Genomic DNA, 102,271 nt, shown 5'->3' with positions numbered 1-102,271 from the left:
GGATCAAACTCTCCAACAAAAACCTGTTGAACAGCAATCCCGACAACAAACAAATGTTGCCAAAGGAATCCCCACCAAACAAACCCGAAAGCCTGTCCAGTGCGGGGTATAAAACAATTGGCACTGGCTTTACAAGCACCCTGTTGAGTTCTCAAAGAACAACCACACACCAACCAGACAACCGCATCAGCAGCCACCCGACCGGGGCATTTCGCTCACTGCGCCTCGCGCTTTCGCGCTGGGCACTTTTACTACGTTACCTCACCGTCTTCCCCGTGTCAACCGGTGTGTCCCGGTGTGTCACGCTTCGTACGGCCTTGCTCCGCTGAGCGCACGCAGCGGCCAGCGCTACGATTGATCATCGGATTTGGCAGAACCGGCCGCTGCGGTCTCCCGCATGCTCGCCCGGTGCTCTGCCGGTCGACAACCTTACCCGGTCGGTTCCGCCCGGCCAAATCCGCCCTGCGGCGTTCGGCGAGCCCCACCCGGACCGCGTCGTCCCGGAGACAGTGCCCCCGGCGACCCGGTGCCACACATCGAATCTGGCCCCGGGGCTTTCACCCCGTTTGCCCGTTCCGCGCTGGCAGAGAGAAAGTTACGCGGCCTCGGGTTTGATCGTCAAATCCGCTGGTCATCGGCTTCCGCGCCGCCCGCCTGACGCTTGCGGGACAGGCGGGGTGCCGCCCGCCACCCCCGGACGCCCAGCACACCGGCCGTGGAGCCGATGGCCAACGAGGCGGCGATGAGTACCGCGTGGATCCAGAGGAATCCGGTCGGAGCACCCACGCCGACCGCGTCCCCCGTCCAGGCCCGTGTGTCGTTCCAGATGGCGAGCCCGAACCTCGGCCAGATCACCCAGGTCCACACCCCGACGCCGACCAGGAACAACGACCAACCTCGCGACAACACCATGGTCGACGAGTATCCCAGCGCCCCACCGCCTCACCCCACTCCCGTCCCCGACGCACACTCCCCGCCACCGAACCGCGTTGATCAAGAGGTTTGCGTCATCCTCGGGAACATCCGTGACGCAAACCTCTTGATCAACGCGGCCAAACAACGGCGGGCGGCGGGCGGACGGCGGCCAAACAGCGGCGGGCGGGCGATGGGCTGCCGGCGGGCGGGCGATGGGCTGCCGGATCTGGCGGGCGGGGTTTCCGCTGGTGGGGGTCGGGGCACCTGGCAGGGGTCGACGACGAGGTGGAGGTGACCCGGATGCAGCCGTTCAACCCGTGGGCATGGCGTGACCCGGCGGCGCTGGCCGGCGGATACGACCACACCGAGCCGGGTGAGCGGCCCGACCGGGAATCGCACGACGGGCCGGACGCGCCCGGCCCGGGAACACCGCTCGACCTGACCGGCTACCGGGTGGAGGCGACCGACGGGCGGATCGGCGCGATCGACGAGGCGAGCGAGGAGGCGGGCGCCCGCTGGCTGGTGGTGGACACCGGACCGTGGATCTTCGGGCGGAAGGTCCTGCTGCCGGTCGGCACGGTCGCCCGGGTGGACCACGGGGACCGGGTGGTGCACGTCGACCGGAGCCGGGAGCAGGTCAAGGACTCACCGGCCTTCGATCCCGAGGACGGTGCCCGGCCGGACTACCGCGACCAGGTCGGTGACTACTACGCGCAGAGCTACCGCCGGGGCTGACCGCCGGGGAGCCCGGTCCGCCCGGCGGGCACTCGCGGCGGACCGACCAGGCCGCGACCGGACGCGCCCAGCAGGGCCGACCGGGCCGGGGCGGGAGGTGTCGGCAGGGCGACCGACCAGGTCGCGAAACCAGACACGGCCAGCAGAGCCGACCAGGCCCGCAGGGCGGACCAGCCACGCCGGGGACCGGACCCGGCCGGCAGGGCGGATCGGCCACACGGCCGGTCCGGTAGGCTGCCGGCATGACCAGCGCGACCGCTCAGCACACCCGGACGTCGTACGACGTCGTGGTCGGTGCGGAGCGACGCCGGCGATCCGTCGCCCGCCCGCGCTGACCCATTCCCTGCGACCGGCGGATCGAGCCGCCGGTCCTTTCCGCTGTCCTCGGTCCGTCCGCAGGCTCCCCCGTCCGGGGATCCGCCTGGCTGACGGATCCGAGCAGATCGGCGTACCAATGGATCTTGAAAGGTTGCTCACCGACCGGCTGACGCCCGCGTTCGCCGCCGTGGCCGGCGAACCGGTCGCGCCCACCGTGCGGCGCTCGCCGCGGGCGGACTTCCAGTCCGACGCGGCGCTGGCGCTGGCCCGGCGGCTCGGCCGGCCCCCGCGCGAGATCGCACAGGCGGTGCTGGACCGCGCGGACCTCGACGACGTCTGCGCGGTGGCGGAGGTCTCCGGCCCCGGCTTCGTCAACCTGACCCTCGCCGACGGGGCGCTGGCCGGGATGGTCGCCGCGCTCGCCGGCGACGAACGGCTCGGGGTGCCGGTGACCGGCGACCCGGAGACCGTGGTGGTCGACTACTCGGGGCCGAACGTGGCGAAGGAGATGCACGTCGGACACCTGCGCTCGACGGTCATCGGCGACGCGGCCGTCCGGGTGCTGGACTGGCTCGGGCACCGGGTCGTCCGGGTCAACCACCTGGGCGACTGGGGCACCCCGTTCGGGATGCTGATCGCACACCTTGCGGACCTGGGTGAGGCGGAGGCGGCGCAGGAGCTGTCCATCGGCGACCTGGACGGGTTCTACCGGGCGGCCCGGTCGAAGTTCGACGCCGACCCGGCGTTTCGGGAACGCGCCCGGCAACGGGTGGTCGCGTTGCAGGCCGGCGACCCGGAGACCCGCCGGCTGTGGCGGTTGCTGGTCGGGCAGTCCCAGCGGTACTTCCTGACCGTGTACGAGCTGCTCGACGTCACCCTGACCGGGGCGGACTTCCGGGGCGAGAGCGCGTACAACGACCGGCTCGGCGCGGTGGTGACCGACCTCGACCGGCTCGGGTTGCTGACCGACAGCGCCGGCGCCGCCTGCGTCTTCCCGCCCGGATTCGTCGGACGCGACGGCGTCGGGCTGCCGTTGATCGTGCGGAAGGGCGACGGTGGGTACGGGTATCCGGCGACGGACCTGGCGGCGCTGCGGTCGCGCGTCGACGAGCTGGGCGCGACCCGGCTGCTCTACGTGGTGGGCCTGCCGCAGCGGCAGCACTTCGCGATGGTGTTCGCGGTGGCCGGACAGGCGGGTTGGCTGCGTCCACCGGTCCGGGCCGAGCACCTGGGCTTCGGCTCCGTCCTCGGCCCGGACGGGCGGATGCTGCGCAGCCGGGCCGGCGGCTCGGTGAAGCTGGTCGACCTGCTGACGGAGGCGGTCACCCGGGCCACCGCGCTGGCCCGGACCCGCAACCCGGACCTGGACGAGGCGGCGGCGGCCGAGATCGGCCGGGCCGTCGGCATCGGCGCGGTCAAGTACGCCGACCTGGCCACCGACCGGACCCGTGATTACGTGCTCGACTGGGAGCGGATGCTCGCCCTGGACGGCAACACCGCCCCCTACCTCCAGTACGCGTACACCCGGACCCGGTCGGTGCTGCGGCGGGCGGGCGCGGCGTCCGGGGTGGCGTCGGGGCCGGCGGCCGGGGTGGTGCTCGGTACCCCGGTCGAGCGGGCGTTGGCGTTCGAGCTGCTCGGGTTCGCCGGCGTCGTGCACGAGGTGGCCCGGACGGCGCAGTTCCACCACCTCGCCGGCTACCTGCACCGGCTGGCCACCCGGTTCAGCACGTTCTACGAGCGGTGTCCGGTGCTGCGGGCGGACGGCGAGCTGCGGGCGAGCCGGCTGCTGCTGACCGACCTGACGGGACGGACCCTGCGACAGGGACTGGACCTGCTCGGCATCCGCACGCTCGACCGGATGTGAGCACGTCGGGGCCGCGCCGGGGCGACCGGACGCGGCCCCGACGGGCTCAGCCGACCGGACCGCGCAGCCCCTCGTAGTACGGCTTCATCGCCGGGTAGTAGTCGTCGAACCCGGCCTTCGGGGCGTCCGTTTCGGCGGCCACCAGCAGGTCGAGGTAGTACTCCCAGCCGGGGCCGATCTCGCCGACGTGCTCCTCGCTGTCGAGGTGGTGGGTGAAAACCAACTCGGTGCGGCCGGCCACCTCGGTGAGCAGCAGCTCGATCCGCCAGCCGCCCGACCCGTCGGCCGCCGACACGGCCAGGTGCCGGGGCGGGTCGCAGGTGTCGATCCGCAGTTCGGTCCAGGGGGTGTCGTCCTCGAACACCATCTGCAACCGGATCGTCCGGCCGGGGCCGGCGTCGCCCTCCCAGGGGCCGAACCAGCGGGCGGTGCGGTCGGGTTCGGTGACGCTGGCCCAGACGTCCTCGACGGGGGCGCGGAAGGTGCGTACCAGCACCAGGTCGGTGCCGTTGGCGGTACGCGCCAGCCGGCCGGTGGGGGTACCGGTCACGCGGTTTCTCCTCTGGCTCGGTCCGCCGTGTCGCGCGTGCGACGCTCCCGGCGGGTGCGGTGGACCTCCGTTTCGAGCGCGTCGAGGTGCTGGGCCCAGCCGCGTGGGCGGCGGAACCGGGCGAGCCACTCGGCGAGCTCGGTGAACCGGTCGGCGTCGAGCCGGTAGCGCCGTTGCCGGCCGACCAGCTCGCTGCGGACCAGGCCGCTCTCCCGTAGCACCCGCAGGTGGCGGCTGACCGCCGGCCTGCTGATCGGGAACCGGTCGGCGATCTCCCCGGCGGGGAGGTCGCCGTCGCGCAGCAGCTCGAGGATGTGCCGACGGACCGGATCGGATATCGCCGCCGCCACCTCGTCCACCGGGGAAGCGTAACCTATGGGTTACGCTTTCACCCGGGCGGCCCCCTTCAGCGCAGCGGGGTGGGGGTCAGGCGCACCCCGGTGATCTCTTCGGAGCGGGCCCACAGGTCGGCGGCGAGCCGCCGGTCGGTGGCGACGCCGCGCAACGGCGCGAAGGTGGGCTCGGCGCGGCGGAAGCGCCGGCCGGGACCGATGTGCCGGCCGGTGGGCGCGCTCGGGTCGGTGGCGGCGAAGAGCATGGGCGCGGCGGCCTCGTCGAGAGGACGGCGCAGCGGGCGCGCGAGCACGGTCTCGATCCGGCGGGCGAGTGGCGGCAGGTCCCGGGAGAGGTCGGTCCTGGTCATCCCGGGGTGGGTGAGCAGGCTGCGCACCGGGGAGCCGGCGGCCCGCAGCCGGCGGTCGAGTTCCAGCCCGAACAGCACGTTGGCCAGCTTCGAGGTGGCGTAGGCGCCGGCGGCGGAGTAGCGGCGTTCGGCGGCCAGGTCGCTCAGGTCGAGCCGGCCGAGCCGGTAGAGGCCGGAGGAGACGGTGACCACGACCGGCTGCCGACCGGCGGTCAGCGTGGGCAACAGCCGGACGGTGAGGGCGAAGTGCCCGAGGTGGTTGGTGGCGAACTGGCTCTCCACCCCCTGCGGGCTCAACCGCCGGGGGACGGTGCCGATGCCGGCGTTGTTGACCAGGGCGTCCACCGTGTCGACGTCGCGGTCGAGACCGTCGACGAAGGCATGGACGGAATCGAGGTCGAGCAGGTCCAGGCGGCGGACGACGAGATCGGCCCGGGGGTGGGCGTCGAGGAGTTCGGCCCGGACCCGGGCGCCCTTGACGGTGTCCCGGACGGCCATCACCACCCGACCGCCCCGGGCGGCAAGGTGGCGGGTGATCGCCGTGCCGAGGCCGCTGCTGGCGCCGGTGACCACGAAGGTCCGGCCGGACTGGTCGGTGAGATCGGCGGCGGTCCAACCGGGTGCGCGGTCCATGGCATGCCTTCCGACGGAGAAGTGGATTACCCATCCGATTCAAGCCGGGATTAAACGGATTGTCAATCCGATCGGATGGGTGATCCGCTGCGTTAGGCTGGTGTGGTGACCACGACCCTGCGCGCGGACGCCGCGCGCAACCGCGACCGGGTGCTGGCCACCGCCCGTGCGCTGGTGACGGAGGGCGACCTGTCGTTGCAGCTCAACGACATCGCCCGGCGGGCCGGCGTCGGGGTCGGCACCGTCTACCGGCACTTCCCGACCCGGCGCGCCCTGCTGGAGGCGCTCGCCGCCGACGCCTTCGCCACCCTGCTCGACCAGGCCCGGACGGCGAGCCGCGAGGACGACCCGTGGGCGGGACTGCGACGACTCACCCGCAGCCTCCTAGTCGGCCAGCTCACCGAGCCGACCCTCGCCGAGGTGCTCTCGACCAGCCCGGACGAGGACGCCACCGCGCCGACCACGACCCGCCGGGCGGAGTTGGCCGCGCTGGCCGCGACCGTGCGGGAGCGGGCGGTCCGGGCCGGTGAGCTACGCCCCGACCTGACCCTGGACGACCTGCAACACCTGGTCTGCGGCACCGCGTTCGCCGCCCGGATCGCCGACGCGCCGGCGGACCGGGTCGAGCTGTACCTGGCCGTGCTGCTCGCCGGCGTCCGCGTACCCGACCAGGGGTGACCCCGCCCGCCTAGCCCGGCCGCACGCACGGGTCGGCCACCGTGGACGACGGGCTCTGCGCGGTCCGGCCATCGACGGCGGTCACCCGTACCGTCCAGGTCACGGCGGACGCCCGGAGCTGACCCACGGTCACCCGGGCGGACGATCCGTCCACCGTCATCGCCCGGCTCGTCGGGACGCCCCCGGCAGGGGTGTACCGCACCTGCGCGCCGACCAGCGCACCGCTGCCGGTGGCCCGGACGACCAGGGTGTAGGTGTCCGGGCCGCAGCGGACGTGCGCGTTCGCCGACACCGTGAAGGGCGCGACGAGCTGCGCACCCGTCGTCGGGCGGGGCGCGGCCGGCGACCGGGAGGGCGCCGGCGTCGGGCCCGGGACGGCACCCGTCGCAGCGTCGGTAGGTGCACCGCCGGGCGCGGACGGGCCACCGGCACCGCTCGCGCCGGGCCCCGGGGTCGTCCGGGCCGACGGAGCCGCGGTGGCGACGCCGGACGCCGTGACCGCCGCCGCACCGGAAGGGACGCCTGACGTCACCGACACCTGCTCGGCGTCCGGCCGGGCCGCCGACACCGCCCAGGTGCCGGCCACCACCAGGAGCAGCAACAGCCCGGCGGTCACGGCCACCCGCCGACGCCGCCGCCGGTCGCGGTCCCGGGTCGCGGTGGGGGTCGTCGCCGCGCCGGCCGGAGCCACCGCGACGCGGGCCGGGACCGGCCCACCCCGCCCGCCGGCAGCCGACCGACCCGCGACGCCGTCGGACCCGTCCGTCACCGTCACACCAGCCGGTGTCATCGGACCAGTCGGCGACGCCTGGTCAGCCGGTGCAGCTGGATCGACTGTCGACGTCGGGCCGGTGCTGCCGGGACCGGCCGGCGACGTCGACCCGGCGGGGCCGTCGACGGTGGACCCGGGCGGGTCGGCGGCGGCCGGACCGGTGCCGGCCGGCAGCTCGGCGGTGGCCTGCACGGCGGTGGGACCCGCCTCGGCCAGGCGCGACCACACCGTCTCGGCCACCACCAGGAACCCCGGCGCGGTGTACGCGGTCAGCAGCGCCGCCGGATTGCACTGTTCACGCCGGAGGAGCCCGCACCGTGCGCAGTCGTCGATGTGCCGGGCGAGCCGCTTGCGTAGGACCGGGGTGAGCCGGCCCTGCCAGTCGCCGAGCAGCTCGGCCAGGACCGGGCAGTCCCGCGCCCCACTGCGGGCGACGAGCAACGTGCCGAGCGCCCGTTCGAGCTGTGAGCGGGCCCGGGACAGCCGGGCGTGCGCGTGGTTCGCGGGCACCCCCAGCGCCGTACCGATGTCGGCCGAGGAAAGGTCGTGGCGGATCGCCAGGTGCACCACCTCGCGGTCGCCGGGGTTGAGCGCGTCGACCGCCAGGTGCACCAGGGCGCGTACCTGGTCGGCGTTGACGGCGGCGGCCGGGTCACCGGTGTCGGCCGCCGGCTCGGCCGCCTCGGAAAGCGGCGCGGACCGGGACCGTTCCCGCAACTGCCGCAGGCATTCGCTGCGCACGATCGCGTACAGCCAGGAACGCAGCCGGTCCGGGTCACGCAGCTGGTCGATGCGCTGGCCGGCGGTGAGGAACGCGTCGTGCACGGCGTCCGCGGCGGCCTCCGGCTCGTGCAGCATCGTCCGGGCGTAGGTGTAGAGCCGGTCGGCGTAGCGCCGGTAGATGCCCTCCAGGCCGATCCGGTCACCGCGCCGGAGCGCTTCGACGAGCGCCCGGTCGTCCTGCGCCATCACGTTCATCAGTGCTCCCACCGCTCGTCGACCGGTCCAGTACAGCGAAGAAAAAATTCCCCGGGAACTTTCTGTTGGCATGCCGACCCCGGCGCGCTCCTACCGGTGTCATCGCAGCGCCGACACCGGGAGACACCCATGACAACGACACGCTCCACAACCCACCGGACCCACGTCCGCCGGTACCTGACCACCGTAGTGGTGGCGGCGCTCGCCGCCGGGTTCGTCGCCACCACCGACGCCGACGCCGCCCCCACACCGGACGGTCCGGCCGGGCGGTCCGCCGCCGACGCCGGGCCACTGGCCTTCCGGGTCGACCCGGGCCTGACCCCGCCCCGGGTGCAGCTCGACCCGGTCGGTCGGACCGGCACCGACCGGGCGGTCGGCGTGGTGGCCGGACCGGACGGCTCGCCCGCCGGCCTGGTCCTCGACGAGGTGATGGTGCGGACCGCCGACCAGGCCGAACTGGACGCCTTCCTGGCCCGCTGGGGTGGCGAGGTGCTCGACTCGTTCGCCCCCGACGAGCAGGGGCAGGACCACCTGGTCCGGGTGGACGTCGACAAGGCCGACCCGGCCGGGCTGGTCACCGACCTGCTCGCCGCCGAGCCGCGTCAGGCCGGCGGCTACCGGGTCGGCGACGAGCGGGCGCTGCGGCTGCTCGCGCTGGCCGCCGCCGAGTGGCGTACGGGCACCGAGCTGGTCCTCGACTGGCTGGTGGAGCCGTCAGGCATCGCCGACGGGCAGGTCTTCGAGGCGCCGGACATCGGCAAGAACGTCTTCGACTGGTCGTTCATGCGGGCCGGTGGCGCGCTGGACGTCGGTGTCGCGCCGGCCTGGCAGCTGCTGGACAGCAAGGGCCGGCTGACCAAGCAGGTGAAGTACCTGGTGCAGGACGGCGGGTTCCAGTTCAACTCCGATTTCCCGAGCAAGGTGTCTCTCCACAAGGCGGAGTGGGGCGAGACCAACACCAACGACTGCACCGGCGGAACGCCCTGCCCGTGGCACGCCACCAGCGTGGTGCTCGCCGGGATGGGCCGGGTCGACAACGACTACGGCACCGCCGGTCCGGCCGGGCCGGTGGTGCAGGAGCTGGTCGCCGTCCGCAACGGCATCGACTACTGGACGGTCCTGCGGCGGCTGGAGAAGGCCGCCGAGTCGACCCACCCGGACGTGGTCAACCTCAGCTTCACCCGGGACGTCGACCTCGGTGTCAGCCACGCCCGCACCTGGACCGACAGGCGGATGAAGCACGTCCGGGACACCGGGGCGCTGATCGTCGCCGCCGCCGGCAACAACGGCACCAACGTCGACGGCGACACCCTCTGGGTGCCCTGCGAGAGCACCCACGTGATGTGCGTGGGTGGAATGAACCAGGACGCGACCGTGGCCGGCGGGTCGAACTGGGGCACCAAGGACCTCACCACGTCGGTGGAGATCTACGGTCCGATGTGTGTGCCGGGCCTGACCGACCCGGGCACGCCGGCCGTCAACACCACGAAGACCACCTGCGGCACCAGTTTCGCCTCACCGTTCGTGGGCGGGGTGGCCGCCCTGGTGATGGCCGCCGACCCGACGCTCACCTCCGAGCAGGTCCGGCAGATCCTCAACGACACCGCGCACGTCGGTGGGCTGGGTGCCAAGGTGACAGGCAGCCAGCGCCGGGTCGACGCGCTGTCCGCCGTCGCCGAGGCGTTGGGCGTGACGGTCGGCAAGCCGGCGGTGAGCATCAGCACTCCGAAGACCAAGCAGAAGTTCGCGGTGGGCCAGTCGGTCGACCTGTGGGGCACCGCGACCGACTTCCTGGGCAAGGAGATCCCGCTCAGCTGGACCAGCAGCATCGACGGTGAGCTGGCGACCGGGTCGCAGACGTTCGTGCCGTCGCTGTCCGCCGGCACCCACGTGGTCACCGCCAGCGCCACCGACAGTCTGGGGCGTACGGGTTCGGCATCGGTGACCGTCACGGTGGTGGACAGCCCGACGAAGGTGGCCATCATCTCGCCGCCGGCGGGGCTGACCCTCGTCGCGGGGCAGTCGGTCGGGCTGCTCGGCACCTCGAACGACCCTGACGAGTTCGGGCCGGTCCCCGACGCCCAGGTGACCTGGACGGTGCGACGGGGCGACACGGTCGTGCTGGAGAAGACCGGTCACCAGGCGGTGCTGCCGGCGAACGCGGTCACGCCGGGGGCGTACACGGTGACGTTCGCGACGGCCGGGTCCAGCGTGCAGCGCGCCTTCTCGGTCACCTCGGCCCCGGCCGGGCAGTCCCGGCCGACGGCCACGATCACCAAGCCGGCCACCGCGCTGGACCTGACCACGGTCGAGGCCGGGCCGAAGTCCGTCGCGTTCGCCGGGACCGGCACCGACGCCGAGGACGGCACGGTCGCGGGGACCCGCTTCCGGTGGACCGCGTACGGCGACGGCGGCGTCAAGCAGGTGCTGTGCCAGGGCGGCGGGGTGCCCACCGGCGAGCCGGTCGACGACAAGGGCTCGCCGAAGGACTGTGCCTCGTTCACCGGGGCGCTGGCCCAGCTGACCAGCGGGACCGACACCACCACCTGGTCGGTGTGGCTGGAGGTGTTCGACGCGACGGGACTGGTCGGCACGGATTCCGTGCCGGTCCGCATCCGGCACCTCGTCGGCTGACCGACCCGTACCGGCGGGGGCCGGGCACCACCCGGCTCCCGCCCCCGATCCGACCCTGACCGGGGACCTGCCGGTTCCCGGACCGTACGCACTCAAGGAGAGCACATCATGCGTGGACAAACGTGGACGCGTCGGACGGTCGCCCTGGGCGGCGCGCTGCTGAGCACGGTCGTGCTCGGTCAGGTCGCGCTCAGCGGGCCGGTGGCGGCGGTGCCCGGCCTGTCGATCCGGACCACTGTCGGGCCGAACAACAGCGTCGCCAAGTCGCAGAACGCGGTCTGCCCGACCGGCACCACGGTCATCGGTGGTGGCGGGGCGATCAGCGGGTCGGGTCTCGGCCAGGTGGGCATGGACATCGTGCAGCCGCTGGCCGACGCCGGGCTCTACTCGGTGACCGGCCGGGAGGACCCGAACGGTGTCGCCGGGAACTGGTCGCTCACCGCGAGTGCGATCTGCGCCCCGACGCCGTCGGGCCTGGAGGTGGTGACCGGCCACTCGGCGGTCAATTCGGTCAACCCGAAGTTCCTGGAGTTGTTCTGCCCGGTGGGCAAGCGGGCGATCGGCGGCGGTGGCGCAGCCGTCGGCTCGGGAGCGAGTGACGTGCTCCTGGAGGACCTGCGGATCGGTCAGAGCAGCGTGACGGTGGCGGGGGTCGAGGCCGGCAACGCCTTCGCGGGCAACTGGTCGGTGGACGTCTCGGTGATCTGTGTCGACCCGCTCCCCGGCGAGCAGCGGGTGATCGTGGACAGTGCCGACAACTCCACGGCCAGCCGCGCGGTCACTGCCACCTGCCCGGCCGGGAAGAGCCTGCACGGGGTCGGCGGTGAGATCGTCGGTGGCGAGGGCCAGGTGAGGCTGACCGAGATGCGGCCCACCTCGTTGACCACGGCGACCGTCCGCGCCGCCGAGGACGAGAACGGTTTCAGCGGCAACTGGAAGGTGCGCGCGTACGCGGTCTGCGCGAACTGACCGGTCGGGCCGTCGGACGACGGCCACCTGCGGCCCGTGCCGATCCGTCGGTGCGGGCCGCCTGGCTGTTCGCCCGGGGTGGGCTTCGGGGTTGTGTCGACCTCCGTCGATCGGTAACGTCACGAATCGATACGACTACTCACAGTCATGGCAGGAGTGTCCGCATGACACAGATCACGGAAACCGAACTGCCCCACTGGCCGCCGGTCAACCCGGCCCGCAGCCCGTTCGCCCTGATCGACGACGCCGAACGGCAGCCCCTCGCCGACCGGGCGGTGACCCGGGTGCAGCTGCCCACCGGCGCCACCGCCTGGCTGGTCACCCGGCACACCGAGGTACGGCAGCTGCTGCGCCACCAGGCGTTCAGCTCCGATCTGCTCCGCCCAGGCTTCCCCCTGCTCCGCCCGCTGCCGCCCGAGGTCACGGCGGACGCCCAGGGGGCGTTCATCCGGTTGGACGGTGAGGCGCACCTGCGGCTGCGCCGGATGCTCACCGCCGAGTTCATGATCAAAAATGTCCGCCGGATCGAGCCGCTGATCCACCAGACCGTCGCCGAGGCCCTGGCCGACCTGGCCGCCGCCGGTTCCCCGGCCGACCTGGTGTCGACGTTCGCCCTGCCCCTGCCGTCCAAGGTGATCTGTCACCTGCTCGGCGTCCCCTACGCCGACCACGACTTCTTCCAGTCCCGCAGCCGGCTGCTGCTCGACCGGCAGGCACCCATCGAGCAGATCCAGCACGCCGCCCAGGAGCTGCGGGACTACCTCCGGTCACTGATCGACGCCAAGCAGGCCCACCCCGACGAGGCGGACGACCTGCTCAGCCGGCTGATCCGGGAACGCGTCGAGCCGGGCGAACTCGGCGTCGACGAACTCGGCGGGATGGCCCTGCTGCTGCTCATCGCCGGTCACGAGACCACCGCCAACATGCTCGGGCTGAGCGTCCTGCTGCTGACCCGCCACCGGGAACAGTGGGCGATCCTGCGCGACCGGCCCGACGTCGTCCCGGGGCTGGTCGACGAGTTGCTGCGCTACCTCAGCATCGTCCGTACCGGGCTGTTCCGGGTGGCCACCGAGGACGTCGAGATCGGCGGCCGGCTGATCCGCGCCGGTGAGGGCACCATCGCCCTGCTCTCCCTGGCCAACCGGGATCCCGGGGTCTTCGACGACCCCGACGGGTTCGACCCGTACCGGGAGGCCCACCAGCACCTGGCCTTCGGGTTCGGGATGCACCAGTGCATCGGGCAGCCCCTCGCCCGCGCCGAACTGCGCATCGCGCTGGTGGAACTGGGCCGCCGCTTCCCCGACCTGCGGGTGGCCGTCGACCCGCAGGAGCTGAGCACCCGGGACAACTCGGTCGTGTTCGGCCTCGACGCCCTCCCGGTGACCTGGTGACGCCGGGCGGACGGCAGGCGGTCGGGGGGACCACGTCCCGGGTGGCCGTCGACCGGGACCGCTGCTGCGGGGCCGGCAACTGCGTGCTGACCGCCCCCGAGGTCTTCGACCAGGACGACACCGACGGGCTGGTGCTGCTGCGCGACCCTACGCCGGGGGCCGCGCTGCTCGACCGCGTCCGGCGGGCCGTCGAACTCTGCCCGGCCGGCGCGATCCGGATCGACTGACCCCGGCGGGCGTCGGACGGGGTGCACCCCGTCCGACGCCCGCCGGGCTGCGGCGCTCAGGGCAGTAGTTCGACGTACCCGTCGGTGCCGTGCACCCGGATCCGCTGCCCGTCCGGGATCAGCCGGGTGGCGTCCACCACCCCGACGACGGCCGGCAGGCCGTACTCCCGGGCGACCACCGCGCCGTGCGTCATCAGGCCACCGACCTCGGTCACCAGCCCGGCGACGGTGACGAACAGCGGCGTCCAACTGGGATCGGTGTACGTGGTGACGAGGATGTCCCCCGGTTCGAGATCGGCCCGTGCCACGTCCCGGACGACGCGCGCCCGACCCTCGACGGTCCCGGCGGAGACCGCCAGCCCGACCAGCGCGCCGACCGGCACGTCGTCGCGGCGGTACGTCCCGGCGACGATCTCGCCCTCCGAGGTGAGCACCCGGGGCGGGGTGAGCGCCCGGTACGACAGATGCTCCGCCATCCGTCGGCGGATGAGCCCGTCGTCGACCCGGCGGGTGCGGACGACCTCGTCGAGTTCGGGGAACGTGAGGTACCAGATATCCTCCCGGTCCCGCAGCACACCGTCGGCCACCAGGCGGTCGGCCTCGGCCAGCAGCGCCTGCTTGTACGCGAAGGTGCGGGTGACCATGCCGAACTTCGGGTACTCCCGGTAGCCGACGAACGTCCGGGCCCGGTCGATCATCCGTTTGGTCCGCTCGGCCTTGTCCGCGCCGCCGTCGGGCAGCGCCCGCAGCCGCGCCAGCACCTCCCGCTCCTTGTCCCGCGCCGTGCGCAGGCCCTGCTCGAAGTGCCGCCCGCCGGCCCCCGGTGCGAAGTTCCTGATGTTGCCCAGGATCAGCGGCACCAGCATGGCGGGACGTTCCCGCCAGCGGGGCCGGGTGATGTCGATCTCGCCGACCCCCCGCATGCCGTACCGGTCGAGCCAGGACCCGATGGCCACCCGGGCCTCCCGGCCACCGGCGAGCTGGTCCAGCCCGGCCAACAGGTCGTCCGGCCCAGCGGGGCCGTCGTGCTCCCGGCCGGGCCCGCCGTCGTCGGCCACCCGGCTGCCGTCGTCGACCACCCGGCTCAGGAAGGCCACGACCTCCGGGTACGGCCGGATCGCGTCCGCGACGTCCAGCAGGGCCAGCCCCATCTCCGAGGTGACGTTGTGCGGGACGGACTGGGTGAGCGGGTCGGCGGCGTTGCGCTCACCGAGCCACTCCTGCAGGTGCTCGTTGAGCCACCAGACCGCCTCCATCCCGGCCAGGATGACCGGGATGCTCCTCGGGTCGATCATCATCCGGGTCAGCCGGGGGAAGTCGGTCCGGATGAAATCCAGCAGCGCCGGCCCGGACTTCGTCCGGATCTCGCGGCGTAGAGCGGCGTTGGCGTCGTCGATCTGGGTGATCAGCTCGGTGACCAGCGCGGGATCGGTCTCGACGGACGGTGCCGCCGGCGCGGCCGGCGGGGCGGCGGGCTTCTCGTCCGGCACCTCCCGGACGAAGTCGCCGCGCTCGACGACGGTCCGCAACGCGTCCCCGATCAGCGGGTCGGATCTGCCCAGCGCCGCCAGCAGGCCGGCGCGGCCGGTCGGCGACGCCAGCTCGGGCGTCACGTCGGCGAACAACCGGCCGGCGGCCTCGTACATGGGCCGGGCGGCGATCAGCTGGTACATCGAGTACCCGAGGGGTTTCATCGGGTCGGTCATCATCTGCTGGTGGCCCACGGAGACGTAGACGTGGTTGTCGGTGTCGTCGGCCACCGGGACGGGGAACAGCGTGGTGACCGGTCGGGTCTGGACGATCTGGAAGTCGTCGTCGACCAGGCACCACTCCACGTCCTGCGGCTGACCGAAGTGCGCCTCGATCCGCCGACCCAGCCGTGCCAGCCGGACGACCTGCGGGTCGGTCAGCGCCGGCTGGTCCTGCCGCTGCGAGTCGATCGCCACCACCCGCGTCCCGCCGGTCGTCGTGGTCCGCAGGGCGTGACGTTTGGCGGCGATCGTCCGGGCGACGACCCGGTCGTCGCGGACCCGGAAGACGTCCGCGTCGACCAGCCCGGAGATCAGGGCCTCACCGAGGCCGAACCCGGCCTCCACGAAGGAGACCCGCCGGTTGCCGGTGACGGGATCGGCGGTGAACAGGACGCCCGCCGCCCCGGCGGGGACCATCCGCTGGACGACCACCGCCATCGCGACCCTGCGGTGGTCGATGCCGTTGCGCTGGCGGTAGGTGACGGCCCGTGCGGTGAACAGCGAGCCCCAGCACCGGCTGATCTGCCGCAGGACCGCGGCCGGGCCGACCACGTTGAGGTAGCTGTCCTGCTGCCCCGCGAAGGAGGCGGTCGGCAGGTCCTCCGCCGTCGCGCTGGACCGGACGGCGTACCCGCCGGGCTCGCCGAGCGCTTCAAGGGCACGGGTGACCTCCGTCGCGACGTCGTCGGGCACGGTGACGTCCTCGATGGTCCGGCGGAGCTGCGCGCTGAGGACGCCGATCGCCGCCCGGTCGGTGGGCGCCAGCCGGGCCAGTCGGTCGAGTTGCCCGTCGAGTCCCGGTGCCAGCGCGGTGACCCGCCGGAAGGCGTCAGTCGTCACGCAGAAGCCCGCCGGCACCCGGACCCCGTCGAGCCGGGTCAGCCCACCGAGGTTGGCGCCCTTGCCGCCGACCAGTGTCCGCTGCGTCGGGTCGACCTCGCGCAGCCCCCGTACGTACCGCCCGCTCATCGGGCGGACCCCGGGACGGTCGGGCCCGGCCGCGGGACGGCGGTCGGGCGATTCAGCGGCCCCGAATACGTCGTCGGGTACGTGGACATCATTTCGCCTTCCGCTGGTGATGAGGTCGCCGGTGCACCGTGGTGATGCATTTCCGCTGGTGGCGACCACGGCTGACGATTCTGCGGGGTGACCCGGGTCTTGCGGCAAGTCCCCCCGTGCGCTATATGTTGGGAGAGCAGGAAATGGTGGGCGCGCGAGAATGGTGAACGCGCCAGGCGAAAACGTTTCCACCAGGTCGCCCGTCGATATCGGGACCGGGGCGCGCTGCGGCTCGACACGCCGGTGACCGGCGCGCGCCGACCTCAGCGGATCAGTGCGTCGACGTCCAGCCCTGCGCGCGCAGCCGTTCGATGCCGTCCAGCAGCAGGTCCAGCGCGAACTCGAACTCGAACTGGTCGTCGCAGCCCGCCCCGACGACGGAGCCGGTGTCGTGCGCGGCGGCGGTGGCGATCTCCGCGACGTGCGGGAACCGGGCCGCGACCTCCGGCGGCAGGGGCGCGGGGGGCGTCGGGACGGTCGGGCCGGTCCGGCCGGCCTGCCGGGAGGCGTCGAACAGTTCCTGGCTGAAGCCGAGGATGCGGCTGCCCATGGCGTGCATGACGTGGTGGGTGAGGTCGGCGGAGAGCCCGCCGGCCCGCAGCGCCCCGATCATCGAGTCGAGGTAACCGAGGACGGCCGGCGTCGCCGTGCTCCGCGACTCGATGGCCAGCGAGGCCCAGGGGTGCCGGCGTAGCACCTGCCGGGCCGAGAGGACCCGCCGACGGATCGCGGGCTGCCAGCCGACGCCCGGGGTGAGTGGCTCGATCTCGCCGACCACCACGTCGATCATGCCGTCGAGCAGTTCGTCCTTGTTGGCCACGTGCTTGTAGAGGGCCATCGGCACGACGCCCAACTCCTGGGCGAGGTTGCGCATGCTGAGCGACTCGATCCCGGCCCCGTCGGCCAGCGTGACGGCGGCGCGCAGGATGCGGTCCCTGTTCAGCGGCGTCCGGCGCAGCGTCTCAGCCTGCTCGGCCATCTCGGTTCCCGTCCTCGGTCGACGAGGGAAACCATAACCGCATTGACAGGTGTACGGCGTACACCTACCGTGGAGACACAGTAGGTGTACGCCGTACACTTTTGAGGAGGAGCCATGCGGGCGATCGTGCAGGACCGGTACGGGCCGCCGGAGACGTTGACCCTCGCCGAGGTCGCCGTGCCGGTGCCCGCCGCCGACGAGGTGCTCGTCCGGGTCGAGGCCGCCGCGCTCAACGCGTACGACTGGCACGTGATGCGGGGCGACCCCCGGATGGCGCGACTGACCCTGGGCCCGACCCGGCCCCGGGCCCGGATCCGGGGGCGGGACGTCGCCGGCCGGGTCGAGGCGGTCGGCGTCGACGTGCGGGACCTCCGCCCGGGCGACGCCGTCTTCGCCGACCTCGGCGACGCCGACGGCGCGTTCGCCGAGTACGTGTGCGCGCCCGCCACCCTGGTCGCGCCGAGGCCGGCGAACCTGACCGCGCCGCAGGCGGCAGCCCTGCCGCTGGCCGGGGTCACCGCGCTACAGGGGCTACGCGACGCGGGCCGGGTCGGACCCGGCCAGCGGGTGCTGGTCAACGGCGCCTCCGGCGGTGTCGGCACCCTGGCCGTCCAGCTCGCCAGGGTGCTCGGCGCGACGGTGACCGGGGTGTGCAGCACCCGCAACGTCGAGCTGGTGCGCTCCCTCGGCTGCGCCCACGTGATCGACTACACCCGCGCGGACTTCACCCGGGGCGGCCGGTACGACGTGGTGTTCGACCTGGTCGGCAACCGTTCGCTCGGCGCGCTGCGGCGGGCCCTGACCCCGACCGGGACGCTGGTGCTCTCCGGCGGCGGCGTGTACCGGGGCGGCAGCCTGCTCGGGCCGGTCCGGCTCCTCGCCCGGGGGCGGCTGCTGGCCCCCTTCGTCCGGCAGCGCATCGTCGTCCTGACGGCGACCCCCGGCCGGGAACACCTCGACGCGCTGCGCGCGTACGCCGAGGCCGGCCAGCTCACCCCGGCCATCGACCGGACGTATCCGTTGGCCGAGGTGCCCCGCGCCATCGCCTACCTCGAAGGTGAACACGCCCGCGCGAAGGTGGTCGTCACCCTCTGACCGCCGCCGCGGTCGATCCGGCCCGGTCCCCGATTCCCCGGTCAAGTGCGCCCGGCTCAGAGTTTCGTCAATGTCACCTGTCAATCAGCTGACAATCGTGAAAGCGCTTCGATTTCCCGCTCCAGCCCTGTCGACACGCGGCGTATTTCATTTAGCATCGTCAATGCCAAGCCTCGTTCATCCGCCGTTCACCTTGCCGACGGCCGGCCGTCGAGGCGTCCGCACCGCGCCCGGGCCCAGCGCACCCCTCCGCCCACACCGAGGAACAGGACCCCCCATGACAGCCACCGCACGCCGTACCGCCGTCCTGGCCGGCCTCACCGCCACCCTGCTGGCCGGCCCGCTCGCCGTCGCCGCCGTCGCCGCCGCGACCGCCACGATCACCCTCAACGGCTCCAGCGCGAGCGTCACCGGCAGCAACGTCACCGTGGCCGGCAGCGCCGTCACCATCACCGCGCCCGGCTCCTACGAGATCAGGGGCACCCTGAACAACGGCTACGTCAAGGTCGACACCGCCGTCACCGGCACCGTGGAACTCATCCTCGCCGGCGCCTCGATCACCAACTCCACCTCCTCGCCGCTGTACGTGACGAACGCCAGCGCGGTCACCCTCACGCTGGCCGCCGGCACCAGCAACAACCTCACCGACGCGACGACGTACACCAACACCGGCGAGCCGGACGCCGCCCTGTTCAGCGCCGCCGACCTGACCATCGGCGGCACCGGCGCGCTGACCGTACGCGCCAACCACGCCGACGGCATCGTCAGCAAGGACGACCTGGTCATCCAGTCCGGCACCATCACCGTCAACGCGGTCGACGACGCGATCCGGGGCAAGGACTCGCTCACCGTCAACGGCGGCACGATCGCCGTGACCTCGTCCGGCGGCGACGGGCTCAAGTCCAACGACACCGAGGCCGGCAAGGGCGTGCTCACCATCACCAACGGCACGATCACGGCCTCGGTCGCCGACGACGCCATCAAGGGTGAGAACGACCTGAACATCTCCGGCGGCACCATCAACGTCACCCGGTCCTACGAGGCGCTGGAAGGGCTCCGGACCACCATCAGTGGCGGCAACATCACCGTCGTGGCCAGCGACGACGCGGTCAACGCCGCCGAGGAGGGCCTCGGCCACATGGAGCCGTCCGCGATCGCGTTCATCAAGGTCACCGGCGGCACGGTGGTGGCCACCGGTGGCACGGACGGCTTCGACTCCAACGGGTCGCTCACCTTCGCCGGCGGCACCGTGGTGGCCCGGGGCTCCAGCACCCGGGGCGGCGGCGAGGGCGCGATCGACGCCGACGGCCCGATCTCCTTCACCGGCGGCACGGTGGTGGGCGCCGCGCTGACCTCGCTGGCCGTGTTCCGGGCGGTGCCGAACACCGGCCAGGGCTGGGTGGCCCCCCGGTTCAACGCCAACCTGGCCGCCAACACCATCGTGCACGTGGTGTCCGGCAGCACGGTGTTGGGCTCGTACCGGACCTCGGCCACCGTGCGGGAGGTCGTCCTGTCGTCCAACCGGATCACCAACGGCCAGCGGTACGACATCTACACCGGCGGCAGCGTGACCGGCACCAACATCGGCGGTCTCTACACCGGCGGCAGCATCACCGGGGCCACCCGGGTGCTGACCGGTGTCACCGCCGGCCAGTACGGGCGGTTCTGAGCCCCCGGGCCCCGCGGTTCGGGCCTGACCGGGCCCGAACCGCAACCCGGCGGGGCCGACGGCGTCCGCCGTCGGCCCCGCCGGTGCACCACTGCCAGATCCGATGCCCCACCGCCGGACGCCGTATGTGGGAAACGGCCGGCGGACACCCCAAGGAGCAAACATGTCCCGCTTGGTCCTGGCCGGAATGGACCTGGTCGCCGTGGTCCTGCTGGTCTTCGCGCTGTACTTCCCGCGCCACCGACGGCGGGACCTGGTGGTGGCCTACCTCGGCGTCAACGTCGGCGTCTTCGCCGTGGCCAGCTCACTGAGCAGCAGCACCGTCGGCGCCGGACTCGGGTTGGGCCTCTTCGGAGTGCTGTCGATCATCCGGCTCCGCTCCACGGAACTCGACCAGCACGAGGTGGCGTACTACTTCTCGGCGCTCGCGCTGGGCATCCTCGGCCCGCTCTCCGGCACCTCGGTCTGGATGGTCGGCGCGCTGACGGCACTGATCCTCGCCGTGATGTTCGTCGGGGACCATCCCCGGCTGCTGCGTCGGTACCGGCGGCACATCATCGTGCTGGACAGCGCGGTCACCGACTCGGTCGCCCTCACCGCGCACCTGGAGCAGCTGCTCGGCGCGCGGGTGCACAACGTCAACGTCGAGCGGGTCGACCTGGTCAACGACACCACCGTGGTGGACGTCCGCTACTCGCGGCCCAGGGTCACCGCCACCGGCGGGCGACGGCCGGTCGACGCGGGTGCCGTACGGTGACCGCCGTCGACCCGGCCACCGGGGCGCTGGCCCGGCTCACGCCGATCGGGCTCACCGACCTGACCGAGCGCGCCGCGCTACAGACCCGGTTCGACCGCAAGTACCTCCTGCCGCTCGCCGAGCTGCCGCACCTGCTCGCCCGGCTCGACCACACCGACCAGGTGCTGGAGATCGACGGCAGGCGCGCCTTCCGCTACGAGTCGATCTATTTCGACACCGCCGACCTGGTCAGCTTCCGGCTCACCGCGCGTCGACGCCGCCGCCGCTTCAAGATCAGGACCCGGACCTACCTCGACTCCGGTCTGTGCTGGCTGGAGGTGAAGACGGAGGGCACCCGGGGTGGCACGGTCAAGCAGCGGCTGCCCTACCGCCCCGACGACAGCGGCACCCTCGCCCCCGGCCGGTCGTTCGTCGACGAGGTGCTCACGGCGCTGCGCACCGACCCCGCCCTGCATTTCGCGCCGACCCTCACCACCAGCTACCTGCGCAGCACGCTCTACCTGCCGGCGACCGCCAGCCGGGCGACCATCGACGTCGGGCTGCGCTGGGAGGACCGGCGCGGCCGTCGGCTGGCGCTGCCCGACCTGGCCATCATCGAAACCAAGACCGGCTCCACCGCCTCCCACGTCGACCGGCTGCTCTGGCGGCAGGGGCACCGCCCGGTGGCCATCTCCAAGTACGCGACCGGGCTGGCCGCGCTCGACCCCGACCTGCCCGCCGGGCGCTGGCGGCGCACCCTGCGCCGGCACTTCCACGCCGGGTCCCCCGTCGGGGCGGCACGGGGGACGCCTCAACCGGTAGGCGTCGGAGGGGACCGCACCGATGACCCCGGTGGCAGCCGTAACGCGTACCCGACGCCCCGGACGGTATGAATCAGCGGCGGACCCCAGCGGTCGATCTTCCTGCGCAGGCAGTGGACGTACGACTCGACGATCCGGCCGTCGCCGCCGAAGCGGTAGTGCCACACCCCGTCGAGGATCTGCGCCTTGCTGACCACCCGGTCCGCGTTGACCAGCAGGAACCGCAGCAGGTTGAACTCGGTGGGCGACAGCGGCACCGGGTGCCCACCCCGGCGCACCTCGTGGGCCTCCTCGTCCAGCTCCAGGTCGGCGAAGCGCAGCAGCCCGCCGTCGCGCACCTCCCGGTCGGCCCGGCACCGCCGCAGGACCGCCCGCACCCGCAGCACCAGTTCCTCCAGGCTGAACGGCTTGGTGACGTAGTCGTCGGCCCCGGCGGCCAGCCCGGCGATGCGGTCGGCCACCTCGTCGCGGGCGGAGAGGAACAGCACCGGCACCCCCGGACCGGGACCGGCGCGCAGGCTCCGGGCCACCTGGATGCCGTCCACGTCCGGCAGCACCACGTCGAGCACCACCAGGTGCGGGTCGAAGTCAGACGCCACGACCAGCGCCTCCCAGCCACCGGCGGCCACCCGCACCTCGAAGTCGTGCATCCCGAACGTCGCCGAGAGCAGGACCCGGAGCGCGGGATCGTCGTCCACGACGAGCACCCGGGGCATCGGGGAGATCACGTACCGTTCGGCGGGGACATGATGACGGTGACCTCGCAGTCGGCTGTGGATCGGCGGCGGACACCCGACCGCCGACGAGCACGGCCCGCGGGGCGCAGGCCACCACGGGCCGTCGCGGATCGTCGGCGGGGGGCCGGCGACCGCCGGGCCGCCCACCCGACGTGGCGTCGGGTGGGCGGCGGTGGCGGTCAGGGGCTGGTGCAGGTCGGTGACGGGCTGGTCGGCGTGCCGGTGCCGAGGAAGCCGAAGGTCGTCGAGGTGCCCGGGGCGAGCGTGCCGTTGTAGGCGGCGTTGCGCACGGTCACGGTCGTGCCGCTGGTGCTCAGCGTGCCGTTCCAGACCTGGCTGATGCTCTGTCCGCCGCCCAGCTGCCAGCGGGTGGTCCAGCCGTCGACGGCGGTGCTGCCGGCGGTCACCGTGACCTCACCCTGGAAGCCACCGGACCACGAGCCGATCGTGCGGTAGGTGGCGGTGCAGGCGGTGCCGGGCGGCGGGGTCGTCGGCGGCGGCGTGGTGGGCGGAGGCGTGGTGGGCGGCGGAGTCGTCGGCGGCGGGGTGGTGGGGGGCGGGGTCGTCGGCGGCGGGGTGGTCGGGCCGCCCGAGGGCACCAGGGGGCAGGTGGAGCTGTAGCGGGAGACGCCGGTGCTGTCCGCCAGCGGGCAGAGGAACTGCGTGTAGCGGGTGTCGTTGTCCAGGAAGATCTTGAGCCAGGGGATCAGCAGCCGCATCTCGGTCGGGTTCGACCTGGTGAACGACAGGTGGTCGTTGCCGGCCAGCTCCGCCCAGGCGTGCTCCACCCCGGCCGGCAGCGTGTTGTAGATGCCCTGCACGTAGGACGGGGTGACGGTGCCGTCGTTCTGACCCGACAGGAGCAGGGTCGGGACCTGGGTGGTGGACATGTTCAGGTTGTTGCCCGGCGTACCGGGGGCGAGACCGACCGCGGTCTTCAGCGACGGCCGCCGCAACGCGGCCAGCAACGTGCCGGCCCCACCCGCGGAGTGGCCCATCACGCTGAGCCGGTTGGGATCCACCCGGGTGCGCACCGGGCTGGTCCGGGTGAGGTAGTCCAGCGCCGCGAGCAGCTGGGTGGCCCGGGCGTCGGCACCGTCGGTGCGGCTGTTGGTCTCGATGCCGAGCACCACGAACCCGAAGGACGCCAGCCAGGGGCCCATCCAGGCCTCCTCGTTGGCGAACAGGGCGGAGTAGCCGGGCACGATCGCCACCGCGCCCCAGGTGCCCAGGCTGGTGTCGGTCGGGTAGTAGACGAACCCGCCGTTGAAGCCGTTGCCCGCCGGCACGGTCGCCTGGGTGGTGGCGAACGGCCCCCGGGTGGCGGCCACACTGGCCGGGGTCGGGTCCGGGCCACGTTGGTAGGGGTTGTCCGCCGCCGCCACCGCGGCGTGCGGCGCGGTCGCGGTCACCACGAGGCCGAGGAGGACCGCGAGGCCGGCCGAGAGCCAGCTCACGGACCGGGGTACGGGGCGGCGGCGTCCGGTCGGGGGCGGGGTGGGAGGTCGATCCGTCGGTAGCGTCACTTCAGGCATCTCCTTCGTTGGACGGGGCTGCGGGCTACCGCCGGCTCCACTGCTGGTTGGCCTGGCCGTTGCAGGTCCACAGGACGAGCTTCGTGCCGTTGGCGGTGGCCCCGCCGTTGGCGTCGAGGCAGAGCCCGGACTGCACGCCGGTGATGGTGCCGTTGGCGTTGAGGTTCCACTGCTGGTTGGTGCCGCCGTGGCAGTCGTACGTGGTGACCAGGGTGCCCGGGGTGGTGCCGTAGCCGGCGGCGTCCAGGCATTTGGTGCCGAGCACCGTCAACGCCCGGCCGGAGGTGTACGTCCACTGCTGGTTGGTGCCGCCGTGGCAGTCCCAGAGCTGCATCTGGAGCCCGTTGGTGGTGGCGGAACCGGGCACGTCGACGCACCGGCCCGACGCGGTGCCCACGATGGCGCCGGTCTGTCCGCCGCTGTTGCCCGGGTTGCCGATGCTGCCGGGCACCGACTGCAACGCGCTGTACCAGCGGGCGGCCATCTTGTCGTAGCCGCCGGAGGTGGGGTGGATGCCGTCGATCAGGTCGGCGGTGGACAGGGCGCTGTGCATGTCGACCAGGTGCACCCGCTTGCCGGCGTTCACCTTGCTCGACACGATGCCGGGGATCGCCGCGTTGAAGGTCCGTACGGCGTTCTCCTGGTTGCTGTTGGACAGGGGGATGAGCTGCGCGACGAACACCTCGGCGGTGGGCACGATGGTGGTGATCTTGTCGATCAGGGTGGAGAGCCGGTTCGGCGCGCTACCCACGTTGTAGTTCTGCAGGATGTCGTTGGTGCCGATGTGCAGCAGCACGCTCTGCGGCCGTTGGTTGTTCAGCCAGCCGACGATGTTGGCGTCGATCTGGTCGATGCGCCAGCCGGGGTGCCCCTCGTGGTCGTGGTCACCGAGACTGCCCGGCCCGTTGAACTGCGATCCGGTGAAGTCGATCGTGTACCGGCCGGCGGCCAGGCGCTGCCAGAGCCCGATCCGGTAGCCGCCCGGCACCTGCGTGCCCTCGGTGATGGAGTCGCCGAGCGGCATCACCCGTACCCCGCCGTTGGACTCGGCGTGGGCGGGGCCGGTCGGTGTCACCACCCCGGCCGTCATGAGGCCGAGTACGGCGAGTGCCGCGAGCCATCGTGCCCTCGTTCGCATGGACTTCTCCCCTGGATCGGTGGAGCTGGCCGGGGAGTGTGGCCGGTCGGCCGCCATGGTGGTCTGGCGGCACGTCCGAGCGGGCCGGCCGACGGGTACGGCGGCCTGCGGCCACCCGGACCCACCGGTCGTGCCGGCCGTCTCGTCGGCACCCCCACACCCTCGGCACTGGGACGGGTTTGTGAGCGTTAACAACGACCATTGTAAATTCTTGTCGCCGCCCTGGTCCATATCCGGCACCCGCCCCGCCCCCGTCGGACCGGGGGCGGGGCCGGGGGCCGGGCTACCGGCCCAGCGTCACCTTGAGGATCCGCTCGTTGCTGTTGTTGGGGATGCTGTCCTTGTCACCGCCGGTGCTCGTGGTCAGCCACAGGTTCCCGTCGAGGGTCGGCTCGACGGTGCGCAGCCGGCTGTACGTGCCGACGAAGTACTGCTGCACGTCGGTGAGGGTGTTCCCGCTGATCACCGCCCGGTACATCCGGTTGCCCCGCAGGCAGCCGAGGTAGAGCACGTCCCGGACGATGGCCAGGCCGCTGCACGACGCCTCGGCCACCGGGTAGGTGCGGATGGGGGCGATGAAGTTCGGGTTGGCGCAGCTGCCCGTGGTGCCCTCGCAGGCCGGCCACCCGTAGTTGCCACCCCGGACGATGATGTTGGTCTCGTCCATGACGTTGTTACCGAACTCCTGCTCGAAGAGCCGGCCCCGGGAGTCGAACGCCAGCCCCTGCGGGTTGCGGTGCCCGTAGCTCCAGACCGCGTTGCCGAACGGGTTGTCCGACGGCACGGTGCCGTCGGGGCGGATCCGCAGCACCTTGCCGCCCAGGTCGTTGACGTCCTGGGCACGGTCCGGGCTCTGCCCGTCGCCGGTGGCGGCGTAGAGCATCCCGTCCGGGCCGAACCGCAGCCGCCCGCCGTTGTGGTACTTGTTGCGCGGGATGCCGGTCAGCAGCACCTGCACCGTGCCGGTCTGCAACGTACCGTCGTAGCGGATGCGGACGATCCGGTTGTCGGTCGTGGTGGTGTGGTAGATGTACAGCCACCGGTCGGTGGTGAAGCTCGACGACACGGCCAGCCCGAGCACCCCGCCCTCACCGTTGGTGCCGGCCACGTTGGGCACCGTGCCGATGCTGCGCTTGTTGCTCCCGTCCGGGTTCATCGCGACCACGTCGAACAGGTCACGCCGTCCGTAGAGCACCGTGCCGTCGGGCAGTTGCACCAGCCCCCACGGCAGGTCCCGCTCGGTGGTGACCACCGTCGTGCCGCAGACCGCGCTGGTGCAGGTCGACCCGGTGCGCACGGTCACCGCGCTGCTCGCCGTGGAGGTGTTGCCCTGCGCGTCCCGGGCGACGACCGTGTAGCGGTACTCGGTGTCGGCGGCCAGCCCGGTGTCGGTGAACGAGGTCGCCGGCGGGTTGCCGGCCGTGCCGGTGACCGAGCCGACCGTCACCCCGCCGCGCAGGATGTCGTACCTGGTGACTGCCACGTTGTCGGTGGCGGCCGTCCAGGTCAGGGTCACGTCGGTGCCGTTGGCGGTGGCGGCGAGGTTGGTCGGGGTGGTGGGCGGCTGGGTGTCGGACTGGCAGAACGGCGGCGTGACGGAGAGCGTGGCGCTGGCCTGCGACACGTTGCCGGCGGCGTCCCGGGCGTTGACGTACCAGCCCCAGGTGACGCCCTGCGCGACGGTCAGCGTGGCGGTCAGCGTCCTGCCGGCGACCGAGGTGACCAGTTGGCCGTCGTGGTAGACGTCGTAGTACGCGACGCCGACGTCGTCCCGGGCGGCGGACCAGGCGAGCGTGACGGACTGGCAGGTCAGCCGGGTGCTGCGCAGGTTCGTCGGCGGGGTGGGCGGCCGGGTGTCGGCGGCGGCCCGGGCGGACGTCGCCCCGGCCGGCGCGGCCGGTGGGCCGGCGGTGACGGGCGCGCCGGCCAGGACGGTACAGACGCTGGTCAGCAGCGCGAGGCCGGCGAGGCGACGGGGTTGGCGAAGACTGGATCGCACGCGATACGTCCCTTCCTGGAAACCTGGTGGGTCAGTACGGGTAGCCGGGCACGTTGAGCCGCACGCTGTACAGGCCGGAGTCGTTCGTCCGGCCCGAGGTGACGAAGAGGGTGCGCCGGTCGGACCCGCCGAACGCCACGTTGGTGGTGCCGCTCACGCCGGACCGGATCGTGCCGAGCTGACTGCCGGTGGGCGAGTAGACGTGCACCAGCCCGTCACCGCCCGAGGTCCAGTACACGTTTCCGGCGCAGTCGATCGTGCCGCCGTCCGGGCCACCGACGTAGTTGACGAACACGCTGCGGGTGCCGGTGCTGCCGTCGGGCTGGACGGCGTACTTGTAGATCTTGTTCTCGCCGTAGGCGCCGACGTACAGGGTGGCGCCGTCGGGGGAGAGCGCGATGCCGTTGGGTTGGCGCAGCGCGTCGTCGACCAGCGACACCTGGCCGTTGGACACGCGGAAGACGCTGGTCCGTCCGCTCATCTGGTCGGGGCGATTGCCGCGCTGGAAGTTGGGGTCGGTGAAGTAGACGACGCCGTCGGAGCGGACCGCCACGTCGTTGGGCGAGTTGAACGCCCGCCCCTGGTAGTTGCCGGCGACGACGCCCCGGGCCAGGGTGTCGAGCCGGTACGTCGAGACGCTGCGCTGGTCGTGCGTGGCGGCGACGAGCTGCTGCCCGTCGGGGGTGAGCGCGAGCCCGTTGCTGCCCGCATTGCCGAGGAACGTGTCGAAGGTGGCCGGCGGGGTGAACCGCCGGATCGTCGACGGCTGGACGTACTCGGACCCGGTCGGTGCGGCCATGTCGGAGAAGAGCAGGTAGCCCCGGTCGGCGATCCAGACGGGCCCCTCCAGGAACGCGAAGCCGCCACGGATCTTCGTGGCCGTGACCGAGGTCGACGGCAACGGCGGGCCGTAGCCGGTGCCGGTCGGGCAGACGCCGGGTGGCGCACCGGGCGGGCCGGCCAGGGCGGCGGACTGCCCCGCCGACGACGCGGCCCGCAGGGACGGTGCGGGCGCGGTGCCGGAGCCCGCCGGGACGGCGACGGGCAGGGCGAGCAGGAGACTGGCCAGCGCGGTGGCGGCCGGTTGCAGGACCATCGGGAACTCCGATCGGCGAACGGACCCGCCGTCGTCGGCGGTCGCGGGGTGGTGGAAATGATCTACCGGTATCGATGCATCATGGGGCAGCATAAATTAGGAACCACCGCACCGCATGGGTGACGATCCGCCGATCCCGGCCCTGATCCGGATTTCTCACTAAGATGCTGGTCGATATGGTGGGATTACCGACCACCACCTGGACGCCGACCGCCGACCGAGTCCACATGCTGATCGGGGTCGGTCGATGGATGCCCCGGGGCCCGTCCGGCCGTCGCGGCATGGCCCGTCGCCGCCGGCGGTACGACGTTCCGCCGGAGACCATCGTGGACGGGTCGACTGTGGAGTCCGACCGGCCCCCGGAAAACGCCGACGGTCCCGATTCGCACCCGCCTGCCGCGTTACCGACAGAGGCGGAATCGACGTTGGGAGCGCGCTCATCTACCCTCAGGGCAGATCCGGCCCACGTCGTGGCCGGCACCGGTTCGGCAGCCATGGGTGTCGTGGTCTCCCCGCCAGTATTCACCGACCATGGCCCTGTTCGGAGGGATCGAAGCGTTGACGAGCGACAAGGCGGCGCCGCCGGGCGTCGACACCACCCGGCCCAGCATCGCCCGGGTGTACGACTACTACCTCGGCGGCAAGGACAACTTCGCGGTCGACCGGCACGCCGCCCAGATGGCGATGCAGGTCACCCCGGACGGGCCGGAGGCCGGGCGGGCCTGCCGGGCCTTCCTGCGCCGGTCGGTCCACTACCTGGCCGCCGAGGCCGGCATCCGTCAGTTCCTCGACCTCGGCTCCGGCCTGCCCACCCGGGGCAACGTGCACGAGATCGCCCACCGGGTCGACCCGGACGCCCGGGTGGTCTACGTGGACAACGACCCGATGGCCCTCGCCCACGGGCGGGCCCTGCTGGCGGACGCCCGGACCACCACCGTCGTCGGTGCCGACGTCAGGCAGCCCGACGAGTTGCTGACGGAGCTGCGCGACCGCAGGCTGATCGACTTCGACCAGCCGGTCGGGCTGCTGCTCCTGGCGATCCTGCACCACCTGCACGACGACGACGATCCCGCCGGGGTGGCCCGCCGGCTGATCGACGCCCTCCCCTCCGGCAGCTACCTGGCCATCTCGCACTTCTACGACCCGGGTCCGGCCCAGCCGGAGGTCTCGGCGAGGGCGCGGGCGGTGGAGAAGGTGTTCAACGAGACGCTGGGCACCGGCCGGTGGCGCACCCGGGACGAGATCCTCGGCTTCTTCGGCGACCTGGAACTGGTTCCGCCCGGGCTGGTTCCGCTGGCCGAGTGGCACCCGGACGGCGAGGACGACTCCCGGCAGACCACCACCTACCACACCGTCGTCGGTGGGGTGGCCCGCAAGGTCTGAACACGGGCACTGCCGTCGGCGACGTGACCGGTCCCCGCCCGGGAGCCGGCCCGGCCGGCGGCAGGCCCCTCGGGCGCGCCACCGGCCGGGCCGGCGTCAGTAGCAGGTGTTCATCGCCGCCCGGACCTCGGCGAGGGTGGCGTCGGCGACCGCCCGCGCCCGCTCGTTGCCCTCGCTCAGGACGGCCCGCAGGTGGGCCCGGTCCCGCCCGTACTCGGCCCGGCGGGCCCGGACCGGGGCCAGGTACTCGTTGACCGACTCGGTGACGACCTTCTTGAGCACGGCGGCCCCCGCCGACCCGATCTCGGCGGCCACCTGCTCCGGGCTGCGCCCCTGACACAGGGCGGCCAGCAGCAGCAGCGACGACACCTCCGGGCGGGTCACCGGGTCGTAGCTGATGTGCCGCTCCGAATCCGTCTTCGCCCCCTTGACCAGCCGGGCGGTCTCGTCGGCGGTGGCGGCGAGCGTGATGGCGTTGTTCCGGCTCTTGCTCATCTTGGTGCCGTCCGTGCCGAGCAGCAGCGGGGCGCTCGACAACAACGCGTCGGGCTGGGGGAACACCGTCGAACCGGCGCCGTACCTGTCGTTGAACCGGCGGGCGATCGTCCGGGTGAGTTCGAGGTGCGGAAGCTGGTCCTGGCCGACCGGCACCAGATTCGCCTTGCAGAACAGGATGTCGGCGGCCTGGTGGACGGGATAGGTGAACATCAACCCACTGACAGCGGACTGCCGCGAGTGCGCGATCTCGTCCTTGACCGTGGGATTGCGGTTGAGTTCCGACACCGAGACGAGGCTGAGAAACGGCAGCATCAACTGGTTGAGCGCCGGGACCGCCCCGTGCGTGAAAATCGTGCTGCGGGCCGGGTCCACCCCGATGGCCAGGTAGTCCAGGACCAGTTCCTCGACGTGCTGGAGCAGATTGTCCGCCACGTCGCGGTCGGTGAGGACCTGGTAGTCCGCGATGATCACGAACAGTTCCACGCCGAGTTCCTGGAGCCGGACCCGGTTGTGCAGCGTGCCGAAGTAGTGACCGAGGTGCAGGCGGCCCGTGGGACGGTCACCGGTGAGCACCCGGAACCGCCCCGGGTCCTTGCGGATCAGTTCCTCCAGCACGGCGCTACGGGCCTGCGCGGCGGACGTCCCGAGCGCATCGGCCGGTCTGGCGCGGGCGATGTCACCGGCGTCTTCGGTCCGGGGTACGGCGGTGTTCACACGATCTCCTGAAGGGTCGGTCTCGACGCCATGATTGCACGGACCCCACTTCGGACAGCGCAATGACGATGACGACCGCGGGCACCGGAATCGCACCCGTCGTCCGGGAGACGCGACTCCGGGCGCGCACTCCCCCACCCTTCAGCGGCGGGCCAGCCAGACCGTCCGCCCGGTCCGGACACTGAGATCGGTACGGGTCGCCAGACCCGCCACGATCTGGTCCAGGGCGGCGAGATCCCGGGCGGGGAGCCGTCCCTGCAGTCCGTGGCGCATCCGGCTCAGCGAAGCCTGCGCGTAGCGGGTGGCGGCGGCCGGCAATGGTGGACGCAGGTCGATGTCGAAGTGCCGCTCGGTGACCGAGGTGAAGCCGTCCTGCCTCATCCGCTCGCCCCAGTTCTCGTGCATGTGCAGGCCCGCCTCGTGCCGCCGCTTCGCCGCCTCGGCGTGACCGCGCTGCTCCACCTCCTCGTCCGGGGTGCCGGTGAGGAAGTGGGGGAACGATTCCAGCTCGGCGATCACCAGCAGCCCGCCCGACCGCAACATGCCGTACGCGGACGCGAGCGCGGTCACCGGATCGGCCATGTGGTGCATCGACGCGGCGGCCCAGATCAGCTCGACCGGCCCGAGGTCGGGCCAGGACGTGTCGAGGTCGGCTTCGACGGTGCGGATCCGGTCGCCCAGCCCGGCGGCGTCGGCCCGGCCGCGCAGGTGGGCGAGCATCTCCGGGGAGAGGTCGACCGCGGTGACGGTGGAGCCGGGCAGCTCCCGCGCCAGGGCGAGGGAGCCGGTGCCGGTGCCGGCACCGAGGTCGACGACGTGGGGTCGCGTGGCGGCCTCGCGGCCGACCCAGCCGATCACGTCGCGGAAGTACTCGTGGAGCACCTCGGCGTCCAGGTCGAGCAGCTCGATGAGGTGGTCGTGTGCCATGCGGGAACGGTAGCCCGCCCGTGCCGCACGGGCATAGCATCTTGCTTATGAGGCAAGACAAGGATCTGGAGACCCTGGTCCGGCAGCGCATCCGCAGCCTGCGGGTGGCCCGTGGCTGGTCGTTGGACGAGTTGGCCCACCGCTGCCTGATCAGCCCGTCCACGCTCAGCCGGATCGAGACCGGACACCGGCGGGTCGCCCTGGACCAGATCGCCACGATCGCCCGGGTGCTCGGCATCACGCTCGACCGGCTGGTCGAGTCCGACGCCGACGACGACGTCGTGATCCGTCCGCACTGCGACGAGGACCGGGGCGTCACCACCTGGCTGCTCTCCCGGGACAGCAACCAGACGGTCGCCAAGCTGCGGATCACCCGGGACGTCCCGACCGACCTGCGGGTACACCCGGGCCGGGACTGGTTCACCGTGCTCTCCGGCACCATCGAGCTGCGCCTCGGTGACCGGACGATCCTCGTCGGCACGAACGAGGCCGCCGAGTTCTCCACCCTGGTCCCGCACGCGTTCGGCGCGCACGACGGCCCGGCGGAGATCCTCTGCATCCTCGACCACGAGGGCGAACGCAGCCACCTCGGCCCGCACCACCCGCGTCCCGGCCGACCGGCGGCTAGCCCGTGATCACCGGCCAGGCGTAGGCAAGCAACGCGCACGCCGCCCCGAGCAGGGCCAGCGAGAACCCCCGGCTGGGGATGGGCAGGGCGGCGAGCACGAGCAGGATGACCGCGATGACATAGAGAAACGCCTGTACCGACATGACTGTCCCCTCGGGAGGCTGATGAACGGGCGGTGCGCTCTCTACCCCGGACGGCCCGGTCGGGAAACCCCACCCCCGGCGACCGTCCCGGGTCCACCTCTCCCGACCCGCGCTCCCGTCCGGGCGGGACGACGCACTGCCGTCCCGCCCGCACGGCGACGGACCGCCGTCCCGCCCGCACGGCGGGGCCGGCAGGTGTCAGCAGCCGAGCCGCTTGGTGGACAGCGCGATGTCGTCGATCCAGAGGTCGAACTCACCAGGCGTCGTGCCGCCCTGGTAGAGCTGCCAGCCGATCTTCACGGTGTCGACCGCCGGCAGGACGAACGGGACGTCGTTGCCGCCGTGGTCGGTGGTGGAGGCGGTCAGCTCCGGCTTCGCCACCCCGTCGATCCAGACCGCGACCCGGTTGTCAGTCGGGTCGAGCTGCCACTCGAAGCACTGCCAGGTGTCCTCGGTGACCGGGGCGGACTCCCGCCAGTTGGTCCAGTCGCCGGTCGGGCCGCCGTCCGCGCCCACCCCCCAGAAGGTGCCGGGGACGGTCGGCGCGTACTGGCCGCCGATCGGGCGGACGACCTCGGAACTGCCGCTGCCGGTCGCCTCGACCAGCGTGAAGTGCGCCCAGTCCGGGGCGGTGGGGAAGGCGTCGACCCGCAGCCGCATCCGCCCGTAGAAGCGGTTGCCCGGCGCGGCGAAGTCGTCGACCCGCAGGAAGGCACGTCCGTTGTCGACCGTGTGCAGATGCAGCACCTGGTTGCCGTGCCTGGCGTGCTCGACGGTGAGCGTGCCGTGGCGGGTGTCGACGCCCCAGTTCAGCGTGCTGGGACCCCCGAGGGGCAGCCGTTCGAAGTCCTCACAGAACAGCGTGCCCCGGGGGCACGAACGCTGGGTGGCCGCCGACGGGCCGGCCGGGACGCTGCCGGCGGCGGTGCCGAGGATCAGGGCGGCGGTGAACACCGCGAGGAAACTGCGCATGGTCATTCCTCCAGGACGGCTGACCCCCACCATGCGGGCAGGGCTCAGCGGGAAATCCCGGCCGACGAGCACCGCCGACCTCGCCCCCGGGCGCGTCGGACGCCTACGGCGGTCGGAGGTGGGGCGGTCTCGGCGGGCGCGGGAGGGCGTGGCAGGGACACCGACGACGGGACACCCGCCCGTCGCCGTGGTGCTGGCCCGGCGAGGTGGCACCCGCGGCTGCCGAACTGGCGCGGTGCCGGCACCGCGCTGCTCCCGTGCTCACCGTCGCCAGCCCGGTTGCCCCCGTGCTGCGGCGAACTGAGCCATTCCAGCACGATCGGATCCGATCAGGCAACATCGACAGGCATCAGCACGCCCGACCCGGCCGGCCCGACCCGCCGAGCCCGTCCTGCCCCGGCTCACCGCCCGGCCGGGTCGCGGCGCGCAGCCTCCCGGTCAGCCGACCGCACCCCGGTCGACCAGGCTGAACGTGGTGCCTACCGGGGCGTCGCCGAGGACCTCCACATAGATCTTCCGCTGGCTCGGGCTCCACTGCACCACGCCGTACTGCTCGCTGACGATGGCGTAGGAGAGCCGCCCCTTGTCGTCCTTGCCCTCCCGGGAGATCCCGAAGAGGGTCGCCGCGGTCGGCTCGCAGTCGGTGCCCACCAGGGAGGCGTACCCCTCCGCGTCGATCTTGACGCCGAGGCAGGGCCGGTGGGAGATCTCCGGGTTCAGCGATTTGATCATGAAGTCGACGCCGACCGGGTCGAGCACGAAGCGGGCGTCCGGCTTGGTCCCGTCGCCGACCCCCACCACACCGTCGAACGGCAGCGACAGGTCGCGGTCGATCTCCACCACGTGCAGCAGGATCTGTCGCTGCCCGGCCAGGATGGCCCGGGTACGGTCCACCGGGGCGGACGGCGACGCGGCGGACGGCGACGGGGTCGGCGTACCCGATCCGGACGGGGTGCCAACCGGGCCACCCGCCGTCGGCCCCCCGGCTGCCGCGCCGGTCGGGTCCGGGGACGACCGGTCGCCGACCAGTCGCGGGCCGAACACCACGACCGACACCAGCACCGCGACCACCGCGACGGCCGCGCCCACCCCGACGAACAGCCGACGCCGGGACGGGACCCGTCGACCGGACCCGTCCACCGCCGACGACGGACCGCCGATGCCACCTGACGCCGACGACGGACCCCCGGACGGCGTGACCGGTGCCGACGATTCGGCAGGAGGCCGGTCGGCACCGGCGGAGGACGGCGCGGCCTGATCGCCCGCCGGGGCGGTGACCGTCAACAGCCCGTCGAGCAGCTCCCGGGCGGTGGGCCGCACGTCGGGATCCTTCTCCAGGGCCCGGGAGACCAGCTCCCGCAACGGCCCCTGCAGGCCGGTCAGGTCGGGCGGTTGGGTGAGGATCCGCATCGCGGTCGCGGTCGCGGAGTCGCCCCCGAACGGGTTGCGGCCGGTCGCGGCGTAGGCGACCACGGCACCCCAGGCGAAGACGTCCGCGGCCGGGCCCACCGCCCGGCCGGACCCGGTGTCGAACCGCTCCGGTGCCATGTACGAGACGGTCCCGACCATCTGGTGGGTCCGGGTGTGCTGGCTGGTCGCCTCGAACGCCCGCGCGATCCCGAAGTCGATGACCTTGATCCCGCCGGGTGCCACCAGCACGTTCGCCGGCTTCAGGTCCCGGTGGATCACCCCGGCACCGTGGATGGCGGTAAGCGCGGTGGCCACCCCGACCGCGATGCCGTGCAGTTGCGCCGCGCCCAGCGGCCCGCCGTCGCGGATCACCTGGGCCAGGCTGGGGCCCTCGACGTACTCCACCACGAGATAGGGCGGGTCGTGGTCCGGGTCGGCGTCCAACACCTCGGCGGTGCAGAACGGCGGGACCTGACGGGCCCGGTTCACCTCGCTGCGGAACCGGCCCCGGAACTCGTCGTCGTGGGACAGCTCCGCACGGACGACCTTCACCGCCACCCGGCGTCCCTGCGGCGACCGGGCCAGGAAGACACTGCCCATGCCCCCCTCACCGAGGCGGTCGAGCAGCTCGTACCCCCCGAGCCGGGCCGGGTCGCCGGGACGCAGCCCGTCGTTCACGTCGGCTGCCCGCAGACCACGACCAGCCCGCGAACCGTTGCGCCAATCACGCGTACCCCTCAGCTCACTCGGACACCGTCGGCAGCCTATCGCCCGCCCACCCGGGACCGCCGGTGCCGTCGGCGGCCCGGTCGGTGCGGACGGACGCGACGGGGCCCCGCCGGGATGACCGGCGGGGCCCGTCCTGACGGTCACCCGGATCGTGGCGGATGACCAGGCTGCTGCGCCACGCCCCGGGAGGTGCCCAGGGGCGGCCGGAAGGGGGTCAGTTGCAGATGGTGCCGTTGAGCGTGAAGGGTGCCGGCGTGGTGGGCGAGCCGCTGGCGGTGAAGCCGAAGCTGACCGCGCCGTTGGTCGGGATGCTGGCGTTGTGGCTCTCGTTGCCCACCGTGACCGCCGCGCCGGTCTGCTGGAAGACGCCGTTCCAGTGGCCCTGGACCAGCTGGCTGCCGGGGAAGGTCCAGCCGAGCGACCAGCCGTTGACGGCCGGGCCGTCGTTGTAGACGGTGACGCTGACGTTGAAGCCGGTGTTCCAGGAGTTGGTCACCACGTACGACACCCGGCAGGTGCTCGCGAGGGTGGTCGCCGGTCGGATGTCGCCGTAGTCGTCCCGGGCGGTGGCGAAGTCCTGGAAACCGAAGCCGGGACCGGCCGACCGGGTGGTGGTGCCGGCGGCGAGGACGGTGCCGTTGGCGTTGACCGAGTAGACCGGTCCGCCGCTGTCGCCGCCCCGGGCCGACTCGTCGCCGTCGAGCTGGGTGGCCTCGACCAGGTCCTCGATGTCGTCGTAGTGGAAGTCGACCCGCAGGTTGCAGACCGGTCCGCCGATCTCACCGGCCGAGGTGTACCCCGACTGGCAGAGCAGCTGACCGGGGAAGACCTCGGTCCAGCCGGTCACCTGGGCGCGTACCTCGTCGTTCTGCCCGCCGACGTAGATGTGGCTGCCCGGCGAGGAGGTGGAGACCAGCATGGTGTCGTGGTCGTCGTTGCTGGCGACCCCGTAGCCGATCAGCGTGCCGCTGTTGGTGTTCGTGTTCCACCCGACGTGCCAGGGCTGACCGATCGGGCCGCAGTGTTCCGCGGTGAGCAGGTAGCCCACGTTGGTCGTCTGGTTGCGGACGCCGAAGCCGGCGGTGCAGGCGTAGGTGGTCAGCCCGATGCCGATGCCGCCGTCGTACGGCGCGGAGTCGTTGTAGCGGGACCGCTCGACCATCCGCTCGCGCACCACGGTCCGGGTGCTGACCCCGGTCGCCGGCAGCTTCGGCTGCTTCGCGCCGGCCTTCGGGTCGACGGCGACCTCGATCCCGGAACCGTCGGTACGCAGCCGGACGGCGTGGGTGGCGTCGTTCGGGTCGGCGGCCACCACGGGGGCGAGCTTCGCCGCCGCCTTCTTCAACTCGGTACGGGAGTAGGTGGCCCCGGCGACCTCCACCGGGGCGGTACGGCGTGCGGTCGCCACCGCCGCCGCGACGTCACCGGGCAGGGTGCCCTTCCACCAGAGGGTGACGTGGTCGTCCACCAGGCCGATGCCGGCGTAGCCACGCGGCGCGCCGGCCTCGACGGCGGTGCGCACGACGTTGGCCGCGTCGACCAGCGGGGCCTGGGCGAGCATCCGATCCCGGGTCTGCGCCGGGATCACGTCGAGGATGGAGCGGTCGTTCTCGGCCGTCGGCGACGTCGCCGACGCACCGAACGGCTGGCTGGGGGCGGCGTTGGAGGGTGCCGTCAGCGGACCGACCACCACCGTGGCGCCGAGGAGCACGCCGGCGACCACCGAGCGGCGGGTCGCGTTCCAGGTTTGCGTCATGACCATGAGTCAAGTGATTGCGCCGCCCCGGGAACAGGCAGAAGCATCGGCAAGAATCGGCCACGAGGGTGGCGACGCCCACACCCGCGTCGACCACGACGCCTCCGGTCACCGGGACGCCGGCCGGGCCCGGAGCTGGTGGCTCCGGCCCGGCCGGCGGGGTGGGGTGCGCCCGCCGTCAGGCGGTGGTGCAGGAGATGTTGCCGGGCGCGGTGCTGCTGCTGCCGTTGACCAGGAACCCGAAGGTGGTCGAGGCGTTCGGGCCGACGGAGCCGTTGTAGGAGGCGTTGCGGATGCTGACCGTGCCGCTGGTGCCGGTGTTGCTGCCGTTCCAGACGTTGGCGATGGTCTGCCCGCCGGCCAGCGTCAGCTGCACGGTCCAGCCGGTGATGGCGGTGGAGCCGGTGTTGGCCACCACCACCTCACCCTGGAAGCCGCCGGTCCAGCTGCTGACCGTGCGGTACGTCGCGGTGCAGCCGCCCGGCTGTCCGGTCGGCGGCGGCGTGGTCGGCGGAGCGGTGGTCGGTGGGGTGGTCGGCGGCGTGGTGGGCGGGGTGGTCGGGGGCGTCGTCGGCGGGGTGGTGGGCGGCGGGGTCGAGGTCCCCGGGACCGTGGTGGAGGCCGAGTTGAGCGCGTTGAGCACGGCGGTGTACGCCGGCTTCGGGTTGCTGCTGCGGTCGAACAGCAGCGGGTTCTCGCTGCCCCGCCAGGAGTCGCTGTCCCGGATGCCCCAGGTGGTGATGCCGACGCAGCGCGGGACGTTCATGCACGCCTGGGTCAGGCCCTGGTACTGGCTGGTCGAGGCGTTGGTGACGTCGGCCTCGGTCAGCGCCACGTCCACCCCGAGGGCGGCGAAGCTGGACAGCGTGGTCTGGAAGTTGCTCGGCAGCGAGCTGCCCCCGGTGAAGTGGGTCTGCAGACCGACGCAGTCGATCGGCACGCCGCGCGCCTTGAAGTCCTTGATCATGTTGTAGACGCCCTGCGTCTTGGCGTACGTCCAGTTCTCGATGTTGTAGTCGTTGTAGCAGAGCTTCACCGACGGGTCGGCGGCCCGCGCGGTGCGGAACGCCACCTCGATCCAGTCGTTGCCGGTGGACTGGAGGTTGGAGGAGCGGCGGGTGCCGTTCTCGGCGTACGCCTCGTTCACCACGTCCCAGGCGTAGAGCTTGCCCTTGTAGTGGGCCATCACGCCGTTGATGTGGCTGATCATCGCCTGCCGCAGCGCGCTGCCGCTCAGGCTGCCCCAGAACCTCGGCTGCTGGGCGTGCCAGGCCAGGGTGTGGCCCCGGAACCGCATGCCACGCTGGGTGGCCCAGTTGTAGATCGCGTCACCCCTGCTGAAGTCGAACTGCCCGGGGTTGGGCTCGGTCGCGTCGGGCTTCATCTCGTTGACGGCCGTCATCATGTCGAACTCGCGGCTGGCGATGTTCAGGAAGCCGGAGTCGCTGAGCCGGTCCGACCCCATCGCGGCCCCGAAGTACCTGCCGCTGCGTTCGGCGGCGGCCTTCAGCGTGGTCCCGGGCGGTCCGCTGAGGTCGGCGTGGGCCAGGGTCGCCACGGCCATCGACGACACGGTGATGGCCAGGGCGCAGGCGCCGCCCAGCAGCAGCCGGCTGGCCCTCCTGGTACGGCGTTGCGGTCGAGCGGGTACGTCGTTCATCTGTGCGTTTCCTCCTCGGTGTTCCGTCCGGTCACCGCCGGACGGGCACGCGACCGGTCGACCGCTCGTGGGATCGACGACCGGGACACCGCGCCTGCGGCGGGACCAGCACGTCACAGGGGGCCGGCCGGGGTCGCCCGGCCGCGCCTCATCGGTGACCACCGGTCGGCTGCCCGGTCCGTCCGGTGGATGGCGAACACTCCGCGTCCTACGCCCGTGCGGGGTGACGCTGCCCTGTGGCGATGCTATATCGAATGGATTCGATCTGCGACAGGTGTCGCCCTCAACCGGTACGGGCCCGCCGGGCCGCCAGCTCCGTACGGTTACGGACGCCGAGCTTGCGGAAGATGTTGCCCAGGTGGAACTCGATCGTCTTCACCGAGACGAACAGCCGCTGGGCCGCCTCCCGGTTGCTGAGCCCGTTGGCGATCGCGGTGGCGACCCGGGCCTCGGCCTCGGTCAGCGTCGACTCCCCGGCCGGCACCGGGAACGGCGGATCGGCGACCAGCGGGGGCTCCGCACCCGGCGGGGTCGTACCGAGGAACCGCAGATCCCGCATCACCAGCGTGAGCATCCCGGCGGCGCCGGTGCGGGCATACCCCGCGCACGCCTGCTCCAGCAACCGGGCCGCCTCGCCCCGCCGGCCGGCCCGCCCGTGGTGCACGCCCAGCAGCCAGGCCACCCGGGCGGCGAGCAACTGCTCGACCGGGCGGGTCAGCAGGTCCACCGCCGCCGTCAGGGTCGCCGTGGTGGCCGGGCCCGGGTCGAGGATCCAGGCCCGCCACGCCGGCAGCACCGGTCCACCCGGCCAGGAGGCCGGCGGGTCGTCGACCCCGGCGAGCAGGTCACCGGCCAGCCGGGACCGGCCGGCGAGGGCGTGGTGGGTGGCCAACTCCCAACGGTGCTCGTACTGGAGACCGGCGGTCGCCCCGACGTCCCTGGCCACCACGAGTTCGAGCAGCCCGGCCCAGGTCTCCCGGTCACCCCGGGCGAACGCCAGCGCGGCCGTGCACTCGGGCAGGTGGCGGGCCACCCAGGCCGAACCGACCTGTGCCGCCAGCTCGCGGGCCTGGTCCAGGTGGACGGCGGCATCGTCCAGGTCACCGCGCAGCGCGTCGCACTTGGCCAGCCAGGAGGTCGCCTCGGCCTGCACGTCGGGGGTGCCGCACCGCCCGGCCAGCCGGGCCGCCTCCCGCAGCTCCGCCTGACCCCGGACCAGGTTGCCCGCCCAGCAGTCACCGACCCCGACCAGGGCGAGCAGCCGGGCCCGGTCGGCCGGCGGCAGGTCCAGGCCGGCGAGCAGCGGGGCGAACCGACGCGCCTCCTCCGGACGCATCAGCGTCATCACGGCGGTCAACGCGCACTCCACCAGCACCGGGTCGTCGCCGAAGGCGTGCTCGTCGAAGATCCGGACGGCCGCGGCGAGGTGCTCCGGGCCCTCGGCCAGGCCGGCCCGGGTGGCCGCCGTCCCCGCCAGGGTGCGGTAGATCAGTGCGGTAGGCGCCGAGCCGCTCGCCTCGTGGGCCTCCCGCACCCGGGTCAGCAGCGGGAGCAACTGGTCGCTGTCGGCGGTGCGGGACAGCGTGAGGAAGGCCCGGAACAGCAGCCGCGCGGCCTCGTCCGGGTCGGCACGGTCGGCCGCCGACAGCAGGCGCTCGGCCGTGATCTCGGTGGACACCGGCTGAGCGTAGAACCCGGGGCCAACCCTGGGGATTTCCCTGGTGCCCAGGTCACCCCGGGCCACCCAGACTGCATGCACCTGCCGGTCCAGCCGGCCGGTGGGCGTTCGCGAACGGATAGAGGTAGCACCATGAAGCGCAGGACCGTGGAGATCGACACCATTCCCGCCGACGGGGTGGAGCTGGCCGACGACCAGCTCGCCCGGATGCTCGGTGGGCTGCCCCGCAACGGGGCGGGCTCGTCGAAGACCATCGACGACATCCCCGGCGGGGGTCGACCGGACACCGACACCGACTTCGACTGATCCGTCACCGTCGGCGATCCGGCCCACCGAGGGGCCGGACGTCGGCGGTCCCCCGCCCGGAGCACCCATGATCCTCATCCTGACCGCCCCCGACGACGTGCACGCCGACGCGGCCGAGGTGGAGTTGGGCCGACGTGGCGTCAGCTGGGTCCGCTTCGACCCGGCCGACGTACCGTCCCGCGCGTCACTGTCGGTGACCATCCGGGACGGCCGGCTCACCCGTACCCTGGTCCGGCACGCCGACCCGGGCGGGACCGTCGACCTCGACGCGGTGACCGCCGTCTGGTTCCGCCGGCCCGGCGTCCCGGTCGCCCCACCCCACCTGGGGGAACCCCACGCCGGCTTCGTGGTTCAGGAGAGCCGGCAGTTCGTCGGCGACGTCTGGGAGACCCTCGACGTGCCGGCGCTGCCCGCCGCCCGGCCGGTGGTGCTGCGGGCCCAGCAGAAGGTCCGCCAGCTCCAGCTCGCCCTGCGCCTCGGCTTCGACGTGCCGGCGACCGCCGTCGGCAACGATCCCCGCGACGTGCTCGACCTGTTCTCGCACACCGGCGGCCGGATGATCACCAAGCAGGTCGGGCTGACCAGCCTCCGCGACGAGCTGATGCGCTTCACCGAACCGGTCACCCACCGCGACGTCGGCCACGTCGACGGGGTACGCCACTGCCCCCTCATCGCGCAGGAACGGGTGCCCAAGCGGGTCGAGCTGCGGGTCACCGTCGTCGGCGACCGGGTCTTCACCGCCGCCATCGACTCCCAGCGGTCCAACCACGCCCGGCACGACTGGCGTCGCCAGGACGACCGGAACACCCCGCTGAGCCGCTACGACCTGCCCGCCGACGTCGCCGCCAGGTGCAAGGCGCTGACCCGCGCGCTCGGCCTGCGCTACAGCGCCCTCGACCTGATCGTCACCCCCGACGGCCGGTACGTCTACATCGAGATCAACCCCACCGGCCAGTACCTGTGGGTGGAGGAGGAGACCGGGCTGCCCATCACCGCCGCCGTGGTCGACCTGCTCACCACGCCCGCCCCCACCAACGGAGCCACCACGTGACCACCCTCGACCCGGCCCTGCTCGACGCCGCCGTCACCCTGGTACGGGAGCTGACCGTCGACCGCGCCGGCCTGCGCGAGGCCCGCCGACGCCTCACCCCGCTGCGGGAACGCTGGCCGGGGGCCGATCCGGCGGTCGTGCGCGACGAGGAGGTGGCCGACGGGTCGGTCGCCTTCGACGTGCTGCTGCGCGAACCGGCCGGCACGGTCTCCGTGGCGTACAGTCCGACGCCGGCCCTGCCGTGGCCGCTGCGCGGGGCGGTCCGGCACTCCGACCACCACCTCGCCCGGGTCGGCACCCGCACGCTGCGGGTGGGCGAGGCGCTCACCGCCCTCGACTTCCTCTGGTACGACCACGACGTGCTCGCCCGGCTGGTCGACACCGGCCTGGTCGCCGAGGAACTGGAGCAGCACCCGGTCGCGGTCGACGACGACGAACTCCAGGCGGCGGCCGACGCGTACCGCCGGGCCAAGGGGCTGCTCGACGCCGAGTCGACCGCGCGGTGGCTCGCCGACCGAGGGCTCACCGCCGAGGACTTCGCCGACCTGATCGCGCACACCGTGGCGGTCGCCCGGCTCCGGGCCCGGGTGGTGGGTGACCGGCTACCGGAGTGGTTCGCCGCGCACCGGTCCACGTTCGACCGGCTCCTGATCGCCTGGACCGCCGAGGGGACGCCCCCCACCGACCGCGCGACGGCGCTCGCGGCGGTGGCCGACGCCGTCCGTGCCGGCCGGGCCGCCGGCACCCTGCGCACGGTGGCGGTCGCGGCCCCGCCGGAGCTGCGCGACGCCACCGGGCCGGTGCCGACCACCATCGCCGGTACGGCGGTGACGGCGGTGGTGGTCGACCGCGAGCCGGCCGTCCTCGACGACGACACCCGGGCGCTGGTCGAGCGGGCCATGTTCGACGAGTGGCTGGCGCAGCGGCGGGCCGGCACCGACGTCGAGTGGTTCTGGCTGCCCCGGGACCGGACGACCCGGGTCCGGTGACCGGCCGGCGACGGGTGCCGGTGGTGCTCCAGGTCGCCGCCACCGACTGTGGGCCCAGCGCGCTGGCCATGCTGCTCGCCGCCCACGGCCGGGCGGTCCCGGCGTCGTACCTGCGGGCCCGGCTCGACGTCGGCCGGGACGGCCTGAGCCTGCGCGACCTGCGTGACGAGGCGCAGCAGCACGGGCTGCGTTGCCGGGCGCTCGCCCTGCCGGCGCTGCGCGTGGACGCCACCCGGCTGCGGGAGCTGCCGATGCCGCTGCTGGCCCACTGGAACGGCGACCACTACCTGGTGGTCGAGCGGATCGGCCGCCGGGGCGTCGACGTGGTCGACCCGGCCGTGGGTCGCCGACGGCTCTCCCCCGCCCAGTTCTGCGCCGGCACCACCGGGGTGGTGCTGCTGGCCACGGCCGACGGTCCCGCCCCACCGGCACCGGCGGCACCGTCGCCGGTACGCGACCTGCTGGTGCCGGTGCTACGCCGGCACACCGGGTTGCTCGCGCTGTTGGCGGCGACCTCGGTGCTGCTCACCGCGACCGGCCTGGCCGTGCCGTGGGCGACTGCCGCGCTCATCGACGCCGTCGCGCCCCCGGCGGCGACCTGGCTCGCCGCCGTCGCCGCGCTGGCCCTGCTCACCGGGGCGTTGTCCCTGGCCCGTGGCCTGACCGTGACCAGCCTGCAACGGCGCATCGGCAGCCGGCTCGGCACCGAGACGGTGCACCGGCTGTTCGACGTGGTCTACCGGTACTTCCACCGCCGGTCGGCCGGCGACCTGGTCGACCGGGTCCGGGCGGTGGCCGGCGTCCGGGACCTGCTGGCGTCGGCGCTGGTCGCCACCGCGCTGGACGGGCTGCTGGTGGTCGGCTACCTGGCCGTGGTGACCGTGCTGTCACCGGTGCTGGGGCTGGCGGCCACCGCCGTGATCGCCGTCCAGGCGGGCACCGCGCTGTGGTTGGGCCGCCGCTCCGGCGCGCTGCAACGGGAGGAACTGCTCGCCTCCGGTGAGGAGGCGGCCCGGCTCTCCGAGGCGGTGCAGGGCATGGCGGCGATCCGGGTCGCCGGCGCCCAGCAGCGGGTACGGCAGCGCTGGCAGGAGTCGTTCGACCGGGGTGTGTCGGCGGCGCACCGGCTGGCCCGGCTGTCGGCGGTCGCGGACGCGCTGCTCGCCGCCGGATCGATGGCGAGCCCGGTGCTCATGCTGCTGGTGGCGGTCCGGCAGGCCGACTCGCCGGGTCGGGCGGCCGGGCTGTCCGCGCTCGCGGTCGCCGCGATCACCCCGGCGGTCGCGCTGGCCCAGCGGCTACCGTCGTTCACCCTGCTCGCCCCCACCATGGACCGGCTGGCCGACATCGTGGACGCCCCGGTCGAGCAGCCCACCCCGGGTGTGCCCGCGCCCCGGCTGACCGGGCTGGTCACCCTGACCGGGGTGGGTTTCCGGTACGACAGGCGGTCGCCCTGGGCGCTGCGCGACGTCACCGCCGTGATCCGGCCCGGCAGCAAGGTGGCGGTGGTGGGCGGCTCGGGCAGCGGCAAGAGCACCCTGGTCGGCCTGCTGACCGGCCTGTACGCCCCGACCGAGGGGCGCATCCACGTCGACGGCCACGACCTCGCCACGCTGGACCTGTCCTCGGTGCGCCGGCAGATCGGGGTGGTCCTGCAGGAGACCTACCTCGGCGCGGGCACCCTGCGCGAGGCGTTGACGCTGTCCCGCCCGGACGCCTCCGACGCGGCCGTCGACCGGGCGGTCCGGCTGGCCGTGCTGCACGACGACGTGGCGGCCCTGCCGATGGGGCTGCACACCCACCTCGGCGACGGTGGCGTCGGCCTGTCCGGCGGGCAACGGCAGCGGGTCGCGCTCGCCCGCGCGCTGCTGGCCGACCCGGCCCTGCTCATCCTGGACGAGGCGACCAGCGCGCTGGACACGGTGACCGAGGCGACGGTCGAGGCGAACCTGCGGACGCTGCCGGTGACCCGGTTGGTGATCGCGCACCGGCTCTCGACGGTCGCGGACGCCGACCTGGTCCTGGTGCTCGACCGGGGGCGGCTGGTGGAGAGCGGGCCGCCGGGGGTGCTGTTGGCCGCCGGAGGGCCGTTCGCCCGGCTGGCCGGTGTGCCCGCCGCCGGGCGGTCGTGGCCCGACCCGGTCCGCTGAGCCGGTCACGGCGCGTGCGGGACGGCGGCGAACTCGACGAGGTCGAGGCGTCCCTGGGTGGCCACGTAGCGGGTGAGTGAGGTGTTGGCGACCGGGGTGGTGGCGAGGATCGCGTCGAGGTCGGCGAACGACAGCCCCTCCAGGACGTGCCGGGCGGCGACGACCACGGCGTCGTGGGCCACCAGCCACACCCTGCGGCCGGCGTGCCGGCGGTGCAGATCGGCCAGGGTGGCGCGGACGCGGGCGGCGACGTCGTCGAACGTCTCGCCGCCGGGTGGCCGGTAGGCGTAGGGGCCGTCGGTGGCGAGCCGGGCCGCCTCGGCGGGGAACCGCTCGGCGATCATGAGCGGGGTCAGGAGTTCCAGCTCGCCCATGAGCCGGTCGACCAGCCGCCCGTCGAGGTCGACCGGGGTGACGCCGAGGGTGACGGTGGTGTCCGCCACCCGGGCCCAGGTCTGCCGGGCCCGCCGGTACGGGGAGCAGACCACGTGGTCGGGATGCCGGTCGGCGGGCTGTGCGGCGAGCCAGCGGCCTAGCCTGGTGGCCTGTCGCCGGCCCGACGGCGACAGCGGGATGTCGGCGTCGCGCCCGGTGAGCCCGTGGGTGGCGACGCCCCGCGCGTGGGCCTCGGCGAACGCGACGTTGGCGACGCTCTGCCCGTGCCGGACGATGGTCAACTCCGCGACGGTGTCCATGGTTCCACTGTGCGGCAGCGGCCGGCGCGGGGCGACGCCCGGCGACGCGGGCCGGGGCGCGGGGCGACGCGCGCTGTCGGGCCGGGGCGCGGGGTGACGCGGCGCTGTCGGGCCGGGGCGGGGTGGCGGCACACGGCGGCTCGCCAGCCCCGACGCCCCGACCGGACACGTTTCCGAAAGTTTTCCGAAAGTCGTTGACGCGTTCGAAATGCCGCTGCAATACTCCGATTCACAGCGACATCCACGCATCTCGATTGATTACCGCGCCCCAGGTATCACCGCCCTCAGGAGGACCTGCGCATGATCCCCAGTACCGGTGGCCCCGGCCGCCCGTCCCGTTCCCGAGCCGCCCGCCTGACCGTCCGGTTGGCGGTGCTCGCCACCACCGTGGCGCTGGGCGCCGTCGGCGTCGCGGTCTCCGCCACCCCGTCCAGCGCCGCCGCCTGCAACGGCTACGTCGGCCTCACCTTCGACGACGGGCCGACCGGCAGCACCAACGCGCTGCTGAACGTGCTGCGCGCCAACAACGTCCGGGCGACCATGTTCAACGTCGGGCAGAACGTGCAGGGCAACCCGTCCGCCGCCCGGGCCCAGGTCGACGCCGGCATGTGGATCGGCAACCACAGCTGGAACCACGCGCACATGACCTCGATGGGTCAGAGCCAGATGCAGTCCGACCTCTCCCAGACCAACTCGGCGATCCAGTCGGCGACCGGCGTACGGCCGCAGTTGTTCCGCCCGCCCTACGGCGAGACCAACTCGACCCTCCAGTCGGTCGCCTCGTCGCTCGGCATGCGCCAGGTGATCTGGGACGTCGACTCCCAGGACTGGAACGGCGCGAGCGTCAGCCAGATCGTCTCCAACGCCGGCCGGCTCCAGAACGGCCAGGTGATCCTGATGCACGACGGCATCCAGAACACCCGCGACGCGATTGGGCAGATCATGGCCAACCTGAACAGCCGTGGCCTGTGCCCGGGCATGATCTCGCCGAGCACCGGGCGGGCGGTGGCCCCGGACGGCACCCCGCCGACCAATCCCCCGACCACCCCGCCCACCGGCACGCCGACCACCCCGCCGGCCGGTGGGACGTGCACCGCGACGGCGACGTACCCGAACGTGTGGGGCGACCGGTACAACACCTCGGTGACGGTCCAGGGCGGCAGCAACTGGACGGTGGTGGTGGCGCTGACCGCACCACAGAAGGTCAACACCACCTGGAACGGCACGCCCAGCTGGGACAGCTCCGGTTACGTGATGACGATGCGCTCCAACGGCAGCGGCAACACCTTCGGCTTCACCACGATGATGAACGGCAACAGCAGCGCCAGGCCGCAGATCCGGTCCTGCACCGCGAGCTGATCACTGCTGGCCGCCACGGCCGGCCGGGCCACCGCAGGTCCGTCCTCCCGGACCGGGCCCTCCCCGATGCGTCCCCGCATCCGGGGAGGGCTCCCCGCGTGGCCGGCCCCGGACCCGCGCATCACGGACACCTCGACGACCGGGCGTCGGGACCGATCGGACATCGAACCCACCTGATCGTCCGCAAAGGAGTAAATGGCCTCGTCAGGGTCGGCCGCCCATGCGATCCTTCCTCTGCGGACGCCTGTCAGGTCGACCGTCGTCGTCACGGGGAGGACCGGCATGCGTGCCCTCGCACGCGCCACTCGGCGCTTGTTGTCAACAGCCACGGCCCTCGCGGTCGGTTGCGGGTCGGTGCTCGGCGCGAGCGCCGCCCCGGCCGCCGCGGATGTCGGCGGGCCGACCGCACTGATCACCGCCGGCCAGGCGTGCGCCCCGCAGGCACCGGGGCCCTACCTGAGCCCGGAGCGCCTCAACGACGCCCACGCCGTCACGCTCCAGGGCTCCTGGACCGGTGCGCCCCAGAGCGCCGATCCGCAGGCCGACTTCCAGGTGTGGGACGTCACCAGGCCCGAGGAGCCGCAGCAGTGGCGCGACGGGGTCGACAGGCGCAACAACCGGGTCTACATCCAGCTTGAGGACCCTGCCCGCCAACTCGACGGCGTCACGTACGCGTGGCGGGTCCGCGTCCTCGACGGCGCGACCACGTCACCGTGGAGCGACACCTGCCACTTCACGATCGACCGCAGCGGCGGTCCGGCGGCGGTGGTCGCCTCGACCAGGTACCCGTCCGGAGACTGGGAGGACGCCAGCGGCGCGGTCGGTACGGCCGGGGAGTTCACCTTCACCTCGGCCTCCACCGACACCGTGGACTACCGCTACCTGTTCTACTCCGGGGAGACCGGTGGCGACGACGACTACTCGACGGTGCCGGCGACGGGCCTCGGCGGCCCGGCGACGGTCTCCTGGACGCCGAAGGGCGCCGGCCACCACTCGGTGACCGTGTACGCCGTCGACCGCGCCGGCAACTGGTCCGACCGGACGGTGTACGAGTTCTGGGTACGGGAGACCCGGCCGTCCGTCTTCTCCAGCGCGTATCCGGACTGGGGCACCAACCTGGACTACGGTGTCGGCGTACCCGGAGCATTCGAGTTCACCGCCAACGTCCAGGGCACGGCGTCGTTCGCCTGGCGTATCGACGCCGGCGGCCCCTCCGGCACGGTCGCGGCCGACGCCACAGGCAGGGCCGTCGCGATGGTCGCCCCGACCAGGGCCGGCCGGCAGACGCTGTACGTGCGCAGCGTCACCGGCGACGGCACGACGCACCCGGAGCGGGCCTACACGTTCGTCGTCGACAACGCGCCCAGGGTGACCGGTGACGTCGACCGGAGCGTCGTCGTCGGATCGTCACTCCGGTTCCACCTGGCCCCACGGATGCCCGACGTCGGGTCCTACCTCTACTGGCGTCGCGACCACAGCGGCAACGAGCCCGACCAGAAGACCGTCCTGCCGGCGGGTGCGGACGGCACCGCTGACCTGACCTGGACCGCCACCAACGAGAACATGGACACCCAGGCGCTGCTGGTGCAGAGCCGCAGCGCCGACGGCACCCTGTCGGAGCCCCGGTACGTCTCCGTCTCCGTCCAGGACGGCCATCCGTACGTGACCCGCAGCGGCGGCGATGTGCTGGGTTCGACGGCCAGCTTCACGGCACGTACCGAGATGGCGAACGCCACGGAGTACGAGGTTCTCCTCAACGGCGACCCCGCCACCCGTCAGGTGCTCCCGGCCGAAGCCGACGGCACTGTCGCATTCCGGTACACGCTCACCAGGCGCGGCTACACCTACGTCACCGTGGTCGCCCGGAACGCTGCCGGTGTGCGGACGGGCGAGGGTGGCACCTCCTGGTCGGTCACCGACTCGCCGGTGGTCGTCTCCACCGACTTCCCCTCGTCGGGCTCCGGCAGGATCGCGCCGGGCACCTTCACCTTCACGCCCCGACAGCCCGGCGCGGTGAAGTACGTGTACCAGGTCGGCGGCACCGAGAACACCGTCACGGCGGCGGCGGACGGCACGGCGACGATCACCTGGACGCCGCCGGACTCCGGTTACCACACACTCTACGTGCGGAGCCGGACCGCGGACGGTGTCGACTCGTTGCAGTCCCTCTACTCCTTCTACGTGGCACCCGACCCACTCACCGTGACGTCGGTGTCGCCGTCCTCGGTCGCCACCGGCGGCGTGCGGACGATCACCCTCACCGGCACCGGCTTCCAGCAGGAGGACCGGGTCACGGTCACCCCGACGGGCGGCGCGGCGCTGACCGCGTCGGTGCGGAGCGTGTCCCCCGACCACCGGACCCTCACCGCCGAGGTGGACCTGACGTCCGCCGTCGCGGGCAGGGCGTCCGTCTCGGTGCGGCCCAACGACTGGAGTGACGCGGTCTCGCTCGCCGACGCGTTCACGATCACCGGTGCACCGGCCATCCGGCCGGTGACCGCGCCGGCCGTCATCGGCCTGGTGGCGGTGGGGGCGACGGTCCGCGCCTCGACCGGGCAGTGGAGTCCGGCCGCCACGGCGTACACCTATCAGTGGGCGGCCGACGGCACCGCGATCGGCGGGGCGACCGGGGCCACCTATCGGGTCCCGGCGTCCCGGCTGGGCGAGCGGCTGACCGTGACGGTCACCGCGACCAGGCCCGGCTACTCGCCGACGCCGGCGACGTCGAAGGCCACCGGGCCGGTCACCGAGGGTGCGGTGCGCGGGCCGCGGTAGAGCCGACCACCACCGACGCCGCACGGGTCGATCAGATCCTGCTGGCGACCGCCCACCCGCCGCCCGTACCGCCACGGGTGCCGGGTGGGCGTGGGAGCGGTGGCCGAAACTATCGGTTCACACAATCGAAACTACCGGTTGAACAACCCGGAGTTGTGTGTCAGCCTAATAGGGATCGATCAATGTGAACGTTAACGGGATTCCGCCTGTCCCGACGACCCCGCCCGGTAACCGCGTCGTCGCCACCGTCCGCCGCCGATCAGGCAGCCCGAGCCGACCCACCTCCGGTCGGACGACACCGGGCGGGCGGACCTGGCACAGGACCAGGCCCGCCGTCACCCACCACCACCCACCACCACCAGGAGGTACCGACAGTGCGAGGACACGCACCGCACTCCCCGCCCCCGGCGCAGCCCCGACCCGCCCGGGTCTCCCCCCGCCGGCGGGGAAGGCTCGTCACGCTCGCCGCCGCCGGGATCGCCGCCGCCGTCGTCGGGTTGTTCACCATGACGGTGACGACCGGGACCGCGTCGGCCGCCGACAACCCGTACCAGCGGGGCCCCGACCCCACCCGGAGCAGCGTCGCGTCGGTGAACGGCCCGTTCGCCAACACCTCGGTCGCCGTCCCGACCGGGTACGGCTTCAACGGCGGCCGGATCTACTACCCGACCGACACCAGCCAGGGCACCTTCGGCGCGATCGCCATCTCGCCCGGCTACACCGCACTGTTCTCCGTCGAGCTGGCCTGGATGGGGCCGTGGCTGGCCTCGCACGGCTTCGTGGTGATCGGCATCGAGACCAACAGCCGTAACGACTTCGACACCGCCCGGGGCACCCAGTTGCTCGCCGCGCTGGACTACCTGGTGCAGCAGAGCCCGGTCCGGGACCGGATCGACCCCAACCGGCTGGCCGTCTCCGGTCACTCGATGGGTGGCGGCGGAGCGCTCAGCGCGGCCATCCGTCGTCCGGCGTTGAAGGCGGCGGTCGGCATCGCGCCGTACTCGCCGTCGTCGAACCTGGCCAACGACCGGGTGCCCACGATGGTCTTCGCCGGCCAGGCCGACACGGTGGTCACCCCGTCCTACGCCACCGGCCTCTACAACAGCCTGCCGGCCACCACGGAGAGCGCCTACCTGGAGGTCGCGGGGGCCGACCACGGGTTCATGGTCGGCCGCTCCAACCCGGTGCTGATCCGGACCATGCTGCCGTTCCTCAAGATGTTCGTCGACAACGACGCCCGGTACAGCCAGTTCCTCTGCCCGCTGGCGGACAACAACGGCGTGGTCAGCTACCGCAGCACCTGCCCGCTGCTGCCGACGACGCCGACCACCCCGCCGCCGACGCCGTCGGACACCCCACCCCCGACCCCGTCCCAGACGCCGACCAGCAACCCGCCCGGTGCAGCCAGCCTGATCGTCGGCGCACAGTCCAACAGGTGCCTCGACGTGCCCAACGCCTCCCACGCCAACGGCACCCGGGTGCAGTTGTGGGACTGCAACCGGCAGGCCAACCAGGCGTGGACGTACACCTCCGGCAAACAACTGCGGGTGTACGGCGACATGTGCCTGGACGCGGCCGGCTCCGGCAACGGCGCGGCGGTCCAGATCTACGGCTGCCACAGCCAGACCAACCAGCAGTGGAACGTGAATGCCAACGGCACCATCAGCAGCGTGCAGTCCGGGCGGTGCCTGGACGTCTGGAGCACCGCCAACGGGGCGCAGGTCCAGCTGTACGACTGTCACGGTCAGACCAACCAGCGGTTCACCCTGACGCCCCTGACCTGACGCTGCGCCCGACCGGCACGCGCGCCGGGCCGGTGACTCCCGTACGCCGGGAGGCACCGGCCCGGCCCGGTGACGTACGCCGGGCAGGTGACTTCTGTTCGGATCGGCCGTTCGCTGCGCTAATCGACGTTGGCGGGACAAGCCGTGTCCGGTTTGCGAGGCTTATCGGGTGCGGAGGGATGATCCCGCGCCACACCCGACAGCCGGGGGTCGGCGTCTGGTGGCCCGTGACCCCGGGGCCATCGGCGATGTGAGCTGGGTCGAGCTCTTCGTCGATCTGCTCTTCGTGTTCGCGTTCCTGGCCGTCACCACGCTGATGGCCGGGCATTTCAGCCCGCTCGGGTTGGTCCAGGGCGTGCTCGTGATGCTCCTTCTCTGGCACTGCTGGACCCCGTGTGTCTGGCTCGGCAACGTGGTGCACCTCGACCGGGGGATCATGCCCCCGATCATGCTCGGCATCGCCGCCGCCCTGCTGGCGATCGGGGTCGCGATACCCGAGGGGTTCACCGACCGGGCCGGCGGGCTGCCCGGCCCCATGGTGCTGATCTGCGGATATCTGCTGATCCGGGCGACCGCCATGGTCGTTCTCACGTTCGTCAGCCACCGGGGTGAGGGCGGACGGCCGTCGGTGGTCGCCGCCTGGTTGATCTTCATCGCCGGTGGGCTGGTGCTGCTCGCCTCCTACCTGGTGCCGCCGCTGCTGCCGGCGATCGTCGACGCCGCCCTGGTGCAGGCTGTGCTGTTCGCGGGCGCTCTCGTGATCGACTCGCTCATCCTCGTGGTGGCCAGCAAGGGTGGTTGGCGGGTCGTCTCGCCGTGGCACTTCGCCGAACGGCACGCCCTGATCGTGCTCATCGCGCTCGGCGAGACGATCATCTCGATCGGTGCCAGCGAAGGGCTCGGGGTGGACCGCCCGGTGACCGCCCAACTCGCCGTCGGAGCCGTGCTGGGCATCAGCGTGGTCTTCGGACTGTGGTGGAGCTACTTCGACCTGGCCAAGGTGATCATCGAACGGGCCCTGCGGGTCAGCTCCGGGCGGGAGCGCGCCCGGGTCGGTCGGGACGTCTACAGCGGTTTTCACCTGCCCATGATCGGCGGGTTGATCTTCTTCGCGCTGGGCCTGAAGTACCTCAACACGCACCCCACCCCGAAGAGCACCAGGCCCTGGCCGTCGGCCGGCGTCGCCATTCTGTACGGCGGTGTGCTGCTCTATCTGGGCGCGCTCGTCGCGGTGGAGTGGCGGGCGGTCCGGCTGCTGGGTCGGGGTCCGCTGGTGGGGGTGGCGCTACTGCTGGCGCTACTGACGGTGGTCGGACGGCTGACCGCGGTGCAGGCGCTGGTGGTGCTCGTCGCCGCCGTCTGCACGATGCTGGTGCTGGACAACACCCTCTTTCGGCGCAAGCACCGACAACTCCACGAGTCGGTCGAGGCGGAGAGCCTCCACGTCGGGACGGTCGACCCCCGGGAACTCTTCGTCGACCTCGTGTTCGTGTACGCCTTCATCGAGGTCACCGCAGTGATGAACCGGTTTCCCACCCTGCTCGGCCTGGCCCAGGGCATGATCCTGCTGGCGCTGCTGTGGTGGGCCTGGACGTCGTACACCTGGCTCGCCAACGCCGTGCGGCACGACAGCACGTTGGTGCGGCTGTGCACGGCGGGCATCATGACGGCGGTGCTGCTGATCGGGCTGGCGATCCCGCAGGCCTTCGTCCCCCTGCCCGGCAGCCTCCCCGGCCCGCTGCTGGTCGTCGGATGCTACATCGGCATCCAGCTCATGCAGGGGTTGATCTTCCGGCAGCTCGTCCGGGAGAACGCCGACCTGCGGGGCACCCGGACCCGGTTCGTCGCCATGACCGCCACCATCGCCATCCTGCTGGTGATCGCCGTCATCGAGGTGGTCGCCCCCGACGAGGCCACCCGGCACCCCGCCATCACGCTGCTCTGGGTCGCCGCGCTGCTCGTGCAGTACGTCGCCGGGTACTGGGCCGGTGCGCGGCTGTGGCGGATCAGGCTGGTCCGGCACTGGGCCGACCGGCACGCCCTGGTCATCCTGATCGCCGTCGGCGAGGCGGTCCTCTCCGTCGGCATCTCCATCAACAACGTGCCGATCTCCGCTCCCACGCTCGTCGTCGTCGTCGCGTCGGTGGTGGCCCTCGGCACGATCTGGTGGAGCTACTTCACCGGGATCGACGCGGCCCGGATCGCCCTCGGGGCCTACGAGGGGGACCGTCGGGTCCGCGCCGCGCGCGACGGGTACACCTACCTGCACCTGCCGATGATGGCCGGGATCGTCCTGGTCGCCTACGGCCTGCACCAGACCCTGGCCGCGTCCCAGGAGCGGTACAGCGCCCTGCTGGGCCACTACATGCTGTTCTTCGGGGTGGCGCTGTACCTGTTCGGCAACCAGATGTTCTGGCTGCGGATCTTCCGGACGGTCAGCCCCCACCGGCTCATCGGCGCGGGGGTGGTCACCGTCCTGGCGCCGGTGACCGTCGCGCTGCCGGCCGTCGTCTCACTGGTGCTGCTGACCGTCCTCGGCGTCGTCTTCGCCGTCGTCGAGGCGGTGCAGGAGGGCGACCCACGGACCCGGCGGCCCGCCCGGACGTGATCCGGGAGCGCGCCGACCCGCCGGTGCCGGGCTCAGCCGGCGGTGCAGGGACCGCCGTTGAGCACGAAGCTGGTCGGCGGCGCGTTGCTGGCGTTCCAGCTGCCCTGGATGCCGAAGCTGACCGAGCCGTTCGCCGGGACGACGCGGTTCCAGTCGACGTTGCGGGCCGTCACCGTGGCCCCGCTCTGGCTGGTCGTCGCGTTCCACGCGGAGGTGATCCGCTGGTCGCCCCGGAAGCCGAAGGTGAGCGTCCAGCCGTCCACCGGCGTGGTCGCGGTGTTCTGGACCGTCACGACGGTGACGAACCCGCCCTGCCACTCGGACTGGTTCTGGTAGGTCACCCGGCAGGTGGGTGGCGGCGGCATCGGCGTCGTCGGCGGGGTGGGCGTGGTCGGCGCGTAGACCGTGTTGGAGGCGATCGAGACGTTGCCGGCCGCGTCCCGGGCCCGCACGTAGAACTGGTACCGCAGCGGCGTCGACGGCGGTGGGGGCGGCGGGAGTGCGATCGTGTACGTCGTCGTCGGCACGGTGGCGACCAGGAACGAGGTGAACCAGCCGTCGAAGCGGTAGACGTTGTAGCCGCTCACCCCGACGTCGTCGGTCGACGGCGACCAGGAGAGCGTGGCGGTCGAGTCGGTCACGTCCCCGATGGTCAGGTTCTGCGGCGCGCTCGGCGGGGTGATGTCCGGCCCGGTGTCGGTGACCGGGGTGACCACGGTGACCGGCTCCGACGCCAGCGAGCGGTGCCCGACGACGTCCCGGGCCGAGACCCGGAACGAGTACTGCCGGCCCGGGCTGATGTAGCTGGTGATCGTGGTGGTGGTGACGGTGCCGACGCTCGCCGACATGACGACGTCGTCGAACGGGCTGTAGTACGTGATGTCGTAGCCGGCGATGGCGCAGCAGCCGGGCGTCGCGGCCGTCCAGGTGAGGGTGACCGAATTCGTGCGGACCTGGCTGGCGGCGACGTTCGTGGGCACGCCCGGCGGGAAGGGCGAGGTGTTCGGCGTGCCCGGCGGCGTGGTGGGCGGCGCGCTCAGCGGCGTGGTGGGCGGCGCGCTCGGCGGCGGCGTGGCCGCTCCCGTCAGGGGCACCACGGCACCGGCCGGCGCGGGCGCGACCGCGGGGAGTGCACCGGCGGCCGGTGCGGGCAGCGCCGTGGTGCCGGCGATGGCGGCGGGCACGGCGATCGCCCCCGTGCCGAGCACGGCGATCGACGAGACGACGGTGGCGAGCAGGCCGGGCCGCACCCGGCGGCGCAACGCGGACGAACGGACCCCTGACATGCGTCCACCGTGCGGCAATAAATCGATGCTTGTCAACGGCTTGCATCATCCGGTGTGCGGTTACCGCCCACCGCGACCCGACCGTTCCGACCCCGGGCCGCGCGACCGGCCGTCCCGTGCCGACGGCTGGCGTCACCCGCCGACCCGGTGGCGTAGCGCACCGCCACGGACGCGTAGACGCACGGTGTTACCTTGAGGCCGTCCACTGACGACGGTTGGGGGTTGGCATGGCGGAGACCGCCGGGCGGGTGCTGCCGGTCTACCTGGTGGCGGACGAGTCCGTCTCCATGACGCCGGTGGTGGGTGAGCTGAACGCCGGGCTCCAGTCGCTGCACGACGCCCTGCTGCGCGAGCCCCTCGCGGCGGCCAAGGTCAGGTTCTCGATCATCGGCTTCTCCGAGGACGTGATCGTCCACTCGGCCCTGTCCGACCTGCGCAACGAAACGTCACTCCCGCAGCTGTCGGTGCGGGCCGGGACCGCCTACGGCGTCGCGTTCAGCCTGCTGATCGACCGGATCCCGGCCGACGTGCGGGCGCTCAAGCGGGAGGGCTTCGCGGTGCACCGGCCGGCGGTGTTCTTCCTCAGCGACGGGCAGCCCACCGACCCCGGCCAGTGGGAGCCGGTCTACGCCGAGTTGACCGACCGGGAGCGCACCCCGACCGCGCCGAACATCATCGCGTGTGGCATCGGCGAGGCCCGCGCCGAGACGATCCTGCACGTGGCGACCAGGCCGGAGTTCGCGTTCGTGGCCACGCCCGGGGTCGAGGTGGGGTTCGCGATCGCCGAGTTCTGCACCGCCCTGACCCGCAGCGTCATCAGGTCCGGGCAGGCCGTCGGGGGTGACACCGCAGAGCTGGTCGTGGAGCGGCCGGACAGCTTCCGGATGGCCGTGGACGTGGTGTGAGCTTCGACTGGACGCCGCCGCTGATCGGGGTGCCGGGGCCGGAGTCGCCGGCCCTCGCCCCGCAGACACAGCCGTACCGGCCGGACACCGTGGCCGACGGCTGGGCGGCTGCCGGTTTCGCGGTACGGGCGGCCTCCGTACGCGGGCCCGGCCACCGGGCGTCCGGGGTGCCCCGCCAGGATGACTTCGCGCTGGCCACGGCGGCCGGTTCGGTGATCGCGGTGGTGGCCGACGGGGTCTCCAACGCCCCGCTGTCCCACCTGGGCGCGACCATGGTGTGCCGGACGGTCGTCGACTACCTGCTGCGCGCCGACGACCCCGTCGACTGGCACGACCTGCTGCGCTGCGCGGGCTGGGCACTTGTCGAATACGCCGGGCGGCAACTGGGCGAGACCGATCCGCAGCGGGCCGAGACGCTGCTGGCCAGCACCGTGGTGGTCGCCCTGGTCCGGCCGGACGGCCCCGGACGGGCGCTCGCCCACCTGGTCCGGGTCGGCGACTCGGCCGCCTGGCGGCTGCGCGACGGCTGTTGGGAGCTGCTGTTCACCGACCCGGCCGACCCGCAGGACGAACTGCTCCCGGACGGCGTCGCCGCCCTGCCCCGGGTGCCCGCCGAGGTCGACCCGGTGACGGTGACGCTCACCGCGGACGACGTGCTGGTGCTGGCCACCGACGGCTTCGCCGAGCCGCTCGGGCACGGCACCGGGGAGCTGGGGCGGCTGTTCGGCGACGCGCTGACCACGCCGCCCGCGATGACCCGACTCGCCTGGATGCTCGACTTCACCGGCGGATCGTGGGACGACGACCGCACCGTGCTGGCCGTCTGGCCGGTGCCGCCCGAGCCGTCGTGACCGGCCCGCTGCCGCCCGAGGTGAGCCTGTCCGCCCTCGGCCCGCGTACCCGGATCGGCACCGGCGGCCAGGGCACCGTCTACGCCCTCACCGAGGACCCCCGGTGGGTCTACAAGGAGTACGCGACCCGGTTCGTCGACGACGTCGACGTCACCACGCTCAACCGCTTCGTCAGGCTCGCCGCCGCGGCCGGACCGGATGCGGAGACACTGCTCGGTCTCGCCGCCTGGCCCACCGCGATCGTCCGCAAGGAGGGCGTGGTCCGGGGGTTCCTGATGCCCCGGGTACCCGACCGGTTCCGGGTCCGCATCCAACTGCCGCGCGGGCCGGACACCGTCCTGGCCCAGGTGCAGTACCTGTTGAACAGCGACGACTACCTGCTCGACCGTGGGCTGCACATCGACGACCGGACGCGCCTGGAACTGCTGCGCGACACCGGCGAGGCGTTGACCCTGCTGCACCGGCTCGGCATCTGCGTCGGCGACCTGTCACCGAACAACCTGCTGTTCAGCCTCGACTCCCGGCCCCGGTGCTACTTCATCGACTGCGACGCGATGCGGCTGGACGGCGACTCGGTGCTGGCGCAGGCCGAGACCCCCGAGTGGCACGTGCCGGACGCGGACGCCGAGGAACTGGCCACCCCCGCCACCGACGCGTACAAGTTCGGGCTCCTCGCGGTGCGCCTGTTCGCCGGTGACCAGCAGACCCGGGACCCGCAGGCGGCCCGGACCCGGCTCGACCGGCAACTGGTCACCCTCGCCGCCCGGAGCCTGGACCCCGCCCCGCACCTGCGGCCCGCACCGCAGCAGTGGTCGGACGCCCTGGAGCGGAGCATCCGCCGCACCCCGCCGACGGCACCGCCGCAACGGGCCGCTGCTGCCCCGACCGGTCCGGAGCCGACCCGCCCGGACGCCGTCCGCGCCGACCCGGTACGCCGCGTCGTCCCCGCCCCTGCGGTGGTCGGCCCCCGGCAGGCCGGCCGGGGTTGGGCTCTGCTCGGCGCGGCGCTGGCCGCAGTCGCGGTGGTGGCCGGCCTGCTCAGCGCCAACGACGACACCTCGAACCCGCCCTACCGGGCCGGGTCGGGCCTGCCGACGGGACTGGTGCGGCAGCCGTCCTACCCCCCGCTGCCGACGGGGATCCCGGGTCTGACCCGGCCCACCGGCGGCCCGGCGGGGGTGACCGGATATCCCGGCCTGCCCATGCCGACCCGGTTCGACCTGGAAAGGATCCTTCCGCTGACCCGGCCCTGCATCCTCAGCGAGGTCAAGGTGGGACCCGGTCTGAACCGGACGTCCGCCAGGATGAAGTCCTCGGTCGCCGCCGTCCGTGGCTTCCTGTGCGGGATCAACATCGACTCACCAGGCCTGGAGGACCGGAGCCGGACCCAGTTCACCCGGGCCGCCACCCTGACGAAGAACGGCCCGTTCCCCGTGGCGATGATCATCGGCATCCGCACCGCGACCGACGGCAACCCTCAGGTCAACGTGGTGTTCGACCCGGAGGGTGTCGGCTCGTCGTCCGGCTGCTGGCGCTCCCGGCTGTCGCTCGTCACCGACGACGACGGGTACGGTGTCGGCTCGCTCTCCGCGCCCGTCCGGTCGTACTGCCCGTGACCGCTGGCACCCTTGTGCAGCAGGTCGTTGACGGCGGCCGCGGTCGACGGTGACAGCGGACGCCCCTGCTCGACCGGGAAACCCAGCTCGGCGACCAGGCCGCGGTGCCGCAGGTCGACTGTCGCCTCCACGATGTCGGCGAACAGGCCCGCCGCCGACCGGGCCCGCCACCAGGAGACGACACCGAGGACCACGCCGATCGCCGCCGCCGGCCACCACCACGGGGTCAGCGCGAGGTAGAGCACCGCCCAGCCGGCCGAGGCGACGGCCCGGTCGAGCCGGTCGCGCGCCTGCGTCACGTCGGTGCGCCCCTCAGGGGTGAGCAGCAGCCACAGTCGCGGCCAGATCAGGCCCAGACGGAGCCCGTACTGTGCGGCCACCCGGTCGTCGGCGAGCCGGATCCGGTCGCCGATCCAGGTGGGTCGGTCGGGCAGGTACACCGCCGGAACCACCCGTCCCCGGGCGGTCCACCGGCGCACGGCGGCGGCACGGCGGCGGGCGGTCAGCCCGGTCGCGAGCCGGCCGGCCGGCCCGGCCCAGGCACCCAGCCAGACGTGGCGGACGACCCTGCCGGCCGCCTGGGCGCAGCCGGCCGCCGCTACGGCGGCCACGACGACGAGCACCCCCACCACCAGCGCCAGGCCGACCCGCTCCCGCAGGTGGTCGACCGCGTCGGCTGCGGCGAGCGCCGCCCCGGGTACGTCGAAGACGGCATGACGCCCCGGCAGCACGGCGAAGGCGGCCACCGCGAGCCACAGCAGGGCCGGCCCGAGCGCCCGGGTCAGCCAACGGTCGTTGATCCGCCGCCCGACCTCGCCCAGCAGCACCTCGATCATGGCTCGGGCCGGTATGTCATCGCCGTGTCGGCCAGCGCGCAGTGCGGCACCCGGCCCCGGTCGTCCCGGTGGGCCCGGCGCGAGCAGCGGTGCAGCGGGCAGCGGTAGTCGCCGTCGAGCACCACCGGCGCGAGACCCTCCAGCCGGGCGCCCTCGGCGTGGTCCGACGGGCCGACGCTGCGCTCGGGCTCGGTCTCGGTCTCGGCCATCCAACCGAGCTGCCGGCAGACCTCCACCACCGGCCTGCCGGCGGCCAGTTCGTCGAGCAGGTCGTCGAGCAGGTCGCTCCACGCCCCCGCCTCCGCCCGCTCGCGCAGGGTCGGCACGGCGGCGCACAACGAGGCCAGCAGGCGGCGTTGCTCCATGTACGACACTCCTGTCGGTTGACGCCCGAGCCGCCGTCGAATCTACTGAATCCGTGCCATCGTCCGGGCGGTCCATCGATGCGGTGGACCCGCTCGTCGTCGCGTACAACGACAGTGGCGACGAGTCGCTGCTGGTCCGGGCCGAGGACCTGGCGCGGGACCTGCTCGCCGCGGACCCGTCCCGGGTGGACGTGCTCGCCGCGCTCTCCACCGTGCTGATGCTGCGGGGCCGCACCTCGGACCCGAAGCAGCTCGACGCCGCCGTGGCCGCCGCCGGGAAGGCGACGGCGCTGACCCCGCCCGACGATCCGTGGTGGCCGTACGTCAACGCCCAGCTCGCCATGGTGGTCGGGTTCCGTTTCGAACAGCGGCGTGAGGTGTCGGACCTGTCCACGGCGAAACGGCACGCGGACGTCGCGGTGGCCGCCGTCGACGAGGACGACCCGATCCGGATCGACGTGCTGATCCGCTGCGTGAACGTGTACCGGCTCAGTTTCGAGCGGTTCGGCCAGCTGGCGGACATCGACACGGCCGTACGCCTCAGCCGGGAGGTCCACCGCTCGACCGACCCGGACCACGTACTCACCGCCCACCAGTTGCTGGCGCTCTGCCTGGTCATGCGGTTCGCCCGGACCGGCAGCCCGGATGACATCGACGAGGCGATCGCGCACTGCCGCCGCGGTCTGGCCGGCATGCCCACGCGGCACATCGACCGGGCCGCCCTCAACGGCGTGCTGGTGATCGCGCTGGTGCAACGCTGGGTGAGCCTGGACGGCGACGACGACACCGACCTGCACGAGGCGGTCCGGGTCAGCCGGCAGGTCGTCGCCGACCTGCCGAGCATCGGCACGATCCGCGCGCAACTGCTGGCCACCCACGGCGCGCTGCTGGTCATGCACGGCCTGAGCAGCAACTCGTCGGCGCACCTGGACGAGGCGATCCGCAGCGCCCGGGAGGCCGTCGACGCGCCGACGGCCGGCACCCAACGGGCCGGACACCTGGTCAGCCTGGCCCACTCGCTGCTGATCCGGGCCCGGATGAGCAGCGACCCGGCCGGGGTCAGCGACGCCGTCGACACCGGCATGGCCGCCCTGGCCGGATTCTCGCCAGGCCACCCGGACCGGGCACGGGCCCTCAACGTACTCGGCACGGCTCTGCGGATCCGCTACCTGATCGATCACGACCCGGCCGACCTCGACGCCGCCGTCGGGATGTGGCGGTCGTCGTCGGCCTCCCGGGCGGGTGCCGTCGAGATCCGGATGACCGCGGCCCGCACCTGGGCGCAGACCGCCGCCGAAGCCGGTGACGCGGAGCTGGCCCTGGAGGCGTACGGGACCGCCGTGGGGCTGCTTCCGCTGCTCGCCTGGCGGGGCCTGGACCGTACCGTGCAGGAGAAACGACTGGCCGCGGCATCCGGCCTGGCCGGCGATGCGGCGGCCTGGGCGCTCGCCGCCGGGCAGCCGCACCGCGCGGTGGAACTGCTGGAGCAGGGCCGGCAGGTGCTGTGGTCGCAGGCCCTGCAGACCCGCAGCGACCTGTCCGCGCTGGCCGCGGTCGCACCCGCGCTCGCCGACGAACTCGACCGGACGCGCCGGGAACTGGACGGCACCGGGGCGTCCCCGGTCGTCGAGCTGCCGACCCGTCCCGGCTGGGAGCTGGGCCGCGACCTGCTGACCAGCGCGCTGGGTGGCCCGCACCGGGCCGGGATCGAGGACGCCGGTCACCGCCGCCGGCTGGCGGAACGGTGGGAGCAGCTCGCGGCCGAGGCCCGCCGGCAGCCGGGCTTCGCGAACTTCCTGCACCCGCCGTCGTTCGCCGCCCTCCAACCGGCCACCGCCGGCGGGGCGGCGGTGCTGGTCAACACCTCGCGCTGGCGCAGCGACGCGATCATCGTCAGCACCGACGGGGTACGCGCCGTACCGCTGCCGTGGCTGTCCCACGACACCGCCCAGCGTCGGGCTGCGGCGTTCCTGGAGGTGCAGCGGGCGGTGGAGGCGGGCGGTGGGCCGGCCGAACGGGCCGCGCTGCACCAGACGCTGGTGTCCCTGCAACGGTGGCTCTGGGACACCGTCGGGGAGTCCGTCTGCGCGGCCCTCGACGACATCCTCGGCGGCGGGCCGGACCGGCGGCACCGGGTGTGGTGGTGCCCGACCGGGCCGCTGACGATGCTGCCGTTGCACGCCGCCGGCCGGTTCGGCGCGAGCGCCCCGCTCGCCGCGCGACGCCGGATCTCGGTGGCCGCCCGCTGCGTGTCGTCCTACACCCCGAGCCTGTCCGCGCTGCTGCGCGCCCGCACCACCCCGGCCCCGGACGGGGCACCGCAGGCGTTCGCGGTGGGGTTGGGCACCCTGCCCGGCCAGGCGCCGCTGCCGGCGGTCAGCGACGAACTGCGCGCGGTCAGCTCGCACGTGCCCGGCCTGCGGGTGCTCTCCGGCCGCAGCGCCACCGTCGAGGGCGTGCTGACCGCGCTCGAACAGCACAGTTGGGCGCACTTCGCCTGCCACGGGGACCAGGACTTCAAGCGGCCCAGCGCCGCCGCCCTGCGCCTGGTCGACGGCAGGCTCAGCGTCCTGGACCTGGCCGGCCGTCTCGCCACCCGCAGCCAGTCGGCCGGCGGGTGCGACCTCGCCTACCTGTCCGCCTGCCGCACCGCGGCCGGTGGCCGGGACCTACCCGACGAGGGCATCCACCTCACCGCGGCGTTGCAGATGGCCGGCTTCCGGCACGTCATCGGCAGCCAGTGGGCGGTCGCCGACCGGGTGGCGGCCCAGGTCGCCGACGACGTCTACGCCGGCCTGCGGGCGGGCGACCGCCTGGACGCCGACGGTGCGGCCGTCGCACTGGACCGGGCCATCGACCGGGTACGACGCGCGCACCCGGACCGGCCTGAGGTGTGGGCGGCGCTGATCCACACCGGCCCGTAGCACCTCGGACCGGCCGTTGCGCTCCACGAGCCGCCGCAACCGGTACGCACCCGCACCGGGCAGCGCACCTACAGCGGAGAGGGGTTGACGGACGACCACGGCCCGACGATACGACACGGCACCCACAGCGCCCGGTGGACGGAAACGGGCCGCCGCGACGGTCTACTCCGGGGTGCACTGCTCCGCCTGCGGCCGGCTGACGCCGACGCCGGCCAGGGACATCCGAGGTGGGGCGTTGCTCCGGGTCACCAGTGGATTGCTACCGGCTGTCACGATGGGACTCCCCGATTCGAGGAGTAGTGGATGCAGCCGGATGTCCCCACCCACGACCTGACCATTCCCGAGGCTGTGCACAGCCTGCGTCAGCAGATCCTGCAGGCGGTGGAGTGGGCGGACGACGAGGACCTGACCTTCTCGGTCAATTCGATCGAGGTCGAGCTCCAGCTGACGGTGACCCGGACGCTGAAGGGGAAGGCCGAGGCGGGCCTCTGGAAGGTCGTGACCGTTGGCGGCGGGGTCGACCACGCCCGCGCGGCCACCCACCGGGTGCTCCTCAACCTGGAGCCGCAGTACCGCGACGGGAGGCGGGTGGCCATCAACGACCAGGACGACTGACGGGCCACGGTCGGATCGGCCAGCGCGCCGCCCCAGCGGCCGGCCTGCGGACAGGCCGACCGGTTCAGGCTGAGGAACGCCGACCGAAGGTGATGAGCCGACGGAAGGCCGGATCCTCCTCGATCGGCTCTCCCACCACCTCCCGCAGGTCCGGGTCGTGGCTGGATGACCGCAGTTCGATCATGTCCGAGGCCAGGTGTTCATAGACGCAGAACGCCGTACCCGGTGGAAGCCGCCGGACCGACTGACGCCGTACGCCACCGGTCATCGGCTCGTCGAGAAGGACGTCCCGGACCAGTTGCGCGGTCCGGGCGTCCCGGTTGCCCGGCAGGATCAGCAACGCCGAGTGGTTGTTGGCGATGCTCTGCGCCCGGTGACCGCCGTAGAGGGCCTCCATCTGGGCCAGATCGTGGAAGACCGTGACCAACTGGATGTCGGTCCCGGCGGCGGTCGTGGCGATGGTGTCCAGATCCTCGATCCGGGCGATGTTGCCCGCCTCGTCCAGCAGGAGCAGCAGCGGCAGGAGCCGCTCCCCGAGTGCCTGCCGTCGGTACGCCTCGGCGATCACCCGCCGGATCAGCGCGGTGAAGACCGGTGCGAGCAGTTCCTGCTCCTCGGGAGGCGCGCAGAGGTAGAGGGTGTTCGCCTCACCGTTGAAGAAGTCCGACACGTCGAAGCCGGAGCGGGAGTTCTCCTGCACCCGCGGTGAGTCGTACGCCGCCAACAGCGAGGTCGCGGTGGCGTAGACCCCGGAGAGGGTGATGTCGGCCAGGGCCCGGATACCGGCGAAGGCCGCGGCGGCCTGCCCACCGTCGGGGTCCCGCTGCTGGAGTACCCGCAGCCGCGCCCGCACCTCGGCGTTCTCGCTGGACTTGAGCCACCGGCTTACCGCCGCCATCGACTGGCCGGTCCCCCCGGCGGCGTAGAGCAGCGCCTGCAGCAACTGCGTGGCGGAGGTGTACCAGAACTGGCTGTCCCGCAGGCCGCTGTCGCCGCCGAGCCGGGCCGACTCGGTCAACGACTTGGCCGTGACGATCGCCCCCTCCCAGGTACGGCAGTCGTCCAGCGGGTTCCACGAGGTGACCGCCGAGCCGTGGACGAGCCGACCGCCGGGCTCGAAGACCGACACGGTGCCCCGCTGCTGGCGCTGCCGGAACGTCGCGCTGAGCACGTCGGTCCGGACCGAGGTGACCAGGGCCGGCCCGTCCCACTCCAGCAGGGTGGGGATCACGATGCCGGTGGTCTTCCGGCTCCGCTGCGGCCCCATGGCCAGCACCGGCCGGAACCGGACGGCGCGGATCGGTTGGCCTCGCCAGCGGCCGAGCACCACCCGGTGCCGGGTGGGCTCCGGCTCCTCCGGGGAGGGTTCGGGAGTGAGCAGCTCGGCCAGGGTGGCGGTGGAGAAGGCACCGGTGGGGTGGGCGTCGGCCGGCGGGGCGGCGTACCCGGGATAGGCCGGCCCCGGCAGCGGCCGGGAGGTCGGGGGCGAGGAACGTTCGTCCACGCTGATCCGCTCCAGGCACTCCTGGAGCCGCTCCCGCATGTAGTCGATGTCCTCCAGGTCTCCCGGGATCGGCGTGACCACCTCGTACTGGGCTAGCGCCTCCCGTAGCAGAGCCGCCGCCGGCCGCATCTCGTTCGACTCCCAGTGCAGGGCGGCCCGGATCACCAGGGCGCTGGCGAGCACCCGCCGGGCACGGTCACCCGGGGCCGTGCGCAGGTACCGGCGGGCGATCTCGATCGCCTTTCCCCCCGCCGTCGCGGCCTCCGACTGCCGTCCCACCGCGGCGGCGGAGACCATCTCGATGATCCGGGCACCGAGGGCCAGCGGAAACAGGTTCACCTCTTCGTCGAGGAGCTGCTCGTAGAGGAGCGCCGCCTCCCGGGCGGTCTCCCGGCTCTCCTCGTCGGCGTCGATCCCGGATTCGATCAGCGACTTCAGCACCAGTAGTTGCGCCGTCATGGGTTGGGCGCCGGGCAGGTCGACCCGCCGGGCCTGTTCGATCACCGACGTGAGCATCTCGATCGCCCGGGGCGCGCGGTCGGCCGCCGCCAGGGCCCGGGCCTGGGCCTGGGCGGCCATGACCCGCAGGCTGAAATACAACCGGGGCCGCCTGGTGTACATCTCGTCGACCTGGTCGGCGACGAGGAGTGCCTCCTTGACCGCCCGGTCCCTGGCGGCCGGATCGGACTCACCGATCTCCAGCAGGACCTCCACCTGAATGATCCGGCTGAGCGCCAGATGGAACTCGTAGACCGCCGGAGCCTCGGCGTGCAGCTGGCTGAGCCTGGTGCGGGCCTCGCGGGCGTACTCCAGCGCGGCGGGCCGATCCACCGGGAGCAGTACGGAGACCGCACCGAGCCGGACCAGCGCCTGGGCCTGCCGGGTGGTGTCCGCCGTCGCCGGGGTGATCGCGTCGGCCTGGGTGACCGCATCGCCGACCAGGTGCAGCGCCTCGGAGGTCTCCCCGGTCGCCGCCCGGAGTATGGCCAGGAAGATCATCGTGTTGGCCAGCTCCGCCTCCGTCGGTTCGTCCGCCTCCTTCAGCAGGTTGACCGCGCGCACCGTCGCGCCGATCGCCGACTCCAGCTCACCGCTGGCCATCAACACCAGGGCCTGCGTGATCAGCACCCGACCCCCGTCGACAGGCGGCAGCTCCGCGACGTCGCGCACCGCATCCTCGGCTGTGCTGAGCGCCTTCACCCGGTCGAAGGCGCTCAGATGGGCGAACGCGAGGTTCCGTCGCGCCTCGGCGAGGGGCCGCCGGTAGCGGTCGGGGTCGTCCTCGGCGGCGCGGCGGGCGACCTCCACCGCCTCCCGGGCGGCCTGTACGGCGGCGGCGGCGTTGCCCGCCCCCAGCCGGATCAGCGAGTTGGAGCTGAGGATGGTGCTCAGTTGGGGGTGGCCGGTCATCGTCGGAAACTTGGCGAAGTATCCCAACGCCTGGTTCGACGGCCCTATCGCCACGTCCGGCAAACCCATGGCCAGGTACGCCACGCTGCTCTCCTGCCAGAGCTGGGCGGCCCGCTCCAGGTCGCCCCGGTCGCGCCAATGCCCGGCGGCCTGCTCGTAGACGGCCGCCGCCAGCGGCTGGAGCCGGGTCTGCGTCGGGAACGTGACCTCGGCCGCCGCCGCCGCGGCGCCCGGGACCTCGATCAGGGCCAGCGCGGCGGCGAGCCGGGCGGGGAGCAGGTAGGCGTCGGAGGCGACCGGGTCGTCGCCCGCGGTGACCGCGCCGGTGGCCTGGCCGACCAGCTCCGGCAGGTGGTGCTGGAGGATCCCGGTGAGGGTCTCGGTGGCCGCCGCGCGGACCCGCCCGTACGTCGAACCGCACATCCGCAGCAGGGACTCCAGCATCCGGGACCGGGCCCCCGCCCCCGCCACCTCGGCGAAGAGCCGCTGCGCGCCCGAGGGGAGGAGCCGGGCCGCGATCAGGTGTTCGCCGAGCAGGTCCGGTTCGACGGCCGGCAGGTACCGTCGGCCCGGGTAGAGGTCGTGCAGGGTGTCGGCCACCCGGGCGGCGGCGCTCTGGTCCAGGTCGATCCCGGTCAACACGGTCCGGGCCTCGTCCCGGGTCTCCGCACCGGCGAAGGTGGCCACGGCGAACAGGTCCCGGCGCTGGTCGTGACCAAGATCGTGCCGACGCAACGCGGGGGCCCAGAATCCGCTGTCCTCGCGGTTGATCAGCCGGTCCAGCAGCTCCCCGGCCGTCCGCTCGACGCCGGGCGGCCCGGCCGGGGACTGGTCGTCGGGGCCGGGTTCGGGGTCCGGGCCGAGGGTGTCCAGCAGCGCCCTGGCGTGCACCAGCAGCGGAGTGGGAAAGGCGGCCAGCTCTCCCGCCAGTTCCTCCCCGGTCGGGACCGGCGGTTCGGCCACCGGAGCCGGGTGTTCCTCCCGCCGCAGCTCGTGGAAGGCCCGGTGCGCGGCGAGATAGTGGGCGTACCGGTCCGCCGCGGTGAAGTCCTCCCGGCGCAGGCGGATGTCCTCGGCGGGGGTACCGCCGGTCATGCCGAAGGCGGCGTCCAGCCGGCTGCGGAACACCTCGGCGGAGCGGGCCAGGACGAGGATCCGTACCGGGGCGGCGACCTCGGTGGTCATACAGCGTTCCACCACATCGGCAACCAGGTCGGCCTGGTGGTCGACGTAGTCGAGCACCAGCAGGACCGGCCGGGCCAGTTCGGACAGCCGGTTGGCGGGGACCGTCTGGTGCACGGTGGCCAACCCGGCGACCCAGCCTTCCGCCATCGCCTCGGCACAGAGCTGGCTGGCCAGCCGGCTCTTGCCGATGCCGCCTGGTCCGGAGAGGACGGCGAAGCTGATCAGTGGGTTCTCCGCCCGTCGCCAGCGGCGCAACGTCTCCAGTTCCGTCTCGCGGCCGAGGAAGGGGACGACGGCGTACCGGGTCTGCAGCGGGGCGGCGATCGAGCCGCGCAGGTTCTCCCGGATGCGTGGGCCGAACCACTGGGAAGGTGGCCGGAGCCGGACCGCGAGGTCGGGGCCGAGCGCGAAGTCGACCAGGTTGCTCAGCCGGCGGCAACCACTGCCGAACCAGGAGTCCGGCAGAGCCGGGCCGAGGTCGCGGTCCTGAAGTAGCCAGGTGACCGGAACCGCCTCCAGCCGGCGGCTGCCGTAGTCCGGCCGGTCGTGGGTGACCACGCCGAGGAGCAGGTTGTCCAGGGTGAGCACGGCCGCCCCGGACTGTCCCGACCAGTTCGAGCGCCCCTGCTCCGGCAGCGGTACGGCGGTGGTGAGATTGAGCGGCAGCCGGTCGGCGCGGCCGGAGACCCAGTCGGTGTAGCCGCGGGCCACCTCGATCCCGCGCACCTCGCCCTCGCGTTGCGACCGGGGGAAGCCGGGGGCCCGGAACGGCAGGGGATGGTCGACGTCGAGTTCACCGATCGGCAGTTCCCCGTCGGCCGGGTCGGCGTCGACGAGCCGGAGCAGCGCCACCTCCAGCTCCGGCCGGGCCGGGAGGATCACCTCCGCGGTGGCGATCTCCTCGCCGTCGCCTGGCGTCGCCGCCTCCTGGCCGACTGCCTCCGTCCCGGCTGCCGGTGCCTGGCCGCCGGTCCGCCCGGCCCGGCGGACGGTGATCCGCTCCGGCCGGTCCCGCCAGTCGCGGACGACGTGCGCGGAGGTGAGGACCAGCCCCGGCGCGACCAGATAGCCCGAACCCCGGCTGGGAGGTTGCCCGGCGCAGTTGACTTCCACGGTCCGACGGTCGTCAGTCACTGTCCTTGTCCTCCGTCGGCTCGACGAGCAGTGGGGTGTAGCCGGCCGCGCTCCGGGTCCAGCGCAGACCCCGAAGGTCGGAGAAGGTGAGGGTGAGCTCCGACAGGAGCGGTCCCGGCCCGGTCGGGGAGATCTCGAAGGTCCACTCCTGGCGGATCTGCGGCGCGAGCTGTATACCTCGGGACGACTGCGCCTCGCCCTCCGCCGGGGCGTATCGGACCTCCACGTTGTAGATGTAGTCGACGCTCAAGTTCTCGGCCCGGACCACGACCGCGCCCGGCTGGCCGGTGTCGGCGTTGCCCTCGAAGAGACCGGTGAGTTCGAAGCCGATCCGCCGGGCCTGGCCGAGCAGTCGGTCCTCCTGCATCCCCCGCTGGTACTCCTCCACCGCGCGGGCCGTCTCGGTGAGGGCCTGCGCCGTCTCCCGCAGGAGGCCGAGTGTCGCGCGGACGGAACGGACCACCCTTCGGCTGACTCCCCAGATCCAGCTGAGCACGAGCAGAACCAGGACCAGGGCCCAGGCGCGCAGCACCAATTCCCAGAACCGTGCCATCACCGCACCATCCATATCGGAATCGGACCGCGTCCTCCGTTGACGGGGAACCGGTCCGTTCACCGCATCCTTTCGGTGATCGGCGCAGGCTTCAAGGTCGCATGGCGCCGTAGTCGGAAAGGGGACATCCGCGCGGTGAATCAGATATTCTCGATGGCTTGTGGTGTCGGAAGTCCCGGAGGGGCGGACCCGTGAGCAGGCTCGAACCGGCGGCCGGTCGGCCCCGCTCGGCTCAGGGCCGCACCTTCGTGCGGCAACGTGCGGGCGTCGCGGCGGCCATCCTCATCGCGGCGATTCCCACACTGACCGGCTGTCCGGCGCAGTCTGACGACCGGCCGTCGGAGCGCGGCCCGTCGTCGGCGCCCACCGGTCCGTCGTCACAGGAGATCCGCGCGATCGACTTTGCGGGCCGGGAGTGGTTCGACGCGGTGACGAACTCGACCGTGCAGCTCCGCGACGGCAAAGCCGAGCGGAGAGGCGACGAAGGCATGGACGCGTACCGCTGGAAAATGGCCGGTCCACCCCGTTATGCCGACGCTGATGGCGACGGGGACACCGATGCCGCAGTCGGGTTGGCCGTCGAGGGTGGCCAGACCTCCTCAGTCTCGTGGTACATCTGGCTGTGGCACGAGGGCGACGCTCAGCAGCTCCGGCGGCCGATTGCCGAGGCCTCGCGGTGCGACGGGCTGATCGAGGCGGTCGATCCTGTTCCGACGGGCTTCTCCGTGGAAGGCTTCGTGTGGGGTCCCGAGGACGATTGCGCTGGCGGTGGCTCGGTGCCGATCGCCTACGTCGCGGCGGTCCGGCAGGGATGGCCCGTTCGGATCAGCCCTCGCCTCGGCCCGATCACCACCTGCTCACCGGGGGAACTCGCAGAACACCTCGTCCCGACCAGCGAGGTCCTCCTGCACACCTGGCCGGACGGTCGCTCCCCGGTGGTGGAACCAGCAGCCCGCTATGACGCGCTCATCACCGACTACTCAGAATTGACGGGCAGGTGGACCCTCGTCGTGGCGCTACGGGGCGAAGACCGAATCTGTGGCTGGGCGGAATCAACGCTGATCCGGAGGGGTTAGCGGAACGAAAGCGGAGCTGACCCTACGCCGGCTGGTACGTGTTCCAGAGCTTGACCAGGTCGGTTCCCGGACTATCGGTGACGATCACCCCGATTAGTCCCGACTCCGCGTCGGTCCAGACGAGGGCTCGTTCGGTGGCGCTCCAGGCAAAGACATGCAGGCCTGGTGGAGGCTCAATCTCGCCTCTTACCGGTTGTTCTGGCGGTGGCGCAGTCAGGTACACGCGCGACACGTCGTTGTAGGTGCCTGGTCTGTACTCGGCGAACATCGCATTGAGGCTGGCCCCGTTAGTGCAGTGCACACTCTGGGTTGGTAGACCCACCTCGCTCGGACGAGCCGGGAAGCTGCCGGTAAGGGCAAAGCTACCGGTGCCCGTGACGCACCGGCTCCAACTGGGATAGGAATCCCAGCCGTCGACGAACTCCGCCAGATCGAACCTGGCGAGTTCACTGGGTCGGTCGGGAAGGCCGCCGACGACGCTGTCCCCGGCATCGGAGTTGCCTGCTCCGCCTTTGGACCCCTGGCCGTTCAGCACGACTCCCACGATCACCCCGGCGCTGGCAAGCGTCGACAGCGCGGCCACCGTCAGGATCCAACGCGTCCGTCGGCGGGAACCCGGCTTGTTCGACGCCTCCGGCACCGGCGGACCGGCCAGACGGTCCGGGCCGGTGCCACCGGCCAGACGGTCCGGGCCGGTGCCACCGGCCCGCATGTGAGAGCTCACGGCCATCTTGACCCGCCGGTCCAGCGCAGGGACGTCCGCCAGCGCGGTCAGCCATGGAACTGGTCGAGCCCGACGAAGCACCCCCGCGACAGCACCAGCCGCGTCACCGGACCTACCACTCAGCCATCCGACGATCCGGCGGTCGTCGTCCGGGTCCAACCGGCCACTCGCGGCGAGGTGCAGGATGCCGTCGGAGGTGGTCTCGAACAGCTCCCACAGGTCCAGGTCCTCTGCATGCTCAGCGACGGAGAGCAACCACCTGACCGCTGGCCCGGGGTCGCCCGCTTCCGGTCGTGCCGCCGTACTGGCGGGATACCGCTGGTGGATGCTGTGCACCAGCTCGCCTACCTCGTTGGGACAGCCAGAAACCGCGATCCTCGTCCGTTCCCCGTCGAGAGCGACGAGGATGTCCCGGAGCAGATCGTCGTCGAGGTCAGACCGCGCCGCCAGACGGACAAGATCAACGAGAGCCGCCCGTTCCCCGGTGCGTACGGCGGCGACGAGTCGCCGTCCTCGGGCTGATGTCTCGGTGGGCGTGTCGAACTCTGCTGCGATCATCGCCAGGAGGTCGTCGATGGTCGGGAGGCGCCGGTCCGGATCCGCCTGCGTTGCTGCCCGGACAATGGAACGCCATGGCCCGGACGGCGGCACGAGCGGCACGTTCTGTCGAGGGACGGATCCGGTTACCGCCCAGCCGATGATCTGCCCGATGCTGTAGACATCGGCTGCCGGTAGGACCATGTGGGCGTCGACACCAAGTTCGGGTGCCGCGTATCCCTCGGTTCCCAAGGACCGGCCCGCCCGCGTACGGCCTGGGTTGGTGGTCTCACCTCGGGGTCGCCTGCCGAGGCCCCAGTCCGCCACCACCCACCGCCCGTCGTACCAGAGAATGTTCTCCGGCTTCAGGTCACGATGGATCCAGCCAAGCCGGTGAGGCTCCCGCAGTCCGCTGCACACCGATTCGATCAGGGCCCGCAGGGCGACGGAATCGCGCAACTCACCGGCGCGGTCGTGGGCCGTCGCGTCCGCCAACGGCATGACGAACCAGTCGTGTGTAGGGCTCCAGTCGAGCACCGGCAACACGTTGGGGTTCTCACTGAAGCGGTCGGCAGCCTCGATCTCCCGTTTCATCCGGGCGACATCGTCAGCGGAACGCCCCCTGAGTTTCTTGAACGCCACCGGTAGGCTGGTGGGCTTGTGACGGGCGCGGAAGACCTGCGCCTGGCCGCCGACGGCGATCGGTCGGGGATCGAGGGCGAAGTCGCGCCGCTGCTGACGGGCCGACCTCCGGATCGCCTGGAGCGCCGTAAGCCGATCCGGCCCTGTTGCCCGGTCTGACCCGGGGCGCGGCATCGACCCGTCGTCGTCACGCGTCGGCATCAGTCACCAACGTCGGGACAGGCACACCAACAGCTGATCCGTCCAAGACGGGCTTCCCTCCGGTCCTACTGGCGAGCCGACGGACGGGCACAGTGGCGCAGTCTATTTGGAACACGGGCCGGTTCCTCAACAGCGGCCCGATCAACCGATCATGCTGCTCGCCGGCCGATCGAGGTGCCGGCAGTCGGCCCTGACGTAGGTCGTGTCCACAACTCCACGGTCACCAGGGGAGTGACGAACGGACCGGGTCGCGGCCACCAGGAGCGGGGTGGGCCGTTGCTGCAGCTACCGGTAGACGGCGTGTTCCACCTCGACACCGTGCTCGACGGGCAGCTCTCCACATTCGAACTCAAGCCGGGCGGTAAAGGTGTTCTACAGCAGATCACGGATGAGGTGAGCGTGGTTGTCCCACTCGCCGCACAACTGTCACCGCATGGCAGCTGACGTCACAGATCTTGTTCGTAGCAAACGAGGACTACACGCGGGTTTCCCCTGATGCTAAATTCGCCGACCCATGCCGGGTTGGCGGGATGACATGCGATCTCACCTTCGCTCACCAGTTTAGCGAGCACTGCCATGCCGAAGCTCAGGGTGATGCTCTCGGGCACCACGTCGTAGGACATGACCCGCGGAAGTACCCCACTGGCATTGACGCCCAGTTTAACCTCGACGAAACTCACCACGACCCGCAAGTCTTCCGGTGACAGCTCGTCATCCGGATGCAGGACAACTATCTTCTCAACTGTTCGGCGGGCCCGGCGTTGTATTTCGCGGTCCACAAACACCTGGTAGGGCGGGGCCGCTGCGATTCTGTCGCGGTCCATCACCATGAGCACAGTCGTGGCGCTCTGCGCCGCTCTGGTCTTCACCTCGACCGAAGCGAGCGCCCCGAAGCGGAATACGAGCTGAATGTCACATCCTGCCGGCGTATCGGAGTAGAGCCAGCAAGCGCCCATCGACAGGTATTTTTCGCCAAGCAACCTGACGACGGCGGCTGTGTCCATACCTAGTTCGAGCTGGAAAACAGGGTGGCCGATGTCCAAGGCGTTCACGAGGGTGGAGCCTCCCGGGCTCGAACAGCGACTGGATCCGTCTACAGCAGGCCCACACCTGCTACCGCGGTCCAGGCAGCCTGGCTGAGATCGACACATCGACCGGTCCGACCGTAGCAGACCCGTAGGAAGCCAGTAGGCAACCTGAGACATGCCACGCGGCCCGAAGTAGACCACCTGTTTCACCTGACCGAGCGGGCGCCCCAACCGGTTCGTCGCAGAGCAGGCGGCTTTGCCACCATGAACGCCAACCGATAACCGGACGAGGAGAAATAGGTGTGGCGGCAACGGCCGAGTGGTCTGGACTGCCCCCGGCGCCCTCGTCACGCCGGCCGCGCGGGGACTGGCGACCCGGCCGCGCCGAATCGCCAGCCGTCCCCGACAGCAGGATCGACTGGCTCGCCGAACACGAGGAGGGATCAGCATGAGCTTGACGCTGCCGTCGTCCGCTCAAGTCGTGATCATCGGCGGCGGCATCATCGGCGTCAGTACCGCGTACCACCTCGCCGCAGCCGGCGTACGGAACGTGGTGCTGCTCGATATGGGCCCACTGGGTGGTGGTTCCACCGGCCGCGCCGCCGGCGGTATCCGTACCCAGTTCTCTGACCGGCTCAACATCGACTTGGCCATGCGTAGCATGGAGATCCTCAAGTCCTTTCCGCAGCGCTTCAACCAGGAGATCGACCTCCAGCAGGTGGGCTATCTCTTCCTGCTGGACTCCGCCGACACGGTCGCCGACTTCGAACGGCACCTTCGCCTACAGAACGACCTCGGCCTACCCAACCGGATGGTGTCACCGGCTGAGGCCCAGCAACTGTCGCCGTACATAGTCACGGACGGCCTCCTCGCCGCCTCCTACTCCCCGCACGACGGTTACTGCACACCGGAGTCCGTGGTGCTCGGATTCGCCACTGCCGCGCGGCGTCACGGTGCCCAGCTCATTCCACACTGCGCGGTCACCGGCATCGAGACCGACGGCACCACGATCAGCGCTGTGCGTACCGAGGCCGGCACCATCCGCACCGATACCGTCATCTGCGCCGCCGGTGCCTGGTCTGGAAGTGTCGGCGACTGGGTCGGTGTGTCGTTGCCGGTGACGCCGCTGCGCCGCGGGGTCGTTTACACCGAGCCCCTGCCGGGATGTCGGCCGGGCCTCCCGTTCACCATCGACTTCGGCACGGCGTTCTACTACCGCAACGAGGGCCGGGGGCTGTTGTTGGGATACCCGGACCCGGACGAACAGTCGGGGTTCGACCAGTCCCCGACTGATCGATGGCTGCCGGCGCTGGGCCGCGCCCTGCATCGGCGTGCCCCCCGGCTTGTCGACGTGGGAATCGCCGGCGGCTGGGCCGGCCTGTACGAGGTGACCCCGGATCACAATGGCCTGGTCGGGGAGGCAGCCGAGACGTCCCGTTTCCTGTACGCCGCCGGATTCTCCGGCCACGGCTTCATGATGGGCCCTGCCGTGGGCGAGGTCGTTCGCGACCTCTACCTAGATGCCGAGCCCTTCACCGACGTCACGGGATTCCGGGCGGGCCGGTTCGCCAGTGCCGACGTCAGACCCGAACGCAACGTGGTCTGAGTCGACATCCCGCCACAACACCAATGGAGCGGATCATGGCGTTTGACGATGAGGACGGCCGAGACTACACGGTCGTCATCAACGACGAAGAGCAGTATTCGATCTGGATGGCGGATCGCGAGATTCCGGCCGGCTGGCGCGCTGTCGGCAAAGTGGGCCCCAAGGTCGAGTGCCTGACCTACATCGATGAACACTGGACTGACATGCGCCCGCTGAGCCTGCGGCGCGCCATGGCAGAACAGGACTGAGCCAGGCACCCAGCACGTCGCCGGTTCGAAAGCCGTACCCGGAGCGAGCGCGGTCGCCGCGGCAACGTCGGTGACTCACTCGGCGATCACGGTGTACGACCGGCGGTGGGCCAGTTCCGCACACCGTAGCGGTGCGCGGGACAGAGACGAGATCACCGATGATCACCGCTCCCTTCCCGCCGCCCGGACATGCATTCCGTAGGCGACCCGTACCTCATCCGGCATATGGCGCGGCTATCAGCAGTTACCGGTGCCGGGATGTGGGGATCGATGGCCACCGAGCGTCCATGCCATAAGCAAGTGCGCGTCCCATGATGAGTAGGCAGCAAAGCCCGCGAAAGGGGCCGTGATGCGTCACTTCCGCCCGAGCGGACATTCCATCGGTGCCACGAGCCGGCGCGAGTCGACCGTCGTGTGACCAGCAACGAGGAGCTTGGAATGACTGACAGCACCAGCCGCGCGCCGCGGCGAATTTCCATCTTCGATACGAGTCTGCGGGACGGCGAGCAGGCTCCGCGCAACGCGATGAGTCCACGCACGAAACTCGATCTCGCCCTGCGGATCGAGGCACTCGGCGTCGACGCCGTCGAGGCGGGATTCCCCGCCTCCTCGGCGAAGGACGTCGAGGCCACCCGACTGATCTCCGAGGCACTGACCACCGCCCGGGTGGCGACCCTGTGCCGGGCGGTCCGCAGCGATGTCGAGACCGCGGTCGAGGCGGCGGGTACGCGGAACCACCAGCTACAGGTCATCGCCACCGCCAGCGAGATCCACCTCGAACACAAGCGAGGTATCACCCGGCGTGCCGCGCTGCGCGAGCTGAGCGAAGCCATCTCGCTGGCTTCCTCACTCGGTGTCCCGTTCATCACCCTGGCGATGGAGGATTCCAGCCGCGGTTCACTCGACCTGCTGCGTGCCACGGTCGAGACCGCACTCGAGGCAGGTGCGACCCAGGTCGGTGTCGGGGACACGATGGGCTGTTCGACACCGGGCGAGTTCGGCGCGCTGGTCGCGACGGTCCGGGGGTGGGCACCGGCATCGGCGAGCCTCACCGTGCACTGCCACAACGACTTCGGACTCGCACTGGCCAACACGATGGCAGCCGTCGAGGCCGGCGCGGACGAGGTCCAGGTGACACTGGGCGGCATCGGCGAGCGGGCGGGCAACACCGCCCTCGAGGAGGTCGTCGGTCTGCTGGCCTACAAGAGCGAGGTGTACGGAGCCACGACCGACGTCAAGACCGAGGGGATGTACGAGGTGTACACGGCGATCCGCGCGGCGATCGCACTCGAGGAGCCCCGCAACAAGGCGCTGTTCGGCACGTACGCGTTCGCCACCGCGGCGGGCATGCACCAGCAGGGCATGCTGCAGAACCCGCTGACCTACGAGTACGTCGAGCCGAGCCGCTTCGGCCGGGAGACGCAACTGCTGGTGGCGCGCCACTCCGGTCGCGCGGTGCTGCGGCACGTGGCCGTCCAGTCCGGGCTCGACCTCGACGATGCCACGGTGGACCTGCTCTACGACAAGTACGTCCTCGGTCGTGCCGACGGCGAGTGCGTCCAACTGGGTGTGTTGCGTGAGGAGATCCTCAGCGAGATGGCGGGCACCACGGGGCTCGCCCGATGACCGGTAGGACGCTGGCCGAGAAGCTGTGGCAGCGCCACGTGGTCCGCGAGCTGGACGACCGGACCGATCTGCTCTACATCGACCTGCACCTGATCCACGAGGTGTCGTCGCCCCAGGCGTTCGAGGGCCTCGGGTTGTCCGGTCGCCGGGTCCGTCGTCCGGAACTGACGCTCGCGGTCGAAGACCACAACGTGCCGACGCACTCGCTGACCATCTCCGACGCCGCGAGCAGGGCACAGATCGATGCGTTGCGCAACAGCTGTGCTGAGCACGGCATCGAGCTGTACTCCATGGGTGACGCCAGCCAGGGCATCGTGCACGTTGTCGGACCCGAACTCGGCCTGGTGCAACCCGGCATGCTGGTGGTGTGCGGCGACAGCCACACGTCGACCCACGGCGCTCTCGGCGCGCTTGCCTTCGGTGTGGGAACCAGCGACGTGGAGCACGTGCTCGCCACCCAGACGCTGGCAGTCGCCCGCCCCGGCACCATGGCGGTCGAGTTCACCGGGCTGCCGCCGGCGGGAACCGAGGCCAAGGACATCATCCTCGCGCTCATCAGCGCCATCGGCACCAACGGTGCCCAGGGCTTCCTCATCGAGTACCGCGGTGAAGCGGTACGAGCCCTGTCGATGGAAGGCCGGATGACCATGTGCAACATGAGCATCGAGGCCGGCGCGCGAGCCGGAATGATCGCACCTGACGACACCACGCTCGCCTATCTGCGGGGTCGGCCCTGCGCGCCGTCCGGCGCGGACTGGCAGCAGGCGGTGGCGGACTGGGAGACGCTGGTGACCGACGATCCGGACGCCTTCGACCGGGTCGTCCGGATCGATCTCGCCGAGCTCAGCCCGCACGTCACCTGGGGCACCAATCCGGGGCACGCGGTTGCGCTCGACGCAGCCGTGCCGTCGCCCGAATCGTTCACCGACCCCGTCGAACGGGCAAGCGCCGAGCGCGCTCTCGCATACATGGACCTACGACCCGGCACCCGGATGCGTGACATACCGATCGACACGGTGTTCCTCGGCTCGTGCACGAACGGGCGGATCGAGGATCTACGGGCGGCGAGCGAGGTCCTGCGTGGCCGTCAGGTCAAACCCGGGGTCAAGATGCTCGTGGTCCCTGGCTCCGGCCGGGTGCGGGCCCAAGCCGAGCAGGAGGGCCTACACGAGGTCTTCCGTGCCGCGGGGGCCGAATGGCGGCTGCCCGGCTGCTCGATGTGCCTCGGCATGAATCCGGACCGAATCTCCGGCAGGGACCGGGTGGCGTCCACGTCCAACCGGAACTTCGAGGGCCGCCAGGGTGGTCAGGCCCGTACCCATCTCGTCTCGCCCGCCGTGGCGGCGGCGACCGCAGTGGCCGGCAGGCTCGCCGCCCCACGAGACCTGGTCTGAGAGTAGGCAATGGAACCCTTCTCCACACACACGGGCCGGGCAATGGTGCTCCGGCGAAGCAACGTCGACACCGATCAGATCATTCCGGCCGAGTTCGGCAAGCGGATCTCCAGACACGGTCTCTCGGATGCTCTCTTCGCACGGTGGCGCAAGGATCCCGCCTTCGTCCTCAACTCGGCCGAGCGTCGAGGTGCGACCGTGCTCATCGCCGACCCGAACTTCGGCACCGGAAGCTCGCGTGAGCAGGCGGTCTGGGCGCTGCGTGACTGGGGATTCGTGGTCGTCCTCTCGACCCGCTTCGGCGACATCTTCCACCGCAACGCCCTACGCAACGGCCTGTTGGCGATCACCCTGCCGGACGATGCCGTCGCCTCGCTGATGGACCGGGCCGAAGCCGACCCGGCGTTCGAGATCAGTGTCGACCTGACGAGCTGCGAGTTGACCGCTGGCGCGGATCGTTGGTCGTTCGGCATCGACGAGCGCGCCCGTTGGCTGCTGCTGAACGGCCTCGACACCATCGAGGTGACGCTGCGCGATGCGGCGGACATCGCGGACTACGAGCGGGGTCGGCCTTCGTGGCTGCCCACAACTCGGCGCAGCGGTGGGCCAACGCAGGCCGCGGCGGGCAACCGGTGACGGACGCGGCGCTCCCCGGCGCGCGTCGTCTGGCACAGATTCCCGCCGACGGTCTCAGCGAGCTGGTCGAGGCGGGACGCCTGATGGGCGCGGTGGACCTCGCCCTGGGCAGCCCGGGATGGCCCCGGCCGCCGAAAGCGATGATCGATCAGGCGTGCGCCGCCCTCCGGGACGGGAACAACCAGTACGGCGACATGCGCGGTAACGGGGAACTCCGGGCGGCACTGGGCCAGTCGTTCCGTACACCGGCCGATCCGGACGCCGAGGTGACCATCACGGTAGGGACGGCCGGAGCGCTGGCCGTCGCCCTGCTCGGCCTGGTCGACCCGGGTGACGAGATCGTGGTGGTCGAGCCGTTCTTCGAGCCCTATCTCGTCTCGATCGCGGCGGCGTCGGCCGTGCCGAGGTTCGTCCGGGCCGGGCCGCCGGGGTGGCGGTGGGACGTTACGGCACTCGCCGCCGCGATCGGCCCCCGTACCAGGGCGATCCTGGTGAACACGCCCCACAATCCCACCGGTCAGGTGCTGACGGAACACGAGTGGGCGGTCATCGCAGAGCTTTGTGAGCGGCACGACCTGATGGTCATCTCCGATGAGGTGTATGCGGCGTACGTCTACGACGACGGAACGCACATCTCAGCGGCAGACGTGCCCGCACTGCGGGACCGTGCGGTCGTGGTCGGGAGTTTTTCGAAGAGCCACGCCATCAGTGGCTGGCGCATCGGCTACCTGCGCGCCGCTCCCGCACTGACCCGCGCGTTGCGCGGCATTCAGACCGGCTTGACGGGAGGGGCTCCGGTGCCCCTGCAACAGGCCGTCGCCCGTTCGGGGTTGGTCGCCGGGCAGGACTGGGATCCACGGCCGGAGCTTCAGCAACTGCGCGACAGGGCGCTACACGTCTTTCGCAGTGTGGGACTCCGTTGCACGGTGCCCCGCGGCGGTTGTTACATCGTCGCCGAGCTCGGGCCGTACGGCCGGGAGGATTGTCAGTCCTTCGTCCGTAGGCTCGCGGCAGATCTGGGTGTGCTCCTCGCCCCGGGCCGGCTCTTCATGTCCGACCGATCAGCAGATTCGGGCTTCGTTCGTATCGCGTTCAACAAACCGCCGGCTTATCTCGACACCGCGCAGGGACGACTGGCGACCCTGGAACCCCTACGCTGACCGCTACGCATCCGAGGAGCCCATAGTGACGGTAATAGCTGTTGTTCCTGGTGACGGCATCGGCCCGGAGGTGACAGACGAGGCCGTCAAGGTCCTCGACGAGATGCAACTCGGACTCGACTTTGACCACCTCGACGCGGTCAACGCCACCACGTTCCAGACAACCGGGACGGGCCTGTCTCCCAGCGATTTCGAACGGATCCGCTCCGCACGGTCGGTACTGTTCGGCGCCATCGGGGCTCCCGGCATCAACAACTCCGAGTACGGCCGGGGCGTGCTGATCAAGATGCGTTTCGCGCTGGACCTCTACGTGAACCATCGACCGGCGTTTCTGTGGGACGCTCGGCTGAGCCCGCTGCGGGACGACCGTCGCCGGAACGTCGACTGCGTGATCGTGCGGGAGAACTCCGAAGGACTGTACGTGGGGGTCGGCGGCAGGGTCCGTGCCGACACCCCGGACGAAATCGCGATCGACGAGGAGATCAACACCTACCACGGTGTCTCCCGCGTGCTCGACTACGCATTCTCGATAGCGCGAAGGTCGGTATGCCTCGTCGACAAGTCGAACGCCGTTCCCAACGGCGGAAGGCTGTGGCAGCGCTGTTGGCGTGACGCGGTCGAGGGTCGGCCCGACATCGACTGTTCCCACCTGTACGTGGACGCGGCAGCGATGAAGTTGATCGCCGACCCGTCGGCCTTCGACGTCATCGTGACCAACAACTCCTACGGTGACATTCTGAGCGACCTCACCGCCCAGTTGGCCGGTGGCCTCGGCATGGCGGCGTCGGCGAACCTCAATCCGAAGACCGGCTTCGGCGTCTACGAACCGGTCCACGGCAGCGCACCGGATATCGCTGGACAGGGAAGGGCGAATCCCGTCGGTGCGATCCTCAGCGCGGCGTTGCTCTGCGAGGGCATCGGCCTCGGCAAGGCTGCGGCGGCGATCCGTGCAGCGGTGTCGTCGGCGCTGGCGGCCGGACGCTGCACCCCCGACATCGGTGGCTCGTTGAGCACTCGGGAGGCTGGCGCCGCTATCCGCGCCGAACTGCGATAACCCGGGGCAGGGCTCGGGCCGGCCTGGTCATGGTCGCGATCGCCGCAGTCCCTGGTCGCCCGGAGCGACTCCGTAGTCGAGACCGTAGCGGCGACTCAGGCAGTACCGGCAGGACCCCGGATCAGCCACGCGGCAGCCGGTTGCCGCGAAACCGATGTGTCATCCCGTAACAAGGGTGCTTGTCGATAGTGAGAGGCACACCGAAGCCACGGTCGATCGATCAGCAGGCGACGTGGAGGTTTGATGAGCGTTGATGACGCCGCGCAACTCTGTAGCTGCCACACGGTGGCCACCAACGACATGACCGAGATCGTTGAGCGCCGCGCAGACCTGGCGTCCTGTCTCTGGGAGTTGGCACTCCCCCGGATTCGGCAGATCCGCGCCCTGTGCGGTTACACCTGGGACCCGGCCGCAGACGAACTCATCGACCTGGTCGACGGTGACCTCCTGGCGCTCACGACACGTGACCCTGCCACCCATGGCTCGTGGCGGGAGGCGCTGGGCTCCTACCGCTCGTTCCACGCCGTGCTGGCGTACCGGCTGGCTCACCATGTGCTCACCACGGCCCGGCACCGCGGCGCCTGCAACCAGCACGCGTACCTGCTGGCCCGACGCATCTCCGAACAGGCGAAGGTCGAGACCGGGGTGGAGTTGCACCCGGCGGCGCGGATAGGGCCGCGGTTCGTGGTCGACCACGGGTCCGGGACCGTCGTCGGTGAGGGCGTCGTGATCGGTAGCGACTGCTACCTCCTCCAGTGCGTGGTGCTGGGTTCGCTGAAGATCGCCGACAATCTGCCGCACCGGCGTCACCCGACCCTGGGCGACCGGGTGGAGGTCGGCGCGTACGCGAGGATCCTCGGTCCGTTGACCATCGGCGACGACACGATCATCGGCAGTCACGCCCTGGTCCGCGATGACGTCCCTCCCCAGTCCCGGGTCAGTGTGCTGAACGCCTACCAGGTCACGGCCGGCCGCACCGATCTGGCGATCACCGGCGTGGAGGCGGTGAGCCAGGACCGGTTCCGGGTGTACGGCGAAGGTCTGCACGATCCGACATTGCGAGTGGAGCCGGAGTTCGCGGCAGGTGACGGGGAACTGCCCGTGGCCATCGTCGGGCGCGGCGGCGACCACCTGCTGCTGCAGGTGCCCGGGATGGCGGTGAACCGGCGGGCCCCGGTGCGGTTGAACGGCCGCGACGGCGGCAGCGTGGGCCTGGTGCTACCGAACGTGTGGCCCACCGAGCCGGGACCGGCATCCGCCCCACGTACCGGGACGGACCAGTGAGCGGGCGGGTGCCCACGGCACCGGCCCCGTTCGTCCGGTCGAGCCGGGAGCAACCGACGCAGGTGTACGCCGCTGCGGTGCGTTCCTTGGCGCAGAACAATCTCGGCGTGCCGGGTGAGCGGAGTTGAGGTGCCGGTGATGTGGTCCGCTGACGAGTCCGCCAGCAGGAGACAGCGACTGCTCAAGCTGCTGCTGACGCAGCAGGGGCACCGGGTCCCTGACGGGGGACGTATCCCTCAAGCCGACCGCACCGCAGACGTACCCCTGTCCTTTGCCCAGCAACGCATCTGGGTGCTGGACCGTCTGCTGCGACAGCGGTGCCTCTACAACGCCCCGTTGGCGTACCGGCTGCGCGGCCCACTGGACGTGGAGGCGTTGGAGGACGGGTTCACCCGGCTCGTCGCCCGGCACGAGGCGCTGCGTACCACCTTCGCCGAACGGGACGGCGGCCCGGTCCAGGTCATCGGCGCGCCGTACGCGGTCCACGCCGATGTCGTCCCGATGCGGTCCACGACGCACGGCGAGCTGGACCGGTTGGTACGTCAGGAGGCGACCAGACCATTCGATCTCGCACGAGGGCCGCTGCTGCGGCTGACCATCGTTGCGCTCGCGCCGGAGGAGCACGTTCTGCTGATCACGATGCATCACATCGTGACTGACACGTGGTCGGTCGGGGTGATGTTCCGTGAGCTGACGGTTCTCTACGAGGCGGCGCGTGACCGGCAGGCGCCTCGGGGCCTTCCCGAGCTGCCTGTGCAGTACGCCGATTTCGCGGTGTGGCAGCGCCAGGTGCTCTCTGGTGATCGTCTGGGCCGCGAGCTGGACTACTGGACCGACCGGTTACGCGGGGCACCCGGAGTGCTGACCGTCCCGACGGACAGACCGCGACCGACAGAGCCCTCGTTCAGCGGTGCGGAGCTCTCGTTCACGGTGCCATCACCCCTGGCCGGACGGCTCCGCGCGTTGGCCACCGAGCTTGGCGCCACCATGTTCATGGTGCTGCTGGCTGGCTTCACGGCACAGTTGGCCCGCTACGCCGGCACCACCGACGTCGTGATCGGCTCCCCGGTGGCCGGCCGTCACCGGGTCGAGGTGGAACCACTCATCGGGTTCTTCGTGAACAACCTGGTGCTCCGGACGGACCTTGCCGGCGACCCGTCGTTCACCGAGTTGGTGCAGCGGGTCCGGCGGGTGGCGCTGGACGCCTACGAGCACCAGGACCTGCCGTTTGAGCGTCTCGTCGACGAATTGCAGCCGGAGCGCCAGCTGAGCGTGCACCCGCTGGCACAGGTGAACTTCCAGGTCTACGAACCGCAGAACCTCGGTAGCGTCGGCCTCAGCACCGCAGTGGCGGCAGTGCCCGACGACCACCTCACCCTGCCCGGGCTCGCCGTCGAGCCGCTGCCCACCAGCACCGCGACCAGCAAGTTCGACCTCTCCGTGATCATCACCGAGGAGGGCGGCGCGCTGACCGGGTCAATCGAGTACGCCACCGAGCTCTACGACGAGGAGACGATCGCCCGGTTCACCGAAAACTACGTAGCCCTGTTGGAGGGTGCCGCGGCCGCCCCGGGCAGTCGCCTCTCCGATCTGCCGGCGATGGCCACGAAGCAGCTCCGGCAGGTGGTCGACGGCTGGAGCGGCGAGATTCGGAGGGTGCCGGACGGCCCCTGCCTGCACGACATGGTCCGCGCCCAGTGCGCCCGGACGCCAGACGCCCTGGCAGTGATCGGCGACGGGACTGAGCACCTCACCTACCGGCAGTTGATGCACCGCGCCGATGTGCTGGCGTTCGAGCTGCGCGGCCATGGCGTCGGTCCGGATGCCATCGTCGGCATCTGCGCCGAACGCTCCGTCGCCACGGTGGTGGCGCAGCTCGCCGTGCTCGTCGCTGGTGGCGCGTTCCTCCCGATCGATCCGGACCAGCCGATCCAGCGGGTGGCCGAGCTGCTCACCGAGGCGCGCGCGGTGCTACTGCTGGCCGGCCGGTCGGTACTGCACACGCTGCCAGCGAGCCTGGGCACACCGGTGCGGGAGCTGCCGGTGGGCGGTACGCCGGCCGGCGTACCGCCCACCGGCCCGCCACCGCCAGTCGCAGGGCCCAGCCATCTGGCGTACGCGATCTTCACGTCCGGCTCCACCGGCCGCCCGAAATGCGTCGTCACGCCGCACGAGGGTGTGGTCAACCTGATGGCGTGGGCACGGCACGAGTACGAACTGACGCCCGCGGACCGCATGCTGCACAAGGCGCCGTTCAGCTTCGACGTGTCGGTATGGGAGGTCTTCTGGCCGTTGACCGCCGGCGCGGCCGTCGTGCTCGTACGCCCCGACGGGCACCGCGATCTGCGGTACCTGGCCGAGCTGATCCAGCGGCACAACGTGACGACAGCGCACTTCGTGCCCACCGTCCTGCGCGCCTTCATGACCAAGCCGGCCGCCCGACGGTGCACGAACCTGCGTCGGGTGATCTGCGGTGGGGAGGCGTTGACCACCGACCTCGTGGAGGGGTTCTACACCGCCTTCGCTGGCATGGACGTCGTCCTGCACAACCAGTACGGGCCAGCCGAGGCTTCCGTGCAGGTGACCGCCTGGCCACTGCGGGCGGGTAGCGCCCGGGTCGCGCTGGGCAGGGCCGTGTGGAACACCCGGATGTACGTACTGGACGACGCGTTGCGGCCGGTGCCGTGCGGAGTCCCCGGCGAGCTGTACCTCGCCGGGGTGCACCTCGCCCGGGCGTACCTGCATCAGCCGGGGCTGACCGCTGACCGGTTCGTTCCGGATCCGTTCGGCTCCGCCGGCACCCGCATGTACCGGACCGGGGACCTGGTTCGCTGGCTGGCGGACGGCACGCTGGAGTACCTGGGCCGGACCGACCACCAGCTCAAGATCCGAGGGTTCCGGGTCGAACCCTCGGAGATCAAGGCTCGGCTGATGGAGCACCCCACGCTGCGCGAGGCCGTGGTGGTGGCCTGGCCCCCTGGCGGCGTCGACAAGCAACTGGTCGCGTACGTGGTCCCGCACGGTGTCAGCGGCGACGCCGACCTCACGACCGACCTGCGTCAGCATCTCGCCCAGCGCCTACCTCGCTACATGGTGCCCACCTGGATCGTGGTCCTGGACTCGCTGCCGCTCAACCAGAACGGCAAGGTCGACGTCGCCGCACTTCCCGACCCCGCCCCCACCGGCCGCCCCACGTTCGAGGCCCCCCGCACCCCGGCGGAGCAGGCCCTCGGCGAGGTGTGGTGCGCAGTACTGCGGCTCGACGCGGTGGGCATCCAGGACAACTTCTTCGCCCTCGGTGGCGACTCCATCCGGGCCATCGAGGTGTCGTCGCGGGCGGCGGCCGTGGGGCTGCGGGTCAGCCCCAACCAGATGTTCCAGCACCAGACGCTCGTCGAACTGGCTGCGGTCGCCAGCGAGGAGGACGATGCCGACCCGCGCGCCGGCACCGCGACAGTGGGCGAGGAGGACACCACCGGCCCGGTCCCGCTCACCCCGATCCAGCGCTCGTTCTTCGACACCGGTGACCCCGAGCGGGACCACCTCGCGCAGTACGTCACGCTGGCGGTGGACCGAGCGTTGGATCCGGAGGTCATCGACCGCGGGTTGGACAGTCTGGTCCGCCACCACGAGGCACTGCGCTACCGCTACCAGCCAACGTACGGATGGCGGCCGATCATCGAGCCGCACCGTCCGGGGCGTCGGCTCAGGCGCGCCGTCGCACCGACCGACGGCGTCCAGCCACTGCTCGACGCCGAATTGCCGGGGCTGCTCGACAGCCTCGACCCGGCACGCGGTGAGCTGCTCACGGCCGTGCTGTTCGACCGGCCTACCGCCAGCCCGTTGCTGCTGCTCGTCATCCACCACCTCTGCGTGGACGCCGTGTCGTGGCGGATCCTGCGCGAGGACCTGGAGTCGGCCTGCCGGCAGCTGGCCGACGGGGTGCCCGAACCACAACTCGCCGCCGGCACCACGTCGTTCTCCCGGTGGACCCGACGCCTGGACGCTCTGGCGGGCTCGGACGAGCTGGCCCTCGACGCACAACGCTGGCGGCAGCTTCTGCCCAGGACCGTGCAGCCGCTGCCACGCGATGGCGTCGAACCGGAGGTCAACGACCGCTACGGTGATGTCGTCCACGTCGACACGATGCTGTCCCGCAAGGACACCGAAGCCCTGCACGGGCAGGTGCCCGTCGCCTACCGGATGCAGGCCCACGAGGTGGTCCTCGCCGCCCTCGTGTTGGCCTGCCACCGCTGGACCGGCACCCCCGGGCTGCTCATCGACCTGGAGGGGCACGGGCGCGAGCAGATCTTCGCCGACCTCGACGTCACCCGGACCGTCGGCTGGTTCACCTCCGTGTTCCCGGTTCACGTCGCTCTGTCTGATCTGGACGACGTCGAAGCGTGCCTGCTCACCGTGAAGGAGACCATCCGTGCGTTGCCCGGCCGCGGGCTGAGCTTCGGTCTGCTGCGCGACGCCGACGAACCCTCGCGGAATCTCGGCGACCTACCCACTGCGGACATACAATTCAACTACCTGGGACGGCTGGACGCGGAGGGCGAACGAGCCTCCCTGTTCACCCCGGAAGGCGAGCCACTGGGGCTGGCCGTGGCCCCCGGACGCCCGCGCCGGTATCCGATCGAGGTCTATGCCTACGTCGACGGTGGGAAGCTGCTACTGCGCTGGGCGGTCAACCCGAGCGTCCACGATCCGAGCACGCTCGTCGAGCTCGGCAAGCAGCTGGTCGCCGCCGTCCGAGAGATCGTGGAGCTGGCCCACCGTCCCGATGCCGGGGCGGTGAGCCCCTCGGACTTCCCGTTGGCCGGGCTGTCCGCCGCGGACCTGCGTCGCCACTTCGGGGCGGCCCGCGACGTGGAGGACATCTACCCGCTCTCCTCCGTGCAGGAAGGGCTTCTCTTCCAGACCCTTGCCGGGCGGAAACCGGGGATGTACCTGACCCAGGCCAGCTGGGACGTCGGTCAGGTCGACGCGCCGGTGCTGGCGCAGGCGTGGCAGGAGGTGGTCCGGCGCAACCCGATCCTGCGCACCCGTTTGACGTGGAAGAGGGTGCGCCAGCCGCTCCAGGTGCTGCAACGCGAGGCGATCATCCCGGTAACGTTCGTGGACTGGTCGGCGCTGCCCGCCGACGAACAGGAGCACGCCCTGGACCGCCTGTTGCGTGAGGGTGTACGCGCCGGCATGAACCTGGAACAGGCCCCACTGCTCCGGATCACCCTGGCCCGGACCAGTTCGACCGCCTGGCGCATCGTGCTGGAGTGCCACCACATCCTGCTCGACGGCTGGAGCGTCGTGATGCTGCTCGCCGACGTGCGAGCGGTCTACGACGCCATCCTGGCCGGCTCAGGGCTACGGTTGCCGGTGCGCCGGCCGTTCCGCGACTACATCGCTTGGCACGGCGGTCGGGACGCCGCCGCCGACCGCTCGTACTGGACCGCACAGCTGGCAGGTTTCCGATCGCCGACCCCGCTGCCGTTGGGCGGTCCGGATCCGGCCGCCGAGGGACAGGGCGCACACACCCTGAGCCTTCCATCGAGCTTCGCGGCCGACCTCGACAGGTTCGCCCGGCAGGTTCGCGTGACCCCGAGCACGGTGTTCCAAGCCGCGTGGTCCCTGCTGCTCGGCCAGCATGCGGAAAGCGACGACGTGGTCTTCGGCGTGACCGTCTCCGGCCGCAGTGGCATGCCCGGCATGGAGAACATGATCGGCCTGTTGATCAACACCCTTCCCCTGCGGGTCCGGATTCCGACCGACGGGCGACTGGACGAGTGGCTCCGAGGACTCCAGGCGAGCCGGGCCGAGCTGCCCTCCGAGCACACCTCGCTGGCGGACATCACCGGCTGGAGCGAGCTGCCACCCCGCCAGCCGCTGTTCGACAGCATCCTGGTGTACGAGAACTACCCGGTCGATGAGCAGACCCGCGATGCACTGGGTGGGCTGTCGTCGACCGTGCTGAGGGTCGACGAGATCATCCACTTTCCGCTGCGGTGCGTCGTGAATCCCGGTCCACCGTTCGAGGCCCAGTTGCGATACGACAGGCGGCGGGTCCGGCCGGAGCAGGTCGCCCGGATCGCACAGAATCTCGCCATCGTGCTGACCGGGATGGTGACCGCGGCGGACCAGCGGACCGGCGACCTTCGCGCTCGCCTGCGCCCCTATCGCTGACCAGTTCGCGCGACCCGGCCCGGCAGGGCTGAGCGTGCCTACCTCTGGACGGCGTGGTCGTCGAGCCGCAGGTAGCCGGCGGCGGCGAGCGCAGCAACGGCGATGGCATCCGACACCGAGACGACCCGCGACGTAGACCCCTCCGGTTGCCACAGCACCGGCAGTTCGGTGCAACCGAGTACACATGCGGCACCGTCGGCCGTATACCGTCGGACCAGTCGTTGCAGCGTTGCGATGTCCGACGGGTGGCTGTTCCCACTCTTCACCCGGTCGATCAGCCCGTCGATCACCGGCTGGTCCGCTTCGTCGGGGTAGGCGACACCGAGTTCCCGTGGCCACGAGCGCTCGAAGATACCGATCCGCCGCGAGGCGATCGTGCAGATGACGACCGTTCGGACGGTGTCGCTACGAGCGAGCAGATCAGCGACCGTACGCACGCCGTCGACCACCGTGGCGTCGGTCTGGCGCTGGATCGCCTCCCGGTACGCGTGGGTCGTCGCCGAGGCCAGGGCGACGACCCGACAACCTACTGCCTGTAACGAACGGACCGCGTTGACCAGGTGTGGCTCGGGTGACTCAGCGGCCTCGACGAGATGGGCGATCCGGCTGGGAAACGGCCGGCTCAGCAGGACGACCTCGGGGTGTTCCTGGTCGCTCCGCGCCGGGGTCATCCGCACGAGACGCTCGTACACGTACGCGCCCGCACGCGGTCCGAGGCCGCCGATGATCCCGATGGTGGCGTGGTTGTTGTGCACCGCCCGCCTGCCCTCCCCGTTAGGCACGACTATGACCTATCTGTCGCCGGTCGTGGCCCTGCTTTCGCCCGAGCCGGCCGCTTCGTCCGAGTGGACCGGTGCCGGCGTGGTCGACTCGGGATCGTTCTCCGGCCCGGCGGGTTCGCCGATCCCTCGCCAGACCGGGAAGAAGATGACACTTGACGCAGCCACCGCGTACGCAATGGCGAGGATGATCAGGGTCCGGTCGAGCCCGGCTGCGGCGATCAGCCCGCCACCGATGACCGGGCCGACCGCAACGAGGGCGTAGGCGCCGGTGGAGACCGCGCCCAGCGTGCGGGCCCGCAGCTGCTCCGGGATCCGGGTGAACTGGGCGACGCTGAGGATCGGGTTCATCATCCCGGCGCAGAAGCCGGTCGCGGCCACCACCAGCAGCAGCAGCGCCATCCCCGGCTCCAGGGCGAACGCGATGCACCGGGGCAACCCGATGAGGGTGAACGCGATCACGAACACCGGCCAGCGGGGCATCCGGTGAAGGACTGCGCCGAAGGTGATCCCTCCGACCACCGCCGCCGTCGCAGCCGTGCCCAGCAGCAACCCGGCGGAGGCGGCGCCGGAGAGCACCCGGTCGGCGTAGACCGGGATGATCACCGCGCTGTACGCGACGTCGAGCAGGTTGGTGAACGCCAGCAGCAGCGCGATCGACCGGAGCAGCGGGTCACGCCAGAGGAACGTGAATCCCGCGCGCAAGCCCTGCACGTAGGAGGTCCGGCTGGTGTCCGTGGATTGGTGGACGACCCGGGCCGTGAGCATCAGCAGCGCGGACACAACGAACGTGGCAGCGTCGATGATCAGGACGTTGACCGGCCCGACCAGGGCGATCAACCCGCCGGCGAGCGGTGCCCCCACCATCCGGGCGCAGCGCTCCACCACGTCCAGTGCGCTGGCGGCCCGCTCGATCCGGATCCCCGCGCGGTCGGCCAGGGTGGGGATCAGGGCATGTTTCGCGGCGTTACCCGGCGCGTCGAACAGGGCCCCGAGGAACACGAGAATCAACAGCAGCGGGAAACTGAGTGCGTCGAGCACGTGCAGCAGCGGAATGAGGCCGATCATCACCGCGCTGACCCCGTCGGCGAGCACGCTGGCGGTGCGGTGGCCGATCCGGTCGACGAGAACCCCACCAAATGCCATCGACAGGATGATCGGCAGGAACGACGCCGCCGCAGCGATGCCGGTAAGGGTGGGATCGCCCGTCGTGTCCAGCACAAACCAGGGTACGGCGAGGTAGGTCATCGCATTGCCGGTCAGCGAAATGCCGTGAGCCGACAGCACGACGGCCAGTGGTGCACGCGCTTTGTTCGTCGGGGCCATGGTCAGGTCTCCTCGGAATTGGCCTGCGACGGCGTGCCCAGCCGACACAGCGCGGATACCGAGGGGCCACGATAGTCCATCATGGAAACCAGAGCGGAATCGAGAACCGTCATCAGCGTGTCAGCCCAGTCCTGGTGGAAACGGACGCAGTCGTAGACGAACAACAGCTCGATCTGCTCCGATCGGCGGGTCGCGTACAGCGCGACCGGATATCTCGCCCAGGCGTCTGCGGTGTCCGCCGGTTCCACCGTGAGCCGGCCCACCTTCACCGACTCGACCAGCGCCTCCTGCATGTTGAACATGACCTGGGCCAGTCGTAGATCGGGCGTGTGATCATCCTGGTGCGACAGGCCGTCCAGGATCGCCTCCAGCGGCGGCCCGTCATGCGTGTACGCGTCCAGGACGGTGTCCCTGGTCAGCTGGAGCAGGTCGGTGAGCGTGGGGTCACCGGACATGTCCGCCCGGAGCAGATGCGTGTTCGCCACGAACCCGATCAACTCCGCGACCTCGGGCCTGACCCGGTTCGCGACCGGCGTGGCCACCAGGAACACCGGCTCGCGGAAGGCCTGGAACAGGGCCACCTGGTAAGCCGTCAGCAGCGCGATCGACGGCGTCGCCCGGTGCTCTGCCGCCACCTGAAGCAGCCGCCGGGTGCGGTGCGCGTCGAGCACGAGACGCCGTAGGGCCCGGTGCTGGTGCCGCTGCGAGGTGATCGGGTATCCGGCCGGCAGGTCGATGAGCCGAGATGCACCCACGAACCGGCCCCGCCAGTAGTCGATGTCCTTCGCCCAGGCGCCAGCCCGCAACTGTGCGAGCTGACCGGCGACGACGTCCCGGTAGCGCGTGGCGAGCGCGGGAAGCGGCTGGCTCCGGCCATCGGCGAACATCTCGTACAGCGACGTCAGCTCGGTGACGAAGTTGCGCATCGACCAGCCGTCGAAGGCGATGTGGTGGACGACCAGGTAGAGATAGTGTTCCTGGTCGTCGACCCGAATGAGGCCCACGCGAAAGACCGGACCGCGGATCAGGTCGAAGCCCGATCGCGCCGCGAGCCGTAGGCGCTCGCGTACCGCCTGGTGCGGGTCCTCCCCGGGCGCGACGGGATCCACCGGCAGTCCGACCGGGGCGGCGTCCGACACCACAGCGGTCGGTTCCCCCTCCACCAGCGGGAACCTCGTGTGAAGCGGCTCATGCCGCCGCACCACTTCGGTCATCGCGCGTTCCAGCGCCGGCACGTCGAGCCTCCCCCGCAGCCGCAGCAGGCCGGTCACGTTGAAGGCGGGACCACCCGGTGCCAGATGCTCGGTGTGCCATACGTGGGCCTGCGCGGGTGACAGCGGTCCGGTGGCCGGTGCCGACGTCGCTGCAGCCGTGCCCGCCGGTGCGGCCGGTGCCGCCGGTGCCGCCAGTTCCTCGTCGAGCTGAGCCGCCAGCGCCGCGACGGTCGGCGAGTCGAAGACCGCACGCAGTGCCAGCTCCACGTCGAAGACGTCCTGTATGCGGGCCACGAGACGAAGCACGAGCAGCGAGTGGCCACCGAGGGCGAAGAAGCTGTCGTGGACGCCGACTTCGGACACGTCGAGCACCTCGCACCAGAGCCGGGCCATGGCGTGCTCGGTCTCGGTCCGTGGCCTGACCGCCGAGTCGACCGCCAGCAACCGCGCCGCGGACGGCGTCGGCAGTGCCTGGCGATCCACCTTCCCGTGCGCTGTCCGCGGCAGCGCATCGACCTGGACGAACACGGATGGCAGCAGGTGCTCCGGCAGCTCCGCCGCCAGCGCGGCGCGCACGTCGGTCGGATCGAGCCGTCGCCCGTTGTCGGCTGTCAGGTACGCCGCCAGAACCGCGCCGATGGCTTCGTCGTCCCAGACCCGGCAGGCGGCCTCCCGAATCGTGGGCAGCCGGCGTAGGGCGGCCTCGACCGCGCCCAGTTCCACCCGCTGACCCCGGACCTTCACCTGATCGTCGACGCGGCCAAGGAACTCCAGACCGCTGTCCAGGCGGAGGCGAGCCCGGTCCCCGGTCCGATACATCCGTTCACCGTCGACGCCGAACGGGTTCGGAACGAACCGCTCGGCGGTGGCCGCCGGGCGATTCCAGTAGCCGCGGGTCAACCCCGGCCCGGCAAGGTAGACGTCGCCTGCCATGCCGGTGGGGACCGGACGGAGTTCGCCGTCGAGGACGTACGCCGTCATGCCCCTGATCGGCCAACCTACGGGTACCTCGGCCGGCGGGACACCCTCGACCTCGTACCTGGTCGCGGTCATGGTGCACTCGCTCGGTCCGTACATGTTGGCGATCTGGGCTCGGGGGAAGACACGTCGCGCCGCGGCCACGTCTGCGCCGTATAGCCGGTCCCCGCTGACCAGGACCACGCCCACTGCGGGCAGTTCGAGGTCGCGTCGCTCCGCCTCGCGGACCATCTCCCGCAGCACCTGCGGGACCACCGCCGCAACGGCAGTGATTCCGTGGGTGGCGATGACCTCCAACGCCGCCGCCGGATTCCGTCCGCCCTCGGCAGCGATCACCACCCGCGCACCCACCGTCAGCGGGAAGATCATGTCTCGGAGCGACGCGTCGAAGGTCGCGGCCGACAACTGCAGGACCCGGTCCCCGGCACTGATCCAACCCGTGGCGCGCAGGTCGGCAAAGTAGCTCAGCACGCCGCGGTGCAGGCCGACGATGCCCTTGGGCTCGCCCGTGGAGCCGGAGGTGTACACGACGTACGCGGCGTCGTCCGGACCGCCGGCCCGGTCCGGATCCCTGATCGGGGCCGCGACCGGCGGCTCGGCCTCTTTCGTGTCCAGCCAGTCGTCGACACCGGGTACCTCGGGTGGGCCGCACGGGGAGGAGCCGTCGTCGGAGCCGCGCCGGTACAACCCGAGGCGCAGCGCGCCCACGGTGGCCATCCTCGTCATCCACCCGGACGGCGGGCCGGAGGGAAGCGGGACGGCGACCGCTCCGGCCTTCCATATCCCGAGGAGCCCGGCGACGTACTCGGGGGAGCGGTCCAGGCAGAGTGCCACGAAGCTCTCCCGACCCGCGCCGCAGCGACGCAGCCACCCCGCCACACGCTCGGCCCGGTCGTCCAGTTCGCGGTACGTCCACGTGACCCCGGCCGCGACCACCGCAGGGGCCTGCGGTGTCGCGGCCACCTGGTCTTCCACCAACGCCGCTACCGAGCCGACCACAGCAGGGGGCGGTTCTCCGCTCTTTCCGATCACGTGACCTCCTGTCACATCGAAGCGGTCGGGCCGTCCGCGGCTGGCGTCTCCTGCTCATGTACGAGTTGGTCGGCCAGTTTGCTGACCTGACGCCAGGTCTGCGGGTCCTGCCTGAAGCTCTCGCTGAAGGAGCGGACGGTCGGTGTCTCGAACAGCTGCCCGATGCCCACCTCCACCTCCAGCACGGCGTTGACGGCGGCGACCAGACGCAGCGCCCGCAACGAGTTGCCCCCGGCGGCGAAGAAGTCGACGTCCACCCCCAGGCGCTCGTGCCCCAGGGCGCCCTCCCAGAGGCTCAACAGCACCTCCTCGATGGGTGACCCTGCCTCGGCCTGATCGTGTGCCGGGTCCGTATCCGGCACGGACGCCTCCGGCAGGGCGCCCCGGTCCACCTTGCCGCTCGGTGTGAGCGGCAGCGCATCCAGGACCATCACGGCGTCGGGAACCATGTAGTGCGGGAGCTTGCCGCGTAGGAACTCCCGCAGGTCCAACCCGCTGACGTCGCTGCGGACCGTGGCATAGGCAAACAGCCTCCGGTCCCCGGCGGCATCCGGCTGGGCCGTCGCGACGGCCTCCTTGACCGCAGGGTGTTGATGGAGACTTGCCTCCAGCTCCCCCAACTCCACCCGGAAGCCCTGGATCTTGACCTGGAAGTCCTTGCGCCCGAGGAACTCGATGTTCCCGTCGGGCAGGTACCGGCCGAGGTCGCCGGTGCGGTACAAGGTGCGACCGGTGGCCGGGTCAGGCACAAAACTGGCCGCCGTCCGCACCGGATCGCGCCAGTACCCGGCCGCGACACCGATGCCACCGATGTACAGCTCGCCCACCTCGCCGATCCCGCATGCCCGCCCGTCCTCCGTGCGGATGTGGAACGTCTGGTTCGCCATCGGTTTGCCGTACGGGATGCTGCGCCACCCGGGCTGGACCTCGCCGATCGGATAGAGGATCGACCAGATCGACCCCTCGGTGGCGCCGCCGGTGCTGACCACCAACGCCTCGGGGGCCAGCGCCCGGATCCGGTTCGGCAGGTCGAGACGGATCCAGTCGCCACCGAGCAGGGCCAGCCGCAGGGTCGGCATCCGCCCTCGATCGCCCCGCCCCTCCGCAAGCTCGACCAGCATCTCCATCAACGCCGGTGCGGAATTCCAGACGGTCACGCTGTGCTCGCGGATCGCTCCGAGCCAGACCGCCGCGTCCGGGATCGGGGTACGAACCGGCATCACGATCGTGGCACCGGCCGCCAGGGTGCCGAAGATGTCGTACACCGCCAGATCGAAGGTGAACGAGGAGACGGCCAGCACGCGATCGCCGGGAACAAGATCGAACCGCGAGTTCATGTCCAGGACGGTGTTGACCGCGCCACGATGCGTGATCATGACGCCCTTCGGCAAGCCGGTCGAGCCAGAGGTGTAGACGATGTAGGCGAGGTCGTCGGGCGCGGCCGGGGCGAGCCCGTCGATCTCACCGCGGGAACTGACCGGCTCCAGAACCTCCACCCGCACCCGGGGCAACCCCCGGGGCCAGTCCAGCCGATCGTCCACGGCACCCTGGGTCACCACGCATCCCGCCTCCGAGTGATCCAACAGATGGTGCAGCCGTTCGGTGGGGAATCCGGGATCGACCGGCACGAAAACGGCCCCGGCCAGCAGTACGCCCACTGCGGCGACCACCTGTTCCCAGCCCTTGTCCATGACGATGGCGACCACCTGTCCCGCCGCCACGCCGTTTCGGCGCAACACCCGGGCCAACGCCTCGGCGCGTCCGGCGAGTTCGCCATAGGTCAGCGAGCCACCGGCATGGATGACCGCCACCCGATCCGGTTCCTGCCGCGCCCGTCGGAGGAACGGCAGGTGGAGCAGAGTCTCCGCATCCGGAAACACGGTTTCGGTGGCATTGGCCTCAGCGATGACGTCCGGTGGCGCGGCGATCGTCGCGGGACCGGCCGGCGTACCGGACGGGTTGTCATCGGCGACACGCGCGCGTCGATCGGGCGCAGCCATGTTCGTCTCCATCCTTCGTCGCTGTCATCCGGTGGATTGGGTGAGGAGGTGGTGTTGTTCGGTGGGGGTGAGTAGGTCGAGGGTGGGCAGGGGTTGGTCGGGGTGGTTGGTGGCGGTGGTGAGCAGGCGGGTGTAGTGGGTGGCCAGTTGGGTGGCGGTTTCGGGATGGAACAGGTCGGTGGCGTAGTTGACCGCGCCGATGAGGTGGTCGTCGTGGTGGGCCAGGGCGATGCTGATTTCGAACTTGGCGTTGTTGGCGTCCAGTGGCAGGGGGGTCATGGTGATGTCGGGTAGCTGTGGGGTGCTGGTGTCGTTGTCGTCGAGGGAGAACATGACCTGGAAGAACGGGTCACGGCTGGGGTCGCGGTCGGAGGCGAGTTGCTCGACGAGCTTTTCGAACGGGACGTCCTGGTGGCTGTAGGCGTCGATGGCGGTGCGTCGGGCGTGGGCGATCAGGTCGGTGAAGGTCGGGGTGCCGGCGGGGTTGAGCCGCAGGACCAGGGTGTTGACGAAGAAGCCGACCAGTCGTTCGAGTTCGGGTTGACCACGCCCGGCCACGGGAGTGCCGATGGTGACGTCGGTGTTCGCGGTGTAGCGGGTCAACACCGCGTAGAGGCCGGCCAGCAGGACCATGAACGGGGTGGCACTGTGTTCCCGAGCCAGGAGGTGCACCCGCTGGGTCACCTCGGCGTCAATGGTGAACTCCACGACCGCGCCCCGGCCGCTACGCGCCGCCGGGCGGGGCAGGTCCGCAGGGACCTCGGCCCGGGTCGGGTGGGCTAGCTGGGCACGCCAGTAGGCCATCTGCTCGTCCAGCACACCACTGTCCAGCCAGGCACGCTGCCAGTAGGCGAAATCGGTGTACCGCACCACCGGCTCGGCCAACCCGGGACTGGTCCCGTTGACATAGGCCGCGTACGCCGCCGACAGATCCTCGAACAGAATCGGCATGGACCAGCCATCAACCGCGATGTGATGCGCCACCAACACCAAAACATGATCATCAGCAGCCAACCCGATCAACATCGCCCGCAACATCGGACCCGACCGCAAATCAAACGGCCGCAACGCCAGTTCGGTCACCACCGTTCGCGCCCAGGCGATCGGCTCCTCGGAGACCGTCGCTGGCAACCGCACGCGGTCGAGAACGACGCTGACCGGCGGTAGGCAGGCCAGGACCGGTTCGTCGATCCGCCCGATGATGCGGCACCGCAGGATCTCGTGGCGACGTACGACGTACGACAGCGCTGCGCTCAGCGCGGGCTCGTCAAGCGGGCCGCGCGCCCGCATCGCCACGTAGCTGTTGTAGTCCTGCCGGTCCGGCCTCAGGTTGACGAGGAACCACAGCCGCCGCTGCGCCGCGGACAGTGGCGCGTCGACGCCTTCCGGGCACCGCTGTATCCCGGTCCGCGCCTGCCCGAGGTGGGCTCTGATCTCTTCTACGAACTCGGCGAGCACGGAGGACTGGAACATCACCCGCAGCGGCAGGTCGACCCGCAGCAGGGCGCGCAGCTGGGACAGCACCCGTACCGCTCGCAGCGAGTGCCCACCGAGCGCGAAGAAGTCGTCGTCCGGGGCGACGTGCTCGACGCCCAGTTCACCAGCCCAGACGCTGGCCACCAGCGCTTCGATCTCGTCGCGGTGACCACCGGTCGACGGGCCACCGTGCCCGGTCGCAGCGACGGGCAGTGCGGCGCGGTCCACCTTGCCGTTCGCCGTCCGGGGCAGTCGGTCCAGCACGACTAGCGTCGACGGCACCATGTAGGCGGGCAGCGTCGCGCGTAGGTGGGCACGCACCTTCGCCCAGGTGCCGGCGCGCCCGGGGTGCCACACCACGTAGCCGGCCAGGTGCTGGTGCGGTGCCTCGCCGCGGACCACGACCGCCGCGTGAGCGACGTCCGGCTGACTCTGGAGGGCTGCTTCGATCTCGCCCAACTCGATCCGTTGGCCCCGGATCTTCACCTGGTGGTCCCGCCGCCCCAGGTACATGAGTGAGCCGTCCGGAAGCCACCGTGCCAGGTCGCCCGTGCGGTACAACCTGCTTCCTGGAGGGCCGAACGGATCAGGCACGAACCGGTCGGCGGTGAACGCTGGCCGGTGCAGGTAGCCACGGCCCAGCCCGGTGCCGCCGACATGGAGCTCGCCGACCACTCCGGTGGGGCACATCATCAGCGAGTCGTCCAGAATGCGGACGATCATCCCGCGTACCGGCCGCCCGATCGACACCACCGGGGTGCCGGCGACCGGCTCAGTCACCGCCCTGAAGGTGGTGCAGATGGTGGCCTCGGCCGGGCCGTACACGTTGAGGACCGACCGCACCCGGGGAACGAGCCGGCGGGCCAGATCCGCGGTCAGCGCCTCACCACCGGACGACACACACAGCTGCGGAGCCGACCACCGGTCCGGCAGAAGGGAGCTGGTCGTCGGCGTGGCATGCACATGGGTGATCTGATGCCGTTGGATCGCTTCGGCCAATCCTGGGCCGTCCGCCGCCAGCTCACGCGGAAGGACGACCACCCGTCCGCCCGCGGTCAGCACCGGAAGGTACTCAAGGATGACCACGTCGAACGCGACCGAAGCGAGCGCGGCCATGGAGTGCGTGGCGGCCAGTTCATACCACTCGACGACGTCGGGCATGAGATTCGACAAGCCGCGGTGGGTGAGCATGACCCCCTTGGGCTCCCCGGTCGACCCGGAGGTGAAGGCGATGTAGGCCAGGTTGTCGGGTGCCACCGACCGCTGACGGCGTGACCCGGGAGCGGAGGGCAGGGAGGTGACCTGACCGGTGTCGACGTCGACGACCGCCACGGTGTCGGGTGCGAGGCCGTCGGGCACCGCCCCGGTGGTCAGCAATGCCCCCGCCCTGGCCAGCTCCAGCAGCCGACGGATGCGGCCGGTCGGCTGGTCCGGGTCGATCAGCATGAACGCCGCCCCGGCCCGGAGCACCGCCAGCATGGCGACCATGGTTGCTGCGGATCTCGGCAGCATGATGCCGACGACCGTTTCCGGACCCACGCCGGCCGCCGACAGCCGGGCGGCCACGCGGCCGGAGCGGTGCGCCAGCCCCTGGTAGTCCAGGGTCTGTGCGCCGTCGACCACGGCGATCGCCTCAGGCGTACGGCTGCACCGGTTCAGAATCAGGTCGTGTACCAACGGCGGAGCCACGGCGGCCGAAGGTCCGGTGGATTGGGTGAGGAGGTGGTGTTGTTCGGTGGGGGTGAGTAGTTCGAGGGTGGGCAGGGGTTGGTCGGGGTGGTTGGTGGCGGTGGTGAGCAGGCGGGTGTAGTGGGTGGCCAGTTGGGTGGCGGTTTCGGGATGGAACAGGTCGGTGGCGTAGTTGACCGCGCCGATGAGGTGGTCGTCGTGGTGGGCCAGGGCGATGCTGATTTCGAACTTGGCGTTGTTGGCGTCCAGTGGCAGGGGGGTCATGGTGATGTCGGGTAGCTGTGGGGTGCTGGTGTCGTTGTCGTCGAGGGAGAACATGACCTGGAAGAACGGGTCACGGCTGGGGTCGCGGTCGGAGGCGAGTTGCTCGACGAGCTTTTCGAACGGGACGTCCTGGTGGCTGTAGGCGTCGATGGCGGTGCGTCGGGCGTGGGCGATCAGGTCGGTGAAGGTCGGGGTGCCGGCGGGGTTGAGCCGCAGGACCAGGGTGTTGACGAAGAAGCCGACCAGTCGTTCGAGTTCGGGTTGACCACGCCCGGCCACGGGAGTGCCGATGGTGACGTCGGTGTTCGCGGTGTAGCGGGTCAACACCGCGTAGAGGCCGGCCAGCAGGACCATGAACGGGGTGGCACTGTGTTCCCGAGCCAGGAGGTGCACCCGCTGGGTCACCTCGGCGTCAATGGTGAACTCCACGACCGCGCCCCGGCCGCTACGCGCCGCCGGGCGGGGCAGGTCCGCAGGGACCTCGGCCCGGGTCGGGTGGGCTAGCTGGGCACGCCAGTAGGCCATCTGCTCGTCCAGCACACCACTGTCCAGCCAGGCACGCTGCCAGTAGGCGAAATCGGTGTACCGCACCACCGGCTCGGCCAACCCGGGACTGCTCCCGTTGACATAGGCCGCGTACGCCGCCGACAGATCCTCGAACAGAATCGGCATGGACCAGCCATCAACCGCGATGTGATGCGCCACCAACACCAACACATGATCATCAGCAGCCAACCCGATCAACATCGCCCGCAACATCGGACCCGACCGCAAATCAAACGGCCGCAACGCCTCGGTGTTGGCCAGTCGTAGCGCCTCCTCGAATCGGTCCGGGCCCCTGCCGGTCAGATCCACCCGGTGCAACCGGACCGGCCCCGGCGGGTCGACCAGCGGCTTGATCCCGTCGTCGTCCGACGTGAACCGGGTCCGCAGCACCTCATGCCGGCGGACCACGTCCGACAGCGCGCGCTCCAGCGCCGCGGTGTCGACCGTTGCGTGCCGTAGACGGAACGCATAGGGAACGTTGTAGTCCGTGCCGTCCTGGATGAGCTGTTCGGTCAGCCACAGCCGTTCCTGTGCGTACGAGGTGACGGGCGGACCGGACACCCGTCGAAGGCTTCCCCTTGCCGCGACCGCGCGGTCCTGGGCGGCCCGGATCCGTTGCCTCAGTCGCGCCGTACGTGTGGGGCGGGACTGCCCGCCGTACGGCGGGTGCTCATCCTCCCGGCCCGGTTGCTGCCCAACGGCCACCACTCGACTCCTTGCTTCGGGCTGACCGCAAACCGTCGGGCGGGTCAGGTCCACCAGATCATCTCGTTGTCGGCGTTCAGCCCGCTGAAGCAGGCGAGCAACAGGCGTCGGCCGGCGTCCGGCGCTGCCCGGCCGCCGAGGACCGCGTGGACCAGATTTCCGTTGATCACACACAGATCCCCGGTGCCTGTCGTCACGTCGAGGCTCGGCACCTCCCGCAACAGTTCCGGTGGGTACGGATAGCCGCTGTGGGCCAGGCCCAGCCGGCGTCGGGACTCGTCGTCGGGCTCCAGGTTCCACAGCTTCAGCTGGCCGGTGCCGGCGGGCACGTACGGGTAGAAGTTGATCGCCATCACCCGACGCACTGTCTGGATCTCGAATCCCGCCTGCAGCGGATCGCTGAGTTGGGCGAGATCGTCGTGCGGCAGCAGAAGGAACTCGCCGGTACCGGTCCAGCAGACGGCCTTTGCGCTGCCTGCGGCCCGCCCGCCGTGAGCAGCGGGCCTGATCGGCACCGGGGGCTGGTGCCCGCGCAGCACGGCGAGGAAGTCTCCCAGTGCGTCGCGCGTGCCCTCCCACAACATCGTCACCGCGTGGGCGAACCGTTCGACCTCGTCCAGATAGCTCTCGGTCGTCTTCTCGATGTGGGAGGCCCCGACAAAGTAGCCCTCGACACCGTCCTCCCCTTGGCCGTAACGGGGGGTACGCATCGGGGACGCCGCGAAATTGTCGCTGATCCGCCGGCAGTCCGCAGGATCAACGAACCCGCTCACGCGGTATGCGGCAAGCTCTCCGTGCAGTACGGCGAAGACGGCGTCCACGTCCACGACGCGGTGGCTCTCCGCGAGAAGGAACTGCTCCGGGGCATGCGTACGGCCGCTCAACGGCCCGGTGCTCTGGACGCTCATCGGCTGCCGCTGCGCCGTGGTCCGGAGGCTGCGGCATCCCCGCCCACGCCGGCGCTCCGATGCAGAAGCGCGCGGCGGACGTCGAGGAACCCCACCATCGCGGGTACCGGGCTGACGATGCGCGTCGTGGCGTCCAGCCGGTTGCGCGCCTTCTCACGAACCGCGGGCAGCCTCGACCAGTGCGTGGTCGGGCTCAGGTGGTGTTCCTGGTGGTAGCCGTCATTGAAGGCCAGCAGGTTGTACAGGCGTCCGTAGTGACTCACCGAGTCGGCCGCCCGGTCGTGCGGGTCGGCGCCGTAGTGCCGGTAGTAGTTCTGGATGTTCACCAGAATCAGCGCCAGGAAGAAGGCCGGCAGGTAGCCGAACAGGGCCCAGCGCCAGGACAGCGTGGCGAACGCCACCAGCGACAGACAGTGCGCGGCACGGTCGAGCTGCACCTGCCGCAGCTCGCGTCCCTGACGCGGCTCACGGTGTGCCACCAGGGACATGATCGTCGTCTCGGTGCGGCGCACTCGCCAGAGCCATGCCCCTGCCAGCACTTCCCGGGCCCGACCCACCAGGGAGGACACTG

The 102,271-nt window shown here is 71.5% G+C and carries 71 protein-coding genes and 1 rRNA gene (2 of these 72 only partly in view); 37 read left to right on the top strand and 35 right to left on the bottom strand.

Annotated features, from left to right (window positions below; genetic code table 11):
* Positions 1–19: ribosomal RNA gene (locus ACWCHM_RS30550) — 16S ribosomal RNA — on the bottom strand (it extends 1,496 nt beyond the left edge of the window).
* 599 nt (positions 20–618) lie between these two features.
* A complete protein-coding gene (locus tag ACWCHM_RS30545) occupies positions 619–912 on the bottom strand; it encodes an SCO4848 family membrane protein (protein ID WP_454220873.1) in 294 nt (97 codons plus the stop codon).
* 303 nt (positions 913–1,215) lie between these two features.
* Here ACWCHM_RS30545 and ACWCHM_RS30540 point away from each other — a divergent pair, with 303 nt between their 5' ends.
* Both ACWCHM_RS30540 and argS read left to right on the top strand, forming a co-directional pair.
* Positions 1,216–1,650 carry a PRC-barrel domain-containing protein gene (locus tag ACWCHM_RS30540; RefSeq protein WP_281902148.1) on the top strand — a complete coding sequence of 145 codons (435 nt, stop codon included), beginning with the start codon at positions 1,216–1,218 and terminating at the stop codon, positions 1,648–1,650.
* A gap of 454 nt (positions 1,651–2,104) precedes the next feature.
* Positions 2,105–3,835, top strand: coding sequence for an arginine--tRNA ligase (gene argS / locus ACWCHM_RS30535; RefSeq protein WP_454220871.1), 1,731 nt, complete (start codon positions 2,105–2,107; stop codon positions 3,833–3,835).
* 46 nt (positions 3,836–3,881) lie between these two features.
* Here the strand turns inward: argS and ACWCHM_RS30530 are convergent, their stop codons facing one another.
* Genes ACWCHM_RS30530 through ACWCHM_RS30520 form a run of 3 tightly spaced genes read right to left on the bottom strand, consistent with a single transcriptional unit; the run spans position 3,882 to position 5,721 of the window.
* A complete protein-coding gene (locus ACWCHM_RS30530) occupies positions 3,882–4,385 on the bottom strand; it encodes an SRPBCC family protein (protein ID WP_454220870.1) in 504 nt (167 codons plus the stop codon).
* Positions 4,382–4,744 (bottom strand): metalloregulator ArsR/SmtB family transcription factor, encoded by a 363-nt coding sequence (locus ACWCHM_RS30525; RefSeq protein ID WP_204961796.1) that lies wholly within the window; start codon positions 4,742–4,744, stop codon positions 4,382–4,384. The genes ACWCHM_RS30530 and ACWCHM_RS30525 overlap by 4 nt, the downstream gene beginning before the upstream one ends.
* A gap of 47 nt (positions 4,745–4,791) precedes the next feature.
* Positions 4,792–5,721: an oxidoreductase gene (locus ACWCHM_RS30520; RefSeq protein WP_454220869.1), complete on the bottom strand. Its 930-nt coding sequence runs from the start codon at positions 5,719–5,721 to the stop codon at positions 4,792–4,794.
* Positions 5,722–5,826: 105 nt separating this feature from the next.
* Between ACWCHM_RS30520 and ACWCHM_RS30515 the strand changes: the two genes are divergently transcribed.
* On the top strand, positions 5,827–6,399 hold the full coding sequence (locus tag ACWCHM_RS30515; RefSeq protein ID WP_454220868.1) for a TetR/AcrR family transcriptional regulator: 573 nt from the start codon (positions 5,827–5,829) through the stop codon (positions 6,397–6,399).
* 10 nt (positions 6,400–6,409) lie between these two features.
* Here ACWCHM_RS30515 and ACWCHM_RS30510 read toward each other — a convergent pair whose 3' ends face one another.
* The gene (locus ACWCHM_RS30510) at positions 6,410–8,149 is read right to left on the bottom strand and encodes a sigma-70 family RNA polymerase sigma factor (RefSeq protein WP_454220866.1); all 1,740 of its coding nucleotides are present in this window, start codon (positions 8,147–8,149) and stop codon (positions 6,410–6,412) included.
* Positions 8,150–8,278: 129 nt separating this feature from the next.
* On the opposite strand from ACWCHM_RS30510, the gene ACWCHM_RS30505 reads away from it, so the two are divergent.
* The 4 genes from ACWCHM_RS30505 (at position 8,279) to ACWCHM_RS30490 (ending at position 13,370) form a co-directional block, all read left to right on the top strand.
* Positions 8,279–10,783, top strand: coding sequence for a S8 family serine peptidase (locus ACWCHM_RS30505; protein WP_454220865.1), 2,505 nt, complete (start codon positions 8,279–8,281; stop codon positions 10,781–10,783).
* A gap of 108 nt (positions 10,784–10,891) precedes the next feature.
* Positions 10,892–11,752 (top strand): hypothetical protein, encoded by an 861-nt coding sequence (locus ACWCHM_RS30500; RefSeq protein ID WP_204961801.1) that lies wholly within the window; start codon positions 10,892–10,894, stop codon positions 11,750–11,752.
* 164 nt (positions 11,753–11,916) lie between these two features.
* On the top strand, positions 11,917–13,143 hold the full coding sequence (locus ACWCHM_RS30495; protein ID WP_454220863.1) for a cytochrome P450: 1,227 nt from the start codon (positions 11,917–11,919) through the stop codon (positions 13,141–13,143).
* Positions 13,140–13,370: a ferredoxin gene (locus tag ACWCHM_RS30490; RefSeq protein WP_421489871.1), complete on the top strand. Its 231-nt coding sequence runs from the start codon at positions 13,140–13,142 to the stop codon at positions 13,368–13,370. Before ACWCHM_RS30495 ends, ACWCHM_RS30490 begins: the two co-directional genes overlap by 4 nt.
* Positions 13,371–13,426: 56 nt before the next feature.
* Here ACWCHM_RS30490 and rph read toward each other — a convergent pair whose 3' ends face one another.
* Complete coding sequence (gene rph / locus ACWCHM_RS30485) at positions 13,427–16,090, bottom strand: rifamycin-inactivating phosphotransferase (protein WP_454220862.1); 2,664 nt, start codon at positions 16,088–16,090, stop codon at positions 13,427–13,429.
* Between the two features lie 361 nt (positions 16,091–16,451).
* Complete coding sequence (locus ACWCHM_RS30480; protein WP_454220860.1) at positions 16,452–17,159, bottom strand: TetR/AcrR family transcriptional regulator; 708 nt, start codon at positions 17,157–17,159, stop codon at positions 16,452–16,454.
* Positions 17,160–17,273: 114 nt separating this feature from the next.
* Between ACWCHM_RS30480 and ACWCHM_RS30475 the strand changes: the two genes are divergently transcribed.
* The 4 genes from ACWCHM_RS30475 (at position 17,274) to ACWCHM_RS30460 (ending at position 21,552) form a co-directional block, all read left to right on the top strand.
* The gene (locus ACWCHM_RS30475) at positions 17,274–18,254 is read left to right on the top strand and encodes an NAD(P)-dependent alcohol dehydrogenase (protein ID WP_454220859.1); all 981 of its coding nucleotides are present in this window, start codon (positions 17,274–17,276) and stop codon (positions 18,252–18,254) included.
* 277 nt (positions 18,255–18,531) lie between these two features.
* Positions 18,532–19,923, top strand: coding sequence for a carbohydrate-binding domain-containing protein (locus tag ACWCHM_RS30470; RefSeq protein WP_454220858.1), 1,392 nt, complete (start codon positions 18,532–18,534; stop codon positions 19,921–19,923).
* A 163-nt stretch (positions 19,924–20,086) separates the two neighbouring features.
* Complete coding sequence (locus tag ACWCHM_RS30465; RefSeq protein WP_204961808.1) at positions 20,087–20,680, top strand: DUF4956 domain-containing protein; 594 nt, start codon at positions 20,087–20,089, stop codon at positions 20,678–20,680.
* Positions 20,677–21,552 (top strand): polyphosphate polymerase domain-containing protein, encoded by an 876-nt coding sequence (locus ACWCHM_RS30460; protein ID WP_281902128.1) that lies wholly within the window; start codon positions 20,677–20,679, stop codon positions 21,550–21,552. The genes ACWCHM_RS30465 and ACWCHM_RS30460 overlap by 4 nt, the downstream gene beginning before the upstream one ends.
* Here the strand turns inward: ACWCHM_RS30460 and ACWCHM_RS30455 are convergent.
* From ACWCHM_RS30455 to ACWCHM_RS30435, 5 genes are all read right to left on the bottom strand, one after another.
* Positions 21,471–22,196 carry a response regulator transcription factor gene (locus tag ACWCHM_RS30455; RefSeq protein ID WP_281903341.1) on the bottom strand — a complete coding sequence of 242 codons (726 nt, stop codon included), beginning with the start codon at positions 22,194–22,196 and terminating at the stop codon, positions 21,471–21,473. The two genes, ACWCHM_RS30460 and ACWCHM_RS30455, sit on opposite strands and share 82 nt — an antisense overlap.
* A 200-nt stretch (positions 22,197–22,396) precedes the next feature.
* Complete coding sequence (locus ACWCHM_RS30450; protein WP_454220857.1) at positions 22,397–23,674, bottom strand: poly(ethylene terephthalate) hydrolase family protein; 1,278 nt, start codon at positions 23,672–23,674, stop codon at positions 22,397–22,399.
* Positions 23,675–23,777: 103 nt separating this feature from the next.
* Positions 23,778–24,890, bottom strand: a complete 1,113-nt coding sequence (locus ACWCHM_RS30445; RefSeq protein ID WP_454220856.1) for a ricin-type beta-trefoil lectin domain protein — start codon at positions 24,888–24,890, stop codon at positions 23,778–23,780.
* A 283-nt stretch (positions 24,891–25,173) separates the two neighbouring features.
* Positions 25,174–26,889: a PQQ-dependent sugar dehydrogenase gene (locus ACWCHM_RS30440; protein WP_454220855.1), complete on the bottom strand. Its 1,716-nt coding sequence runs from the start codon at positions 26,887–26,889 to the stop codon at positions 25,174–25,176.
* 31 nt (positions 26,890–26,920) lie between these two features.
* Positions 26,921–27,985 carry an SMP-30/gluconolactonase/LRE family protein gene (locus tag ACWCHM_RS30435; RefSeq protein ID WP_281902120.1) on the bottom strand — a complete coding sequence of 355 codons (1,065 nt, stop codon included), beginning with the start codon at positions 27,983–27,985 and terminating at the stop codon, positions 26,921–26,923.
* A gap of 531 nt (positions 27,986–28,516) precedes the next feature.
* On the opposite strand from ACWCHM_RS30435, the gene ACWCHM_RS30430 reads away from it, so the two are divergent.
* Positions 28,517–29,368 carry an SAM-dependent methyltransferase gene (locus ACWCHM_RS30430; RefSeq protein WP_239486421.1) on the top strand — a complete coding sequence of 284 codons (852 nt, stop codon included), beginning with the start codon at positions 28,517–28,519 and terminating at the stop codon, positions 29,366–29,368.
* Between the two features lie 96 nt (positions 29,369–29,464).
* Here ACWCHM_RS30430 and trpS read toward each other — a convergent pair whose 3' ends face one another.
* Positions 29,465–30,580, bottom strand: coding sequence for a tryptophan--tRNA ligase (trpS, locus tag ACWCHM_RS30425; protein ID WP_454220854.1), 1,116 nt, complete (start codon positions 30,578–30,580; stop codon positions 29,465–29,467).
* A 141-nt stretch (positions 30,581–30,721) separates the two neighbouring features.
* Positions 30,722–31,507: a class I SAM-dependent methyltransferase gene (locus tag ACWCHM_RS30420; RefSeq protein WP_454220852.1), complete on the bottom strand. Its 786-nt coding sequence runs from the start codon at positions 31,505–31,507 to the stop codon at positions 30,722–30,724.
* 47 nt (positions 31,508–31,554) lie between these two features.
* Between ACWCHM_RS30420 and ACWCHM_RS30415 the strand changes: the two genes are divergently transcribed.
* The gene (locus ACWCHM_RS30415; RefSeq protein ID WP_204961814.1) at positions 31,555–32,142 is read left to right on the top strand and encodes a helix-turn-helix domain-containing protein; all 588 of its coding nucleotides are present in this window, start codon (positions 31,555–31,557) and stop codon (positions 32,140–32,142) included.
* Here the strand turns inward: ACWCHM_RS30415 and ACWCHM_RS30410 are convergent.
* The 6 genes from ACWCHM_RS30410 to ACWCHM_RS30385 form a co-directional block, all read right to left on the bottom strand.
* Positions 32,132–32,278, bottom strand: coding sequence for a hypothetical protein (locus ACWCHM_RS30410; RefSeq protein WP_204961815.1), 147 nt, complete (start codon positions 32,276–32,278; stop codon positions 32,132–32,134). The genes ACWCHM_RS30415 and ACWCHM_RS30410 overlap by 11 nt on opposite strands.
* A 198-nt stretch (positions 32,279–32,476) precedes the next feature.
* Positions 32,477–33,250 (bottom strand): hypothetical protein, encoded by a 774-nt coding sequence (locus ACWCHM_RS30405; RefSeq protein WP_454220851.1) that lies wholly within the window; start codon positions 33,248–33,250, stop codon positions 32,477–32,479.
* 438 nt (positions 33,251–33,688) lie between these two features.
* Positions 33,689–35,338 carry a serine/threonine-protein kinase gene (locus ACWCHM_RS30400; RefSeq protein WP_454220850.1) on the bottom strand — a complete coding sequence of 550 codons (1,650 nt, stop codon included), beginning with the start codon at positions 35,336–35,338 and terminating at the stop codon, positions 33,689–33,691.
* 265 nt (positions 35,339–35,603) lie between these two features.
* On the bottom strand, positions 35,604–37,145 hold the full coding sequence (locus tag ACWCHM_RS30395; protein WP_454220849.1) for a cellulose binding domain-containing protein: 1,542 nt from the start codon (positions 37,143–37,145) through the stop codon (positions 35,604–35,606).
* A gap of 178 nt (positions 37,146–37,323) precedes the next feature.
* Positions 37,324–38,805, bottom strand: coding sequence for an endo-1,4-beta-xylanase (locus tag ACWCHM_RS30390; RefSeq protein WP_281902108.1), 1,482 nt, complete (start codon positions 38,803–38,805; stop codon positions 37,324–37,326).
* A 283-nt stretch (positions 38,806–39,088) separates the two neighbouring features.
* Positions 39,089–40,483 (bottom strand): helix-turn-helix transcriptional regulator, encoded by a 1,395-nt coding sequence (locus ACWCHM_RS30385; RefSeq protein WP_454220847.1) that lies wholly within the window; start codon positions 40,481–40,483, stop codon positions 39,089–39,091.
* 132 nt (positions 40,484–40,615) lie between these two features.
* On the opposite strand from ACWCHM_RS30385, the gene ACWCHM_RS30380 reads away from it, so the two are divergent.
* The 4 genes from ACWCHM_RS30380 (at position 40,616) to ACWCHM_RS30365 (ending at position 44,979) form a co-directional block, all read left to right on the top strand.
* Positions 40,616–40,789: a putative ATP-grasp target RiPP gene (locus tag ACWCHM_RS30380; protein ID WP_144081550.1), complete on the top strand. Its 174-nt coding sequence runs from the start codon at positions 40,616–40,618 to the stop codon at positions 40,787–40,789.
* A gap of 67 nt (positions 40,790–40,856) precedes the next feature.
* Positions 40,857–41,840 carry an MvdC/MvdD family ATP grasp protein gene (locus ACWCHM_RS30375; RefSeq protein WP_454220846.1) on the top strand — a complete coding sequence of 328 codons (984 nt, stop codon included), beginning with the start codon at positions 40,857–40,859 and terminating at the stop codon, positions 41,838–41,840.
* Positions 41,837–42,829 carry a TIGR04500 family putative peptide maturation system protein gene (locus ACWCHM_RS30370; RefSeq protein ID WP_454220845.1) on the top strand — a complete coding sequence of 331 codons (993 nt, stop codon included), beginning with the start codon at positions 41,837–41,839 and terminating at the stop codon, positions 42,827–42,829. Before ACWCHM_RS30375 ends, ACWCHM_RS30370 begins: the two co-directional genes overlap by 4 nt.
* Positions 42,826–44,979, top strand: coding sequence for a peptidase domain-containing ABC transporter (locus tag ACWCHM_RS30365; protein ID WP_454220844.1), 2,154 nt, complete (start codon positions 42,826–42,828; stop codon positions 44,977–44,979). The genes ACWCHM_RS30370 and ACWCHM_RS30365 overlap by 4 nt, the downstream gene beginning before the upstream one ends.
* A gap of 5 nt (positions 44,980–44,984) precedes the next feature.
* Here the strand turns inward: ACWCHM_RS30365 and ACWCHM_RS30360 are convergent, their stop codons facing one another.
* Positions 44,985–45,674 (bottom strand): histidine phosphatase family protein, encoded by a 690-nt coding sequence (locus tag ACWCHM_RS30360; RefSeq protein ID WP_454220843.1) that lies wholly within the window; start codon positions 45,672–45,674, stop codon positions 44,985–44,987.
* Positions 45,675–45,974: 300 nt separating this feature from the next.
* Here ACWCHM_RS30360 and ACWCHM_RS30355 point away from each other — a divergent pair, with 300 nt between their 5' ends.
* The 4 genes from ACWCHM_RS30355 (at position 45,975) to ACWCHM_RS30340 (ending at position 54,200) form a co-directional block, all read left to right on the top strand.
* Positions 45,975–47,033 carry a polysaccharide deacetylase family protein gene (locus ACWCHM_RS30355; protein ID WP_204961825.1) on the top strand — a complete coding sequence of 353 codons (1,059 nt, stop codon included), beginning with the start codon at positions 45,975–45,977 and terminating at the stop codon, positions 47,031–47,033.
* A 315-nt stretch (positions 47,034–47,348) separates the two neighbouring features.
* The gene (locus ACWCHM_RS30350; RefSeq protein WP_454220841.1) at positions 47,349–49,808 is read left to right on the top strand and encodes an IPT/TIG domain-containing protein; all 2,460 of its coding nucleotides are present in this window, start codon (positions 47,349–47,351) and stop codon (positions 49,806–49,808) included.
* 374 nt (positions 49,809–50,182) lie between these two features.
* Positions 50,183–51,592 (top strand): poly(ethylene terephthalate) hydrolase family protein, encoded by a 1,410-nt coding sequence (locus ACWCHM_RS30345; protein WP_281902094.1) that lies wholly within the window; start codon positions 50,183–50,185, stop codon positions 51,590–51,592.
* A 250-nt stretch (positions 51,593–51,842) separates the two neighbouring features.
* Positions 51,843–54,200, top strand: a complete 2,358-nt coding sequence (locus ACWCHM_RS30340; protein WP_454220839.1) for a low temperature requirement protein A — start codon at positions 51,843–51,845, stop codon at positions 54,198–54,200.
* A gap of 32 nt (positions 54,201–54,232) precedes the next feature.
* On the opposite strand, the gene ACWCHM_RS30335 is transcribed toward ACWCHM_RS30340, so the two are convergent.
* The gene (locus ACWCHM_RS30335; protein WP_454220838.1) at positions 54,233–55,486 is read right to left on the bottom strand and encodes a cellulose binding domain-containing protein; all 1,254 of its coding nucleotides are present in this window, start codon (positions 55,484–55,486) and stop codon (positions 54,233–54,235) included.
* Between the two features lie 227 nt (positions 55,487–55,713).
* On the opposite strand from ACWCHM_RS30335, the gene ACWCHM_RS30330 reads away from it, so the two are divergent.
* From ACWCHM_RS30330 to ACWCHM_RS30320, 3 genes are read left to right on the top strand one after another with little or no spacing between them, the layout of a single operon-like run.
* Positions 55,714–56,391 carry a vWA domain-containing protein gene (locus ACWCHM_RS30330; RefSeq protein WP_145922261.1) on the top strand — a complete coding sequence of 226 codons (678 nt, stop codon included), beginning with the start codon at positions 55,714–55,716 and terminating at the stop codon, positions 56,389–56,391.
* Positions 56,388–57,242, top strand: a complete 855-nt coding sequence (locus ACWCHM_RS30325) for a protein phosphatase 2C domain-containing protein (protein WP_204961830.1) — start codon at positions 56,388–56,390, stop codon at positions 57,240–57,242. Before ACWCHM_RS30330 ends, ACWCHM_RS30325 begins: the two co-directional genes overlap by 4 nt.
* Complete coding sequence (locus ACWCHM_RS30320; protein WP_454220836.1) at positions 57,239–58,858, top strand: hypothetical protein; 1,620 nt, start codon at positions 57,239–57,241, stop codon at positions 58,856–58,858. The genes ACWCHM_RS30325 and ACWCHM_RS30320 overlap by 4 nt, the downstream gene beginning before the upstream one ends.
* Positions 58,859–59,690: 832 nt before the next feature.
* Here ACWCHM_RS30320 and ACWCHM_RS30315 read toward each other — a convergent pair.
* Positions 59,691–60,059, bottom strand: a complete 369-nt coding sequence (locus ACWCHM_RS30315; protein WP_204961832.1) for a hypothetical protein — start codon at positions 60,057–60,059, stop codon at positions 59,691–59,693.
* Positions 60,060–60,142: 83 nt separating this feature from the next.
* On the opposite strand from ACWCHM_RS30315, the gene ACWCHM_RS30310 reads away from it, so the two are divergent.
* Entirely contained in the window at positions 60,143–62,983 is a 2,841-nt protein-coding gene (locus tag ACWCHM_RS30310; protein WP_454220835.1) for a CHAT domain-containing protein, read from the top strand.
* A 303-nt stretch (positions 62,984–63,286) separates the two neighbouring features.
* Positions 63,287–63,598 carry a trypco2 family protein gene (locus tag ACWCHM_RS30305; protein ID WP_281902081.1) on the top strand — a complete coding sequence of 104 codons (312 nt, stop codon included), beginning with the start codon at positions 63,287–63,289 and terminating at the stop codon, positions 63,596–63,598.
* A gap of 64 nt (positions 63,599–63,662) precedes the next feature.
* Here ACWCHM_RS30305 and ACWCHM_RS30300 read toward each other — a convergent pair whose 3' ends face one another.
* Both ACWCHM_RS30300 and ACWCHM_RS30295 read right to left on the bottom strand, forming a co-directional pair.
* Positions 63,663–68,831, bottom strand: a complete 5,169-nt coding sequence (locus ACWCHM_RS30300; protein ID WP_454220834.1) for a type IV secretory system conjugative DNA transfer family protein — start codon at positions 68,829–68,831, stop codon at positions 63,663–63,665.
* A complete protein-coding gene (locus tag ACWCHM_RS30295; protein ID WP_204961837.1) occupies positions 68,824–69,384 on the bottom strand; it encodes a hypothetical protein in 561 nt (186 codons plus the stop codon). Before ACWCHM_RS30295 ends, ACWCHM_RS30300 begins: the two co-directional genes overlap by 8 nt.
* 191 nt (positions 69,385–69,575) lie before the next feature.
* On the opposite strand from ACWCHM_RS30295, the gene ACWCHM_RS30290 reads away from it, so the two are divergent.
* Positions 69,576–70,460 carry a hypothetical protein gene (locus ACWCHM_RS30290; protein WP_454220833.1) on the top strand — a complete coding sequence of 295 codons (885 nt, stop codon included), beginning with the start codon at positions 69,576–69,578 and terminating at the stop codon, positions 70,458–70,460.
* A 22-nt stretch (positions 70,461–70,482) separates the two neighbouring features.
* On the opposite strand, the gene ACWCHM_RS30285 is transcribed toward ACWCHM_RS30290, so the two are convergent.
* Positions 70,483–72,564, bottom strand: a complete 2,082-nt coding sequence (locus tag ACWCHM_RS30285; RefSeq protein ID WP_204961839.1) for a serine/threonine-protein kinase — start codon at positions 72,562–72,564, stop codon at positions 70,483–70,485.
* Between the two features lie 276 nt (positions 72,565–72,840).
* Here ACWCHM_RS30285 and ACWCHM_RS30280 point away from each other — a divergent pair, with 276 nt between their 5' ends.
* Positions 72,841–73,008 (top strand): hypothetical protein, encoded by a 168-nt coding sequence (locus ACWCHM_RS30280; RefSeq protein WP_204961840.1) that lies wholly within the window; start codon positions 72,841–72,843, stop codon positions 73,006–73,008.
* A 2-nt stretch (positions 73,009–73,010) separates the two neighbouring features.
* Here the strand turns inward: ACWCHM_RS30280 and ACWCHM_RS30275 are convergent, their stop codons facing one another.
* Positions 73,011–73,616: a hypothetical protein gene (locus ACWCHM_RS30275; protein ID WP_204961841.1), complete on the bottom strand. Its 606-nt coding sequence runs from the start codon at positions 73,614–73,616 to the stop codon at positions 73,011–73,013.
* A gap of 424 nt (positions 73,617–74,040) precedes the next feature.
* Between ACWCHM_RS30275 and ACWCHM_RS30270 the strand changes: the two genes are divergently transcribed.
* The 9 genes from ACWCHM_RS30270 to ACWCHM_RS30230 all read left to right on the top strand — a co-directional run bounded on the left by ACWCHM_RS30270 (position 74,041) and on the right by ACWCHM_RS30230 (position 88,783).
* Positions 74,041–75,198, top strand: coding sequence for an NAD(P)/FAD-dependent oxidoreductase (locus ACWCHM_RS30270; RefSeq protein WP_281903336.1), 1,158 nt, complete (start codon positions 74,041–74,043; stop codon positions 75,196–75,198).
* A 35-nt stretch (positions 75,199–75,233) separates the two neighbouring features.
* Positions 75,234–75,446: an MbtH family protein gene (locus ACWCHM_RS30265; RefSeq protein WP_281902070.1), complete on the top strand. Its 213-nt coding sequence runs from the start codon at positions 75,234–75,236 to the stop codon at positions 75,444–75,446.
* A 414-nt stretch (positions 75,447–75,860) separates the two neighbouring features.
* Positions 75,861–77,072, top strand: a complete 1,212-nt coding sequence (locus tag ACWCHM_RS30260; RefSeq protein WP_454220831.1) for a LeuA family protein — start codon at positions 75,861–75,863, stop codon at positions 77,070–77,072.
* The gene (gene leuC / locus ACWCHM_RS30255) at positions 77,069–78,466 is read left to right on the top strand and encodes a 3-isopropylmalate dehydratase large subunit (RefSeq protein ID WP_204961845.1); all 1,398 of its coding nucleotides are present in this window, start codon (positions 77,069–77,071) and stop codon (positions 78,464–78,466) included. The genes ACWCHM_RS30260 and leuC overlap by 4 nt, the downstream gene beginning before the upstream one ends.
* 9 nt (positions 78,467–78,475) lie before the next feature.
* Positions 78,476–79,102 carry a 3-isopropylmalate dehydratase small subunit gene (gene leuD / locus ACWCHM_RS30250; RefSeq protein ID WP_454220829.1) on the top strand — a complete coding sequence of 209 codons (627 nt, stop codon included), beginning with the start codon at positions 78,476–78,478 and terminating at the stop codon, positions 79,100–79,102.
* Positions 79,042–80,262 (top strand): pyridoxal phosphate-dependent aminotransferase, encoded by a 1,221-nt coding sequence (locus ACWCHM_RS30245; RefSeq protein ID WP_454220828.1) that lies wholly within the window; start codon positions 79,042–79,044, stop codon positions 80,260–80,262. The genes leuD and ACWCHM_RS30245 overlap by 61 nt, the downstream gene beginning before the upstream one ends.
* Before the next feature lie 25 nt (positions 80,263–80,287).
* The gene (locus ACWCHM_RS30240) at positions 80,288–81,316 is read left to right on the top strand and encodes an isocitrate/isopropylmalate dehydrogenase family protein (protein ID WP_421489849.1); all 1,029 of its coding nucleotides are present in this window, start codon (positions 80,288–80,290) and stop codon (positions 81,314–81,316) included.
* Positions 81,317–81,559: 243 nt separating this feature from the next.
* Positions 81,560–82,600 carry a serine O-acetyltransferase gene (locus ACWCHM_RS30235; RefSeq protein ID WP_454220827.1) on the top strand — a complete coding sequence of 347 codons (1,041 nt, stop codon included), beginning with the start codon at positions 81,560–81,562 and terminating at the stop codon, positions 82,598–82,600.
* A gap of 138 nt (positions 82,601–82,738) precedes the next feature.
* Positions 82,739–88,783 (top strand): amino acid adenylation domain-containing protein, encoded by a 6,045-nt coding sequence (locus ACWCHM_RS30230; RefSeq protein WP_454220825.1) that lies wholly within the window; start codon positions 82,739–82,741, stop codon positions 88,781–88,783.
* A 38-nt stretch (positions 88,784–88,821) separates the two neighbouring features.
* Here the strand turns inward: ACWCHM_RS30230 and ACWCHM_RS30225 are convergent, their stop codons facing one another.
* The 7 genes from ACWCHM_RS30225 to ACWCHM_RS30195 form a co-directional block, all read right to left on the bottom strand.
* Positions 88,822–89,538, bottom strand: a complete 717-nt coding sequence (locus ACWCHM_RS30225; RefSeq protein WP_454223224.1) for an aspartate/glutamate racemase family protein — start codon at positions 89,536–89,538, stop codon at positions 88,822–88,824.
* Between the two features lie 36 nt (positions 89,539–89,574).
* Entirely contained in the window at positions 89,575–90,888 is a 1,314-nt protein-coding gene (locus ACWCHM_RS30220; protein ID WP_454220823.1) for an MFS transporter, read from the bottom strand.
* A gap of 2 nt (positions 90,889–90,890) precedes the next feature.
* The gene (locus ACWCHM_RS30215; RefSeq protein ID WP_454220821.1) at positions 90,891–94,112 is read right to left on the bottom strand and encodes an amino acid adenylation domain-containing protein; all 3,222 of its coding nucleotides are present in this window, start codon (positions 94,110–94,112) and stop codon (positions 90,891–90,893) included.
* Between the two features lie 11 nt (positions 94,113–94,123).
* A complete protein-coding gene (locus ACWCHM_RS30210) occupies positions 94,124–95,923 on the bottom strand; it encodes an amino acid adenylation domain-containing protein (RefSeq protein ID WP_454220819.1) in 1,800 nt (599 codons plus the stop codon).
* A 213-nt stretch (positions 95,924–96,136) separates the two neighbouring features.
* On the bottom strand, positions 96,137–100,648 hold the full coding sequence (locus ACWCHM_RS30205) for an amino acid adenylation domain-containing protein (RefSeq protein ID WP_454220817.1): 4,512 nt from the start codon (positions 100,646–100,648) through the stop codon (positions 96,137–96,139).
* Between the two features lie 188 nt (positions 100,649–100,836).
* Positions 100,837–101,700, bottom strand: a complete 864-nt coding sequence (locus tag ACWCHM_RS30200; protein WP_204961854.1) for a hypothetical protein — start codon at positions 101,698–101,700, stop codon at positions 100,837–100,839.
* On the bottom strand, positions 101,697–102,271 hold the 3' portion of the coding sequence (locus ACWCHM_RS30195; protein WP_454220815.1) for a fatty acid desaturase family protein. It continues 421 nt past the right edge of the window; only the last 575 of its 996 coding nucleotides appear in the window; the start codon falls outside the window, past its right edge; the stop codon is at positions 101,697–101,699. The genes ACWCHM_RS30200 and ACWCHM_RS30195 overlap by 4 nt, the downstream gene beginning before the upstream one ends.

The sequence above is a fragment of the Micromonospora sp. SCSIO 07396 genome, from assembly GCF_053667945.1.
This window is presented reverse-complemented; position numbering and strand designations above follow the sequence as displayed.

Bases quoted from the DNA above. Each gene is read 5' to 3' on its own strand.
- ACWCHM_RS30545 (WP_454220873.1), bottom strand. From the start codon at position 912: ATGGTGTTGTCGCGAGGTTGGTCGTTGTTCCTGGTCGGCGTCGGGGTG.
- ACWCHM_RS30540 (WP_281902148.1), top strand. From the start codon at position 1,216: ATGCAGCCGTTCAACCCGTGGGCATGGCGTGACCCGGCGGCGCTGGCC.
- argS (WP_454220871.1), top strand. From the start codon at position 2,105: ATGGATCTTGAAAGGTTGCTCACCGACCGGCTGACGCCCGCGTTCGCC.
- ACWCHM_RS30520 (WP_454220869.1), bottom strand. From the start codon at position 5,721: ATGGACCGCGCACCCGGTTGGACCGCCGCCGATCTCACCGACCAGTCC.
- ACWCHM_RS30510 (WP_454220866.1), bottom strand. From the start codon at position 8,149: ATGAACGTGATGGCGCAGGACGACCGGGCGCTCGTCGAAGCGCTCCGG.
- ACWCHM_RS30505 (WP_454220865.1), top strand. From the start codon at position 8,279: ATGACAACGACACGCTCCACAACCCACCGGACCCACGTCCGCCGGTAC.
- ACWCHM_RS30500 (WP_204961801.1), top strand. From the start codon at position 10,892: ATGCGTGGACAAACGTGGACGCGTCGGACGGTCGCCCTGGGCGGCGCG.
- ACWCHM_RS30495 (WP_454220863.1), top strand. From the start codon at position 11,917: ATGACACAGATCACGGAAACCGAACTGCCCCACTGGCCGCCGGTCAAC.
- rph (WP_454220862.1), bottom strand. From the start codon at position 16,090: ATGAGCGGGCGGTACGTACGGGGGCTGCGCGAGGTCGACCCGACGCAG.
- ACWCHM_RS30480 (WP_454220860.1), bottom strand. From the start codon at position 17,159: ATGGCCGAGCAGGCTGAGACGCTGCGCCGGACGCCGCTGAACAGGGAC.
- ACWCHM_RS30475 (WP_454220859.1), top strand. From the start codon at position 17,274: ATGCGGGCGATCGTGCAGGACCGGTACGGGCCGCCGGAGACGTTGACC.
- ACWCHM_RS30470 (WP_454220858.1), top strand. From the start codon at position 18,532: ATGACAGCCACCGCACGCCGTACCGCCGTCCTGGCCGGCCTCACCGCC.
- ACWCHM_RS30465 (WP_204961808.1), top strand. From the start codon at position 20,087: ATGTCCCGCTTGGTCCTGGCCGGAATGGACCTGGTCGCCGTGGTCCTG.
- ACWCHM_RS30455 (WP_281903341.1), bottom strand. From the start codon at position 22,196: ATGCCCCGGGTGCTCGTCGTGGACGACGATCCCGCGCTCCGGGTCCTG.
- ACWCHM_RS30445 (WP_454220856.1), bottom strand. From the start codon at position 24,890: ATGCGAACGAGGGCACGATGGCTCGCGGCACTCGCCGTACTCGGCCTC.
- ACWCHM_RS30435 (WP_281902120.1), bottom strand. From the start codon at position 27,985: ATGGTCCTGCAACCGGCCGCCACCGCGCTGGCCAGTCTCCTGCTCGCC.
- ACWCHM_RS30430 (WP_239486421.1), top strand. From the start codon at position 28,517: ATGGCCCTGTTCGGAGGGATCGAAGCGTTGACGAGCGACAAGGCGGCG.
- ACWCHM_RS30420 (WP_454220852.1), bottom strand. From the start codon at position 31,507: ATGGCACACGACCACCTCATCGAGCTGCTCGACCTGGACGCCGAGGTG.
- ACWCHM_RS30415 (WP_204961814.1), top strand. From the start codon at position 31,555: ATGAGGCAAGACAAGGATCTGGAGACCCTGGTCCGGCAGCGCATCCGC.
- ACWCHM_RS30410 (WP_204961815.1), bottom strand. From the start codon at position 32,278: ATGTCGGTACAGGCGTTTCTCTATGTCATCGCGGTCATCCTGCTCGTG.
- ACWCHM_RS30405 (WP_454220851.1), bottom strand. From the start codon at position 33,250: ATGCGCAGTTTCCTCGCGGTGTTCACCGCCGCCCTGATCCTCGGCACC.
- ACWCHM_RS30395 (WP_454220849.1), bottom strand. From the start codon at position 37,145: ATGACGCAAACCTGGAACGCGACCCGCCGCTCGGTGGTCGCCGGCGTG.
- ACWCHM_RS30390 (WP_281902108.1), bottom strand. From the start codon at position 38,805: ATGAACGACGTACCCGCTCGACCGCAACGCCGTACCAGGAGGGCCAGC.
- ACWCHM_RS30380 (WP_144081550.1), top strand. From the start codon at position 40,616: ATGAAGCGCAGGACCGTGGAGATCGACACCATTCCCGCCGACGGGGTG.
- ACWCHM_RS30375 (WP_454220846.1), top strand. From the start codon at position 40,857: ATGATCCTCATCCTGACCGCCCCCGACGACGTGCACGCCGACGCGGCC.
- ACWCHM_RS30360 (WP_454220843.1), bottom strand. From the start codon at position 45,674: ATGGACACCGTCGCGGAGTTGACCATCGTCCGGCACGGGCAGAGCGTC.
- ACWCHM_RS30355 (WP_204961825.1), top strand. From the start codon at position 45,975: ATGATCCCCAGTACCGGTGGCCCCGGCCGCCCGTCCCGTTCCCGAGCC.
- ACWCHM_RS30335 (WP_454220838.1), bottom strand. From the start codon at position 55,486: ATGTCAGGGGTCCGTTCGTCCGCGTTGCGCCGCCGGGTGCGGCCCGGC.
- ACWCHM_RS30330 (WP_145922261.1), top strand. From the start codon at position 55,714: ATGGCGGAGACCGCCGGGCGGGTGCTGCCGGTCTACCTGGTGGCGGAC.
- ACWCHM_RS30315 (WP_204961832.1), bottom strand. From the start codon at position 60,059: ATGGAGCAACGCCGCCTGCTGGCCTCGTTGTGCGCCGCCGTGCCGACC.
- ACWCHM_RS30305 (WP_281902081.1), top strand. From the start codon at position 63,287: ATGCAGCCGGATGTCCCCACCCACGACCTGACCATTCCCGAGGCTGTG.
- ACWCHM_RS30295 (WP_204961837.1), bottom strand. From the start codon at position 69,384: ATGGCACGGTTCTGGGAATTGGTGCTGCGCGCCTGGGCCCTGGTCCTG.
- ACWCHM_RS30285 (WP_204961839.1), bottom strand. From the start codon at position 72,564: ATGCCGACGCGTGACGACGACGGGTCGATGCCGCGCCCCGGGTCAGAC.
- ACWCHM_RS30270 (WP_281903336.1), top strand. From the start codon at position 74,041: ATGAGCTTGACGCTGCCGTCGTCCGCTCAAGTCGTGATCATCGGCGGC.
- ACWCHM_RS30265 (WP_281902070.1), top strand. From the start codon at position 75,234: ATGGCGTTTGACGATGAGGACGGCCGAGACTACACGGTCGTCATCAAC.
- leuC (WP_204961845.1), top strand. From the start codon at position 77,069: ATGACCGGTAGGACGCTGGCCGAGAAGCTGTGGCAGCGCCACGTGGTC.
- leuD (WP_454220829.1), top strand. From the start codon at position 78,476: ATGGAACCCTTCTCCACACACACGGGCCGGGCAATGGTGCTCCGGCGA.
- ACWCHM_RS30235 (WP_454220827.1), top strand. From the start codon at position 81,560: ATGAGCGTTGATGACGCCGCGCAACTCTGTAGCTGCCACACGGTGGCC.
- ACWCHM_RS30230 (WP_454220825.1), top strand. From the start codon at position 82,739: ATGTGGTCCGCTGACGAGTCCGCCAGCAGGAGACAGCGACTGCTCAAG.
- ACWCHM_RS30220 (WP_454220823.1), bottom strand. From the start codon at position 90,888: ATGGCCCCGACGAACAAAGCGCGTGCACCACTGGCCGTCGTGCTGTCG.
- ACWCHM_RS30200 (WP_204961854.1), bottom strand. From the start codon at position 101,700: ATGAGCGTCCAGAGCACCGGGCCGTTGAGCGGCCGTACGCATGCCCCG.